The sequence below is a fragment of the Azospirillum sp. SYSU D00513 genome (assembly GCF_017356015.1).
Classification (GTDB): Bacteria; Pseudomonadota; Alphaproteobacteria; order Azospirillales; family Azospirillaceae; genus Azospirillum.
Genome location: NZ_JAFIQV010000012.1, coordinates 1 through 110,215, shown reverse-complemented (window position 1 = coordinate 110,215; position 110,215 = coordinate 1). Strand labels below are relative to the sequence as shown.

Here is a 110,215-nt window from a genome sequence, read left to right as displayed (position 1 = left end):
GGGGAACCGATGGCGCCTTGATCACCAGCCTCACGGCAGACGCATTGCGCGTCTTCCCCGCCCTTCAGGCTCTGGCCGATGGCGATGAGCCGGCTTTCCTCGCCGCCCTGGCCGATGCCTGTCACTACACGGGCGAGGAGTTCCAGGCAGCCGGCCGCCGCTACTTCGCCGTGCGCCGCGCTTATGGGAATTTGCCACTCGAACCAGAGGACCACGAGAGGGTCGCCGAGATCGAGGAGGAGTTCACCGCAGCCGAAAACGCTCTGGTGTCTATGACGCCCCGCACCGGCGCCGAACTCGCGGTGAAGCTGCGAATGGCGTGGAACTGGTGGGTGGAGCGTCCGCAGGAAGCGCATGGCCCGGTGTCGGACAGCGACGGCCGGACCAAGCTTCTGTGGCGCCTGATCGGGGAGGCGCAACGACTCGGCGGATCGTCCGCCTTGCCGGTCACGGATGAGCCCCTGTTCGCCGCCTATGATGCTTGGCAGGACGCCGTTGCCAGGACGATCGAGGACGAAACCGACGAGGACGCCATCCGCACCGAACACGCGAGCTATCAGCGTGTGGCGGAGCTGCCGGCCTGGACGCTGGAAGGCGTGTTGCTGAAGCTGGGCGCTATGGCCTACTTCAGCAATGACGGGCAGTCGCGCGACGACGCCGACACTGACCACCCGTTCAAGCACCTGCGGCGCACGCTTTTGGAGGCAGCACCGCGGTTCGGCGCGCCGGTCGAGCGGTTGATCCGGTATGCCGTGGACAAGATCGCCTATCTGGACGGCCTGCTCGACGTCCGGAACAGGAAGTGGCTGAAGGCCGTCAACGAGCGGGACGATCTGGCAACCTCCATCGGCAAGCCGCCACCCCCGCCGCCTGTCCTGAGGGATGACCCGTTCACCCCTGTCCGGCTGCTGAGCCGGTTCCTGGGAGACGCCTGGGATCAGCAGGACCGCCTTGAAGCCCTTCCGCCCGGCATGCGGGATGACGTTCGGGCCTGCGCCAGCCGCATTGACCAGTATGGCCTTGCGATCCTCCATTCCGAAACGGTCACCGTCGCCGATGCGGTGTGCCAGCTCGCGGCCGCAGAGCACTTCTTGGAGATGGTGCGCGCCGACCTGAGGGACGGAGCCAAGAAAGATCCGTCCCTCTTGATCGACGTGGACAGGGCGGATGCGGTTCTCCGCGCGATCGTGAGCGTCCTGCCCGTGCTGTGTAAGGGGGCCGGAGTCACGCTCCGCGGGATGGGCTTATCCTACTACTACTCGGAGGAGCCGGTCACGCCCAAGGACCGGCTGGCCGCTCCACCCGATCCCTTCATGGACACGGTGGCGGCTTTCGAACAGGAGGCCCCGGCCATGATCCGGGTGCCGGTGGACCTGTCGGAGGGCTTCCTCCAGGCCGGCGCCGAGAAGGCGGGCATCTCCCCGGCGCAGGCCCGCGCCTTCTACAGCACCATGGTCGAGGCTTTCGGCGAGAAGAGGGTTGCATGACCGTCCTCGCCTTCCGCCGTGCCGCGCCTCCCCCGCCGCCTGCCCCGTGCGAGGTGCGGATCGACCGTCAGCCCGTCCGGCTGGCGCTCGACTGGCAACAGGCCATCATCGACGAGTGCCGCCGGCATGGCGGCATCAACCCGGACATCGTGCGGTTCCTAAAGGAGAGCGGCCTTTTGGACCGGTGCAGCTTCCTCGCCAGCGATGAGGACGGAGGCCCGCTCTGCTTCCGCTTCATCGGCCGCCCGGCGCTCGACACGCTGGGCGAGGCCTGGGGCCGGATGGTCCTGGGCCAGCCCGAGGCGGTGGACCCGCATTGCGAGTTCGCCGCCGCCATCGCCCGGCAGTACGCCGAGGCAATCGACACCGGGGAGCCCGTGGTGAACGAGATCGTCGCCACGGGCATCGGCAAGCCCTTCAGCTTCAACCACGCCCTGATCGGATGGCGGAGCGGCAACCGCCGCGCCATCCTGTCAGCGGTCAAGATGCACGACGTTGCAGGTCCGCGGCGACTGCTTCCGGTCGGAACCGAAGCACATGCAGCCTGAGCCGCCCCTCCCCGGGCTGGTGGAACAGGACGGTGGGGTGCCGGTCGAGATGACGCTCCCCCACCGCGCGCACCGTCCACAGCCGCGACACTGGCGGGTCGATCAGCGCCACCAGCCAGTCGGGACACCACCGGGTCAGAACCGCCAGACGGTTCAGCCGGCCGAGTTGGTGGAACAGGTCCCGGTTGCCCCCGCGCAGGTCGGGCCGAACCCAGCCGCTGGACATCATCGCCACGCGGCCGCGCGCCTCCCTCGCCTCCGGGCTCGCGCTGAAGCACCACGCATCCGCCGGCGCCGGGGCATCATAGAAGGACGTCAGATCCTCCAGGCGCGCGCCGTAGCTGCGCCCGGCGCAGTCCAGCAGGATGGAGGCCTGCACCGCCACCACGTCGCCCGCCGAGTCGGTGACGCCCGCCCACAGGCACGCCGCCGAGGCTGGCCGGGGCAGCAGCTCGAACCAGCTATCCCGGTGTTGGGCGTTCAGCCGCTCCAGCGCACCCCAGTCGGTCGATACGAAGGGCGCCAGGTCGAGAGCCCGGAGCCCGGCGCAGAGGCCGTCCCGCGCCGTCATCAGATCCTCCTGCACGGCCAGCCGCTCCGCCGCCTGCACCTCGTCCACGAGCACCACGCCACCGTCCATGTCACGCCCTCCGTCAGGTTCGTCCTGATGCGGTTGTGCCTGACCGGCGGGAGCGCTCGCCCTCGGTCCCATCGTAGGACTTGAGTCATGCGAGCCCCAGCCACCGCGTGGGCGCTCTGGGAGCAGTGGGCAGGGATCGAGCGGCAGAGGACAGAGGTGCTGGCGGAGATCAAGCGCCGGGCGGGGGCGATCCCGCCGGCCGGGGTGATGTGGGGCCGGATCACCTACCGGTGCGCCAGTGCCCTACAGGCCGCCCCGCCGCCCGCCTGGGCGCTTCTGGACGACGCGGCCATGGAGCGGCACCGCGCCACCGTGACGCGCCTCCTGCGCGATCTAGAGGCCGATCAGAGGAGGGTGCAACAGGCCCGCTCCGCCTGTGGCCTGCCCGAGATGGAAGCCCTCGCCCAACGCCTCGCCGAGGAAGCGCAGCGCATAGCCGGCGCGATCCGGCGGGCGCCTCTCACCGGCCCGGCGGACATGCTCGCCCGGCTCGACCTGATCACCGCAGAGTGGGACCGGACCGGCGGCATCAAGGATCCGGGAAAGCCCCTGGCCGAGCTGCTGAGCCTGATGGAAGCGCTCGCCCGCAACCGCCCCGACTTCGTGCCGAGTTGGAACCAACGCACCGCCCATAAATGACCGTTGCCAAGCGCATACACATCCATGCATGACTCGCCATCGTATTGTGACGGAACGATTACGCGGGATAATAGGCAGATGGCACCGGGTAAGAACGCAGAGATCATGGCAACCCAGGACGGCGCCGACGGCCCCGACGCCATCGATGTGCATGTCGGTGCGCGCATGCGGCTGCGGCGCACCCTTATGGGCATCACCCAGACCCAGCTTGGCCAGTCGGTCGGATTGACCTTCCAGCAGATCCAGAAATACGAGCGGGGAGCCAATCGGATCTCGGCATCCAAGCTCTGGCTATTCGGGCAAGCACTGGACGTCCCGGTGTCGTTTTTCTTCGACGACTTGCCGGGCGATCTACGGGAGCGCGGTGGCATGCCCGCTTCGACCGGCGGCGAGACATCGGGTCCGGACCCGATGGTGAAACGTGAGACGCTGGAGTTGATGAAGGCGTATCACCGGATCGACGATCCCAGCGTCCGGAAGTGCCTGGGCGATCTGTTCAAGGCTGTCGCGAACGCGTCCGATGGCCAGATCGCATGCGCGGTCGAATAGCAGCAACCCTAGTCCAAAGCTCGGCCTGAAGCTGCTCGAGCGATAAATGGCTTGGAGGCCCCCAAGACTACCCCATGCCTGGAGCCACTTCTCCCAACGGTGGTCCCATCTCATTCTAGACCACCTACAGCCCGTTGAGCAGCCCAGCCCATCGAGCTGCTTCACCCTCGGCCAAGCCGGCGAGCCATCGGCCATCAAAGACGGATGGCTCCGAACAGACGGTCAGGTCCATTCGACGGGCCTTCCTGGAGGCGGGCGTGAGCGTGGATGAGCTGTAGGCCCCGAGATACGGGAGAGCCCGCCAGATCCCCTCTGGCGGGCTTCCTTATGCCCGGAACCCGCCGGCAGCTCCCCCGGTTTTCAGCATGGGAGCGCTCTTGCCGGACGCTCCTCGACCGAAACCGCCTTGGCCCGCCCCGTCCATCCACGGGGCGGGCCTTTCTGTGCCTGGAACCCGCCGGCCGGCAGCCGGTTAGCCCGCCGGGGCCGCTCCTGCCGGGCGTCCCCACGACCCGTACCAACTGGCCCGCCTCTCCACGGGGGTGGGCCTTTCGTTGCATGGCAGGAACCGCATAAGGGCCTTACCGTTGCCAGTTCACTTGATCCGGTGGAATTTGGAACGGGTGCATGCAGCGGGAGAACATTGGTCTGGCGTCCTTTCATCAAGCCATACATTCCCTTCGGGAGCGAAGCCGGAAGTGCAAATGTCTGTCGAAACGGCTGAAGCTTCTGGATCTGGAGCGGACCATACTGCGGCTGCTGATTGAGGCAGAGGCGTCCTCGCAACCGCGCCCGGCGCCCAAACGGCCATGGTGGCGACGCACGGAACTCAGGGGAAAAGATATCGACTTCCGCCGCTGGGTGCCTGCTCCAGAGTGAGCTACAACCGCGCAAGCCGCTTCTCCACCAGGAGGGCAGGCCTTCCTTCGCGCAGGCTCATCGGAGAAGCCAGCACCTACTCTGCTCCCGTGCAGCAGAAGCTTAGGTTTGGCACCATGTTCCTCGGCGCTGTTCCCGCAAACAGCGCCATCTTCACTCACCGCACTTTGCCCGCCCCGCCGACCGGGGCGGGCTTTCTTATGTCGTGGAACACGAGCCCATCCGCCACGTTCAAGTCTGCGGTGCTCCTGAGGCACCCATTTCAGCTCCAGACTTCAGCCCGCCTCTCCACAGGGGCGGGCCTTTCTGTTCCACCATCCAATTGTATGCTACAAGCTAGGGCTTGTCTGGGAACTGGCGGTGCGAGAGTAAGGTGCCAAAGCGGAATAGAGCAGCGTCTCGGCTACCGAGCCTTTCCGGCATCAGCGGTCTGGTCTGCCGGAACATTTTCATCGGCAACCATCGCACCAGCATCAAGCTTGAAGCCTCAATGTGGGACATGCTGGAGGAGATTGCCGAGTCCGAAGGCTATGGCGTAGATGGCCTTTGTTTCATGATCTGGAAGGGATACGATGAAGAGCGGCGAGCTAGGGGCATCCTGGAGGGCTCTTGGGATGTGACCTTCACATCGGCCGTTCGAGTATTCATCGCGAAGTATTATCGCGCTGCTGCCGTAGCAGGACAGAGCACCTGACCGTCACGGAGGCTTGTTGCCGGCCCGCCTCTCCCCCTGGAGGGCGGGCCTTTTTGTTCGTGCGTCAAAGTCGAGGTAAGCCGCTCCCCTAATTTCCGGGCGAACGTTTGCAACGTAACATTCCAAACGTCTCTTTACTGGAGACACCTACTCCGCGAGAACTTGCCCGCCCGGTTTCGCCGTGGCGGGCTTCTTTTCTGTGAGCATGGTTGCGGGATGAAGTGTTGTCCAGCCGTTACGACCAACTCAACCCACCGCTCCAAAGGGGCGGGTTTTTTCATCAGTAACGCTCCGTTCATACAGCGCTGCCTATAGTGCCGCTGCTGCTTGAGGCTTTCGCCACACCCTCTGGCAGCCCGGCCCGCCTCTCTACAGGGGCGGGCTTCCTTATGCGAGAGCGGGAACTTAGCCGTACCATTGGCGTTCATGCCCCGGCGGTGTGGATCGCACCTCTACCGCCCTTCCTAGCCCGCCACTCCGGTTCCGACTGCATTGGGGTGGCGGGCCTCCCTATGCCCGGACCAACGGTGCCTCTGCCTTTCGGTACGTTCCCGTACATTGATATAAGGCTTCCAGCGATATAGCGATGCAGCAAAGCAGCCCCATTTTCGACCCATGGACAAGCCGCCGCCCTCAACCATGGCCCTCGATGAGCTGCTCTTCTCAGCCACCCAGCTGCTGGAGCGCTATAGACGTGCGCTGGAACGATCCCGTGAGAGCGTGGAGCGAACAAAGAGGTTCCTGGAGGAGTTGGATCGACCCTCGCAGTAGGAACTCTGCACCCGCTCTGCCGGTTACCCCGTCACCAGCCTAAGATTAGCCTTGGCCCGCTCCCCACTGGGTGGCGGGCTTTCCTTTGCGCAGGCGCTTTTGTGGGCCGGCTTACCGCCTCATTCCTCGTGCATGGCTTCGGTTATCGGGGGCAGCATGAAGGTGGCGTTGCATCCGCCGGGAGGCACCGCTGTTCAGAGACTTCACCTTGCCCGCCTCACCGACCAGGGAGGCGGGTATTTTTTGCATGCGTCAAGGCGCGAGCCATCGAGTCTTTCCGGATCTGCATGCCTTCATACAGGTCCATGATGGTTACGGCATCCTATTGCGGCGGGATGCCTAAGTGGACCTCAGCGACTCTCTGGCCCGCCCTGACCATCCGCAGGGCGGGCCATTTCCGTTGCTCAAGCTTGGCTCCGATACAGGCTGGTTTTCGCAAGCAGTTCTGTCGGAGGTCATAGAGGCGTTCATGAACCAGGGAGGCGTTCATGAAATTATCAGATTTAAGCCATGAGCAAAGATTGTGGCTTCTCACAGCGGACCCAACAAGGCGCTCGCTCGCATCGCCTTCTGACGCCGTTGTTCGACAACTCTCCGCCCTCGGGTTGGTTACCAGAATGTCTGATCCTGAGGCGTGGATACTAACGGAACGTGGCTACGCTATCTGGCTGGAGCTTGTGTACGGTCCGAGTTGAAATGACTGGAGGGGCAACCTCTCCAATTGGAGCATGAATGGCCCTTTGTGCGGGTTCATTCAGGAGCGTGCTACCAATTCTGCCTGTGTGCAGGAAGCCAAGACATGCCTTAATCTGAAGATGCCTCTTGTTAGGTTTGCATCCGGCTTAGCAAGCGACAGGCCCGCCGCATCGCCGGCGTTCAGCGGCGGGCCACCCTTTCTCCGATGCTCTGGGCTCTACCCTCGCACTTTACTTTCTTTGTCGATGGGTAAGCGGCAGCCCTCTTACGCCTCACTCGTTCCCCATAGCTGCATCCAGCCGAGCCCCGTCATATCCTGGGATCATCCGGGAACAGCTCTCTGTAAGCTGCATCAATGTAAGCCCGAAAGTTCCGAAGCCGGAGCTGCATCTCAAGAGCGTGAGACTTGGCCTCTTCAGCATAACCTCTCGCACGCACCGCTGCCTCTAAGGCCCGCTGTGTGCTTCCCCGCAGTTCTGCGGCCTCTTCTGGAACGTTAACTTTCATGGGCTCAGAACCTGCGCCAGCCGAATGAGTCTCTGTCCAAGGCCTACCTACGACACGCATGGCTACATGGATGTGAAAGGACGCCTTTTGTCACAGCTGATCAAGACGTTTGAGCATGAGCGGGTCTATTGGATCTAGCTAAGGCACTCCACGCCCACCTACTGACACAACAGAAGCATCACTATCGCCGCACTCCAAGCCCCGCCCGGTCCAGCTTCTTCCGCTCGACCTTCGCCACCCTGTTGGCTTCCTTGTCTCCTTTGAAGGGACCGGCAAGGGTTGCGACTACCTCACCGTCTGGCGCAAAAACCACGACGGCATAGTAGCCGGGACGGCCGGGCAATTCTTGTGAGGCTATGCGCATGTGAGATGGCGCCTTTTGGCCGTGAAAGGGTGTGTGCATAGGCTGGAAGGCCCCGTTAGAACCGCGTCATGGCAATGAAAATAGTTGCCCTATACTAAACATTATTTCGCGGGCATCAACCGGCTTCCGAAGAATGATGACTTTTTTCCAATCCTCATCCGCAACTATATCCGAGTAACCGGATATAATGATCACCGGAAGGTGGGGATTGCGCTTGAGGAGTTCGCGCGTTAAATCCACACCGCCTAGCTTTGGCATTCGCGCGTCCGTTATCACCAAGTCCTGTGGGTTCTCTACATAATACGACAACGCGTCCACGCCGTTATCACACACGACGACAGAATACCCGTGCGACCCAATAATCGCTTCCATTGACATCGCAATCAGTGGGTCGTCGTCAACGACCATTATATTTTGCTTCATGGACGGGCATACCTTCGTGTTTCACGAATGTAACGTAATCATTATTGCATGACTCAGATGATGACGCAACGTTACTTAGTGGTATTTTCGCCTTACTAGACGCACCGGACGACCGCATAGGGGCCGTCCGGCTGGGCATGGGGTTACAGGCTGCCGAGCAGCGCCGGCACCATGCGCGTGATGGCGCCGGTCAGGTCCGTGGCGCCGGTGAGGTAGTCGGCCACGGCCAGGATCACGACGACGGCCGCCGTGACCTTGCCCTTGTGCTGGCGGAGCATGCCGCCCTTGGCGATGGTGGTGACGTCCATGGGTGCCTCCTTGGGCAAAAGAAAAGCCCGCGCGGCGGGATGCCGGCGGGCGGGTCAGTTGCAACTTCCGGTACTGATTTCCTTGCTGCCGGATCACACCCCAAATCCATGGGCGATGGCCTTGAAAAGCTGGGTTTGCGTCCTGCAGAAAGCCCGATTTCCCCCGAAATGATTCACTCGTCAAATCGGGTACCGGCGGTTGTGGTCAGGTCAGCATCAGGTCGGCCAGCCGGTTGGACCAGCCGGCGGCGTTGAGCGCCTGGTCAGCCACCCGCTTCCGCGTCCTGGCGTCGTCGGTGATGACGCGCCCCATCTTCCGGAGCCGGAGCGCGCAGACGCGGACATACATCTCACGCGGGTCGAGCGCGTTGACGGCGGCGATGGTCTTGGGGCCGGCCTGCCCGTCCACCTTCAGCCCGGCGCCGAGCTGGTTGGCGGCCTCCTGTAGCCACTTCGACGCATCGTCGCCATCGGCGCCGTAGAGGACGCCGCAGTCCACCACCAGCCCGGCCAGCCGCTGGTCGCGGATGCCGTCGTAGCCGGGATCGACCACGTAGCGGGCACGGTAGATCTGGCGGGCTTCCGCCTCGCTCAGCCGGTACACGTCGTCGGCGGTGACCGGTCGCCCGCGCCACTTCGCCAGGGTCGTGTGCGTGATGCCGAACTTCGTGGGGCCGCCCTTGTCCGCCGGGTGATCGACATAGCCGCCCTCCCGGCGGATCACGTCGTCAAGGATGAGGGTGATGGGGTCCATCATGGTGTCCTTCCAGAAATGCAGAAGGCCCGCCGGGGTGGCGGGCCTCATCGTGGTTGGCGGGTGGTGACGGTCAGGCCGTCTCGGGCTCGGCGGGTTCAGGCGGCGGATCTTCCGGGGCGGGTTCCTCGGGCTCGGGCTCCGGCTCGGCCGGCGGCGTCGGCACCACATGCCCCGGCCAGCCCTTGTCGATCTCCGCCGCGTAGACCGTCACCACGTCCTCCCAGGTCGGGGCGGCGTCCAAGGCGCGCCAGATGTCGCCCCAGCGGTCGAAGCATCCCTGCACGTGGTTGGCCTGCGCGCGGGCCATGAGGATGAACTGGCCGTTGGTCGCGCTGAACGGCACGCCGCCCATGTCGAGCGTGTGCGTGATCGCCAGCCCTTCCGCCCGGCCTTCCTCGGCGGTGCGCCCGGCGGCGAGCGCCGCGGCGATGGCTTCCTCCACCTCTTCCAGCGCCTTCTCACGGGCGCCTCCGAGCATGGTCTTGTCCCGGTCCTGGGACGGCACGCGGCCACCGCCCGGCAGGAGGGCGCCAGCGGTTTCCTCCTTCCAGCGGCGGGCAACGAGGAGCGCCTTGGCCTGGTCCTTGATGTAGGCCAGGGACGGAGGGGTGATCGTGCCCGCCTCGCCACACAGGTAGTTGGTATCAACCCAGGGGCGGAGGGACTGGGGCACCTCAGCCCATAGCACGTCCGGGTGGAACCGGCCTGCCGGATCGGTCGTCGTGAACTCGGCGCACGCGCCGTCCTGAATGCGAGCCCACATGGCTGCCTCCTTTACGCTGCGTTGTTGGGATAGGAGCGGCCCGGCCCCCAGATCACGCGGACCGCGCCGTTGCCGCCGGCAAAGTCAACGGGACCGCCGCCACCGTAGGAGCCGCCGGTCTGGGCGCTTCCGCCGCCGCCACCGGAACCGCCGCCACCATCTGCGGCGCCATTCGTGCCCTTCCCGAAGATACCGACGCCACCGCCGCCCACACGCGCGTTGCCGCCGCCGCCTCCGCCGCCGCTACCAGCGGCGGCACCGCTAACCCCTCCGGCGCCGCCGTTGCCGTCGTAGCCGGCCGCGCCGCCGCCGCCAGGAAAGTTGCCCTGACCCGCCGTGACGCCGCTGCCGCCGGTGCCGCCACCCTGGCCGCCGGTGCCGCCACCGCCCGCGCCGCCGAAGGCGCCGCCGTATGCGGTCATGAGGGCGCCGAAGCTTGAGGACTGGCCGCTCACACCAGCGGCGGAGTCGCCAACCGTGATGGGGATGATGTCGCCGGGGTTGACCGAGAAGGTGCCCCAACGAAGCCCGCCGCCGCCGCCGGACCTGCCGTCGCCTCCGCCGCCGGCACCGGCACCGACCGTCACGGCGCTGACCTCGTACACGCCCGGCGGGACCTGGAAGTTGTAGGTGCCCGGCGTGGTCCATGCCTGCGAGCCCGATGGAGAGGCCGTGGCGTAGGACGTAACGGCGGACCAATTCCCGTACCCGGTCGAGCCGCCCTTGTGCCGTGCCCGCCAGTAGCAGGTCGTCAGCGCCGGCAGGTTCGCAGAGGGCGGGATCGTGTAGGACAGCAGGGACGAGCTGTCGCCGCTGTCATGGAGGATGGCGGTGAAAGCCGCATCCGAAGCGATCTGCCATTGCGTGGCGACGTGCGTGTCCGAGCTGCCCGGCACGGCGAAGCTGGAGGTCTGCAAGGGGCCGCCGAGCGGCACGTTCGTCGCCCCGTTGGCGGGCGACAGGTTGACGGGTGCGGCCGGTTTGGCCTGCACCTGGAAGCGGATGGACGGGGACCACTGCGACCAGCCGAGGTTGGCGCCCCGGTGCCGCACCCGTACATAGAGGATGTAGAGCGTCGGCAGGGCGGCGTTGGTCGGCACAGTGTAGGCCGTGCCGGGTTGTCCGATGCCGCTGTCATGGATAACCGACGTGAACGCCTCGTCGCTCGCGATCTGCACCTGCGTGGCGTTGTGCGTGTCGGCGCCGCCCAGGACAGAGAAGGCCGAATAGGTGATGGTCGGCGTGGTGGAGACGCCGCTCGCGTTGTTGGCCGGCGCGGTGATCGACGGTTGTGCGATGTATTGGAACACCGCGCCCGTGGTGAAGCCGGTCGGCGCGGAGGGCAGGCTCCAGTTGCCCTCGGCGTCCTTGTAGGCGACGCGCCAGAAGTAGACCGAGCTGGGCGACAGAACGCCGCTGGGGACCGTGTAGGAGGTGGTCGCGCTGTTGACCAGGCCAGTGTGCAGGATGCTGGCGAAGGTTTCGCTCTGGCTGATCTCGAAACGCGCGCTGCCCTGCGGGATGCCGTAGAGCGAGTAGTAGGCGGAGCCGGTCAGCGTCGGCACCTCGCCCACCTGGGTGGCGCCAGCCGCCGGGGTGACGTTGCGCGGCTGACGCACGTGGGCCGTGGAGCTTAGGGCGCGGATCGCCTGGGTGAGCTGGCTGTGGTCGCCCTTCTGCGGCGTGAGGCCCGCTGCTTCGATGGGGTGCAGGAGCGTTTCCTGGGCCGCGTTGAACCAGTCGGCGTCAAGCTGGGTGGCGGCCTCGCCCGTCGAAGGGTTGCCGCCCTTGAACCCGTGCTTGCCGTTGCCGTGCAGGCTTTCCGCACGGCTGGGCGTGTCAATGCGATGCATGTGTGATCCCCATTCTCAAAGGGTGGTTAGGGCCGCGAGGCCTCGGCTTCGGAGGTGAAGCGGAGCGACAGGGCGGTCAGGCTGTGAGCGCCTGTAGCTGTTCGTTGGGGAGGCGGCGGTTGTAGAGGGCGAGGCGGCGGATGTGGCCGTTAAGACACCCCCCGCCACCGCCTTGGCAGCCCAAGTACAGGTTAGTAACGGCAGGAACGGTTCCGGCCGCATCGGTCACCGCCGTCGCACCATTTAGGGATGCCGCGAAGTCGCTTGCCTTCCACCCACCAGCCAAACGGTGAGGCGCCCCCGGAGAGAAGGCGCCCGCGCTGATAGCGGCTTGCGAAGCCCCTCCAGTTGTCACGTCCAGTCGAACAGCGGCTGCTGTGGTGGCAAGCCCCAGGATGCGATTGCTGTAGCTGCCGTCCCCCACCTCAAAAGCGGTCGCCAAGACTGAGGCGGCTGGTACGGCCGCGCTCCGCTGGAACTCCACCGCCGCTGTTCCCTCACTCTCATTCCACCCCGGCACGCTCGCCAGCGGCATGGAGCACGCGTCCGCGGCGCGGGTGACGGCTGCGGTGGTGGTGGGGATGTAGGAAGTGGGGAAGGTGCCTTCCTCGAATTGAAGCCCCCAGATTTCGTAAACGGTGCCGGCAGGAACCGACTCAAAGAAGAAGAAGGCATAGCTGGCGTTCGTGGTGTCGGCGTACCACGGCACCGCCACCCGCCGCCAAAGGCCATCGGCGACGACGCCGAGCGATGCGAACGACGCCACGACGGTGCGCGTACTGCCGTCTGACTTCGGCATGTTGAAAGCATTTCCAGCCACCGGGCCGGAGACGACGCGCACGTAAAACGACGCCGCGTAGGTTCTCCCAGCCACCACACTAAGATTGTTCGTACCTCCAGCCGCGCCCGTGGTCAGGTAGCAGTTCGGCTGCTGGGTGGACTGCAACCGCAGAGCCGTGCCCGTGCCGTCCGGCGCTGCGGCGGTCGCGTTGATCACGGTGACGGACGGCCCCTTGCCGTAAAACGCGCCGCCCAGGTCGCCAGACCCTCGGGCGAAGTTCGTCCGCGCCTCCTCGATCAGCAGCCCGCGCGGCGCCTTCGTCGTCGGGTCATAATCGAAGCGGGGCGCGTTGACCGCCGCCGTCCGCAGTACGCCGGCCACGTCGAAGCGCGTCCCGGCACTGGCGCGGGTGAAGGTCAGGCGGCTGTCGAGAGTTTCCGTTCCGAGAAACGGCAGGTCCAGGACAGCCGGCGAGGAGGCGAGCCCGGCGCGTAGGGAGTGCAGCATCCTAGACCCCCAAGGCGACGTAGGCGTTGGGCGCGATGCAGAGCAGGGACACGGCCCGCCATTGGGCCGGCACCGACACGGAGGCGTTGACGCTGTTGATCGTGACGCCGGCCGCCGGGGTGATGGTCGTGCGGCCGGCGCCGGACTGCACCACGGCGATTGACTGACCGGGGGTCATCAGGCCGGCCGGCAGCGTGACCGTGTTCGCCGCCGCGCTGCCGGTCACGACGACGGCGTTCACGTTCACGGTCTGGAGCTGGTAGGCGGCACCGCTGGTCGTGGTCACGCGGTCGCCCACGATGACGGCCTGCACCTCCTCGATTTCCTGCTTCGCGACCGTGAGCTGCTCCACAAGGTCCGAGATGCGGGGCGACGAGCCGCCAAGCTTGCCGGGGTTCATTTTGCTTGCCATGGATCAGATCTCCCAAACCGTGTTGCCGTCGTCCCAGACGGTGGCGCCGCCGTCCCAGCGGACGACAGATTGGGGCGGAGGCGGAACCTCCTCGGCCCCGTAGCCGAAGAGCACATGTCCGTGGGCGGGCTGCACGCGCCGGATCGCGCATTCCAGAAGCGGGCGTCCCCAGGCCCGCAGGCCGGCGGTGCAGGCGCTGCCCGCGTCGAAGACGGTCAGCCCGCCGTCGTCGGGGACATGGACGCGCCACGCATGCCGCCACGGGTCCGGGTTGATCGCGTCGGCGCAGGACGAGCCGACCGTGAAGGGCCGGAACTCCACGATCTCCGCGCCGGGGTATCCGACCGCCGCCGCCAGCCCCTGGAAGTAGGCGCGGGACTGCCCGCCGCGTGCGGTCAGGCGCGCCACCAGGGCCGCGCGCCGCTCGTCCAACGTCAGGTCCACGCCCGCCGTGCAGTCGTCGGGCAGGCCGGCGAAGGCCTCCCACTCGGGCAGCAGTTCCGCCGCCGTGCGGGGATCGGCTTCCTCGATCAGCCGGAGGGACCGGGCGTGGACGCGGGCCAGCCCATCGGCCACGGCGCGCAGGAGGTCGTCATCCTCGGGCCAGGCCGGGCCGACCGGGCGCAGGCCGAGCAGCAGGCCGTAGTAGTCGTCTGCGGTCGCCTGCATCACGGCACCCATGTGATCGGACCCAGCACGGCGATATGCCCGGTCGCTGCCACCACGTCGGAGGCCGGGGTCAGCAGCTCGTGCCGGGTCTCGCCCGCCGCCGTGCTGATCGCCTCGCGCAGGCGGGACAGGTAGAGGGTGCCGCCGGGCTCCGCCTCGCGGGCCACGAAGTCGCGCAGCTCCGCCAGCACCGCCTCACGGTTGGCGGTGGTGTCCGGGGTCAGGCGGATGGAGAGGGCCAGCGGATCAGGGATCGGCGCGAACACCACCACCTCCGCCGTCACCGGCCGGCGCTCGTCGATGTAGGCCTGGACCGCCGCCACCTCGTCGGGCGTCGGGATGATGCTGGCCCGCCCGTCCATCACGAAGGCCACGGCCACGGTGCCCAGCCCCTGCCGGTGCCGGTAGACCCAGGCACGGGTGACGCCCGGCACCTCCAAGGCCCAGGCCTCGTAGTCGCGCCGGTTGCCGCCGTGCGGAGGCTGGCGCACCCGCTCTTGCAGCCGGGCGAGCAGGGCCGCGTCCGTCTCGATGTCGGCGCCGCCGGAGATATCCACCACGACGGCGGTGGACTGGGCACCGGGGATCGGGCTGACTAGTTGGAGCTGGGCGCCGGCCGGCAGGTTGCCCGCCACGCCCGGCTCCACCGCCTCGACCGGGACCGACGCCGCGGCGTCGAGCGCGACCACCTCCGCCATGGTCCGGTAATCGCCGACGCCGACGCGCTGCAACACCGTGCCGGCGGGGATCACAGTGCCCGCCGTAGCCGTCATCGTGACGGTGCCGGATGCCACCGCCGCCGGCTTGCGCGCCACATCCCACCACGCCGCGTGCCGCTCCAGCACGTCAGTGTCGGAGGTCGGCGGGAGGATCTGGCGCGCGATGTAATCCACGAAGCCATAGACGGTGTGGAGGGCGGCGGCCTGCACGCGGGCCTGCACCTCCACGTCGGCGCGGCGCAGCAGCTCGTCCTGGGCCAGCCGCGTCAGGAGGTCGGTCCGCGTCTGCTCGATGAGGTCGGCCAGGGTTGGCCGCTCGAAACCTGTGTCAGCCATTCAAGATCCTCCACACGTCTGAGAAACGGAGCGCTGTGGCGGTCCCATCGGCTCGCCAGATCCGGCAGGACAGCGCCAGGCCGTCGAGCCCCATCCGCTCCGCCGTCACCTCCACCCGGATCGCCACCCCGTCTTCGATGAGCCACGCAAGCGCCTCCTCGGCGTATTCGCGGGCGCGGTTGATGGTGTCGGGGACCAACTTCTCCCGGCTCAGCAGCCACAGCCGGGAGCCGATGCGGTCGCCCTGCGCCGTGGGGTAGGTGTCGCCCCACCAGCCATGCCGCTGGTCCGCCGGCAGGGCGTCGGAGGGCAAGGCCCGGCGCCAGGTGAAGAGCGACATGATGACCGCGCGGGCGAGCGGGTCGCCCTGCACGAGGTCGAGCGAAAGCGGCCGCCCGTCGATGACGACGGACAGGTCCGTTGCGAAGTAGGTCATGGGCTACATGCCTTGGTTCGGGGAGCTTGTCGGGCCGCCGCCGTCGTTCTCGGGATGGGTGTGGCCGTTGTAGACCTCGCGCATCTCCGCCATGGTCCGGCCGTCGCTGTCGCAGCGGTCCCGCACCTCGCCCGTCACCTCGAGCAATGGCGTCTCCATCCGGACCTTCGGCGTGTCCTCGATGGTGATCGGCAGGCCGGCGCCCTTGATCACGATGCCCTCGCGCGTGAGGCGGACCTCCTGCTTCAGGTCGTCGTGGACGCACACCTCGCCCGGCTTCAGGTCGGAGGGCCGGTGCCGCCGGTCGGCGATCACCACCGCCATGCCATGCGACCGGTCGCCACCGACGAAGCCGACCACGGCCTCGGCACCGGGCAGCGGGTGGCTGGTCCAGCCGTAGGGCTCGAAATGCTCCACCCCGTCCTTGGTCTCGCCGGCCAGGATATTGACCTGCACCACCTGCATCTTGCCCGAGGACACCGCCGTCAGGACCGCGCGGGCCAGCATCATGTCCAGCCCGCGCTTGAGGGGCGCGGCCAGCTTGGAGAAGGGCCGGTTGTCCATCAGCCGAAATCCACGATCGGGGGATTGAGGGCCGGCTCCTTGCCGCCGCCCTTGCGCTTCTTCTTGCTGCCCGGTGTCTCGGGCAGCAGCTCGTAGGCGGCCTTCGGGGCGACGGTCAGGGTGGTGGTGGTGCCGGACTCCGACAGGCTGTAGGACACCTCCGCGATCAGCATCTCCATGTCGAAGCCGATGATCGGGTCCTTGATCTGGACGAGTTGGTTGGGCACCCACAGCTTGCCGTCGCCCTGCCGCCAGCCCTGCACGGTGTAGGTGGTCTGGTAGCTCTTGCCGGCCCGATGCGCCGCCTCGAAACGGGCGCGGTCGCGGGCCGTGGCACCGTCCGGCTGGCCGCTCTCCACGATCAGCAGGACACGCCGCCGCTTGATGCCGCTGTCAGGCTGGGTGGACTTCACCTGGGCCGCCTTCTCGACCGGGGAGAGGGAGATATCCCCGTCGTCGCCCCCGTCATCGGCATCGTCCTCGGTCACCGCCTTCTGGCCCTTGACGACGTATTCGCTGTAGCGGTCCTTGAAGTCGAGCGCGGCCGAGCCGGTCAGGATGTTCTGGCTCACCACCAGGGCCGTCCCCGCCTTGTCGGAGCCGGCGCGGGTGAGGATCATGCGGCCCTGCGCGTCGTCGGTGGACAGCAAGGCGCGCGCCTTCAGCAGGCGGTCGATGCTCTCGAACACGCTCTCGCCCTGCTGGAGCTGGTGATCCGCCACCGGCTCCCCCGTATCCACCGCGGCGATCACCTCCACCCCGTAGGGCCGGGCGAGGTCGGCGGCGATCTGCTCTACCTTGCGGGCCTTCCACTGGCCGGGCTCGTTCAGCGCCGAGCAGTCCACCAGATCGGCCGTCCGGCTCCGCCCCTTGACGCTGATCGTCACCTGCTTGGCGTCGTAGCTGATCGGGGTGGCGTCCACATAGCCGGTCAGCACCAGGTCGGCGCCGATCCACACCTTGCACTCGTCGCCCGGCCCGATCCGGCGGGCCACATCGGAGCCCGGCCAGACGTCGGTGACCGACAGGTCGAAGTCGCGGGCCTGACGGTCGATGCCCGCCGCGATCCGCACGCTCTTCCACCCGGCGAAATCGGTGCCGTTGACGGTCACGCGCACCCGGTTGTCGTCGCTCATGTCAGCACCTGCAGAGTAGTCGCGGGCACGAAGCCCGGATGGCGGAGGCGGTTGCGGATCACGATCTCCTCGCCCCGCTCCGCGTCCTCGTACCGGTCGTAGGCCAGCACCACGGCGGGCAGGACCGCCCCGGGCGTGATGGTGACCAGCCGGGACGAGCCGGGCGCGCGGGCCGCGATGTCCCGCACCACGGCGATGCGCAGTTCCGACAGGCTCCGGAACACCGGGTCCGCCACCTCCGGGCGGGAGGCCTCCGCGTCGATCTGCGCCGCAACGGTGCGCTGCACCTGCACCGCGTCGTCGTAGACGGGCCAGTCGGCCGCCGCGACGGTGTGCGCCATCTGCACCAGGGCGGCCCGCCGGAACAGCGCGCCGATGGCCATGGCGTTGGTGGCCTGCTGCCGGCGGGACGGGGTGGAGGGTGCGACGGCGGGCGACTGCGGGCTGTAGGCGGCCAGCCGGGAGAGCGCCGGCAGGGCCGCCGGCACGCCCATCGGGAAGGACGCACCGAACGCCGTGGGGCTGACGGCCTGGTCAGCGGGGGCGAGCCCGGCGGCCAGATCCATGACGCTCTCCGCCAGGGCCGCCGGGTCCTGCACGAGCGTGCCGGCCTGGGCCTCCATCCGCTGCGCCCGCCCGGTCCACGCCGTCCCGCCGGCCGGGCCTGCCGCGCTCCGGAGGGCCGCCACGCCCCGGTCCACGTCCGCCTTGGCCGCGTCCCCCACGAAGTCGGGCATGCCGCGCAAGGAGAACAGCCGGGCGAAGTCCAGCACCGACGACTGCCGCAGGGAGCGGGCCTTGATCCCCGTCGTCGCCGCCGTGTTGGTGGAGGCGGCCGGGAACGCCAGCTCGCCCGCCTCCGTGAAGGACAGGCTGAAGCGGCACATGCCGCCCTCGTCCTTGCTGTGGGACACCCGGCACTCGCCGACAACGGCCACCTGCATGGTGCCGTACATGGGATGGACCAGCTCGCCCGGCCCGCCCTCCTCGATGGCCCCGAGCAGCCGGTCCCGCGCGGCCATGTAGTCCGGCCCGATCACATAGGCGGTGATCGAGATTTGCCGCGTGGCCCGCCCCAGGTCCTCGACATAGGGCTTGTCGCGCTGAGGATACTCGTGGACCTGCCCGCGCCGGCCGGCGGAGAGGTCGTCGCCGTCCACGCAGAAAGGCACCCCGCGAAAGCTCGCGGGGCGTAGCTGATCACGCCATGCCATGGATCACCTCAGTAAACGGAGCGGTACCCGACATTCGGGTTCAGATCGACGCCCCGGTTTTCGGAACTCGCCTCCACCCGCGTCCCCTGCGGGACGTTGGAGAAGTTCACGTTCACCTCACCCCGGAGCTGCTGCGCCTGCGTCCCGGCTGCCAGCACGGGGCTGGGACCAACGCCCGGCGCTGACGGGGCGGGCGCGACCGGAGCCGGGCTGGTGGCGGCGGGCGCCTCATCAGCGCCGATCATCCAGTTCCACGCCCCGGTCGCCGCATTGCTCACGGCCGACGCGCTTGTGGATACGGCACCGGTAACGGCTCCCGCAGCACCGCCGACAATGCCCACCGCGCCCTTCGCCAGATCCACCGCGGCGGCAATCTTCGCCACGATGGGCTCGATGTAGGACCACGCCTTCTGGAAGCTCGCGGTCACCTCGTCCCATAACCCTTTGAAGAAGCCCGACACAGCGCCCCAGGCATCCATGACCGGCTTCGGCACCCACCCTGCGACCAGGGCTTGAAGCCTCGGCACAGCGCCGGACACCACCGCCGTGATGCCGTTCCAGAGCGTGGTGAAGTAGCCGGTCAGCCCATCCCACACCGCCCGGAGCGCGGCCACGGCGGCGGTCATGTCGCCCGCCCAGACCGCCTTCACAAAGGCGGTGAAGCCGGAGAAGATCTGCCGGACGCTGCCCCACAGCGCGGTTGCCCAAGCCTCGATCGGGGCAAGCACCGCCTGCGCCGCTGCCCAGCCAGCCGCGAGGCTGCCCGCCAGATCCGTCCCAAAGGTGCTGTCGATCCAGCCCACGAAGGCGTTGAAGGCCGCCTTCACGCCGTTCCAGATCGTGGAATAGAAGGCGATGTAGCCGCTCGCCATGGCTTGCAGCCCGGCCCACGCCGCATCCATGTCGCCCGTGAAGATGGCTTTCACGAACTGCACGAACCCGTCGAAGGTCTGGCGGACACCATCCCAGAGCTTGCTGAACCACGGCCCGACCACATCCCAGTTCTCGTACAGGGCATAGGCCGCGAGCCCCAACCCGATCACCGCGGCGGCGATCAGGGCAATCGGCAGGGCCGCCGCACCGAGCGCCGCGAAGGCGCCGGCCCCCAACGCGATGGCCCCGACAGCGACACCCACGGCGCTGCCGATGCCGAGGAAGGCCAGGGCATACTTGACCAGGGTCGGGTTCTGCTTCGCCAGGATCGCCACCTTGTCGATGATGGCGCCGAGCGGCCCGACCATCCCGCCCAGCATGGGCAGGACCGAGTTGCCCAGGGTGATCTTGAGGGCGGTCCACTGGTTGTTCAGCAGCACCAGCTTGTTCTTGGTCGTATCCGCCTGCCCGTCATATTCACGCTGCATCGCGCCGCCGTACTTGGTCGCGTCGCTCACCTTGCCGATGTTGTCGCGCAGCAGGTCGAGGTTGGTCAGCAGCGGGGCAATGGCGCCGATGCTCTCCGTCCCGAACAGCTCGCTCATGGCGGCGGCCTGCTTGTGTTCCGGCAGCTTCTGGAGCGCGCCCAGCACCTTGAGAATGGCGCCGGTCGCGTCCTTCTGCATGGCCTTGGCGAGCGAGGTTGTGGAGATGCCCATCGCCGCGAAGGCCTCTTTCTGGCCCTTCGTCGCCGCCTCGCCCTTCACCAGAGCGAGCATGAAGTTCTTTGTCGCGGTCGCCGCCACCTCGGACTCCGCACCCGTGCCGACCATCGTCGCGCCGAGGGCGGCGACGTACTTGGCCTGCACGCCCGCAACATCGCCCAGAGCACCAACGCGGCGCACCACATCGCTGATCTGGGCGGCGTTGGCGGGACCGGTGTTGCCGAGGTAGTTCACCTGATCGGCCAGTTCGCGGACCTGTCCCTGGTCCATTTTGAAGGCGGTGCGCCACTTCGCCATCATGTCGCCGGCCACATCGGCCGTCAGGTCGAAGGCGACGCCCATCTTCGCGGCGTCCTCGGCAAAGCCGAGCAGCTCGTCCCGCGCGATGCCCGACTGGCCGGCGGCGGCCACGATGTCGGCCAGTCCTTCGGCCGCCATGGGAATGCGCTTCGACAGGCCCAGAACGTCCTCGCCCATCTGGGCGAAGGCTTCGGGCGTGGGGAAGTCCACCACCTTCTTGACGCCCGCCATGGCCGCTTCGAAGTTGATGGCGTCGGAGGCGATTTGCTGGATCCCGAACGCCGCCCCCAGGCCGATGCCGGCCGCGCCGATCTCACCGACGCGGCGGCCGATGCCTGAGAGGGAGCGGTTGATCCCCTTCATCGGCCCCGTCACCTTATCGACGACGGAGATGACGGCCTTCAGGGCAAAGTTTCCAGCCATAGCGGCCCCCCAGAAAACGAGAAGGGCGGCCCGATCAGCCACCCTACTTTTGCTTCAGCTCTTCCCCGATCCGGCCTGTCTGCGCCTCGTACAGCACGAGCCTGGAAATGGTCAGCCGCCCCATCTCGGAGGGCTGCATCTTCCAGGCCCACGCCACGTCGAAGAAGCGCTCGATCAGCCCTCGCTCTCCGGCACCGGGCTCGTATCCCCATCCCCGAAAAAAGGGATGATCGCCATCATGCAGGCGTTAAAGTCGGCCGGGCCGAGGGTCTTGACCGAACTGGCCGGGATGCCGGCGAGGCGGGCGATGTACTTCCCGATCGTCCCAGCAATCGGGGTGTAGGACCCGTCCCCCTGCATCTGGAGCGGGTAGCCGCACGTCATGATGTCGTCGCCGTTCGGCTCGCGGAAGGTCAGGCTCTTCGCCTGCTCGCCATGCGCCTGGATCGGCTTCTTCAGGTTCACCGTCGTCATGCCGCCATCTCCTCGCACTTCACGCCCTCGAACGTCACCGACACCTGCCCCTCGGCGGCGTCGAGTTCATGGGCACCCTTGGTCCAGGCCTCGCGCAGGACGTAGGTCTTGCCGTTCGCCAGCTCGGCCGTGACCGTCGCATTGGTGATGGCGAGCAGCCGTTCCAGCGACAGGCCATCGGTGTCCGTCAGGTCGGCCGCGATGCTCGGCACCCGCGGCGTCTCCTTGTAGCCGTGCACGCCGTCCATGCCGGCGATGCCCTCGCGCTCGAAGGCGTCCGGCGAGACGGTCAGCCCGCCGCGCAGGGCGTATTGGGTGCCATCCACCTTCAGGTAGCAGGTGCCCGCGACTTTTTTTCCCATGGGGTCTGGCCCTCCTTAGGCCTGATACTGGAGCCGGAACTGCGCCAGGACCGCGAAGACGCGGAGCTGGTTCACGAGATCCGGCGGGTAGAGCACGTCGATCCGGTTGGGATCGTCCGGGTTGCGTTCCACGATGAGGTTGGCCTTGAAGGCGGCCATGTTCTCGACCAGCCCGAGCGCTTCCATCTGGCTGTACTGGGCGATCAGCTCCGCCTTGATGATCTTCGGCGTGACGATGGCCTGTCCGGCGCCGAAGCTCGTCCCGTCGCTCGCCAGCTTGTGGCGGGGGAACTTCGTGGTGATCGCCTGCCGCATCCGGCGGATGATGGCCGCCAGCGTGAAGTTCGTCTCCACGTCCAGGAAGCTCGGGTCCGTCTGGCCGAAGGCGTTGGTCTGGTAGGTCGTGATGGCGCGCTCGATGCGCACCGTCCCGTCCGGCCCGGTCATGTGCGTGGCGATGCCGTCGAAGAGCAGGATCTGGCGCTCCGACAGCGTGAACCGGCTGGACACCGGGGCCGCCATGACGCCCACCAGGGAGAGCGTCTGGAGGGGCCGGGCCGGGTCGATGCGCAGGGCCTTGCCGGACTGCGCGGCGAAGGCGGCGGCCCACTCCCACGGCGGCGTCGGGCTGTCGTTGTAGCCCATCACCGAGACGTGCGGGTCGTTGCGCCCGTTGCCGAAGGTCGAGAGCGCCGCGACGGTGCCGCGCTTGGCGCTGAACACGTGGCCGTAGATCTGCTTCGACCAGGACCACCGCCCCGTCTGGTCATCCATCAGCGTCTTGATGGCGTCCAGCGACGTGGTGTCGGTGTAGGGGCAGGCCACGAAGTCGAACTCCTCGTCGCCCAGCGCGGCCAGAGCCGACGACAGGACCGGGTTGGCCGTGCCGCCCGCCATGGCCGTGACCACCGCCGACAGCCCGGCGGGCGTCTGCTCGCCCCCGGCGCCACCCCGGTAGTTGAGCCGCACGTCGATGTCGTTGCCGAGCAGTCCCTTGTGCTTGGCCGTCAGGGTGACCGTGCCCGTCGCCGCCACGGCTGTCACCGGAAGATCCGGCAGGGCGTTGATGGTGGCCGCGAGCGCCGTGGCGACGGCGGCGGCCGTGGCGCCGATGGCGACACCCTGGCGGACGAGCTGGCCGGCGACGTAGAGGCTCAGCGTGCCGGCGGCGGTCGCGGTGCCGGTCAGGGCGACGGTCCCGGTCGCGGCAACGCCGGCCGCCTCATCCTGCAAGGGCAGGATCCAGACCGCGCCGAAGTCGTCGTTGCGGCGGTAGGCCGCGACCATCAGGGCCAGCATGGAGCCTGCGCCGGCGAGCGCGCGGGCCTGGTCCACGCTGGACACCATGACGGGCACGTTGACGGGGGCGGTGCCGGCGGCCAGCTTTTGGCCGATGAGGAGGGCGCGCTGATCCTGCGCGAAGTAGCCGGCCTGGGAGCCGTCCACCTCGGCGTAGAACAGAGGGACCCGGAGGTTGGCCGGGGTGTTGGCGAAGCTGACCATGGCTTAGGCCTCCTTCTTCGTGGCGGGCGGCTTGGCCAGCACCACGTCGCCGTCAGCGAGACGGCGGTGCCAGAACTGATCGTCGGGGACCTCGCGCCCTTCGGCGGGCAAAGGCTCCCTGTTGACCGGATCGCGCACGAGCAATCCGGCGGCGGGCTTCACGAACATTCGTGGCTCCTCAGGTGGTCGGGATGGTGAAGTCGGCTTCCGCCTCGATGCGGCCGTCCGGCCCGGGGCGGGAGAGGTTGGGGTCGGCGGGGTCGATGGCGTCGATCCGGATGCCGGCGCCGTGGAACTCCGGCAGGGCGTCGAGGTCCGCACCCTGGCCCGTCTCTTCGGGGCCGATGGTGTAGTCGGCGCCGAATTCGAACTGGTAGTAGAGCCGGGCGCGGTCCATGTGGACCACCTCCCCGCCCTCGTACTCGATCCAGCCGTAATCCGTGTCGGGCTCCCAGCCGAGCAGGGCGCGCCAGAGTTCGGCCCGAATGGCGTGCAGGTCCGCCGCGGCGGCCTGCCCGCGCTCGTCCCCCTTGTTGGAGACGACCACGACGACGGCGAAGCTGTCGCGGATGTCCTGCCGGAATTCGTTCAGCTCCTTGACCGGCTCCGCCTTGTCGTCGAGCGGCAGGACGTAGGCCGCCGGAACCGGCAGGTTGGCCGTCTCGGGCAGGGCCTTGAACTCCGCCGCGCCCGCAACGCGGGGGCCAAAGACCGGGCAGCGCTCCCGCAGGCGGGTGATGATGAGGGACAGGTTCATCGTGGGGTCAGGCTCTCTTCCAGGCCGGCCCGCAGGAAATCGCGGACGGGGCTTTCGGTGCGTTCCAGCGCCTCGCCCATGAAGGGTCGCGCGGCCATCTTCTGGGTGCCGGCGGCCAGGAAGCGGGCGTAGAAGACCCGCCGCGCGGCCGGTCCCACCGACATGGACAGGCCGTTGTCGTCGAGCGTCCGGTAGAAGATGCTGCGCTGAAGCGTGCCGGTGACCTTCGTCGGGGCCTCACCGGGCGCCGAGCCCTTGTGCAGCATGTCGCCCCAGACCCTGTAGGCCTTGCCGCCGCCGGCCTTCTTGCCGGCCAGCCTGCGGCCTTCGCGCCGCACCAGCTTGGCGCCCTCGCGCACCGCCTTCCGGAGCTTCTTCCGGTCGAAGTCGATGCGGCGGTGACCGACCAGCTTCTCGTGCAATTCGATCATGAGCCCAACTCCTCCGCGTCGATCACCGTGAACTCGCGCCCGCCGCCCAGCGCCGCCGTCCGCTTCACGCGGTAGCGGGTGCCGTCGTGGTGGATCTCGTGTTCGGCGGTGATGTCCGTCCGGTATCGGATGGTGATCCGGTGCGTGACCATGTTGCCGGTCTGCACGGACCCATAGTGGATGGCGCCGCCCACCGGCTCGATCTTTGCCCACACCTGGGCGATCTCGTCGTGCGTGGGCGTGATGCCGTCCGTGCTGTCAGGGAAGTCCTGCCGGCGCAGGACCCGCACCCGGCGGTTCAGCTCGCCAGCGGTCGGCCGCCGCATCAGGCGAAGCCCATCAGCCGGTAGGGGTCGAGCAGCATGTCCACTGTGGAGTTCTCCACCCGCACCACGCCGTTGCCGATCACGGAGCCCTCACGGTTGGCGTAGAGGTCGCCGAGGATCAGCAGGATCGCGACCTTCACCGACGCCGGAACAGGCACCGCCTGGCCCTCGGCGTTCGTCCAGGGGATGGGCCGGTTGATGTACTGGGCCGCCGCATCCTCGGCCGCCATCAGCTTCAGCGTGAGGTCGGCGTCCTCGGCGCCTCCGTCCACGCGGAGGTGCGCCTTGGCTTCATCCAGGGTGACGGCGGCCATGGGTCAGCCCTCGGTCTTCTCGGTCTTGGACTTCGGCGCGGGCTTGGCTTCCTCCAAGGCGCCCAGCGCCTCGGCCGCGCCGGCCAGCTCGTCGGGGCACGTGTCGCCCGGCTTGAACTCGGTCGGGTAGATCTCGCCGGCCTTCACGCCGCGGAACGGCTTGATGAACTTCATTGGTCGTCTCCTGGGAAAAGGGAGGGCCGGAGCGGGCCGAAGCCCGCCCCGCCGTCATCAGGCGGCCGGCGCCGCGACGCGGTGATAGCGCAGCCACTCGGGGTTCCAGAGGCCGCCGCCCACGCGCTTGGTGGTGTAGAAGAGCACGTAGGGCTTCTGGGTGTAGGGGTCGCGCAGGACCGACATTCCGACGCGGTCGAAGATCCGGTAGCCCTGCTCCATGTTGCCGAAGATGAGCGGGATCGAGTTCGCCGCCACATCCGGCAGGCCGGACAGTTCGTTGATCGGCTGCCCCAGAACCTGCGCCGGCTGGCCCGCCTGGAAGGGCGCCTGCCACAGGAAGTTGCCCTGCCCGTCCTTCATCTTGCGGATGGTGGCGTGGGTCTTGCGGTTGGCGTAGAGCGCCGCCCCCTGCGAGCGATCCTCCGGCAGGTCGTAGATCAGATCCACGAGGCCATCGGCGGTGATGGTGTTGGCGTTGCCCGTCCGCACCTCGGCGATCGGGCCGAGCGGGTGGCGCTGCGCCGCCGGCAGGGCCGCCTCGTCGGTGGCGGTGTACTTCAGGACGCCCTTGGCCTTGTTCACGCCGTCGCCCGAGACGAAGGCCACGCCCTCCTGGACGGCGAACTCGATGTTCACCTCGCCCGAGAGCCACGCGGCGATGTTGATCTCGGAGTCCTCCAGGATGCGCTGCGTCGCCGCCGGCATGGCGTAGATCTCGCCGAAGGAGAACGCATACTCGACCAGGGCCGAGCCGCCCGTCTGGGCGCGTTCGCTCGTCTCGCCGACCCAGCCCGACGTGGTGCCGTGCACGTTGTAGAGCTTCTTGAAGCCCTGGCCGGTGACGTTCTGCTTCGACGCATACCGACGCATCGGGGAGATCTCCACCCGCTTGTCGGTGATGGTGCGATCCCACTCGATGGGCGCCGTGTAGCCGCCCTTGTCGCTGTCGCCCACGGAGTAGGCGGCGGTGATATCGCCGGCCCGGTTGGCGGCCTTCACCTTGCTCTCGCCCTCGCCGGAGCGGAACCACTCCTCGAAGGTCGCGCGGTACTCGCGGTCGGCCTCGGACAGGTCGTCCTTGTCGTTCCCGTTGCCGTTGAGGGTGATGCCCGCCAGCTTGGCGTTCACGTCATCCAGGGCCTTGGTCAGGTCGCCGACGCTGGAGTTGATGCGCTCCAGCTTCTCGGTCGTCACCACGTCGTCGAAACGCTTGGTGATCTCCTTGTCCTTCTCGGCCATGGTGGCCTTGAACTCGGTCCAGTCCTTGTTCAAGGCCTCGATCAGGGTGGCCACGTCGCCGCTGCCGTTCGCGCGCAGGGAGACGATCCCGCGCAGCGGGCGCGGGTTGATCATCTTCGTCATGTTCGCAGTCCTTATGTGCGAATGGTGGTCCGAAGCCGCTCGATGGCGGCCTTGATGCCGTCAGCGTCGCGCGTGACGTTCGCGGCAGCGTCGCGCATGCCGGATTTCAGTTCGGAGACCGTCGCCTTCGCCTCGGCGCTCGACAGCCCCCGTGCCGTCAGGGCGCGCTCGATGACGCGCTCGACGGGAATTCTCTTGCTCGCATCGGCCGAAACCTTGATGGCGCCGGCGGGCAGCTTGCCGTCCGCGAGTCCGCGCTCGATGGCGGCCGAGGCGTTGAACATCGTGCCCTTGCCCCGGCCCTTGTCCATCCAGCCGGCGGCCTCCGCCTTCGTGACGCCGGCCCGGGCCGCGTAGATCTCGGCCATGCCATCGTCCACCTCGGCGAGGAGTTCGACCGCGTCCTTGGCGTCGTACTTGTTGCCCATCACCACGGCGGAGGCGTTGTGGACCATGATGAACGCGCCATCGGCCATCAGCACCTCGTCGCCGGCCATGGCGATCACGGAGGCAGCGGAGCCGGCCATCGCCAGGACGTTGACCGTCACCTTCGCCGGGTGCGCCCGCAGCAGGTTGTAGATCGCCAGACCCGACAGGAAGTTGCCGCCCGGCGAGTTGACGTTGACCGTCACGTCCTTGCGGCCGATGGAGCGCAGGGCCGCGGAGATCCGCCGCTCCGTGTTGTCCACGTCCGTGAACGGGTCGCGCCCGATCGGGCCGTAAATGGCGATGACGTTGTCACCCTGGTCGCCAGCCGCCTGGATCTCGGCGTTGAACTGCTCGACCGCATCATCCGGCGCGTCGAACTGGAGGATGTCGGAATGCTGGAAGGCCTTAATCTCAGGCAGCTTGCGGAGCGACATTGCTTTTTTCCCCTGCGCTGACGAGGCCGCCCCCGTCCTGGTGTTGGCCGAGGCCGGTGGCCTCGCGAACTTCGTTGGCTTCCATCCACGGCCGGTGCCCGCCGGAGCCCAGGGCACGGGCGAAGAATTCGGCCTGGTCCTTCAGGGTGCCGCGCAGCAGCTCGGTTTCGTCGAAGTCGAAGTAGATGACGCCCCGGTCGGACAGGGGCAGGCACGAGCGGGTCAGCGCTTCCTCCCAGGCCTTGAACCAGGGGGCCAGCCCGAACCGGACGAAGAGGATGGCAAGCTGCTCGATGCCCGAGCCCCAGGAGGTGTCATCCACCCCCATCAGCGGGCGCGGCACGCCGAACACCCGGGCGATCTCCTCGACCAGCCCGGCCCGCATTTCGAGGAGCTGCGAGTCCTTCGCCGTGTTGGCGAAGGGCTTTGCCTCCATCCCCTCCTCGGTGATGATCCACTTGCCAGCGTTCTCCGGTCCGGAGTGGATCTCCTCCAAGCTCTCCCGAAGGAACTTCTTGCCCTCCGGACCAAGCTTGCCGGGGTGCTTCAGGTTGCCCCCGACCATCATGCCGTTGCGGAAAATCCGCTCGGCAGCCCGGCCGGCCTGCAGAGAGATCGAGATCGTCTCGGCCGCCTTCTTCACCCGCGACACGCCGGTCAGCCCATCGGCCGACATGCCCCGGAGATGCAGCACCTCGCGCGCCGGCAGAGGGACCGTGGTGCCATTGGGCCGCGTGACCTTGTAGGTGACGGTCCAGTCCGGGGCCTGCTCCACCACCACCTTGCTGGGGTGGATGGGGATCAGATGGGCCACCCGGTTTCCCGTCCAGACGATCACCGCATAGGCGTTGCCGTAGACGAGAGCCCAGAACTGCATGACCTGCTTGAACTCGTAAGGCGTCTGCCAGGAGTTCGGCTGGTACATGAGCAGGTCGAAGAGCGGGTGATCCTCCGCCTTCTCGATCTTGCCGCCGATCTTGCGCATGACGTAGGTCGGCAGCATGCCGATGGAACCGGACACCAGATCCACGCAGCGGAAGACGGCCGGGTTGTTCAGCGCCTGCTCGATCGTAACCGAAGCGCTGCCGGGCTCGACGCGCATGGCGTCCAGCAATGCCTGATTGCTCGGGACGCTGGAGGCTTGCCCGTCGTCTTGAGCCTGCATGGTTTCCAGCGCCGTGATCCGCTGCTCGGCTTCCGCCAGCAGCCTTTCCAGCTTTCGCTTGCCCATCGGTGCCTCACATGATCAGCAGGCCGCGGGTCGCGTAGACCGAAGGGCCGCCCTTGGCTTCCGGGTTGGTGGCCATGAGTGCGACCGCGTTGAAGGTCGACATGACGGGGTCGATCTTCGCCGAGCCGCTGACCTGCTTGGTGATTGAGATGGCGTTGCCCTGTGGCACGACGCGGGCGTTGGAAACGCACCAGGCCATCATGGGACGGCCGCCGTGCAACACCGTCTTCGACGCGAGCCGGCGCTCCGTCGTCTTGATGGCGCCGTTCAACTTCCAGCCCTGGCTGATGCCTATGATCCGCTCCAGCGCGATCCCGCGCCCGGTCAGCCCGTCCACGATCTCGCCGATGCCGGCGGCGTCCACGCCGATGCCCTGGTCGGCCAGGAGCCCGGCGTCTTCGACCTGCATGACGACGTCGACCAGCTCGGTGACGGCCTTGGCCGGATCGTCGACAAGGCGGAGGTCGCCGTCCTTCTCAAAGTCCTGAAGGCGCGGCGCAATCTCCTTCCGGCGGTTCAGCACGACCTTGTGCGCCCACGCCCGGTTCCAGATCAGCCATTTCCGGGTTTCCCGGCAGCGTCCCAGGATGGTCAGGCCGAGCAGGTCATCCAGCCCGCCGCCGTCGATGCCGACGACGACCACCTCGCACCGGGCGAGGATCGCTTCCAGCGTCACCGTCTTGTCGCCGCAGGGCTCCCAGAACTCGGCGCCGGCCCAGGCATCGGAGCCCATGTTCATGCCGACTTCGACGTTCAGGTGCTTGGCGAGGAAGCCGCGGACAGACCCCTCTCCGCCGAGCTGCGCCTTGGCGTATTCGTCGAGCAGGAACTCCTCGTCCACCGACGCCCCGATGTTGGGGTTCGTGATGAAGAAGTTCGCCGGGTCGAGGTAGGCCTTGGCCTCGATCATGGCCTTGGGGAACTCGTACAGCACGCCCAGCGACTTCGGAGCCGAGAGCTTGCCGCTGCGGATGTCGCGGAAGCGGCCCAGCCACTGCTTGAAGACGCCCGCCGGGGGCTCCTCACCCTGGGTGGACAGGGCGATAACGAACCCCTCCGGCCGGCTGGTGAGGCCGCCGCGCGCCTCGCGCAACATCGCCTCGGCGTTGGCCTTAGTCCCGAACAGGTGCAGCTCGTCGATGAGGACGCCCGTTGCCTTGTTGCCCGTCACCACGTCGCTGTCGGCCGCCAGGATCTTCAGCGTCGCCCCGGTGGTCCGATGCTCGATCATCCGCAGGTGCGGGACCGGGCGGAGGATCTTGAACAACTCCGGGTCCGCGGCGACCATCGCCATCGCCGGGTCGGCGGAGTTCCGAGCCACCTGGATGGTCGGCGCGATGATGATGAACTCGGCGTTCTTCCGCCAGTTGCGGAGAAGCGCCGTGATCATGATCCCGGCCGCGACCGTCGATTTGCTGTTCTTTTTACTGATCAGCAAAAAGAATTCGTTGATCAGCCGCCGCCCGGCGTCCGGGTCGTAGGCGCCGAACACCGCGCCGACGAAGTCGAACACCCATTCCCGGCAGGCTTCTTCGAAGGTCGGGCTGTTGAGCACGTCCACGATCTTTAGGCCGCGGAAGATATCCAGCGCTGCCTGCGCCTCTGCCGGGAACAGCGGTGGGCACGGGACGAGCGATTGCCCGGCCACGATGCGCTGTTCCCAGTCCGGGCATGCGGTTGTCCAGCGAGGTGCGGTCATCGGCCGTTATCCACGACGAGTTTCGGCGGCGCCGGAGGGGCGAACTTGTTGCCCGGCTTGGCGGCGTTCTCCGCCTGGGCCTTGGCCTCTTCCTTCTTGCCGCTGGCACCGCCAGCGACTTCCTTCATCACCGCCAATGCCTGCGCGAGGGTCTTCAGGGTCATGGCGCGGGCCGGGAGGCTGATGGCCTTCAGCATGGCGTTCCGGCGCTTGCCGTCCCGGTCCTCCGCCGTCTCCTCCTCGATCATGGCCGCCAGCTCGCCGACGTGCGACGTGGTGGCGTCCAGCTCGTCCAGCATGCGGCTGGCGATCTCGCGCCCATGCTCGACGTGGTCGCGCACCTCGTCGGCGGAGCGGAGCGGCCGGTCGAGCGGGGGCAGAATTTCGGCCAGCGGCTGGTGCGCACTTTGGTGCGCACTTTTCCCCGAAGTGCGCACCCACTCGCCGGCCGTGGCCCGCTTGCGGATCGCGCTCTCCGAGACGCCGTGCCGCTCCGCAATTTGGCGGTTTGACAGGGTTCCAGCGCGGTAATCGGCTTCGACGGCTGTCCAGTCGATGGCGTCGCGCTTGGTCATGGCGGGTCATGCGCACCGCAAAGTGCGCACCTCATTTCGTCCAGCGGGGAAAAAACTCTGCGTGCGGGGGGACGCGGTCCCTGCGGCTCTCGCCCTGGAAGCTTTTGCCACCCCCCTCCCTGCCGCTGGGTAGAGGCATGCTCCCTATGGACGCAACAATGTTGCGCGTCCGGTCAGCCTCGGGCGAACCCCTGGTCGAGGGCGGTGCGACGATTGTGGCAGGGCTCACACAGGACCCGGAGGTTGGAGCGCTCCAGCCTCAGGTCTGGGCGGTCCTGGATGCTCTCCTCGTGGTCGACATGGGCGACGGGCGTGGTCTCCGTCGCCTCGCGCTTGCGCAACACCACGATGGTGCCGCACCGCTCGCACCGACAGCCGCGCTCGATGATGACGGCGTCGCGGAGGCGTTCCCAATCCCGATCGTAGCCGCGGGAGCGGGCGTTGCCCCGGGTGTCTTCGTACCGGCGCTTGCGGGCCTGTTCGGCTTCCTTCCCCACGAGAGGGGCTAGCGCCTGCCCGGTGCGGGTGTCCAGCGTGGCGAGGCGGGGTTTCAGGCTGGTCAGGCGGGGCATGGGCTCAGCACTCCCCTTCGGAGGCAGTCAGGCCCGGCCCGGCATGCGAGACGCGGGCGGGCGAGCCGGCCGCCATCTCCCGGCGAGCGGCGGCGAGGAGGATGCGCAGGCGGCGGTCCCAGTACTCCGCGTCGTGGTCGGCGGCCTTGGGCTGAGCCTCGCGGGTGTCCATCACGGCTCAGTCCTCCACGTCATCCGAGCGGCGCCGGGCCACGAACTTGGACCGGGCGTAGTCGAAGAGGCGCCACAGCGTGAGGGCCGCGCCGCCGTACAGCAGCACTCCGTTCGCCAGGCTCTCCGGGTTGATGCCGCCCAGCCAGAACTGAGACGTCACGGCGCCGAGGCCGATGGTGATGTCCCCGGCCGTCTTCTGGCTGTTCGGGTCGTGCAGCGCCTCGGTCGCGGCAGACAGGGCGGTGTGAAGGTTGCTCATGGGCTCAGTCCCAGTCTGCGAGGGTCACCGGCCGGGTGGGCTGGCCCGTTGCAAGGGTGGCGTAAGCGGCCAAGGCAGCCGCAGTGATGGGGTGGAGGTCCGGCGCGAGGTCCGGCGGTTCAGGCTCGGACATGGCGCACACCGGACGCGAAAAAGCCCGCGCGGAGGACCGGGCGGGCTCAGAAACGGCGTTACTCACAAGGTGAGCAACTTAACCCTTTGTGCCAGAATTGCCGCCAATGCGCAATATCGAAAGTATTAACGGGAGGTTAACGCCCAAGCACCCGCTTGCGCTCCATGACCGCCTCCCGTTCCAGCCGCTCGTGAGCCTCTGCGACCATCCGAGCCGTGGTCATCTCCCTCCGGCTGGCGGCGGTGCGATCCGCGTCCAGGGCCGCCGCGATGGTGGTCTTCAGGTGCGGGCCATAGCCGAGGATGGCGTCCAGCCGGGTCCGCAACTCCCGTTTGCCCGCGGCGTGGATCTCGCTCAGGCTGCGCCCTTCCTCCACCCAGGGCCGGCCGTTCAGGGAGCGGGAGCGCCAGAGCCCGTCGTGATCCTCGACCACCTCGATCTCGACGTGCAGGTCGGAGACGAACAGCCGGGCGGAGACGTAGGCGGTCGGGAGCCCGTAGCCGTCCCCCACGGCGTCCAGCCCGGCGCGCAGGGCGGTCATCAGCGGCTTGGTGTCCCGGCTGCGCTCGCTGCCCACGACCTTCGACACCGGGCTCTCGTCGATCACCACGGCGCGGACGGCGGGCCAGATCGTCGGCCCGAGCCGGGCGCACCGCTGCTTGGCATCCTCGATCCGGCGGGCGGCCTCGATAGCCGCTGTCTCGAAACACCCGCCTCCGCCGTCGCCCACCGTCACGGTGCCGGGCTCGGGCGGCTGGCGGACCATCAGGCTGATCTGGTTGTCCTCCACGAGGCTCTGACCGGCGCTGAACTGCCGACCGGTGACCAGGCGGCGGGCGTGGAGGTGCTGGAGCGGGGTGCGGCTCCGGTGCCGCTTCACCCCCGGACGGTCGCTGTGTTCGCTGACCAAGTCGCCGTGCTGGGCGCGGGTCGACATGGGGCTCTGCGAGGCGAGGCGCTGCATCCGGAGGGCGGCCTCCTGCTCCTCGCGGTCCAGCCGCTCCTGAGACCGCTGGAGGCGCTGCTGGAGGTCGCGCTCCACCTCCACCGTCACGTCGGTGACCTGCCGGCCCTGGGGCAGCGTGACCACGCGGAAGAACCGCCGGATCTCCTCGCCGCCCTCCTGGGTCCAGGCCTCCACGATGGTCCGCCCGAGGTCCGGCCGCGGCTCCGCCGGCACGTCGACGCCGCCGACCTGGATCATGACGGGCTTCGGGGTGATCGCGTTCATCGTGCTGTTCGCCTTCCCGTGCTGGGTGTTCTGAATTCCGTTCGTCATGCCGCCACCTCCGCCGAGGTCAGCACGTCGTTCCAATCGGTGCCGCTCCTCTCGGGGATCATGACCTTCGCCTCAATCCCATTGCGGTGGACGGCCTTCGCCAGGGTGAGAGCGGCGGACTGCCCGACGAAGTTCAGGTCGTTGTCCCCGAAGATCGTCAGCGATGTGATGCCCGGGGGCGGCCGGAACTCCTGAAGGCTGCCGGCGGTGAGCGCCGCCCACACCGGCAGGCCGAACAGCAGGTGCGCCGAGAGGGCCGTCTCGATCCCCTCCGCGATGCCGAGCCGGTCCGTGGCCGGGTGGAGCTGCACGGCACTTCCAGGCGGGAAAGGGCCGGGCATCAGCTTGCGCGGGCACTCCAGGTCCGCCTTGCGCCCGTCGTCGGTCAGGAACGTGCGGTGGACGTTCACCGGCCGCCCGTCCGGGCCGATGACCTTGGCGACCATCCCGCGGCACCGCATGGAACGCGACGTGCGCAGGCCGGAGGGGAAGGCGTCGAGAACGATGCCCCGGCGCCGGAGCCACTGGTCCACGGGATCGCCCTGCGCCACCGGCCGGGCCTCCCGCCACAGCGCGTTCATGCGGGCGCGCTGCTCCTCCACGTCCGGCTCTCGCGGCGGCTCGACCGACGCGCAGCCGAGCACCGCCTCGATGCGAAGGGCGGCCTCCTTGAACTCGACGCCGAGGACGGCCATCACGAGGTCCGCCCCGGTGCCGTGGCCGCAGTGGTTGCAGATCCACGCGCCGGTGCCCTGGTGGTCCGTGAACCGGAACCGGTCCTTCCCGGCCTGGCAGATCGGGCACGGGCCGTGCTTGCCGGTGAGGGCCGCCGCCGGAATGCCGACCTGGGCGAGGATGGACCGCCAGCGGCCACGCGCCCGGTCCCGCAGAGGGGTGGTCGAGCCGATGCTCATGCCAGCCTCCTCCCCTCATCCCAGCGCGGCGCGGCGCCGGGCCGCGGGCGCAGGTAGATCCGGACCTTGTTCCCGCCGGGCTCCTGAACCGACACCTCGCCCAGGCCGATGGCGAGGACCTTCCGGCCCTTGAGCAGTGGGAACAGCCCCTTCACGTCGCCCGGAGTCCAGCCGACGCTCTCAAGCCGGCTGACGTGCGGGATGACCAGCTCGTGGGCGTCCTTCACGATCGTAGACCACCGCTCGTCCTCGTAGCCGAACGGCTTCTCCGCCAGCGACAGCCGGGCCAAGCTTTCGGCCCAGTGCCGCGGCAATCCCCCTTCGATTTCCATCAGGGCCGCGCGCTCCACGATGTCGTCAGGTTCCGGCATGGGCTTCTCCCGCCGGCTGCTTCTGGGTCTTCCTCGCGTGGGCGTGGCGGATCAGGTTGGCCTTCAGCCAGCAATCCACCTCCCAGGACACCGGCTTCTCGGGCACGTCCCGGTACTTGTTCGGCCAGGTCCCGACCGCCTCCTTGTACTGGTTGGCCGCCCAGCCCTCGCGGTAGTTCCGCTCCCGGCAGCGCTTCTTGAGCATCCCGTAGAAGTCGGCGAGGTGGATCACCGCCTTGCCGATGCGGACATGCCCCTTGGGCGCCGTCGCCTTGCTGCCCGTGCCCCGGACCACCTCGGAGAGGCTGCCCTCCGCCGTCTCGACGGTCGAGGGGCCGGCCTCCGCCTTGAACCCGCAGTTCGGGCACTGCGCCAGCTTCGGCGGGCGCAGGTACGAGCACTTCGGGCATTCCTTCGGGAGGGGCTGGCTGCGCTTCTTCGGCGGCTTCGGGGTGCCGTCGTCGAGCTTGTCGTGGAAGATGTCCGTCACGAAACCATGCCGGGTGTAGTTGTCGGCGTGGTCCAGAATGATCAGGTCGTCCTTGCCCTCGGCGATCCGAAGGCCACGCCCGTAGATCTGCGTGAGCAGGATTTCGCTCTTGGTCGGCCGGGCGTCGATGATGCACCGAACGTCCCAATCCGTGCCGGTCGTGAGACAGCCGACATTGGAGACGATCTTGTATTCCCCGCGGTGGAACTTGTCCCGGACCACCTTGCGCTCGTCCATGGTCGTGTAGGCGTCCACGTAGCCGCAGGGGATGCCCGACGCCTCGAACTGCGCCTGGATGTGCTTGGCGTGCGCCCGGTCCACCCCGAAGGCCAGCGTCGGCCGGCCCTCGCCCATGCGGAACCAGGTCGAGACGATGTCCGCCACCAGCACGGATTTGTTCATCGCCGCCTCAAGCTGGCCCTTCTGGAAGTCGCCGGCCACCGTGCCGACGCCCGTGAGGTCCGGGTGCGCCGGCGCGAAGACCCGGAAGGGAGACAGGTACTTGGCCTCGATCAGGTCGCGGATCGTCGAGCAGATGATCAGGTCGTCGTAGTGCTTCCCCATGCCCTGCGCCCACGGCGTGGCGGAGAGCCCGACGACGATCACGTCCCGCATGGAGGGATCGGCCAGCCATTCCAGGAACGCCCGGTTCATCACGTGGCACTCGTCCACGATGACCAGCTTCACGTCGGGCTTCGGCCGCCGGATCAGGGACTGGACGGAGGCGATCTGCACCGGCCGGTCCGGGTTGGTCATCGGGTGGTCCGCCTGGATCACGCCGATCTCCCGGATGTCGTCCCGCCAGAAGCTCTCCACCGTCTGGTCGATCAGGCTGAGCGCCGGCACCACGAACAGCGCCCGGTTGCCCTTGGCCCGAGCCCGGCGGATGATCTCACCGGCCAGGATCGTCTTGCCGGCGCCGGTCGGGAGCTGGACCACGGGCCGCCGCTTGCCGGAGGCCACGCTCCGGAGAAGCCGATCCAAGGCATGGGATTGATGGGGGCGGAGGCTCCTCATTGCAGCCGCCCTCCCGCCGAATTCGGGGCCGCTGATTGCGACGAAGCACCCAACCCGGCCCGCGAGCCCCGAGCCGTGGCAGAAGCCCCTGTACGGTCAAAAAATCGGGCTGGCCCTCCAGCGGCGTGCAGCACGACAGCACCACGGTCCGCCCGCCCTTCCCGGTGGGTAAGGTCCCCCCCTTCTCCTTGGTAAGTTCCTTCTTTGCTAAGTACACACTCTCCTTGGCTAGGTACTCCCTTCCATTCCGCAGGCGACCTATCGTCGAGCGTTCGCCGAACAGTCTTCGAATGATCCGGGACCGGTCGGCTACCGTTCGTCGAATTTCCACCATTCACGCGCGACGGCATCGGCGGCGTTTCGCCGTTAGGTAGCGGGTGCCGGTAATGCGGCTTGTCGATTTTCTGGTGCTTTTTCCACCCGGTGACGCGCAGGTAGGAGGCTGCGCCAACGCTGTAGCGTTCAAGCAAGCCGGCCCCGACCAGCTCGTCCACCAGACCCGCAACCTCGGCGGCGGCGATGTCGTCGGCGGGGAACACCTCCATCTTGATGCGCATCGGCGAGTCGGAATGGACGCCGCTGTCGTCGCAGAAATTCCAGAGGCCGATGAACAGGAGGCGCGCCATGAAGGTGCAGCTCACCACCTGCTCGGAGGTCCAGAAGTCGGGCTTCACCGTGCGGATGCGGCTCATGCGGCCCTCACCTGCGGCACGAGCCGCTTCTGGTCCATCCGGCCCTTGTCGTAGGCGCTGACCAGCGCCGCGACCATGCCGGCCTCCGTGCTGCCGCCCATGAGCTTCTTCACCTGTCGGGCGGCTTCCAGCAGGCTCTCGCAGTCCGTCTCCCCCAGCACCCGGACCAGCCGCTCCCGCTCGATCCGCTCGCCGTGATCGAGCACGAGCATCGTCACGGCCTGGATCACCTGGCCGCGCAGTTGGTTGGGTGTCTCGGCGTAGGCCTCGGCCAGGATCGACAGGGCGAAGAACACCGGCCTCTCGCCATGCTTGGCGATCAGCTTGCGGATGGTGCTGACGGCCATCGTCTGGCGCGGCGGGAGCTGCTTCGCCGAGTTGCTGAGGTGGAAGGCGATGCGGATGCCGGCCCGCTCGCACACCGCCTTGACCTGCATGGCGTCCGGATCGCTCGCCGTGAGCTGGGCGCGGAAAAGCTGCATCGTGGTCATGCGGATGCGGTCGAGGTTCACGCCAACGAAGGCGCGGGCCTGATCGCGGGCCTCGGGCGCGTCGATCACCCAGGCGGGAACCTCGGTCACGCCGGGGTGCAGCAGCGCCGCGGCCGCGCGGTGCTGGCCGTCGACCACCGCGAACTTGCCCGCCTCCCAGTCGATCGGCGTCACGGTGACGGGCTGGAACCGGCTCCAGGAGAACTCCTCCACAATCTTCCGCACGAGCGTCTTGGACGCATCGGTGCTCATGGCCCGCTGATAGATCGCGTCGACGAAGAGCCAGTCCTTCGGGAGCATGCAGAACTCAGGCATCGGCCCGAGGTCCTTCGCCGGATCCAGATCTCGCAGCGACAGGGAGGTGACTTTGGTGAGGGTGGAGGCGTCGGTCATGCTCTGCCCCCCTCACCGGCAGAGATCTGCCTCGCCAGCAGAGCCCGGCCTTTCGGTGTCACCATGACCTGTTCGGCCATCTTGGTGCCGCCCCGCCCGTCGTCCACCTCCTGGAGCTTGTGCTCCAGGTGCCCGGCTTGGATCCTGGATTGATAGGCGACCATCCGGCGACGGCTCCCGGCCCGCCGGTAGATCCAGCCGTTCTGCTCGAGGAAATGGATCAGGTTCTTCCGGGTCACTTGGAGGTCTTTGGCCGCGTCGGTGATGCACATCGCCCCGTCCGTGGGCAGGGCCAGCCGCTCAAGTGCTGCGACCGCCGGCTTCATCTCCTCGACCTGGGCGAGGAGGAGCTTCTTGTCGGCGGCGTACTGGCCCAGCAGGGGCAAGAGCACGTCGGGGTTCGTCAGATCTGCGTGCGGCTGGGTCGGGACGAGATGCCCGCGGCGCCACGCCGTGAACACCTTGATCAGCATGCGCCGCACGTCGGGCGCCCTCTTCGCTTTGGAGAGGGTGCAGATCAGGAGCGCCTGCTCTTCGGTCAGCCAATACTCCGTCACATCGACGGCGCCGCCCTGAGGACGCTCAACCAGCGCACGCGCCGCATGCACTGGTCCATAGGTCAGCAGCTCATCCCAGTTGGCCTCGATCTGCTGACGGATGTTCGTCGGTCGAGCCATGCCGAGGTGCGCGCCGAGGGCTGCGTCATGGCACCGGGGAAGGCCGTCGATCTCCCGAAGGTCGAACCCTCCACCGCTTTCGGGGAGGTTGGCTTGGCGATCAGGCGGGCTTACGTTTTCATCAGTACCTGAGGCGTGGACGCGCGGTCCCGCCGCCCCCATGATGGGTGCGTTCATTTCGGGCTTCCTGAGGAGGGGGTTTCGGAATTGAACCGACTGGCTGCCGTTGGCGCGGCGCCCGGTCAGGTGAGGCGGCTAAGCGGCAACGCTAGCCGCCTCATTGCTCTCCGAGGGAGCGGGCTCGCCGGAAACCGCGCGAATGCTCGCGGTCCGCACCAAGGTGCGTCGGCCAATTTTGACAGTCTCAAGTCGACCAGACTGGATCAGCTTGTAGACCGTGGTGCGCCCAACCCCGAGCGCACGCTGGGTATCATCGATGGAAACGCACAACTGTTTCATCGGCATCCCTCGTCATTGGAGCCGCCAACAGGCAGCGGCGAACGAGAGAAGACTCGCACGAACAATCACGGAACGCCGTGGACTTTAACTCGCTCGGGATTTTTGTCCTTGTCTCTGCTTTCTCGCCTGCTCCAGTGCTTACGAAGAAGCTCACGGGACCATTGCAACCGATCGGGATGAACGCGACCAGGATGGATAACATTCATGTCAAGATAAGCCATGGCCTCATGTACAAGACATTCCGCATATCCTCTAGATAGGCGCTTCGCTATGGCATCAACACTAGCCCCAGCCTTCTTTCCCTTTAAATCGAAAAAGTGCTTTGCTGTTTCCTTATACACACTGTGCAATGGCTCATCCGGCCTTTCGGTCCTTATTCTATTGCACATCCAATACATCTCAAGATCATTATAGTTTCGCGCCCCTCTCGGCCTGCCTGGTTTTTTAAATAGGCTATGCGCATTACCTTTGAGCTTTTGAGTTTCTAGAACAGCCTGCCAAACACTATTAGCGCCATTGTGGCCTAACGCACTTACTAATTCATAGTACAGATGAAGCGCTTTATCGAAGTGATAAGCCTTGTCGCTCATTGCCTCTCCGCTGGGCATCTCCGCATTCAGGTCCGGCGGGGAAGCGCAGGCGGAGTGCTGCGCTTGTCGGGGGCCATCCTATCCCCGCCGGTCTCGGTGCCCGGTCGAGCCGGGCAAATCTCTCAGGCTTTCCGACGCGCCATCGGCACGACCTTTCCGCCCTTCGGCACGCAGAAGCCGGCCCAGGCATCCATGAGCCGGCGCCGCTTCTCCAGCAGGTCCGACCGCAGGTAGGCCGCCTCCACCCTGCTCTCGACGGCATGGGCAAGCGCGGCCTCCACCACCTCCCGCGGGAAGTTGGTCGACTCGGCCGCCCAGTCTCGGAACGAGCTGCGGAAGCCGTGAGCGGTGCAGCCGGTCTCCATGCGCCGGAGCAGCATGGTCAGCGTCATGTCGGACATGGGCTTGATGAGCTTTGCGCCGGGGAACACCAGCGTCGCCGGAGCCTCGGACGTGCGCAGTTCCTGCGCCTGCTTCAGGATCTCCACGGCTCGGTCGGACAGCGGCACGACGTGCGCCTTGGTGGCCTTCATCCGCTCCTTCGGGATGGACCATAGCCGCCCCTCGATGTCGATTTCCGACCAGACCGCGCCGCGCATCTCGCCGGAGCGCACCGCCGTGAGGATCAGGAATTCGAACGCCAGCTTTACCACCTCGCCGGCCTTGGGCGTCTCGCGCAGAGCCGTGATGAAGGCCGGCACCTCCTGCCAGGGCATGGCCGGGAAGTGCTCCTTGGTCTTCGGCTGGCGCGGCAGGCCCTTGGATACGCTCCGCATGGGCGCCTCTGCCGGCCGGTAGCCTCTCGCGTGCGCCCAATCCAGCACGGTCCCGATGCGCTGCCTCACCCGCCGGGCCGTCTCAGGGATCTTGAGCCAGATCGGCACGAGGGTGTCGCAAATCATGCCGCTGGTGATCTCGTCCACACGACGGTCCCCGAGCAGGGGAAATGCATAGGCCTCCATCGTCGCGAGCCATTGATTGCCGTGCTTGGAGTTCTTCCAGGATGGCTTATGCGTTTTCAGAACCTGGAGGGCGGCGTCCCTGAAGGTCGGGGTCTGGGGTTCCGGCGCGGCCTCCTCGGCAACCTGCTTGGTCGGGTCGATCCCATTCCGGACCTGCTTGCGGAAGGTGTCGGCCGCTTCCCGGGCCTCCGCCAGCGACACGCCGGAGGCTGAGCCAAGCCCGAAGTCGCGGCGCTTTCCCTCATGCTGGATCCGGAGCACCCACTTCCGGGACCCGTCCCCGGCGATCACCAGCGCCAGGCCATCGCCGTCGCCATACCGCCCCGGCTCCTTCAGGGTTCGCACCTGAACGGCCGTCAACCGCTTGCCCATCACCCCTCCGTCGAACCGAAGCGTCCCACACAGCGTCCCACACTTCAATGCGGGTGCGTGTGAACGCTCGCGAACTGTGGCGGGCAAAGAATGGCGGTTTTACAGGGGTTTGGCAAGCGTGCGCGAACATCGACGAACGTAGAAAACCCTTAGTTCGGAAGACACCCCATCCGCCACAAGCGCCTTTCAAATCCTTCTTTTTTGGGTTTAGCCGCCCTGAAACGAAGCTTTGGGGGCCAGATTTCATCTTTACGAGACAGGCCCAAATATAGCCCCCCCGCGCGAAATCGCTCGGAAGAAGCCAAAGGCTGGCTCAAGCATATTTTAGCCCTTTAAAGCGTCGACATTTTCCTCTTAAGTTGCCGCAGCTTTCTTGGTAACGTCTGGAAAGCGCTTGCCCATCTCGCATATCATGGTCGTTTGCCGGTTGATCAATTTTTCAGGTGCTTTACCAGTCGTTCTCCGGCACCATCACCAGCATGATCCTTGAAGGTTTTATCGAAGCGCTCCGGGCATAGCGATATACATTTATGCTAGGGATAGATCCCCTGGCTCACCTTAAGTTCGAATGCTGCTAGCTTTATGGATCTGGTACTCTCGCTGTGGTGGTCATCGCACGAGGCATGTGGCCAACAGCATGGGGTAACGCGCGGTTCACCGCCCGTGGTGCCTTACCCTCCTCCATAAAGAATTCGATCATGGGTTTATTTGATGCGCTGCTTGGTCATGCATCAGAAGTAACATCTGACGACATTCAAAAAGAGTACGGCACTCTTCTAGCGCCTTCGGAAACCGTTGAGCGAGCTTACAAGCTAGTCCGGGACTTGTTCATCTTCACGAACAAGCGCATGATCCTTGTGGATAAGCAAGGCATCACCGGAAGGAAGGTCAAGTATCATTCCATTCCGTATCGAAGCATCACCCACTTCAGCATCGAAACGTCCGGAACTTTCGATCTCGATGCTGAATTGAAAATTTGGATCTCCGGGACCGAAAAGCCGATTGAGAAGACCTTCAACAAATCGCTGAATGTGTATGGCCTGCAAGCGTTGTTGGCTGAATATGTGTTGAGATAGGCCTCAGGCGAACGACCTGCCGGCATCGACCATTCACGCTGTAAGGGCTAAGGAGAAGTACGAGGTCGGCCGAGGGACTTGAGCCCGGCGAGGAAGCCTGTTCACAGGCGCCTCGTCGGAGGGGCCGGAACGCGGGTGCCTTGCCTAAATTTTTCGTGGATGCCGAAGGGCTCGCTGTCATTCAAGGATGGGCGAATGCGGAGTATGCCCCCTTGCTGGCCCGTCCTTGTCCGTCAAAACACGAATGGCGCTTCAATCCGATCTGGAGCAGGAAACGGCGACGCTATGAATTGACTTTAACAAACGGGAGCCTGGAAGGGCCTCCTTCTTGCGCCCTGCGGGAAAGCGACAGGGGATACCTGGAAAATTCCTCCACGCGGCCCCGGATATGGCTATAATCAATCCGCTTGCCAAACGAACGATTGGGATAGGGCCGGGCGGATGATCGCAGCGAAGAAGAGCAGATGGAAAGGATTGAACCTCGCCATCATCCTGGGCGCGCCGCTCTGGGGCCATGGGCTTGGCGGGCCGGCGGGACTGAAGCTCGGGTTGCTGGTGTCCGGCTTCGTGCTGTTGAAGCTGATGCTGCCCTACGCCGTCGCCTACCTGCGCGATCACGGGCGCGAGCCGGAATCGAAGACGCTGCTGTGGGGTGCCGCCGGGGTGGTGACCCTGTGCCTCGTGCTGGTGTCCACCCTTTACTGACGGCCGATTTCTTCGCGCTCAATGGCCGAGCGACGCCATCCGGTCGCCGCCGCCTTCCCCCCTTGGAGGAAGGTGTATGAACGCCGCGTGAGGTAGATCCGAAAGGACGATGGCGCCGTCTTCGCGCCGGGCGGCCATGGCGTAATCGAACTCAATGCCGATATCCGGGCGCGGACTCCCACGAGCCCGTCCCCAGCGGCGTCTTGTCTCCAACTCCCACGGCCAGCGAGTCCCCGTTCACACTGCTTCTGCCCGTCGCCGTGGCGCCGGGGAGACGACGATCCCCGCGTGAGCATCCGCCCGTCAATCCGGTTATCGACAGGACCCCATGGCGGCACCGCCGGGTGGCGAGCCCGGCGCCGAGGTGCCATGCTCTGCCCCGCAATCGAATGAAACGCCATCCAACGAAACGCCAAAAGTGAGGACCACGTGACCGACTTCGCCGACAACAGCGCCGCCAACCGCTACGAGATGACCGTCAACGGCACCACCGCCTTCATCGACTACGTGCTTCAGGGCGACACCATCAACCTCACCCACACCGAGGTGCCGCAGGCGCTGTCCGGCCAGGGCGTGGGGTCGCGGCTGGTGAAGCAGACGCTGGAGGACATCCGCGGGCGCGGGCTGAAGGTCGTGCCGAGCTGCTCCTTCATCCACGGCTACATCGGCAAGCACCCGGAATACCAGGATCTGGTCGCATCGGCCGGCTGATCCCGCCCCACTCGGTCCGGCACCTCATGCACGCCCTCTTCGAACGGCTGTTCGAGCCCTTCGCCCGCGCCGACATCGCACAGCCGCCGCCGGGGGCCGCGGCCTTCTACGGCTATTTCCTGAACCCGGCGCGCGGGCTGCTGATCTGCACGCTCATCGTCGCCGGGCTCGCCTCGGTGACGGAGCTGGCGCTGTTCTGGTTCCTCGGGCTGCTGGTGGACTGGGTGCAGTCCACGCCGCGCGAGCGCTTCCTGGCGGAGCATGGCGCGGCGCTCGCTGGCATGGCCTTCCTGGCGGTCGTGCTGCGGCCGCTGCTGGTGCTGGGCTCGCGCGGGCTGATCAACCTCACCCTGGTCCCGGGGCTGACCACCCGCGTGCGCTGGCAGAATTACCGTTGGGTGCTGCGGCAGAGCCTGTCCTTCTTCCAGAACGACTTCGCCGGCCGCATCGGGCAGAAGGTGATGCAGACCGGGGCGGCGGTCCGCGAATCGGTCGTGAACGTGATCGACGGGGTCTGGTTCCTGCTCACCTTCCTGGTCGGGACCGTGGCGCTGTTCGCGACGCTCGACTGGCGGCTGATGCTGCCGGTGCTGGTTTGGGTCGTCGCCTACGGGCTGGTGATCGCCCGGATGGTGCCGCCGGTCCGGCACAAGTCGGCGGCCCTGTCGGAGACCACCTCCTCCCTCTCCGGCCGGGTGGTGGACAGCTATACCAACATCCTGTCGGTGAAGCTCTTCGCCCATGCGGAGCGGGAGGACGCCTTCACCCGCGCCGGGATGGACCGGCAGCTCCAGGCGTACCGCGTCCTGATGCGAGCGATCTTCGACATGACCGTGGCGCTGACGGTGCTGAACGGCCTGCTGATCTGCGCCACGGTCGGGCTGGCGCTGCATCTCTGGCTGTCCGGCACGGCCAGCGCCGGCACCATCGCCATGGCGACCAGCCTGATCATCCGGCTGACCCAGATGTCCGGCTGGATCCTGCGCACCATCACCTCGCTGTTCGAGAATGTCGGGACCGTGCAGAACGGCATGGAAACCATCGCCCGCCCTCACGCCGTGCAGGACCGGCCGGGCGCGCCGGAGCTGCGGGTTGAACGTGGCGCCATCCGGTTCGAGGACGTCCGCTTCCATTACGGCAAGGGCAGCGGCGTGATCGAGCGGCTGAACCTCGACATCCGGCCGGGGGAGAAGGTCGGGCTGGTCGGGCGGTCGGGTGCGGGCAAATCGACGCTGGTCAACCTGCTGCTGCGCTTTCACGACCTGGAGGGCGGCCGCATCCTGATCGACGGGCAGGACGTGGCGTCGGTGACCCAGGCGAGCCTGCGCGCCGCCATCGGGGTGGTCACCCAGGACACCAGCCTGCTGCACCGCTCCATCGCCGACAACATCCGCTATGGACGCCCCGACGCGAGCGAGGAGGAGATGGTCCGCGCGGCAAGGCTCGCGGAGGCCGACGGCTTCATCCGCGGCCTGAAGGACCCGAATGGCCGCAGCGGCTACGAGGTGCATGTGGGCGAGCGCGGCGTGAAGCTGTCCGGCGGCCAGCGCCAGCGCGTCGCCATCGCCCGCGTCATCCTGAAGGACGCCCCCATCCTGATCCTGGACGAAGCGACATCGGCACTCGATTCGGAGGTCGAGGCGGCCATTCAGGGCCAGCTCGCCGCCCTGATGCGGGGCAAGACCGTCATCGCCATCGCCCACCGCCTCTCCACCATCGCGTCCCTCGACCGGCTGATCGTGATGGAGCAGGGCAAGGTGGTGGAGGACGGCGGCCACCACGACCTCATCGCCCGGGGCGGCCTCTACGCCCGGCTGTGGGAACGCCAGTCGGGCGGGTTTCTGGGCGTCTGATCCGCCCCTAATCTCCTCCGGAATGCCTTGCCGTCGCACCCGCGCCCGATTTCACAAGCGCGCGCGGCATTCCTATGTAAAATCCGCCAAGCTTCGGCTTGAGCTTGGCACGGCCTGACCAGCCGCCGGGGGCCGCACACGCGCGGAACCCGAAGCCGTCTCAGCACGTCCTGGGGGAAGGGGTGCCAACCGAACGCCGACGATGTCCTGAAAAGAACGAAAGGTACCGATGACAGCGCATCAGACAAAAACGCCCCGGCGTCCCCTCTCCCTGCTCCGCAACTTCATGGACAACGAGGCGTCCGGCGGGCTGGTCCTCATGGCGGCGGCGGCGCTTGCCTTGGTTGTCGCGAACTCTCCCCTGTCGGACGCGTATTTCCACACGCTGCACAGCTACGTGCTTGGGCTCAGCATCGGGCATTGGATTAACGATGGCCTGATGGCGGTCTTCTTCCTGCTGGTCGGGCTGGAGATCAAGCGGGAGATGCTGGACGGCCAGCTCTCCACCTGGTCGCGCCGGATCCTGCCGGGCGTGGCGGCGGCGGGCGGCATGGCCGCCCCGGCGCTGGTCTATGTCTTTTTCAACGCCGGGACGCCGGAAACCCTGGCCGGCTGGGCCATCCCGGCGGCGACGGACATCGCCTTCGCGCTTGGCGTCCTGTCGCTGCTGGGGCCGCGGGTGCCCGTCTCGCTGAAGGTCTTCCTCACGGCGCTGGCCATCATCGACGATCTCGGCGCCGTCATCATCATCGCGATCTTCTACACCAGCAACCTGTCGCTGCCGGCGCTCGGGCTGGCGGCGGTGCTGCTGGCCGGACTCATCGGCCTGAACCGCGCCGGGGTGGAGAAGCTCTGGCCCTATCTGATCATCGGGCTGGGGCTCTGGGCGGCGGTGCTGCTGTCGGGCGTCCACGCCACGCTGGCCGGCGTCGCGCTTGCGCTCACCATCCCGCTGCGCCCAGCCCCGGCGGCACCCGACGATCTCGAATCGCCCCTGCACCGGCTGGAACACGCGATCCACGGCTGGGTGGCCTTCCTGATCGTGCCGATCTTCGGCTTCGCCAACGCCGGCGTGTCCTTCGCCGGGATGGACGCCGCCGCCGTCACCGGCCCGGTGCCGCTGGGCATCGCGCTCGGCCTGTTCATCGGCAAGCAAATCGGTGTCTTCGGCACGGCCTGGGTGACCATCAGGATGGGCTGGGCCGACACGCCGGCCGGCGCCTCCATGATGCAGCTCTATGGAACGGCGCTGCTCTGCGGCATCGGCTTCACCATGAGCCTCTTCATCGGCGGGCTGGCCTTCCCGCAGCAGCCTGAACTCTCCGACGCGGTGAAGGTCGGGGTGCTGTGCGGGTCCATCGTCTCGGGCATCGCCGGCTGGGTCCTGCTCCGCCTCGTCCCCCGGCCCAGCCGTGCGGTCCCGCCGCGGCCCGCCGGGGTGTAAAGTCCGGGAAGGCTCCGGCGGGATGTTGGGCTATCATCCGCGCCCGACACACCGCCGGAGAATTCTTCCATGAGCCCCACTTCCGCAAGACTGCGCGACCTGCCCGACCCCGATCACCTGCCGGCGCTCGATCCGCTCTACGCTCGGGAACGGCCGGCGGCGGGGCTGGGGACGGGGACGGGAGCGGAGGACGGCCCGCCGCGGATCCTCCTGCTCTACGGGTCCCTGCGGCCGCGCTCCTACTCGCGGCTGGCGGTGGAGGAAGCGGCGCGGCTGCTGCGCTTCTTCGGGGCGGAGACGCGAATCTTCGACCCGTCCGACCTGCCCTTCCCCGATCAGGTGCCCGGCGACGACCACCCCGCCGTGAAGGAACTCCGGGATCTGTCGACCTGGTCGGAAGGCCAGGTCTGGTGCAGCCCGGAGCGTCACGGTCAGATCACCGGCCTGATGAAGGCGCAGATCGACCATCTGCCGCTCAGCATGGGCGGCATCCGGCCGACCCAGGGACGCACGCTCGCCGTCATGCAGGTGTCCGGCGGGTCGCAATCCTTCAACGCGGTGAACACGATGCGGCTGCTCGGCCGCTGGATGCGCATGGTCACCATCCCCAACCAGTCGAGCGTCGCCAAGGCCTTCCAGGAGTTCGACGAGGCCGGCCGCATGAAGCCGTCCGCCTATTACGACCGGATCGTGGACGTGATGGAGGAGTTGGTGCGCTTCACCGTGCTGCTGCGCCCGCACACGGCGGCCCTGACCGACCGCTATTCCGAGCGGAAGGAGGAAGGCCGCCGCGTGGACCCGGCTACGGATCTGTCCTCGATCGCGACGGCGCCCCAAAAACCGTGAACGCCGAAGGCTGTTGTCAGGAATTGCTCACCATACCGGCAAGTATTTCCTGAAACTTACTTGTCCCGCTGCGGCCGTTCGTAGCATCGCGCGCGCTTCCTTCCGCTGCTAGACTGGCCTCCAACAAACAAAGTCCGGGAGGATCGGCATCATGCAGGCCGCACAGGACCGCTCGCGCCCGCCGTTGCGCGCGATCATCTTCGACGTCGACGGCACGCTGGCCGAGACGGAGGAAACCCACCGCGAGGCCTTCAACCGGACCTTCGCGGAGTTCGGCCTGTCCTGGAACTGGGACCGCGCGCTCTACCGCCGACTCCTGAAGGTCTCCGGGGGCAAGGAGCGGATGCGCGCCTACGCCGAGCAGGCTGACCCGGACCGCATCGGGGACGGCTTCGACGCGATGGCCGCGGCCATGCACAGGCGCAAGACCGCCCTCTACACGGCGGCGGTGGAAAGCGGGGGAGTGCCCTTCCGGCCGGGCGTCGCCCGGCTGATCGAGCAGGCCCGCGCCGCCGGCCTGACGTTGGCCGTCGCCACCACCACCTCCGAGGCCAACGTGATCGCCCTGTTCAACGCCGTCACCGGCGGCGAGGGGCCGGGCTGGTTCGCCTGCATCGCCTGCGCCGAGCAGGCGCCGCGCAAGAAACCCGACCCGCAGGTCTACGACCTGGTGCTGGAGCGGCTGGGGATGCCGGCGGAAAGCTGCGTCGCGCTGGAGGATTCGACCAACGGCGTCCGCGCCGCCCGCGCCGCCGGCATCCCCGTGATCGTCACGGAAAGCATCTACACGCAGGGCGATGATTTCACCGGCGCGCTGGCCGTCCATCCCGACCTGAGTTCCGTCACGCTGGAGGACATAAGGGCGTTGAGCTGGGCAAGATGATTGCGCATGCAATGATCATTTTTTGCCGCAACGCCAAAAAGTCCTAATGACGCTATGGTTGGCCGTCTGTATCATCCGCCCTCCAAAGCCGTTCGCCCGGCCCATCCGGCCGGAGCGGAAAAGCCGAATCCAATCGGCTCATCAAGGGAGGATGTTTTGAAAGCCTTCGGTCTTGCCCTGTCCATGCTCGTCGCCCTGTCGCCGCTCGCGGCGGAGGCCCATGGCCCGACCCGCCAGAAGCTGACGAAATCCGTCGAGATCGCGGCTCCGCCGGAAGCCGTCTGGGCGCTGATCAAGAACTTCGATGACATGAGCTGGCATCCGGCGGTCGAGAAGACCGAGGCCAAGGGCGGCAACGACGCCAAGGCCACGCGCACGCTGACTCTCAAGGGCGGCGGCCAGCTCCACGAGGAGCTGCGCAAGTACGAAGCCGAAAAGATGAGCTATTCGTACAAGATCACGGACGTGAACATCGACGTGCTGCCGGTCGCCAACTACAGCTCGACCATCGACGTCGAGCCGGGCAAGGATGGCGGTTCGGTGGTGGAATGGCAGGGTGCCTTCTACCGCGGCTACATGAACAACGATCCGCCCGAAAAGTACAACGACGAGTCCGCCGTGAAGGCGGTGAGCGGCGTCTACGAGGCCGGCCTCGCCAACCTGAAGACGCTCGCCGAGAAGAAGTAAGGTGGCCGGCCGACGGCTTCGCCCCGCCCTGCCCTCTGCCACGCTGCGCTGCGCCGCCGGGGCCGGTTTGCTGCTGTTCTCCCTGACCGGCATCGCCCAGGCGCAGCGCGCCTGGGTCACCAACCAGACGGAGGGCACCGTGTCGGTGATCGACACGGCCACCGAGACGGTGGTGGCGACGGTCAAGGTGGGGCAGAAGCCGGCGGGCGTCGCCGTTGGCGACGGCCGCAAGGTCTTCGTGACCAACCCGGACAGCAAGGACGTCTACCGCATCGACGCGGCCACCGCCTCGGTGGACCTGCGCCGCCCCGTCGGGGAGGTCCCGCTGGGCATCGACGCCGACCGCGAAGGGCGCCGCGTCTATGTCGCGGACTGGTACCGCAAGCGCGTCCTCGTGCTCGACGGCGCGACGCTGGACACGGTCGCGGAGGTCGCGGTCGGCGAGGTGCCGGCGGGGGTGCGGGTGGTGGACGGCCGGGGCATCGTCCTCGTGGCGAACCGCGACTCCGACAGCGTCTCGGTCATCGACGCGCGGACGCTGGCGGTCAGGGCCACCATTCCCGTCGGAACCCATCCCTTCGGCATCGACGTCGATGCGCGGGAAAGCCGCGCCTATGTCGCCAACGTCGTCAGCGGCACGGTCAGCGTCATCGACCTTTCGACCCTGACCAGGGTCGCCGACGTGCCGGTCGGTTCCTGGCCCTACATGCCGGCGGTCACGCCGGACGGGCGCCGCGCCTTCGTGACCAACCAGCAGGACAATACCGTCTCCGTGATCGACACGGAAAGCCTCGCCGTCATCAAGACCATCGAGGTCGGCGAATATCCGGAAGGAGCCCAGGCGCACCCCGACGGGCGCCGCGTCTTCGTCGCGAACTGGTTCAGCAACGAGGTCAGCGTCATCGACGTGGACAGCCTGACGGTGACCGGCACCATCGAAACGGGCGACGGAAGCCGGGGGTTCGGCCGCTTCATCGGCCGGTAAGGGCGCGCGGGCGTTCCTGCCGCGCGCCCGCTTGCAGCCCCGTCAATGCCCGTGCTTGTGATGGCCGCGGCCGCGTCCCTTCCAATGGCCCCCGGCCATGCCCATGGCCGCCATCATGCCAACCGCCGCCGTAATAGCGCGGCTCGGCATAGTAGTAATCGGGCTGCACCACATAGGCCCGCGGCTGCGGCACATAGCCGTAATAGCCGGTGTGGCCCGAGACCACGCAGCCGGACAAGGTGAGCCCCGCCAGAGCCGCCAGGGCGATGTTTCGGATGGTCATGATGTCCCCGCCTGCGTCCATCTTGTCTTCGGAAGCTTCGCTGTCGCGCTTCCATAAAGATGAACAAGCCTGGGCGGTGACTTAATCCCGGTCGGAAGGGGCTAACCGGAAAGAGGCGAGGAGAGGATGGGAATCAGGCCGCGCGGCCGAGCGGGCGCAGACGTTGCGCCGCTTCGCGCATCAGCAGACCGAGCCGGTCCTGCGGAATCTGCTTGCGCTCCGCCGCCGCCTCGCAGAGCTGGTAGGGGCTGACATGGTACCGCTCCGCCAACTCGTTCAGGATGTCCGCCAGAGACATGTCCTCAAGAGACATGTCCCCGGAAGAGATGGCATCGAGCGAATTGGAGATCATCACGGCGGCACCGGCACACAATGGGGCATGTGCCTTCAGCCTACGTGATCGATCTGGAACTTTCCTCAAAAATCGACACTTTCAGAGTAGGGAATCAGCCTTTAGAGCCCATCCCAGCACTTTGGTGTCGGTTCAGGAGAGCTTCCAGCCCGCGACGGGGCCGCGCCATTCGACGGTGGGTAGGCGCGGAGGCTGGTTCTCGCATTCCGCCTTGGCACAGCCGCAGGCAGGAAAGAGGCAGCTCTCGCCGTTCACGTCGACGGCCCGGACGGCGAGGTCGTAGCGCACGCCCCGCATCAGATCCGCGCCGCTGGCGCTGTGCTGCTCGTAATGCTCGACGACGTCACGCACCCGGATCAACGCCGCGCGACGCTCATCCTTGTCCTTGCCGGGGTTCATGCATCCCTCCCGTCACCGTGAAGTTGCATCGTAACCCGGCCGGCACCGCCCGTCTCTCCGTGAAAGCGCCTTACCCATGTCCCGCCAGCCTCTTACACCGGAAGCGAAACGGGCATAACCTTGTCGGAAGGGGGCTCGGCGGCCCGGGATAGGACCCGGAGGGAATAAACGGGCAAGCGCGGGAGAACAGCGGCTAAAGCAGCTTCCAGGAGGCGTTCGTCTCGTCCCAGGTCACTTGCGGCTGGCACAACGGCTGGCGCGCGCAGTCCGCCTGCGGGCAGCCGCAGGCCGGGAACATGCACCGGTCGCCGTTCACGTCCGAGGCGTTCACCGCCAATTCGTAACGGGCCCCGCGCATGCGTTCCGACCCCGCCGGGTTGTTGCGCTCGTGATGCTGGATCAGCGCGCGCGCGTGCAGCAGCTTGGCGCGGTCCGTCACATTGTGCTGGGTCATGCTCCCTCCTTATCGTGCGCAGGCAAAGGGAGAAACAAGGCAATGGCGAGTGGAAGGCCTTCGCGAAAAGGGCTTACCGCCAGTGGGCGGGAGCGCTGCCGTCGCGGTACGGTCCGTGAGCTTGCATCCCCACGCCTGTTCTCCCCTGGAGGCCGCAGCACGCGCCCGAACGGACAGGAGAAGACGCCATGACCGATACTCCGAAGGACAAGGCCAACGACGAACGCCCGCAGGGCGACGCACCCGCCGGCCAGATGTCGGACCGCGACGAGGCGGCCCCGGGCACGCCGGGCACGGCCGAGAACATCGATCCCAAGACCGGCGAGAAATTCATCGAGGGCATCGGCGGCGCCTGACTGCTCAGGCTCCGGATATGCGGGAAAAGCCCGGCGAGGCCCACTCGCCGGGCTTTTCGTGGGATTCTCGACCGAGGAAGACAGCTCGCGTCAGTGCGCGGATTGGCCCCGGTAGGATCCCCGCCGGCCGACATTGCGCGGCATGCCGCTCATGACCCCGATGGGGATCAGGAACAGGGCGAGGTTGGTCCAGGAGAATCGCCGTTCCCGCCGGCCGCCGGTCCCGCCCGCATAGGCCTGGCCCTGCCCCGATCCCTGGAGGTCGCCGAACCCGTTGCGCTCGCGCCAGCCGCCGCTCGCCCCGTGATATTCGGGCATGGGGGCCAACACCGCGCCGGAGGTGTCGCGGGCCGGACGGTTCTGGAACATGTCGTGTTCGATCATGTGCGCCATCATCTTCTCGGTCATGCCGGGAGCGACGGCGTTCTGCAGCGCGGTCATGCGGCCCATGTTGCCGACGAACACCTCGCGCTGCGGGCGTTCGGCCAGCGACACGATCGTGGCGGCCACGTCCTCCGGCGCGTAGAGCGGGTTCAGCGGCTTGATGGCGCGGCCCGTGTAGTTCGCGGCGTGCTGCCACAGGGGCGTGTCGATGGCCGCCGGCATGACGACGCAGACATGGATGTCCGGCTCGTCCACCAGCTCCTGGCGGAGCGATTCGCTGAAGCCGCGCACGGCGAACTTGCTCGCCACATAGGGCGTCGCGTAGCGCTGCCCGACGTTCGACACCATGGACGCGGTGTTGATGATGATCCCCTCGCCATGGTCGAGGAAATGCGGCAGCACCGCCCGGCAGCCATGCACGACGCCGAGGAAATTGGTGCGCATGACGCGCTCGAACACGTCCTCGGGGATCTCCTCGAACCGGCCGAAGGCGATGACGCCCGCGTTGTTCACCCACACGTCGATGCCGCCGAAGGCATCGAAGGCACGCTGCGCCAGCGCCTTCACCTGCGCGGCGTCGGTGACGTCGGTCGGCACCACCATCGCCCGCCCGCCGGCATCGATGCATTCCTCCGCGACTTCGTGCAGAGCGGCGTGGCTGCGCGCGGCGAGGATCACGGCGGCACCCCGGCGCGCGAACTCCAGGGCGGTCGCCCGCCCGATTCCGCTGGAGGCGCCGGTGATCACCACCACCTTGTCGAGTTGCCCTGTGGCCATGGGATCCTTCCTGATCGTTCGGTCAAAGCTGTTGCTCCTACAACAGGCGTGATCCGGAAACGGCGCGCCAAGCGTCTGGAGAAGGCCGCGCGAACCCGCTAAGGTTCCCCGACATTCCGTGTGTTCAGACCCGCAGCGAGGGAGCGGCGCCGGTGGCAACCGAGATTCCAGGCGACGAAACGGAGACCGGCAGGAGGGCTGCCAGGGAGCTGGACGTGAAGGGGCTGCACTGCCCCCTGCCCATCCTGCGAACCCGCGCCCTGCTCGACCGCATGGCGCCGGGGGAGGAGGTGATCGTCTACGCCACCGACCCCGCCTCGGTGATCGACTTCAAGCATTTCTGCAACACCACCGACAATGCCCTGCTCGGGCACGAGACGCGGGGCGAGCTGTTCGTCTACCGGATCCGGCGCGGCGGCTGACGGCCGACCCCGGCACCCGCACCGCTTCACAGCTAGGAGGCCCCCTTCCCATGGCGACCCTGCGCCCCGTGCTCGCGCCGCCGCTGCGTCCCGGCGCCGTGGTCCATGGCCCCGGATCCGACGTGGACCGGCTGCTCGACCGCTTCGTGTCGGAGCTGCGCCGGCGCGGCTTCCGCACCGCCGGGCTGGTGCAGCGCAATTACGGGGCCGGCGACGATTGCGCCGACCGGATGGAGCTGGTGGACGTGGCGACCGGCCGCTCCTTCGGCATCTCGCAGAATCTCGGGCGCGAATCGCGGGCCTGCCGCGTCGATCCGGCAGGCGTCGCCGACGCCAGCCAGGTGGTGCGCCGCGCCCTGGAGGAGCGTCCCGACCTGCTGGTGATCAACAAGTTCGCGGGGCTGGAAGCCCATGGCGAGGGGCTCGCCCGCGAGATGCTGGAGGGCATCGCCGAGGGAATCCCGGTCCTGACCAGCGTGGGCAGCCGCTATCTCAACGAATGGCAGAGCTTCACCGGCGGCTACGCGGCCCTTCTGGCGCCCGACGAGGAGGCGCTGTGGCGCTGGTGGGGGCCGCACCGCCTCTACGAGGATCTCGTGCTCGGCGTGCGCGAGGCGGAGGTGCGCCGCGTCGTCCTCGGCGGCAAGTGGATCATGGTGGAAACGGTGGACGGGGCGGTCGGGCTCGCCGCCCGCCCCTCCTCCGCGCCTGATCCGGAAGGGCCGGATCTGGAACGGCAGGCCCCGGAAAGCTGGGCCGGCACGAGCCTGTCGGCGCTCGCCCGGCAGGCCGCCCGCGCCTGGAACCCGGTCTCGGCCGCGGCCGGCATCGCCGCGCTGAACGCCCATTACAACCACGACGGCCTGTCCGGGGGTGGCGGCAACGGCCTCGATCACTTCGCCGGGGTGGAGGGGCGGCTCGTCGTGGTCGGCGCCTTCCCGGACATCGCGCGGCGCCTGCCCAGGGCGCAGGTGGTGGAGATCAGGCCCGGCCCGGGCGAATATCCGGAGGTGGCGGGCGAATGGCTGCTGCCGGGGGCCGAGGCCGCCGCCGTGACCTCCTCCACGCTGGCCAACCGCACCCTGCCCCGCCTTCTGGCCGCCGCGGCCGGGACGCGGGTGGCGCTGGTGGGGCCGGGCACGCCGCTCACCCCGCGCCTGTTCAGCTATGGGATCGAGGCGCTGTCGGGCTTCGTGGTGGAAGACCGCAACGCCGTGGCGCGCGTCATTCTCGAGGGCGGCTCGTCGCGGGACTTCCACCGGCACGGCCGCTTCGTCACACTGCGCCGATCCGATCGGTGACCGACACACACGCGAAGAAACCGGAGCACAGCATGTCTGACCAGAACCTGGACGAACGGACCCGGATCGAGCTGGAGGCCGCGGCCTTCCGCGGGCTTGTCGCGCATCTGCGCAAGCGCACGGACGTGCAGAACATCGACCTGATGAATCTCGCGGGCTTCTGCCGCAACTGCCTGTCCAAATGGTACCTCGCCGCCGCGAAGGAACGCGGCATCCCGATGTCCGACGACGAGGCGCGGCTGGCGATCTACGGGATGCCCTTCGCGGACTGGAAGGCGCAGTACCAGAAGGACGCCAGCGCGGAGCAGAAGCAGCGCTTCGAGGACACCAAGCCCATGCACGCGGAGATCAGCGGCCACAACACGCGCTGACCGCCGCGGCCGGCGGTCCTCAGTGGCCGGCGGGTGTCTTGGAGGCGGACAGGCCGGCCACCAGTTCCTGAAGCAGAATCTTCAATTCGCTAAGCGCGGGCAGGTCCAGGGTCAGGATCAGGAAGCCCTGGATCTGCCGGCTGCGCACCGAGAAATCCACCTGGACGAACAGGACCAGTTCGTCGGGCGCGCCCACGCGGCCCGAGAACAGGATGCTCCTCCCGTCGCCGCGCACGAACTCCGGCAGGGAGATCGACAGGCTCTCGTGCAGCGAGTTCGCCAGGACCGACAGGCAGCCGTTCAGCAGGACGTTGCCGATCTCGGTGATCGCGTCCTCCTCCAGCACGGAGATTTCGTGGAGCGGCGTGCGGTCGCCGACGGAGGCGCGCACCAGCTCCAGGCTGTTCGTCTCCGGGAAGATCAGCAGCGCATGGCCGGAGATGCGTCCCTTGAACCGCTCGCAGATGGCGACCATCGGCTCGGCCCCGCCCTCGGGGAGCTGGGCGACGGCCTGCTCGCGCTGGATCACCGTCAGGGCCGGCACCGACAGCACCACCTGGTCCGAGACGATCCGGCTCAGATGCGTGGCGGCGCGGCTGACCCCGATGTTGACCAGCTCGGTCAGGGCGTCCTGTTCGATGTCTTCAAGGATGGGCAAGGGATCGGCCAACCATCTTCCGGATGTTGAAGGCAACGAGGCGACCAACCTAACAAGCAGGGCGCCGGATCAGTACGGTGAATACAACCGTCCGAGGTCCGAACCGTGCCGGAAAACAACAAAGCCCCGCCGTTTGGGCGGGGCTTTTGTCGGTGAGCCGGTTGGCGTCCCCTAGGGGATTCGAACCCCTGTTACCGCCGTGAGAGGGCGGTGTCCTAGGCCTCTAGACGAAGGGGACGTCGTCGGCGTGGCGCGATATGTAATGGACCGGCCGAAGGGGATCAAGCACTTTTTCCGGCTTTGCCCGCAATTTCGAGAAGGCCGTCCACCGCCGACTGCGGCGTGTCGAACGCGGTCACCAGACGCAGCAGGTTTCCGTCCCACCGGTAGACGCCGCAGCCCGCCGCCTCCAGCGCCGCGATGGTGGGCTCCGGCAGGCGTACGAAGATCTCGTTGGCTTGGACGGGATGGGCCAGCTCGGCGCCCGGCAGGGCGGCCAGCCCCTGCGACAGCCGGTCGGCCATCGCGTTGGCGTGGCGGGCGAGCCGCAGCCAGAGATCGTCGTTCAGCCAGGCGTCGAGCTGCGCCGACAGGAAGCGCATCTTGGAGAAGAGGTGCGCGCCGCGCTTGCGGCGGAAGGCGAAATCCTCGGCCAGCGCCGGGTTGAAGAAGACCACCGCCTCGGCGGCCAGGCAGCCGCCCTTGGTGGCCCCCAGCGCCAGCACATCCAGTCCGGCCCGCCAAGTGATGTCGGCCGGCGCGCAGCCGAGCCGGGCCACGGCGTTGGCGAAGCGCGCGCCGTCCATGTGCACGGCCATGCCGCCGGCATGGGCGGCCTCGACCAGCGCCGCGACCTCGTCGGGCCGGTAGACCGTTCCCGCCTCGGTCGCCTGGGTCAGGCTGAGGGCCGAGGGCTGCACCCGGTGCACGACGCCAATCCCGGCCCTGGCCACCGCCGCCGACAGCGCCGCCGGCTCCAGCTTGCCGCCCGGCCCGGCGATCGGGACGAGCTTCGCGCCGCCGGTGAACTGCTCCGGCGCGCCGCATTCGTCCATGTGGATGTGGCTTTCCTCATGGCAGTACACGGCACCCCAGGGCGGCACCAAGGCCGACAGCGCCAGGGAATTGGCCGCCGTGCCCGTGGCGACCGGGAAGACGGTGACCTGCGTCTCGAAGATCTCCGCCAGACGCGCGGTGACCCGCTTGGTCAGCGCATCCTCGCCGTAGGGGCTGGCGGAACCAGTGGAGGCGGCGGCCAGCGCATCGATGACCTGGGGCGCGGCACCCGCGACGTTGTCGCTGCGGAAGTCATGATTCATTGGACGGTTTCCTTGCGGCCGGCGGTGACGGTGACGGTGACGGCGCCGTTGCGCGGGTCCATGACGTAGATCCGGTCGGCGCCGTTCGGCACCGTGACGCGGAGGAGGACCCGGCTGCCGACCGCCAGCATCTCCTCGATTCGGGAGCCGGGCGGCACGTCCAGCGGCACCTCGACCGGTGCGTTGCCGGGGGCGGGCGCTTCGACCGCGGGAACGGCCGTGGCGGCGCGCCGTTCGGGATCGTTCATGCGGCGGTACAGCTCGGCTCCGACGATCCAGAAGCCGGCGACGATCAGCACGCCCATGATGACGACGAGTGCCTTTAGGAGCTGCACGGATTAGGGTCCATTCTCGCGGATTAGGAATGACGAACGGTTTAGCGATGCCCGAGCACACCGACAACAGCGGACATCTCACTTATGCGGTGCCCGAGGAGGCCGCGGGCGAGCGGCTGGACAAGGCGCTCGCCGCCGGCCTGGAAGGATTGTCGCGCTCCCGCGTGCAGGCGCTGCTGGAACAGGGCTGCGTCCGCGAGGGCGGCCGGACGGTGACCGACCCCTCCATGAGGATCAGATTCGGACAAACTTTCGACGTTTTCATCCCCGAAGCTGAGGATGCTGAGCCGGAGGCGCAAGATATTCCTCTGGCGGTCGTCTACGAGGACGAGGACGTGCTGGTCATCGACAAGCCCGCCGGACTGGTGGTCCATCCGGCCGCCGGAAACCCGGACAACACGCTGGTGAACGCGCTGCTGGCCCATTGCGGCGACAGCCTGTCGGGCATCGGCGGCGTGCGGCGGCCCGGCATCGTCCACCGGCTGGACAAGGACACGAGCGGCCTGATGGTGGTCGCCAAGAACGACCGCGCCCACGCCGGCCTGACCGAGCAGTTCGCCGACCGCAGCCTCAGCCGCACCTACCAGGCGCTGGTCTGGGGCGTGCCCTCCCCCCGCGAGGGACGGATCGAGGCGAACATCGGGCGCAGCAGCGCCGACCGGAAAAAGATGGCCGTGGTCACCGGCGGCGGGAAGCACGCCGCGACACGCTACCGCGTGCTGAAATCCTTCGGCCGCTCGGCGGCGCTGATCGAATGCAAGCTGGAGACGGGGCGGACCCACCAGATCCGCGTGCACATGACGCATGCCGGCCATCCGCTGGTCGGGGACCCTCTCTACGGGCGTGGCCGTTCCTCGCGTTCGGGCGGGTCCTTCGCCTCGGCGCTCCCGGAACCGCAGCGCGGCGAACTTGTTGGTTTTCCACGTCAGGCGCTGCACGCGACAGGCCTTTCCTTCATCCACCCGACGCGCGGAGAAACCATGCGCTTCACGGTGGATCTGCCCGCGGATTTGCAGGGTCTGCTGCGCAGTTTAGAATCGGTTTAAAGTTCTATACCCGACTGCCAATGTCGGTTAATCTTTGCCACGAAGGGTGTTCACGGACACCCATGAAGAGCGGGAAAGTACGGGGTTCCATCCCCGGCTCAACCGCCGGAGAGGGTAAAACATGGCGTCACGTTCCAGCGTTCCGGTCATCACGTCCGAATCCAACCTCTCGCGCTACCTGCAGGAAATCCGCAAGTTTCCGATGCTGGAGCCGCAGGAGGAGTTCATGCTCGCCAAGCGCTGGCAGGAGCATGAGGACGCCGACGCCGCGCACAAGCTGGTGACGAGCCATCTCCGCCTCGTCGCGAAGATCGCCATGGGGTACCGCGGCTACGGCCTGCCGGTGTCGGAGCTGATCTCCGAGGGCAATGTCGGCATGATGCAGGCTGTGAAGAAGTTCGACCCGGACAAGGGCTTCCGGCTCGCCACCTACGCGATGTGGTGGATCCGTGCCGCCATCCAGGAATACATCCTGCACAGCTGGTCGCTGGTGAAGATGGGCACCACCGCCGCACAGAAGAAGCTGTTCTTCAACCTGCGCCGGTTGAAAGGCCAGATGCAGGCCATCGAGGAAGGCGACCTCTCGCCCGAACAGGTGAACGCCATCGCCACCAAGCTCGACGTGCCGGAGCAGGACGTCGTCAACATGAACCGCCGCCTGGCGAGCCCCGACCATTCGCTGAACGCGCCGCTCCGCGCGGACAGCGAGGGCGAGTGGCAGGACTGGCTGGTGGACGAGACGGCCAGCCAGGAGATCACGCTCGGCGAGCGGGAGGAGTTGGGCAAGCGCCGCAAGCTGCTGACCCAGGCCATGGAGAACCTGAACGACCGCGAGCGCGACATTCTGATGGAACGCCGCCTGCGCGAGAACCCGACCACGCTCGAGGACCTGTCGCAGAAATATGGCGTCAGCCGCGAGCGCGTCCGCCAGATCGAGGTGCGCGCCTTCGAGAAGCTTCAGAAGGCGATCAAGAACGCCGCGGTGGAGCAGAAGCTGGCGAGCTGACCCCATCGGACGGCAAGGGGGCCGGCTCGCCGGCCCCTTGCTCTTTCCTTTCCCTTATTTCCCGGTGTCCGGGTGCTTGCCAGCCGCTCGGATGCGGACGAACCGCTGAAGCGTGTCGAACCAGAAGGCGGCACCGAGCGAGGTCGCGAAGCCCGTGATGCCGCAGCCGAGAATCTTCGGCAGGATGAGCGTGGCGCCCGCCGCCGTGAAGAGCGCGCTGAACTCCCCCGTCTTCCAGCCGATGGCGCCGGTTTCCAGCAACTGGTTCACGAGGCCTGCGGTCGTGGCGCCGTCGGTCGGCAGAGTGCCCTGGCCCACCTGATCGCCGAGCGCGGCCAACGCCGTGCGGATGGTCGCTTGGTCACCAAGGGTCGAAACGATCGAGATGCTGTCCGCGTCCAGCAGGACCGCCACGGCAAAGCCGATCATGATCCCGATCCACTGCGACCAGCGCTTGTAGGCCCCGGAGACACGGTCCATCACGCTGTTGTACCAGGCCTCGAGATTGGCCTGCAGCTTGTCCAGGTCGCCCTGCGCGTCGGTCAGCAGCAGCTTGACGCCGGCGCCGATCCGCGTGTTCTGGTTGGTTTCGGCCCAGCCCTCCACCTGCGAGTAGACCACCTGCGCCGTGGCGCCCGCAGCGGCGGCCTGGGACGCGATCCCGATCACCGCGCGGGCGAAATTCTCCGCCGGAATGTAGGAGGGCTGCCGGTTGGTGCGGGTGAGCGACGCGATCAGCGGGCTGTCGCTGAACTGTTTCAGCAGATCAGCCGCCGGGTTGGATGACGGGGCGGTGCCCGGATTCGGGCTGGGCGCCTTGTCCGCCTCCTCCGGTGCGCCGAAAAGGTTGGCGATGCCGCGCCGAAGCAGATTGGCCCGCATTCCGATGAGGCTCGACAGCGCTTCCTGCGCGGCGGTCACCACCAGGCTGATGGCGAGATAGATCAGGATCAACCCGATCGCAATGTCCAGAAGAGTTCCCACGGTCGCCTTCCATCACGCTGATGCGCTGATGTTTAGAAGGGCTGCTTATAACAAAGACTTAAAAAGCCGGTGCTTTCAGCACCCGCAATAGAGCGCGGCCCAATACATCCATGTGGATGCATTGGGCCGCGGGCCGTCCGGCGGTTCTCTCCGGACGGCCCTCGCTTCCGTCACTCCGCGGCCTGGGCCTGCTCGGCCGGCGGGGTCCAGCGCAGGATCGGCTTGCGGGCGGCGCCGGTCTCGTCCAGGCGGCGGCGCGGGGTCAGGCGCGGGGCGCCCTGGAAATACTCCACGTCGCCCGACTTGGCCCGTTCCGCCAGGGCGCGGAGCGCCGTGACGAACTGGTCGAGGCTTGCCTTGGACTCGGTTTCCGTCGGTTCGATCAGCAGGGCGCCATGGACGACCAGCGGGAAATACATGGTCATCGGGTGGAAGCCTTCGTCGATCAGCGCCTTGGCGATGTCGAGCGTGGTCACCCCCGTCCCCTTCAGGAAGCGGTCGTCGAACAGGCACTCGTGCATGCAGGGGCCGTCAAAGGACGGAGTCATGACGTCCTGGAGACGTGCCATCACGTAGTTGGCGTTCAGCACGGCGTCGCTCGCCACCTGCCACAGCCCGTCCGCCCCGTGGCTCATCATGTAGGCGAGCGCCCGGACGAACATGCCCATCTGGCCGTGGAAGGCCTTCATGCGGCCGAAGGCCGGACCCTCGCCCGCTTCCTCCACGAGCCGGAAATCGCCCTTCTCCTTCACGACGAAGGGCACGGGCAGGTAGGGTGCCAGCGACTCCGCGAAGACCACAGGACCGGAACCCGGGCCGCCACCGCCATGCGGGGTGGAGAAGGTTTTGTGCAGGTTGATGTGCATCACGTCGATGCCGAGGTCGGCCGGCCGCACGCGCCCGACGATGGCGTTGAAGTTGGCGCCATCGCAGTAGAAATAGCCGCCGGCCCCATGCACGGCCTCGGCGATCTCCAGGATCTCGCGCTCGAACAGGCCGCAGGTGTTGGGGTTGGTCAGCATCAGCCCGGCGACGTCGGGGCCGAGCTTCGCCTTCAGAGCCTCCAGGTCGACACGGCCGTCCGGCGTCGCCGGAATCGACTCGACCGTGTAGCCGCAGGCGGCGGCGGTCGCCGGGTTGGTGCCGTGGGCGCTTTCCGGCACGAGGATCTTCGTGCGGCCGGTGTCGCCGCGCGCCTCATGGGCGGAGCGGATCGCCATGATGCCGCACATCTCGCCATGGGCACCCGCCGCGGGCGCCAGCGTCACGGCGGCCATGCCCGTCAGCGTCTTCAGCCAATGGGCCAGCGTGTCCATCAGCTCCAAGGCGCCCTGCACCGTGCTCTCCGGCTGGAGCGGGTGCACGTCGGAGAATCCGGGCAGCCGCGCCATCTTCTCGTTCAGGCGCGGGTTGTGCTTCATCGTGCAGGAGCCCAGCGGATAGAGCCCGCTGTCGATGGCGTAGTTCTTCTGCGACAGGCGCGTGTAGTGGCGGACCACCTGCGGCTCGGCCAGGCCTGGCAGGCCGACCGCCGCGCGCGGCTTCACGGTGCCGAGCCGCATGCGCATGGCCGGCACCTCCGGCAGATCAACGCCGCAGCGGCCGGCGCTGTCCTGTTCGAAGATCAGGGGCTCCTCGATCTGGAGGCCCCGGTTGCCGGTGATGGTGTCCGGGACAGCGCTGTCGGCGCTGCCGATCCCGGTCGGGCGGCCCTGGTTGTTCATGCTCATGACAGAACCTCGGAGAGCGCCTTGGCGAAGGCGTCCATGTCGGAGTCGGTGTTGGTTTCGGTCGCGGCCACCAGCAGCAGGTCCTCCATCTCTCCCGGATAGAGGCGGGAGACGGGGACGCCGCCGAGGATGCGGCGCTGCGCCAGCTCCTCCACCACGCCAGCGGCGGGTTTGGGAAGCCGGACCGTGAACTCGTTGAAGAAGCTGTCGTTGACGATCTCGACGCCCTTCACCCCGGCCAGCCGGTCGGCGAGTTGGCCCGCCTTGGCATGGTTCAGCCGGGCCAGCCCGGTGAAGCCCTCCTCGCCCAGCAGGCTGAGGTGTATGGAGAAGGCGAGCGCGCAGAGGCCCGAATTGGTGCAGATGTTGGACGTCGCCTTCTCGCGCCGGATGTGCTGCTCACGCGTGGAGAGCGTCAGCACGAAGCCGCGCCGGCCGTCCGCGTCCACCGTCTGGCCGCAGAGGCGGCCGGGCATCTGGCGGACATACTTCTCCTTCACCGCGAACAGCCCGACATAGGGGCCGCCGAAGTTCAGGGTGTTGCCGAGCGACTGGCCCTCGGCCGCGACGATGTCGGCCCCCATCGCGCCGGGCGGGGTGAGCAGGCCGAGCGACATGGCCTCCGTCACGACGACGATCAGCAGGGCTCCCCTCGCCTGGCAGGCCTGGGCGAGTGCCGTGTAGTCGCGCACATGGCCGAAGACGCTGGGGTTCTGCACCACGACGCAGGAGGTCTGCTCGTCCACCAGCGCGGCGAGATCCTCGCTGCCCATTGGATCGGTCGGCCGTGCGTCGGCCTCGAACCCGATGAAGCGGGCGTCGGTCGTCGTCACGTCCCGGTAATGCGGGTGCAGGCCGCCGGACAGGACCGCCTTCTTCCGGCGCGTCACGCGGTTGGCCATCATGACGGCCTCCGCGCAGGAGGTGGCGCCGTCATACATGGAGGCGTTGGCGACATCCATCCCGGTCAGCAGCGCCACCTGGGTCTGGAACTCGAACAGCACCTGCAGCGTGCCCTGGCTCACCTCCGGCTGGTAGGGGGTGTAGGCGGTCAGGAACTCGCCGCGCTGGACCAGATGGTCCACCGTGGCCGGCACGTGATGGCGGTAGGCGCCCGCGCCGAGAAAGCTCGGGCAGGAGCCCGCCGGCAGGTTGCGGGCGGCCATGGAGCCCAGCGCGCGCTCGACCTCCAGCTCGCCCATGTGGTTCGTCAGCCCCTCGATCGGGCCGGGCCGCCGGGCGGCCTTCGGCACGTCGCGGAACAGGTCGTCCACGGTGGCGGCCTTGATCGGCGACGCCTGGATGGCCGACAGCATGGAACGCCGGTCGGCCTCGGTCAGGGGCAGGTAGCGCATGTCAGTGCTGGCCCTCGACGAATTCCTTGTAGGCGGCTTCGTCCATCAGCCCGTCCAGCTCCGACGGGTTGGTGAGGCGCAGCTTGAAGAACCAGCCGGCGCTCTCGGCACCGCCGTTGACCAGGGAGGGGTCGGCCTCCAGCTCCGGGTTCACCGCGATCACCTCGCCGGATACCGGGGCGAAGACCTCGCTCGCCGCCTTCACCGACTCGACGACGGCGGCTTCCTTGCCCTTCTCCAGCGTGCGGCCGACGTCCGGCAGCTCCACGAAGACGACGTCGCCGAGCTGCTGCTGGGCGTAATCGGACACGCCCACGGTCGCCTCGTCGCCCTCGACGCGGATCCACTCATGGTCCTTGGTGAACTTCACGGTCATTCTCTTCCCCTTCGGTGTGGGAGTTCGTTCGGTTGTTCGATGGAATCAGGCGTTCGATGAAAAGGATAGGCCGGCACGGCGGCCGGGCCATCACCCGCGGTAATAGCGCTGCGGGACGAAGGGCATGGCGGCGACGCGGGCCGTGACCGGCTTGCCCCGCACCATGAGCTGGAGCGGCGTGCCGGGTGCGGCGTGGGCACGGTCCACATAGCCCATGGCGACCGGCGCGTTGGCGGTGGGGCCGAAGCCGCCGCTGGTCACCTCGCCGATCCTCGCGCCGTCGGCATCGAAGATCTCCGTGAGCTCGCGCGCCGGCTGGCGCCCTTCCGGCTGGATGCCGACGCGGCGGCGCGGGGCGCCGTCGCTCAGCTGGCCGAGGATGATGTCGGCGCCGGGGAAACCGCCCTCCTGCCGCCGGCGCTTCGAGATTGCCCACTCCAGAGCCGCCTCGACCGGGGTGGTGGTCTCGTCGATGTCGTGGCCGTAGAGGCAGAGTCCGGCCTCGAGCCGCAGCGAATCGCGGGCACCGAGCCCGATCGGCTCGACGTCCGGATCGGCGAGCAGGGCGCGGGCGACCGGCTCCGCGTCGGCCTTGTCGCAGGAGATCTCGTAGCCGTCCTCGCCCGTGTAGCCGGAGCGGGTGAGCACCACCGGGATGCCGTTGAAGACCGCCGGCAGGTAACTCATGAACTTCATGGTCGCGGCTTCCGGCACGAAGCGCGCCATCACCTCGGCCGCCTTCGGCCCCTGCAGGGCGAGCAGGGCCAGGTCGGCGAGATATTCGACCTCCGCCCTGCCCTTCAGCTGGTCACGCAGCAGGGCGACGTCATGCTCCTTGCGGGCGGCGTTGACCACCAGGAACAGGTGGTCGTCGGCGTTGGTGACCATCAGGTCGTCGAGGATGCCGCCCTGTTCGTTCAGGAACAGGGAATAGCGCATGCGCCCTGGGGCGAGCCCCTTGATGTCACCGGGGATGAGGGTCTCAAGTGCGGCGGCCGGATCGTCGCCGGTCAGCCGCACCTGCCCCATGTGGGACACGTCGAACAGGCCGGCCTTCTCGCGGGTGTGCTGGTGTTCCTTCAGGATGCCCAGCGGGTACTGCACCGGCATGTCGTAGCCGGCGAAGGGCACCATGCGGGCCTTCAGCTCGAGGTGAAGGCCATGCAGCGGCGTGGTCTTGATGGTATCGGGCGCCTCGGTCACGCGGGTCCTCCGACAGGGGGCCAGGTCCCGTGCCAGGATTGGCTCGGGAGGAGGCCCCCTCTGTCTTGGACCTGAGAGATTCACCGTCCGGGCACAAGCCTGCGGACCGGTTTACTCCTTCGGTGAGACCCGGCCTATGCGGCCGAGGCTGCTTTCCAGAGCTGCCAACCCCTTGCGGTCCTTTTGCCTGAGAGTTTCCGGGGGCGGTTGCTCCTTCGGCGCCACGGCCCTCGCGGGCCGCGGTCTCTCCCGCATGGGGTCATCGGCATGTGCGTCCAGCCTATAGGACCGAACGGCTTTGTCAATCAGGCGCTTGAGGCGCCGGAAGCTCGAGCGGTTCGAGCGATCGTCACTTCCGCGGCGTCAGCACCGGCGGGCTCTGGGGGCTGGCGCGCGCCGCCAGGACGCGGTTGAATTCCAGCTGCTCGGGCGTGAGCTGGAAGCCGACGAGGATGTTCCAGTCCCCGGCGTTCTGGTCCACCGGAAGCGGGATCTTGGGCGACAGCTCCTCCGTCGCGGTGACGCGGCCCTCCAGCGGCTTGAAGCGGACGGTCGTGTCGAACTCGCGCTTGACGGCGGGCATCTCCTCGCCCGGGCGGACGATGGCGACGAAGTAGCGGAAGTTCGCCTGGTCGTTCTGCATGGCCGGCCCACGCTCGGCCATCAGCTGCAGGTTCACGTTCACGGTCACGCCGTCGCTGGTGTAATCGCAATTGCCGAAGAAATCCGCCAGCAGGCCGCGCGTCACGACATCGGACGGGCCGTTGCCGCCCGGCCGGAACTGCGTCACCTCCGCCAGGTCGCGGATGATGTTCACCTTCGGGCAGGAGAGCGCCAACTGCGTCGGCGTCGGGCTGGAGCAGCCGGCCAGTGCGAGCACCGCAACGGCGGGCAGGCATTTCCAGCCAAGGGATCCTATATTACGGGCGCGGCGGTCCATCGGTCTGGCCTAACAGGTTGGATCGGTGTATCGGGTCGCGACTGTAGAGAAGCCGCCGGGCGGGCACAAGGCCGCGCGGCAGACCCCGCCCAATCCGACGGGTCCCCGCCGGACCCCTTTGCCACGGACACCGAGCGACGACATGACCAAGACGCCCCTCACCATCCTGCTCGCCGCCCCCCGCGGCTTCTGCGCCGGCGTGGACCGGGCGATCCAGATCGTCGAAGTGGCGCTGGAGCGCTACGGCGCGCCGGTCTATGTCCGGCACGAGATCGTCCACAACCGCTTCGTCGTGGAGAGCCTGGAAGCCAAGGGTGCCGTCTTCGTGGACGAGCTGGACCAGGTGCCCGACGGCGTGCCGGTCGTCTTCTCCGCCCACGGCGTGCCGAAGTCGGTTCCCAAGGACGCCGAATCGCGCGGCCTGTTCTATCTCGACGCCACCTGCCCGCTGGTCAGCAAGGTCCACCGAGAGGCCGAGCGCCACCATGAGGAGGGCAAGCAGGTCATCCTCATCGGCCATGCCGGCCATCCGGAGGTCATCGGCACCATGGGCCAGCTCCCCGAAGGCTCCGTGGTGCTGGTGGAAACGGTGGAGGATGTCGCGACCCTGGAGGTCCGGGATCCGCTGAACATCGCCTTCGCGACCCAGACCACCCTGTCGGTGGAGGAGACGGCCGACATCGTCGCCGCCCTCCAGGCCCGCTTCCCCGCCATGACCGGGCCGAAGAAGGAAGACATCTGCTACGCCACGACCAATCGCCAGCAGGCCGTGAAGGCCATCGCGCCGGAGGCCGACGCGCTGCTGGTGCTGGGCGCCCCCAACTCCTCCAACTCCAAGCGGCTGGTGGAGGTGGCGAAGACCCACGGCTGCGCCCGCGCCCAGCTCGTCCAGCGCGCCGCCGAGATCGACTGGAGCATGCTGGAGGGTGTGGGCACGCTCGGCATCACCGCCGGCGCCTCCGCCCCGGAGATCCTGGTGGAGGAAGTCATCGAAGCCGCCCGCGCCCGCTTCGACGTGACGGTCCGGGAGATCCGCACGGCCTTCGAGGACATCACCTTCAAGCTGCCGAAGGCCCTGCTGGACGGCGACGCGTCCTCCCGCCCGGTGCCGGCGGAGGCGTGACGGAGGGCGGGGCCGTTCCGGCCTTGGCGCCATAATTCTTCACAGGCCGATTTGGCGAACGCATAATCTGGAAAGATCCGTTCAACGGAGGGCTTCATGGGCGCGCCGGCCATCCAGACGATGACCATCGAGGAGTTCCTCTCATGGTCGGACCAAGACCCCGACGTTCGCTACGAACTCGTGGAAGGCCAGCCCCGCGCCATGAACGCCTGCTCGCAGGCGCACAGCCAGATCGCAGCGAACATCGCCTATGAATTCCGGCACCGCCTCCGGTCACCCTGCCGCGTGATGATCGAGGCCGCCATCGAACGTGAGGATCGCAACGACCGCTTCTATGAAGCAGACGCCGTGGTCACCTGCACGCCGTTCCAGGCGGGTCAGCGCTCGACGCCGAACCCTGTTCTGGTTGTGGAAATCCTGTCGGAGAGCACCGCCGCCCACGACCGCGGCACGAAGGTGCCCGACTACATGCAGATTCCATCGGTCCAGCTCATCCTGCTGGTCGACAGCCGCACTCCCAGGGCTCAGCTCTGGCGGCGCGACGTGCAGCGCTGGATCGTCGAGGATTTCACCGCCGGGGCGCTTCTGCCGCTGGCCGCGCTCGGGTTCGAGTTGCCGCTTTCCTGCCTCTACGAGGGCATCGCGCTCTGACCCCCACCTCGCTCATTGACCGGCGGCGCGAAACCCGGTAACCGCTGGGTCCATGGCCGTCTATACAGAAGTCACCGACGAGGATCTGCGCGCGTTCGTTGCCCAGTACGATCTGGGCGACGTGCTGTCCTGCAAGGGCATCGCGGAGGGGGTTGAGAATTCCAACTTCCTCCTGGTCACGGACAGCGGGCCCTACATCCTCACCCTCTACGAAAAGCGCACCCGGCGCGAGGACCTGCCTTTCTTCCTGGGCCTGATGCAGCATCTGGCGGACAAGGGCATCGCCTGCCCGCTGCCGGTGCAGGCGCGGGACGGGCAGGCGCTGCGCGAGCTGTGCGGGCGCCCCGCCGTAATCGTCACCTTCCTGGCGGGCATGTGGCCGCGGCGCATCACGCCGCAGCACTGCGCCCAACTCGGCGAGGCGCTGGCACGCCTGCATCTGGCGGTGGCCGATTTCCGGATGGAGCGGCCGAACGCCCTGTCGCTGGGCGGCTGGAAGGAGCTGTTCGAGAAGTGCGCCCCGCGCGCGGACGAGGTCAGCCCCGGCCTGCGCGCCGCGCTGGAGACGGAACTGGCGGCGCTGGAAGCCAACTGGCCGAAGAACCTGCCGTCCGGCGTCATCCACGCCGACCTCTTCCCCGACAACGTGTTCTTCAAGGACGACGGCCTGTCGGGCCTGATCGACTTTTACTTCGCCTGCAACGATTTCCTCGTCTATGACGTGGTGATCTGCCTGAACGCCTGGTGCTTCGAGCCGGACGGGTCCTTCAACGCCACCAAGGCGAAGCTGCTGCTGACCAGCTACCAGAAGGTCCGCCCCCTGTCGCGCGAGGAGCTGGACGCCCTGCCCTGGCTGTGCCGGGGCGGTTCGATCCGCTTCCTGCTGACGCGGCTCTACGACTGGCTCAACCATCCGCCGGGCGCCTTCGTGAAGCCGAAGGACCCGCTGGAGTATCTGCGCAAGCTGCGCTTCCACCAGAGCGTCAAGGGGCTGGGCGACTATCTCATCGACGGTTCCGCCTCCGGGTCTCCGCATGTCTGAGCCGGAAGCCCCCGCGCGCAAGGTCGTGGACATCTTCACTGACGGCGCTTGCAGCGGAAATCCCGGCCCGGGCGGCTGGGGCGTCATCCTGCGCTTCGGCGAGGTGGAAAAGGAATTGTGCGGCGGCGAGTCGCCGACCACCAACAACCGCATGGAGCTGATGGCCGCGATCCAGGCCCTGGAAGCACTGAAACGGCCGGTGAAGGTGCGGCTCTACACCGACAGCGAATATGTGAAGAACGGCATCACCAAGTGGATCCATGGCTGGAAGGCCAAAGGCTGGCAGACCGCCGACCGCAAGCCGGTGAAGAACGTGGATCTCTGGCAGCGGCTCGATGCCGCCAAGCAGCAGCACGAGATCGAGTTCCACTGGGTGCGCGGCCACGCCGGCCACCCGGAAAACGAGCGTGCCGACGAGCTTGCCCGCAAGGGCCTGGCCGAGGCGCGGGCGCCGAAGTCCGAGTCCTGACCCTCTTCCTCTCGCTTTGAAGGGAAAGCCGTCAGCGCCTGCTGACGGGTTGGTTTTCTTCTATCAGACAATCGGGAAAGGGCTTCAAAGACCGATCTCTTCGTCCTCTATGGCGATTCGATTGATGATGTCGTGCTTCTTGTTGAAGAAGTTCGTGATGACCGGGTAACCCTTGGCCATCGAATACCCTATCCAGTAGATGTGGCTCTCGATCCACAGAAAGCCATACCCTTCCAACTCAGGATAGGGACGCGGATATTTTGCTCCGACAGTCGGATCCGCTTCAATGCGCTCGATGGCATCACGGAATGCGCGATCAAGGTTCATGATCGCTTCGTCCCAATTTCTCCGCATGTATTCGGCCAACAGGTCGTCGACCTGCCGACTTGCGGTACGGGTCTGCCGGATCACAGCCTATTTCCGACCTAGCGCGAGCCGGGAGTCCGTCGGCGTGCGAAATACTCATCGATCCGCCGCTGCATACCGTCGAGAAACCTATTCGTGTCCTCGACGCGATCATTCTTGATGTCGTCGGCGCTGGAGTCGAGAGAACGCAGCAGATCCGCAGGCACCTCCGATTCGAGGTGCGGCTTGCGGTCTTTCCGGAGGGAACTGGTCATCATCTCGCTCCTATCGGTTGCTTTAAGATGGCCGCTCCAGAGTGCCACGGCAACTTTTTTACGTAATTGGGCGGGTACCATCCACCCGCACCATACGCTCCGTCTTCCCCATGGAGAAAAAGAATGGCTCTGCAGAAAAGTTGCAGAGCCATCACCATTCAACCGTGGGCTCGGGGCCACCGCCCCCTTCCCGCGACCCTTACAGCGCCGCGAGCACCGCCTCGGCCGAGGACACCTCGAACTGGCCGGCCTGCTCGACGGCCAGATGCGTGACCTTGCCGTCCTCGGCGATCAGGGCGAAGCGCTGGCCGCGCATGCCCAGGCCGTTCTTGGACAGGTCCAGCGTCAGGCCGAGCGCGGTGGCGAGCGCGGCGTTACCGTCCGGCAGCATGGTGACCTTGCCGTCCGCGTCGTTCTTCTCGGCCCAGGCGCGCATCACGAAGGGGTCGTTGACGGCGGTGCAGACGACGGCATCCACCCCCTTGCCCTTCAGCGCCTCCGCCTGCTGGACGAAGCCCGGCAGGTGCTTGGCCGAGCAGGTCGGGGTGAAGGCACCCGGCACCGAGAACAGGACGACCTTCTTGCCCTTGAAGATCTCGTCCGTGGTGATGTCCTGCATGCCGTTGTCGGTCAGGTGCTTCAAGGTCACCGACGGAATGCTGTCGCCGACTTGGATGGCCATGGTTGTCGTCCTCGCTGAGGTGAATGCGTTTTCCGCACGTCCAGCCTTCTAGCGGAGGGCGGCAGGGGCCGCAATCGGCAATCCGGCGCCCCACCCCGGCCTTACGAGGAGGGCCGGGATGCCCCCGCCGCGCGGTCCAGCGCCTCGATCACCGCCGACTCCGTCAGCAGTTCGGGCAGTGCTATGCCCTCCGGCGCGCCGGGGCCGTAGACCATGTTGAAGGGGATGCCGTAGCGCCCGTGCCGGGCGAGGTAGCGGGAGATCGCCTCGTCGGGCCGCGTCCAGTCCGCGCGCATGGCGACGAGGCCGCGCCCCTCCTCGAAGCGCTCGGCGACCTCGCCCCGGTTCAGCACCAGCTTCTTGTTGGCTTGGCAGGTGATGCACCATTCGGCCGTGACGTCCACGAACACCGTGCGGCCCTCCGCCACCATCCGGCGAATGTCGGGCTCGGCGAAGGGCACCCAGCGCGAGGCGTCCTCCGCCACGCCGGTCGCGGCACCGGCTGGCGGCCCGACGACCGCCGGAGCGGCGAAGGCGGCGAGCGCCAGAAGCCCGGCGAGGGCGCCCGCCGGGCGGAAGTTTCTGCCCCCGAGCCACAGCGCGGCCAGCACGGACAGCATTAGGGCCGCCACCGCCGCCGCAACCGCCTCGCCGGTCTGCACCGCGAGCACGGACAGCAGCCACAGGGCGGTCAGTGCCAGCGCCGCGCCCATCACCCGGCGCAGCACGGCCATCCAGCGGCCCGGCCGGGGCAGCAGGCGGGCGAGCCGGGGGAAGGCGGCCACGGTGAGGTAGGGCAGCGCCAGCCCCACGCCGAGGGCGGCGAAGATCGCGAAGACCTCCGCCGGCCCCTGCGCGAGCGCGAAGCCGACCGCCGTGCCCAGGAAGGGCGCCGAGCAGGGGGTTGCCAGCAGCGTGGCAAACGCGCCGGTTGCGAACTGGCCGGCGATTCCGCCGCCCTCGCCGCTCCCGCCGCCCATACGGTCGGCCAGGACGCGCGGCAGCGGGACCTCGAAGAAGCCCCAGAGGTTGGCGGCGAAGAGCGTCACCAGCACGACCATGAAGACGAGGAACAGCGGCTGCTGGAACTGGATGCCCCAGCCGACCGCCCCGCCCGCCGCCTTGACCCCGACCAGCACCGCCGCGAGCAGCAGGAACGACGTCAGGATGCCCGCCGCCGAGGCCAGGAAGCCGGCGCGCACCGCCCCCGGCGCGCTCCCGCCATGGCGGACGACCGACAGGAGCTTCAGTGACAGGACCGGAAGGACGCAGGGCATCAGGTTGAGGATCAGGCCGCCCAGCACCGCGACGCCGAGCATCGCGAGCAGGCCCGCGGCGGGGGCGCTTCCGGCCAGGCCGGCCTCGGCCGTCACCTTAGTCTCCAGGGAGCGGTTGCCGTCCACCAAGGTCAGGACCAGGGAGCGCCCGGCGAGATCCGTTCCGGCCGGCGCCTCCTTGGCTTCCAGCCGCAGGGTCACGCGTCGGTCGTCGGCGGAGAAGGTCGCGGCCGGAGCGGAGAAGGCGAGCGGCGGGTCGGCTTCGATGAAGACGTCCGGCTGGACGAAGGTCTCCCGCGCGGTCGCCTCGATCTCGACGGTCGTTCCCGACGCGCGGACGGATTCGACGGCGAGGCCGGACGCCTGCCCGTCGCCGGGCACCTGCGCCTCGGCGCGCGCGACCTCGTTGGCCTCCGGCCCCGGCATGGCCGGACCGGCGGGCACCGACAGGCCGAGCGAGACCATCTGGGGCACGCAGATGTCGGTGCAGACGAGAAGCTCGGCGTTCAGTTTCAGGTCCAGCGGCTTGCCGGGCTCCGCCGGCACGGCCCTGACCGGGAATGTGACGGCGACGTCGTAGCCCGCCGTCTCGAAGCCCAGCACGGAGAAGCGGTGCGGTGCCGGGTAGGAGAGCGCGGCCTCCTTCAGGTTGCCCGATCCGCCCCAGTCCAGGCGCGGCGCGAATCCGGCATCGCCGGGTGAACGCCAATAGGTCTTCCAGCCCGGCTCCAGCCGCACCTCAAGCCCGAGCGGGACGGTGTCCAGGTCGCCGACGCCCTCGACCGCCGAGATCAGGCGCGCCTCCAGGGGGCCTGCCTTGGTCCAGGGGCCGGAGGCGGCCTGCCCGCTTTCCGGAAGGGCCAGAAGGAGGAGTGCCAGAGCCGGCGCGGCAAACCTTTTCATCGCTTGGACTGTTTCTCATATGTGAAAGTTGACAGGATAAACCGACCGATTACCGGATGACAAAGCTTTGCCCGTCCTGTCATGCTCGCCACATGTGGGACGAAAACGGGCGGAACGGAAGACCCAGCCGGGCCTTCACCCCTGAATCAAGACGCGGAAGACGAGGATAGACCCATATGCCGACAAAGACCGAATCCTCGGCGTATCTCACCGGCCAGCTTCTCATCGCGATGCCCGCGATGAACGATCCCCGTTTCCAGCGAAGCGTGATCTATCTGTGCGCTCACAACGAAGAGGGTGCCATGGGCCTCGTCGTGAACCGGCTGTTCGGGTCGGTCACCTTCGAGGACCTGCTGGAACAGCTCGACATCGAGGCCAAGGAGCCGGTTCCTAGCATGCCCGTCCACTACGGCGGGCCGGTGGAGTCGGGGCGCGGCTTCGTCCTGCATTCGACGGACTATGTCCGCGACGGGACGCTGGTCGTGAACGACGAAGTGGCGCTGACCGCGACCATCGACATCCTGCGGGCGATTTCCGAGGACCGCGGACCGCGCCGCACCCTGATGCTGCTGGGCTATGCCGGCTGGGGGCCGGGACAGCTCGACCAGGAGATCCAGGCCAACGGCTGGCTCAACGTGCCCTGCGACGAGGAGCTTCTGTTCGACACCAACCTGGAAAGCAAGTGGGAACGCTCCATCGCCAAGCTCGGCGTCAGCCTCTCCATGCTGTCGGGCGAGGCCGGGCACGCCTGATCCCGTCGGGGGCCGGACTGGCACCTGGTACGAAAAGGGCCGCGCCTTCGACAGGCGCGGCCCTTTTCCGTTGGTCGGAGACGTTCCGTGCCGTCAGGCGGCCTGGAGTTCCGCCTGGCGGGTGACCAGCGCTGCGGCGACGCGGCGCGCCTGCATCAGCTCGGCACAACGCTCGACGAGGTGGTTCCCGCTGTAGACGGCCCAGCCGCTCTGGAAACCGGCCTGCTCGTAATGCAGCTCCGCCGAACGGCCCTGATGCTCGACGGTCCAGTGATAGGAACTTTGTTGCTTGAAGATCGGGTGTTCAGACATGTTCGATCCACTTCACGCATGCAATCTTGCAGATTATTCGCATGAAGTGGTTAAGGCGTGGTTAAACGTGCAGGCCCCCACGCCAACGAAATGGGGTTAAGGCCCTCTCAGCCGCGCCACTCCTCGCGCAGCACGGCGTAGAGCACGTGGTCGCGCCAGGACCCGTCGATGCGCAGGTATCCTCGTGCATAACCCTCGTGCGTGAAGCCGACTTTCTCCAGCAGCCCCCGGCTGGCGGCGTTGGTCGGGAGGCAGGCCGCCTCCACCCGGTGCAGGCCGAGCTGTCCGAAGGCGAAATCGAGGATCAGCCGCGTCGAGGCGGAGATGTAGCCATTGCGGGCAAAGGGCTCCCCGACCCAGTAGCCGAGCGTGGCGGTCTGGGCGACGCCCCGCCGAACGTTCGACAGCCCGAGCCCTCCGACCACCCGGTCGGTGGAAAGGTCGAAGGTCAGGAAGCTGTAGCCCTCGTCGTCGCGCCATTCCTGCGCCTGCCGCCGCAGGCGGCGGCCAAAGGCGGTGCGGGTCAGCGCGTCCGCCGGCCAAGTGGGCTCCCACGGCGTCAGGAAATCCCGCGAGGCCGCGCGGAGGTCAGCCCAATCCCGCCAGTCGCGCGGCAGCGGCGGGCGGATGTAGCAATGGGGGCCGTCCAGGCGGACGGCCGGTGGGCTGATGAGGCCGCTGCCGAGCAGGCGGATCATGGCGCCGCCACTCCCTTACGCCAAGCGGGCCGCGATCCGGTCATAATCCTCCAGACGGTCCAGCGGACCGAGCGCCGCCACGGTCGGACGGCTGCGACGCAGCCGCTCGGCGACCCGGATCACCGCCGCGCGGTCGACGGCGCCGATCTTCTCCACCACCTCTTCCACGGGGATCGGGCGGTCGTAGACCAGCAGCTGCTGCCCGAGCGTCTCGCAGCGGGACATGGTGCCCTCCAGCCCCATCAGCGTGCCGGCACGGAGCTGCGCGCGGGCGCGGGCGACCTCGTCCTCCGTCACCTCGTGGGCGACCTTGGCGATCTCGTCGCAGACGACGGGGACCAGCTCCGCCACCTCCTCCTCACCGGTGCCGGCATAGACGCCGAACAGGCCGCCGTCGCGGTAGGCGCTGGCGAAGCTGTAGATCGAGTAGACGAGGCCGCGCTTCTCGCGCACCTCCTGGAACAGGCGCGACGACATGCCGCCGCCGAGCAAGGTCGAGAAGACGGAATGGGCGTAGAAGTCCGGGTCATGCACCCCGACGCCGTCGAAACCAAGGACCAGGTGCATCTGCTCCAGGTCGCGCGCCTCGCGGAAGTCGCCGCCCATGTAGCGGGCCGGCTCCGGATCCCGGACGTCACCCTTCGGAAGCCGTGCGAAGGCCTTCTCGGCAAGGGCCACGAAGCGGTCATGCTCGATGCGGCCCGCCGCCGACAGCACGATGCTGGAGGCGCCGTAGTTGCGGCCGACATAGTCCACCAGCGCCTCGCGCGGGAGCGCGCCGACGATCTCGGCGGAGCCGAGGACGGCGCGGCCGAGCGCCTGGTCCGGGAAGGCGGTGGCCTGGAAATGGTCGAAGATGATGTCGTCGGGCGTGTCGGCGGCCTGCCCGATCTCCTGCAACACCACGGCCCGCTCGCGCGTCAACTCCTCGGCGTCGATCAGCGAGTTCTGGAGCATGTCGGCGATGAGGTCCAGCGCCAGGCCGGTGTCCTCGTGCAGGACCTTGGCGTAATAGGCCGTGTGCTCGCGCGTGGTGTAGGCGTTCAGCTGCCCGCCGACATTCTCGATCTCCTCGGAGATGCGGAAGGCGCTGCGCCGCTCCGTGCCCTTGAAGAGCATGTGCTCGACAAGGTGGGCGACGCCGTTGACGCTGGCCGCCTCGTTGCGCGTGCCCACGCCGACCCAGCAGCCCAGCGACACCGACTGCACGTCGGGCATGCTGTCGGTGGCCACGCGGAGGCCGTTGGACAGGGTGGTGACCTGGACGGAGCCCTGGCGGAGGGTGGTGCGGTTCGGGGCAACCTGGACGGGGCTCATGCGGTCTCCTGTGCGGCGCTGGCGGCGGCGCGGGCGCGCGACGTGACGTAGTCCTGAACAACAGCGAGATCGTTCGGCAGGTCCGTCAGCCGCTCCTCGCGCACATACAGATCGGACAGGCGCGGCGGCAGCTCCGGCCGGTGGCCGGTGGCCTTCTCGACCGCGTCGGGGAACTTGGCGGGATGGGCGGTGGCGAGAACCACCATCGCGACGTCCGGGCTGAGCGACGGCAGCGCCGCGGCGGCCGAGGCGACGCCCACCGCGGTGTGCGGATCGACCAGATAGACGCACTCGCGCCAGGTCTGCTCGATGGTGGCCATGGTGCCGGCCTCATCGACCCGGTGGCCGGCGAAGACGGTCAGGGCCTCGGCGAGCTGGCCGTCGGACACGGTGAAGCGCCCTTCCGCCCGGAAGCGGTTCATCGCCTCCACCACCTTGGCGCCGTCGCGGCCCAGCAGGTCGAACAGGAGACGCTCGAAGTTGGAGGAGATCTGGATGTCCATGCTCGGGCTGGAGGTGGGCATGACCGGCACCATCGACATCGTGCCGCTCTGGAAGAAGCGGGCCAGAATGTCGTTGGCGTTGGAGCCGACCACCAGCTTCTCGACCGGCAGCCCCATCGCCCGCGCGCCGTAGGCGGCGTAGACGTTGCCGAAGTTGCCGGTCGGGACCGTGAAGGCGACCTTGCGGTCCGGCGCGCCGAGCGCCACCGCGGCCGTGAAGTAATAGACGATCTGGGCCATGATGCGGGCCCAGTTGATGGAGTTCACCGCCGAGAGCCCGATCCGGTCCCGGAAAGGCCCATCGTTGAACATCGCCTTCACGATGTCCTGACAGTCGTCGAAGGTGCCGTCCAGCGCGATGTTGTGCACGTTGCCGGACAGGACGCTCGTCATCTGGCGGCGCTGCACCTCCGACGTGCGGCCCTTCGGATGCAGGATGAAGATGTCCACGTTCTCACGGTCGCGGCAGGCCTCGATGGCGGCCGAGCCGGTGTCGCCGGAGGTCGCGCCGACGATGGTGACGCGCTCGCCGCGCTTTGCCAGCACATGGTCGAAAAGGCGCCCGAGGAGCTGGAGCGCCACGTCCTTGAAGGCCAGGGTCGGGCCGTGAAACAGCTCCAGCACGAAGGTCTTCTGGTCGAGCTGGACCAGCGGCGTGACGGCGTTGTGGTCGAAGCTGGCGTAGGCGTCCCGAACGATGGCGCGGAACTCGTCCTCGGCGATGGCGCCGCCGAGGAAGGGCAGCATCACGCGGACGGCGATCTCGCTGTAGGGCAGCCCGCGCATGGCGCGGATCTCGTCGGCGGAGAAGCGCGGCCACTCCTGGGGCACATAAAGGCCGCCGTCGCGGGCGAGCCCCGCCAGGAGCACATCCTCGAAGCCCAGAACCGGGGCCGTGCCCCGCGTGCTGACATACCGCACCACTCACTCTCCGCCTTGACTGGACCGGCCATGACGCCGGGCCGATGCAAGAGGGCATAGTTAGCGATACCCCGCATCCGGCGCAAGCGATGGCTGTGCGCCGCAGCCCCGCTCCGCCGGTTATGCCAGGACGCCGGCCTTACCGTCAGGCGGCGAGGTAGCGGCGTTCCAGATGACGCCGGAAAACGCCGGCGTCGAGCGGACGGCCGGTCGCCGCCGTCAGCAGCTCGTCGCCCGAGGCGTGCAGGCATCCCGTGGCATGCACATTCTCCCTCAGCCAGGAGACCAGCGGGGCGAATTCGCCCCGGGCGAGGGACTCGCGCAGGCCCGGCTCGGCCGCATGGGCCGCCTCGAAAAGCTGGGCCGCCGTCATGGCGCCGAGCGTGTAGCTCGGGAAATAGCCCCAGCCACCGCTCGGCCAGTGGATGTCCTGAAGGCAGCCGCGCCGGTCGTCGGGCGGCACCACGCCGAGCAGCGCGCGCATGCCGTCGTTCCAGGCGCCGGGCAGATCCTCCAGCGCGAGGTCGCCCGCCACCATGGCCTTCTCCAACCGGTAGCGCAGGATGACGTGGGCCGGATAGGTGACCTCGTCGGCATCGACGCGGATGAAGCCGCGCTCCACACGGCTGTAAAGACGGCGGAGGTTGTCCGGCTCCCAGGCCGGGCCGGTGCCGCCGAAGGCCTCCCGCGCCAGCGGGGCGAGATAGGACAGAAACTCCGGCGACCGGCAGGCCTGCATCTCCACGATCAGCGACTGGGACTCATGCACCGCCATGCCCCGCGCCTGCCCCACCGGCTGGCGCAGCCAGGCGCGCGGGCGGCCCTGCTCGTACAGGGCGTGGCCGGTCTCGTGCATGACGCCCATCAGGGCTTTCGTGAAGTCGGCCAGGTCGTAGCGGGTGGTGATCCGCACATCATCGGTGGCGCCGCCGCAGAACGGGTGCAGCGACACGTCCAGCCGGCCGCGCTCGAAGTCGAAACCGGCTTGGCGCATCAGCCGCTCGCCGAGCGCCTTCTGAACGGCCTCCGGGAAACTGCCCTCCGGCACCATCGGCGCGGGTTCACGCGCCTGCCGCTCCAGAACCTGTTCGATCAGGCCGGGCAGGAAGCCGGCGAGGTCGTCGAAGACGGCGTCGATGCGCTCGGCGCGGGCACCGGGGTCATGCTCGTCGAGCAGCGCGTCGTAGGGCGTGACGCCCATCGCCGCCCCCTTGGCCTCGGCGCCCTCGCGCACGCAGGCCAGCACCTCCTTCAGCGAGGGAAGCAGTGCAGCGTAATCGTTGTCGGCGCGCGCGGAGCGCCAGATCATCTCGCAATTGCTGATGGCCTTGCTCGTCCGCTCCACCAGCTCCGCCGGGATGGCGGTCGCGTGGAGGTAGGAGCGGCGCATCTCGCGCAGGTTCGCGCGCTGCCAGCCGCCCAGCCCGGCGGAGCCCTCGGCCTCTTCCAGCCAGTCGCCGACGCGCGGATCGGTCGCCAGCTCGTGCGCGAGGACCGACAGCGTGGCCGTCTGCTCGCCCCGCCCGTCATTGGCGCCGTCCGGCATCATGGTCTGGCTGTCCCAGCCGAGGATGCCCAGCGCATCGCTGATCGCCGCGATGCGGTGGAAGCGGCGCTCGAGTTCGCGGTAGGCGTCCGGCTTCGCCAGGGTCGTGGTGGTCATGGCGTGGACTCCTTCCGGCGGCGTTGCGACAGGACGTAGATGACCGCGAGTGTGGCCCCGAAGCTGTACCAGGTGAAGGCGTATTGCAGGTGGTTGTTCGGCAGCTCGACATGCTGCTCGACGCCGGCCGGGAGCCCGCCCGGCGACTGGCCGGGCGACAGTTCCACGATGACCGGCGCCACCTCGGCCAGCCCCACCGCGGCGGCCATCGCCGGCGGATCGACGCGCATCCAGCTGCTGGCGCCAGGGCTGTTGCCGGGTTGGAAGAGACCGGCCTCCTGCGGCAGCCGGACGGTGCCGGCCACCGTGACCGCGCCGGCGACCTGCCCGCCCGCGCGCGCCGTGGGGTCGGCCCGGTCCATCGGGACAAAGCCGCGGTTCACGAGGATCGGCGGGCCGCCCGCGCGCTCGAAGGGCGTGACGATCTCGTAGCCGACCTGGCCCTGGCGCGGGCGGGCGACGACGCGCAGTTCCTTGTCGTGCAGGAAGCGGCCGGTCAACGTGACGGGGCGGAACTCCCAGGCGGCGGGATCGTCAAGGCTTGCCGGCAGAGGCACGGCGGGGGCGGTCAGGCTTTGGGCGACGCGCTCCTGAAGCGCGGTCTTCCATTGCAGACGGTTCAACTGCCAGGTGCCAAGCGCCAGCATGGCGGCGACGGCGGGAACGGTGATGAGCGTCGCCCAAAGGGACGGACGGAACCGGCGACCGCCCTGCGTGGCGAGCCTGGCTTCACCTCCGGATGGCATGGGCTATCCCTCGAGGTCGCGGCGGTGATGGTATTGAATGGCGATGACGGCCGCCTTGGCCGGGCGCAGCATGCCGAGCGCCAGCCCCAGAATCAGAACGCTCCACACGATCGCGTGGAGCCACAGCGGCCAATCGACGTTCATCGAGAACAGAAGGATCGGCGGAACGGCGATGAAGCCGAGAATGAAGATCAGGAAGACGGCCGGGCCGTCCCCGCTGTCCTGCTTCGCGAGGTCGAGGCCACAGACCCCGCACCGCTCGGCCACGGTGAGGAAGCCGCTGAACAGCTTGCCCCGGCCGCAGCGCGGGCATGCGCAACGCATGCCCGCGGCGATGGGAGAGACCGTGGCCCCAGGGCCGGTCAATGACCGGTCGCCCCGCCGGCGGAACCCCACCAGTAGACCGACACGAACAGGAACAGCCAGACCACGTCGACGAAGTGCCAGTACCAGGCCGCCGCCTCGAAGCCGAAGTGGCTCTGCGGGGTGAAGTGGCCCTTCATGCTGCGGAACCAGCAGACGAGGAGGAAGACCGTGCCGACCAGCACGTGGAAGCCGTGGAAGCCGGTGGCCATGTAGAAGGCCGACGGATAGATGCCGTCGGTGAAGCCGAACGGGGCGTGCGCGTACTCGTAGACCTGCACGGCCGTGAAGAGGATGCCGAGCAGCACGGTCAGGCCGAGCGCCTTGGTGGCGTCCTTCCGGTTGCCCTCGATGATGGCGTGGTGCGCCCAGGTCACCGTGGTGCCGGACAGCAGCAGGATCAGCGTCATCATCAGCGGCAGGTGGAAGGCGTCCACCGTCGTGATGTTGGCGGGGGGCCAGGCGCCGTTCGGGTTCGCCTCGAACACCTTCGGGAACAGGGCGGCGTCGAAGAAGGCCCAGAAGAAGGCCGCGAAGAACATCACCTCGGACGCGATGAACAGCGCCATGCCGTAACGCAGGCCGATCTTGACGACCGGGGTGTGCGCCTTCTCCTGAATCGACTCCTTCAGGATGTCGCGCCACCAGCCGTACATCACGAAGAGGATCGACAGGACGCCGAGCGCCAGCAGCCACCAGCCGCCGTCGTGCATGTAGGTGACGAGGCCGACGGCCAGCAGACCGCCCGCGAAGGCGCTGAGGAGCGGCCAGGGGCTCGGCTTCACAAGGTGATAGGGATGCGGAATGCCCTCGCCCGCCGAGTGGCCGGCGGAGGGGGTGTTTGGCGCGTGCCCGTGCGTGATGTCGGCCATCTTCTCCAACCCGATATGTTAGTTCGTCGCGGTGGCGCTGGGCGCCGCCTTATCGCTAGAGCCTTGTTGATTCGCCTGCTGCGCCAGGACCGCGTCGGCGTCCAGGGCGCGGAAGAAGGTGTAGGACAGGGTGATGGTGGTGACGTCCTCCATCGCCGGATCCTCGGCCATGGCCGGATCGACGAAGAAGGCGACCGGCATGTCCACCGACTGTCCCGGCTGCAACACCTGCTCGGTGAAGCAGAAGCATTCGATCTTGTTGAAATACTTGCCCGCCTTGTCCGGCGTGACGTTGTAGGTGGCCGTGCCGACCGTGGGCTTGTCGGACCGGTTCTCCGCGCGGTAGGCGGCGAGCCCGGTCTCGCCCAGCTTGAGGGCGACTTCCTTCTGCTCCGGCCGGAAGGCCCAGGGCAGCTTGTTGTTCACGTCCGCGTTGAAGCGGACCGTGACCTTGCGGTCCACCACGCGTTCGGCGCCGGCCTCGGCCCGCTGGGTCGTCCCGCCGAAGCCCGTCACCTGGCAGAACAGGTTGTAGAGCGGCACGGACGCGTAGGCGAGACCCACCATGCCGGCCACGATGCCGAACAGCGAGACCATCACCATGCGGTTGCGCCGCTTCAGCTTGTCGTTCATCGCGAGACCCCCGTCAGTGTCCGCCCATGCGGACGATGGTGATCACGTAGAACAGGGCGACCAGGGCCAAAAGCGCGAAGAGCACGGCGAGATTCCGCCCGCGCAGCCGCTTGCGGCGTTGGATTTCGGATTCGTCCATGGCGATCACCCCACCAGTCCGGAAACGACGTGCTCGCCCATCATCAGGCCGAACAGCGCGAAGAGATAAAGGATCGAGAAGCCGAACATCTGCTTGGCCGGCTTGTCGTCGCCCGCGCGCAGCACGCGCGCCGCGCACAGCAGGAACAGCGCGTTCAGCACCAAAGATCCGGCGAGATAGACCGGGCCGGCGATCCCCACGAGGTAGGGCGAGACCGCGACCGGCAGCAGAAGGACCGTGTAGAAGAACATCTGCCGCTTGGTCGAGGCGGCGCCCGCCACGACCGGCATCATCGGCACGCCCGCCCGCTCGTAATCGCCGCTCCGGTAAAGCGCCAGCGCCCAGAAGTGCGGCGGCGTCCACAGGAAGATCAGCAGGAAGAGCAGGACCGACGGAAGTTCAACGCCGCCCGTCACAGCCGCCCAGCCGATCATCGGCGGGAAGGCGCCGGCGGCGCCGCCGATCACGATGTTCTGCGGCGTGCTGCGCTTCAGCCACATGGTGTAGACGAAGACGTAGAAGCCGATGGACAGCGCCAGGATCGCCGCCGCCGCCCAGTTCACCGCCAGCCCCATGACCAGGACCGAGGCCGCGGCGAGGATCACGCCGAAGGCGAGCGCCTCGTCCGGCTGGACCCGGCCCGACGGGATCGGGCGCCGGGCGGTGCGGCTCATCACCGCGTCGATGTCGCGGTCATACCACATGTTGATGGCGCCCGAGGCGCCGGCGCCGACCGCGATGCAGAGCACCGCGACCGCCGCGAGGATCGGGTGGATGTGCCCGGGAGCCACGACCATGCCGGCCAGGCCCGAGAACACCACCAGCGACATGACACGCGGCTTCAGAAGCTCGAGGTAGTCACCGGGCGAGGCACCCGTGAGCTGCGGGTCCGAGATCCGTTCGAGTGTCATGTCAGTCATGGTCGTTCATCCTTGCCATACCGTGGGCCGGGGTCACCCCCGGCCCGTTCCGCTCACTTCACCTGCGGAAGCGTCTCGAACGCATGGAACGGCGGAGGCGAGCTGACGGTCCATTCCAGGGTGCCGGCTTCCGGACCCCAGTAGGCGCCGCCGACCTTCTCACCGCTGGTCAGCGTCTTGATCGCGATCCACACGAACAGGAGCGTGGACGCGAAGGAGATGTACGCACCGATCGACGAGACCATGTTCCAGCCCGCGTAGGCATCCGGATAGTCCGGAATGCGGCGCGGCATGCCGGCCAGACCCAGGAAGTGCTGCGGGAAGAAGATCAGGTTCACGCCGACGAAGGTCGTGTAGAAGTGAACCTTGCCCCAGAACTCCGGATACTGACGGCCGGACATCTTGCCGATCCAGTAGTACCAGCCGGCGAAGATGGAGAACACGGCACCTAGCGACAGCACGTAGTGGAAGTGCGCCACAACGTAATAGGTATCGTGCAGGACGATGTCCATGCCACCGTTGGACAGGACCACGCCCGTGACGCCGCCGACGGTGAACAGGAAGATGAAGCCGAAGGCCCAGAGCATGGGCACGCGGAACTCCACCGAGCCGCCCCACATGGTGGCGATCCAGGAGAAGATCTTCACGCCCGTCGGCACGGCGATGATCATCGTCGCGGCGGTGAAGTAGGCCTTGGTGTCGACGTCCAGGCCGACCGTGTACATGTGGTGCGCCCACACGACGAAGCCGACGACGCCGATGGCGACCATCGCGTAGGCCATGCCCAGATAGCCGAAGACCGGCTTGCGGGAGAAGGTCGACACGATGTGGCTGATGATGCCGAAGGCCGGCAGGATCATGATGTAGACTTCGGGGTGACCGAAGAACCAGAACAGATGCTGGAACAGGACCGGGTCGCCGCCGCCTTCCGGATTGAAGAAGGTCGTGCCGAAGTTGCGGTCGGTCAGCAGCATGGTGATGGCGCCGCCGAGCACCGGAACGGCGAGCAGCAGCAGGAAGGCCGTGACCAGCATCGCCCAGACGAACAGCGGCATCTTGTGCAGCGTCATGCCGGGCGCGCGCATGTTGAAGATGGTCGTGATGAAGTTCACGGCACCCAGGATCGACGACGCACCCGCCAGGTGAAGGGCGAAGATGCCGAGATCGACCGAGGCGTCCGGATGGCCCAGCGCCGCCGACAGCGGCGGGTAGATGGTCCAGCCGGTGCCGGCGCCCGCGCCCACGAAGGGCGAAGCCATCAGCAGCAGGAAGGCCGGGACCATCAGCCAGAAGCTGATGTTGTTCAGGCGCGGGAAGGCCATGTCCGGCGCGCCGATCATGAGCGGCACGAACCAGTTGCCGAAGCCGCCGATCAGCGCCGGCATGACCACGAAGAACACCATGATCAGGCCGTGGGCCGTGATGATGACGTTCCAGACGTGGCCGTCGGCCAGGAACTGCATGCCCGGGGACTGCAGCTCCAGGCGCATGATGACCGACGCCAGAGCGCCGATCACGCCGGTGATGACCGAATAGAACAGATAGAGCGAACCGATGTCCTTGTGGTTGGTCGAGAACAACCAACGATCCACAAAGCCCGGCACATGGTGGTCATGCGCGTGCGCATCACCCGGAGAAGCGTTACCCATCTCACATACCCTCGCGTCGGCGAAATTCTTCTTTACGGTGTGCGGGCCCGTGGATCACTGGGCGACCTGCGCCACGTCCTTGTTGCCCCGGTTCGGGCCGAAGGCGACCTTGGCCTTCTCCACCCAGGCGGCGAAGGCGTCCTTGGAGACGACCTCGACGGCGATGGGCATGAAGCCGTGGTTGACGCCGCAGATCTCCGAGCACTGGCCGTAATAGACGCCTTCCTTCTCGGCCTTGAACCAGGTCTCGTTGATGCGGCCCGGAATGGCGTCCTTCTTCACGCCGAAGGCGGGAATGGTCCAGGCATGGATCACGTCGCCGCCGGTGACGATCAGGCGCACGGTCGTGTCGACGGGAACCACGACGCGGTTGTCGACCTCGAGCAGGCGCGGCTGGCCCGGCTTCAGCGCATCGTCCTGCACCATGTAGCTGGAGAAGGCGATGTCGCCGTGATCCGGATACTCGTAGTCCCAGTACCACTGGCGGCCGGTGACCTTCACGGTCATCTCGGACTCCGGCACCTGCTCGGCCACGTAGAGCAGCTTGAAGGACGGCACGGCGATCACGATCAGGATGATCACCGGGACGACCGTCCAGGCAACTTCCAGCAGCGTGTGGTGGGTCGTCTTCGACGGGTTCGGGTTGGCGTTCCGGTTGAACCGGACGCCGATGTAAACCAGAAGCGCCAGCACGAACAGCGTGATGGCGACGATGATCACCGTCAGCAGGTTATGGAAGGAGTCCATCAGGTGCTTGACCGGGGTCACCGCATCCTGAAGCCCCAACTGCCAGGGATGGGGCTGGTCCGCGGACGCGATTCCCGAAAATCCAATCAACGAAACCACCGCCGCCAGCGCGGCGGCGAACAGGGTCTGCCTCTTCATCCCCAACCCTCTCATTGCCGCGGCGTCGGTTCCGGTCCGCGGTCGTCATCGTTCTCGCCGGCACCGCCGCCGCCCGGATGGCCGGAACCAACCTCCGTCGGTCCTGTTCATCGGGTGGGCGTCGTGGCTGGCGCCGGAATATGCAAAGATCGCCTCCACAAGGGGGCGACCCGTTTCCGCGCGGCAACTTAGCCTTCCGGCCATCGTGGATACAAGGGATTCCTCTCTTGCCCGGGAGGGTGCCGCGCGCCTCTCATCCGGTTGGAATTATAGGACGATATCGGCTGGATACCATCGGCGGCGGGCGGCTGCGACGGCGTGTCGCAGAAGTTCGCATGCCCAACGAAACGGCCGAGCCCAAGCCGGAAGGGCGCGACTCCGGCACTCCCTCCGGCCGGCCGCAGGCTCAACCGTGCGGCGCGTCCGACGGCTCGACCAGCACCCTGCGGATGCGGCGGACCCCGGTCCAGACCGCGAAGAGCACGACCGGAATGCCGATGCCGGTGACCAGGTCCGGGTTCAGCGGCACGCCCATGCCCTTCAGCGCCTTGGCCGCGTAGCCCAGGATGCCCACGCCATAGTAGCTGATGGCGACGACGGAAAGCCCCTCCACCGTCTCCTGAAGGCGGAGCTGCGCGTGGGCGCGGCTGTCCATGGAGCGCAGCAGCTCCGCGTTCTGGCCTTCCACCGCGATCTCGACCCGCGTGCGCAGCAGGTTGCTGGCGCGCGCGACGCGCTGCGACAGCATCTCCAGACGCGTCTGGGCCGCCTCGCAGGTGCGAAGCGCCGGGGCGAGGCGGCGCTCCATGAACTCGGCGATCATCGGCACGCCTTCGATGCGCACCTCGCGAAGCTCCTCGATGCGCTTGCGCACCAGCAGGTAGTAGGCGCGCGCGGCCCCGAAGCGGTAGGCGGTCTCGGCGGAGATCTGCTCGGTGCGGGCGGCGAGGCGTGTCAGGCGCCCGAGCAGGTCGCGCTCGTCCTCCAGCCCCTCGATGGCCGCCATGCGGCTGGTCAGCTCGGCCAGCTCCGCCTCGATCCGCCCGATGTCCGGCAGGGCGCGGCGCGCCTCGGGCAGCGCCATCAGCGCCATGATGCGGTAGGTCTCGATCTCGAACAGCCGCTGCACGGTCCGTCCGGTCTGGTTTCCGGTCATCGAATGATCGACCACCAGGATCCGCGAGAAATTGTCGCCATGGATGCGGAAATCGGTCCAGGCCGTCGCCGTGCCGCCCGCGACGCGGGAGCCGACATAGCGGTCCGAACCGAAGATCGCCTCCAGCGTCTCGGGCGTCGGGACGGGTGCGCCGTTGTCGAGCACGACGATGTGGATGCCGGCCATCAATTCGCCGGGCAGCGCCGCCAGCCAGTCGCGGGGAACCGCGTCCAGCGCCGGTTCCAGGAAGGGGTCGAGTGCCGCGGCCGGGGCGGTCGGACGGAAGACCGACCATGTCGAAAACTCGGTGTGGCGCTCCCACTTCAGGCGGAAGCTGCCGAAACTGCCGCTGTAATGGGTGGCGTCGGGCGCCGGCGGCGGAACGCCGGCCCAGGCGCACAGCCGGGCCAGGTGGCTCAGGTCGTCGCCGGTCGTTCCCTCGCCCGAGAACATCGCCAGCAGCGTCCCGCGGGTGGGCGGGCGCAGCAGTTCCGGCGGGCGGGCATGCACCTCGTTGGTCAGCGTCACCCGCAGCGGGTGGTCCTTCAGGAGCCGCGCTCCCGGCGCCGTCCCTCCGGCGCCGCCGGGCCGCGCGGCGGTCTCCTCGGTCACGGTTGCTCCTCCCATTGCCGTCTTATCTTTATGGTCCGATCTTTATCGTCCAGCCGGCCGATCGGCGCGCACGGGGCGCGCAAGCCTTGCCGGAAGGCCGCGCCGTCGCCACACTATTGATGTCACGCCCGCGGTCGCGCGGCTGACGGTGGCGGTTCGACGGCCGGTCCTGAGCCGACTTCCGCACACCTCGCACCAAAGCACAAGAGCCCGGAGTCCCCATGAGCGCGCTTGCCATCACAGACGACCTGTTCTTCAACCGCGCCGGCCTGGACCGGTCCCGCGTGGAAAGCGTCGTAGCCGATGCCCTGCGCGGGGCCGACGACGGCGAACTGTTCCTCGAATATGCCCAGAGCGAATCGCTGGGCTGGGACGACGGCAAGCTGAAGTCGGCCAGCTTCGACACGACCCAGGGCTTCGGGCTGCGCTCCATCGCCGGCGAGGCGACGGGCTACGCCCACGCCTCGACCCTGTCCGAGGAGGCGATCCGCCGCGCGGCCTCCACCGTGCAGGCGGTCCAGGCCGGGCACAACGGCACCATCGCCGAGCCCCCGCCCGGCACCAACCGCGCGCTCTACATCCCCGACAACCCGCTGCACATCATCCCCTTCGAGACGAAGGTGAAGCTGCTGGCCGACATCGACGCCTACGCGCGCGGCAAGGATTCGCGCGTCCGTCAGGTGAGCTGCTCGATCAGCGGCGAATGGCAGGCGGTGCAGATCCTGCGCGCCGACGGCGTGCGCGTCGCCGACCTGCGCCCGCTGGTGCGGTTGAACGTGTCCGTGGTGATGGCCGAGGGCGAGCGCATGGAGACGGGAAGCTGCGGCGGCGGTGGCCGCGTCAGCTATGAGCATTACGTCCGCCCGGACACCTGGCGCGGCTTCGTGGACGAGGCGATGCGCCAGGCCCTGGTCAACCTCTCCTCCGTCCCGGCGCCGGCCGGCGAGATGACGGTCGTGCTCGGCAACGGCTGGCCCGGCATCCTGCTGCACGAGGCCATCGGCCACGGGCTGGAGGGCGACTTCAACCGGAAGAAGACCTCGGCCTTCGCCGGGCTGATGGGCCAGCGCATCGCCGCCCCCGGCGTCACCATCGTTGACGACGGCACCATCGAGAACGCCCGCGGCTCGATCAGCGTGGACGACGAGGGCACGCCCGGCCAGAGCACGACGCTGATCGAGGACGGCATCCTCGTCGGCTTCATGCAGGACCGCATGAACGCCCGGCTGATGGGCGCGCGCCCGACCGGGAACGGCCGGCGCCAGAGCTTCGCCTACCACCCGATGCCGCGCATGACCAACACCGTCATGCGCAACGGCAACCACACGCCGGACGAAATCATCTCCTCGGTGAAGAAGGGCATCTACGCCAAGAACTTCGGTGGCGGCCAGGTGGACATCACCAACGGCAAGTTCGTCTTCTCCGCCTCGGAAGCCTACCTGATCGAGGACGGCAAGATCGGGCCGGCGGTGAAGGGCGCCACCCTGATCGGCAGCGGCGCCGATGCGCTGACCCGCGTGTCGATGATCGGCAACGACAGCCAGCTCGATCCCGGCATCGGCACCTGCGGCAAGGACGGCCAGGGTGTGCCGGTCGGCGTCGGCCAGCCGACCCTGCGCCTCGACGGGCTGACGGTCGGCGGCACAGCCGCCTGAGGGCCCGAGCCTCCGAAGGCCCCTCCTCCCTTGCGGAGGAGGGGCCTTTTTGCCATCCATGGGCAGCGGCAGGCTCCGCACGACAAAGGAAATGGGAGGATAAGGTGACGTCACTCGCGCTTGTATCGACCTTCTGCGCCGACCGGGTCGGGCTGGTCTCGGGGATCACCGGGCACCTGTTCGAGCTGGGCATCAACCTGCGGGACGCCACCTTCGCCGTCATGGGATCGGGCGCCGAGTTTTCCGCCGTGTGCGAGCTGCCGGCCGGCCTCTCGGTCGAGGAGGTCCAGGCCGGGCTCGACGCCGTGCCGGAACTGGAAGGGGCGCAGATCAAGGTCACGCCCTTCGCCCTGGACCCCGTCCCCGGTCCCACCGCGCGGATCACCCATACGGTCCATGTCAGCGGCGGCGACCAGCCTGGCCTGATCGCCCGCCTGTCGGAGATCTTCACGCAGTTCGACGCGAACATCGTCCGCCTCGACGCGCAGACCCTGCCCGAGCGCGACGGTGGGCGTTACAGCGTCCGCTTCTCCGTCTCGATCCCGCCGGAACGGTCGCAGACCTGCCTGTCGGCCGTGGCGAACACCGCCGAGGCGCTAGGGCTGGGCTGCTCGGCCCAGATGGTCTGAGCCACGGCTCCTGCCCGGAGGGAATACAGGTCATCATGGTTGCATAAGTGTGCATTTCGCGCGATGAATCGGAGGCTTTCCCGGATCCTGCGACCATCGCGTGAAGACCACCGCCGCGGCACTGTTCATTCTGGTGACCGCCGCCCCTGCCGGGGCGGAAGGGCTGACTCCGAGCCTGTCCGACTGGGGCGGGGCCGGGCTGCTCCAGACCCCGACCGCCCGCTTCCTGCCGGACGGGACCGTGACCGCCGGCTACACCGCCCTGGGAACGGCCCACCGCCACCTGTTCACCGGCGCGCAGCTTTTGCCCTGGCTTGAAGTGGGCGTGCGCGAATCTCTGTTCCCGAGTCTCTACGGCGTCACCGAACCCGGCCTGGACGCCAAGCTCCGTCTGGTGAAGGAGGGTCCCCGGACACCGGAGATCGCCCTGGGCGGGCGCGACCTCGCCGGAGCCGGCTTTCAGGCGCCCGGCCGCGGCCGCTTCGCCGGCGAGTATCTGATCCTGTCCCGCCGCTGGTGGAATCTGGACACCAGCCTGGGGATGGGCTGGGGCCGGCTCGGCGGCTACGGCCATCTGCGCAACCCCTTGCGTTTTCTCGGCGCCCGCTTCCGCCGTGACCGCGATCCCGCCCTGCCCGCTTCGCGCGGGCCACGCTCCTGGTTCACCGGCGACCGGGTGGCGCTGTTCGGCGGGGTGGAATGGCACACGCCCCTTCCCGGCCTTTCCACCAAGATCGAGTACAGCGGCGACAGCTTCCGGTCCGAGCAGCAGGACGATCCGCTCTTCCGGCCCGGCCTGCCGGTCAACGCCGGGGTCGCGTGGCGCCCCCTGCCCTGGGTCGAGCTGGGCGCCGGCCTGGAACAGGGGCACCGCCTGATGGCGCGGCTCGCCGTCCGGCTCGGCCCGGCAGACCTGGGGGAGGAGGCCCCCTCCCCGCCTTCTCCCGTCGGGCCGAGGCCATCACGGGAAGCAGCACTGTCCGCCCAGGAACTGGCGATGGTGGCGCGGGCCACGGGGCTTCCGGCACGGGCGGCGGCCTTGGACGGCGACCGGGCCGTCATCTGGCTGGACCCGGCCGGTTCGGGCACGGCGCCGCTCGCCCGCGAAGCCGGACGCGCGGTCCGGCTGCTGGCCGACTCCGCCCCGCCGGAGGCCGAGCGTCTGGTCGTCGTGACGGGTGCCGGGGGGTTGGAAGCCACCACCGTCACGCTCCAGCGCGGCGAGGTTGCCCGCGCCGCCAATGGGCGGGGCAGCGCTGAGGAGGTCTGGCGGACGGCGCGGATCGAACCAGTCCCGGTAAACCCGCCGGACTGGATCATGCGTTGGGATCTGGCGCTGCGCCCGACCCTGGAGAGCAGCCTGTTCGAGTTGAGCGCGCCGCTCGTGCAGCGCAGCTACACCGACCTCGACCTGTCGGTGGAGCCCTGGCGCGGTGTCCTGCTCGGCACCGGAATCCGCCTCAACCTCGGCGACAATCTCCCCTGGCTCGACACCAACGCCCTGCCCGCCGAGGCGCCGGTGCGCAGCGACCTGCCCCTTTATGCCCTGCCACGCGCGAACCTGGACCATCTCTACGGTGCGTGGCGGCTTTCACCCACGCGGGACTGGCACGCGGGCGTCACGGCCGGCCATTTCGAGGAGATGTTCGGCGGTGCCGGGGTGGAACTGCTCCACCGGCCCGTCCAGGCGCGCTGGGCCGCCGGGCTGGACATCAACCATGTCTGGAAGAGACCACCGGGCGATCCCTTGCACCTCCTCCAGGGCAGCGGCCGGATGACCGGCCATGCAAATCTGCATTTGGAAGCGCCGGGAGGCACGGCAACGGGAAGCTTGCGGCTCGGCCGCTATCTGGGCGGGGACTGGGGCGGAACGCTGGAATTGGCCCGCCGGTTCGAGGGCGGGCTGCGCCTGTCGGCCCATGTGACCTGGACCGAAGGGCCGCGCGACGGGCAAAGCCGGATCGGCGGACGGCTCGAACAGGGCGTCGTGCTGAGCATTCCGCTGGGGGCGTCGGGCGTCCTGCCCATGGGTGGAAGCGTGGAAACGGCCATCCGCACGCTGGGGCGGGATGCCGGCCAGCGCCTGCGGCGGCCGTTCCCTCTGTACGAAACCATGGCGCCGGCGGGCTTCGGGAGCCTCGCCGGCGGGTGGAATCGCCTGCTCGATTAGCGCATCACCTCGATCCGGCCGGTCGTCGGGTCGAGTTGGACCGTGGACCAGTCACCGGCGGGGGTCATCGCCTGGGCGATGTAGCTCTGCCCCTGCTTGCGGAAGTCCCGAACCTGAACGAAGCCAGCGGCGCTGAACTGGTTCAGCAGCGTCGTCTGCATCAGTTCGGTGGGATTCTGGCCCGGCCCGCGCCGGATTTCCGGACGGTCCTCGACCATGCCCGAGAAGGCGCCGCCAGTCATGCCCATGGCGCCGCTGTTGCTCGTGGTGCCGCCTTGGCCCATGCCCGACGTCATGCCTGGAGCCGTCCCCGTGCTGCCGCTGTAGGCCGGAGCGCCGCCACCGTCCATTCCACCGCTCATGCCAGCCGTGCCGCCATGATTCGTCGAGCCGCCGTGGCCGGAAGAACCGCTATAGCCGGACGACCCGCCATAGGTGGCGGAGTTGCCATAGGTGGAGCCGGCCATGCCCGAATGGGCGCCGCTCATGGTGGAGCCGTGCTGGGGCTGGCTCCAGCTGTTGTTGTGCTGGCCGGGCAGGCTCTGGACCTGCGGGCTCACGGACGGCATGCCCGACGGGCTGTCGTACTCGTAGCGGGTCTCGGACATGGTCCGTGAATTGACCTGGGCCATGGCGGCGGGTGCCGCGGTCAGCAGCGCGGCCGAAATCGCAAGGGTCAGCTTCGCGTTCATGGATGTTCCTCTCTTTTTGAAAAAGCCACGCGCGGACTGGTCCGGCAGGGACCTCCAGCGAACGGCCTCCGGCCCGCGTCCTGTTCCCGGCGCCGGAGAGAGCGGCGGAACGGACAGAAGCGGCGGGCGCGGGTTCGCCTTTCCAACAGCGTCCGGGCGTTTCCGTTGCGACCCGTCGGCGAAAAGCCGGGCGGCGAAAAGCCGGGCGGTGAAGGGGATATCGGCGAGGAGAATGGGCGGCTCGCGCATTCCCCGATCGCCGGCAGTAAAATGATGCGTTGTGGAAGCTCACTCAGGAACCTTCCTCGGCGTGCATCGTTGCGCTGTTTGCAAGCCGCGCCTTGCGGCTCCTGCCGTTCAAGAACGCGCAACGCCTTCGAGCAGGCCGTGCCCCCGAGCATGCCGCAGGACAGGCGACGCGGAGGAGGGATGATGCTCTATTGGGCTCTGCTGTTCTTCGTGATCGCCCTGGCGTCCGGGGCGCTCGGCTTCAGCGGAATCGCGTCGGCCTCGTCGGGCATCGCGCAGATCCTGTTCTTCCTGTTCGTCGCGCTGTTCGCGGCGAGCATCGTCGCCGGTCTCTTCCGCCGCCGCTGAACCGAAAACTGGAGCCAAGAAAAAGGCCGGCCGCGTTTCCGCGGCCGGCCTCGATCCCGTTTCGTCTGCCCGCAGTCGTCAGCCGCGTGCCATCAATCGTCGTCGCCGTCGCCGGCGTTGCCGCCTTCCATCAGCGCGCGCAGGGCGCGCCGCCCGCGCGAGAGGCGGGACTTCACCGTGCCGATGGAGATGCCCAGAATGTCCGCGGCTTCGCCGTAGGAGATGCCCTCCAGGCCGATCAGCAGCACGACCTCCCGCTGTTCGGTCGGCAGCAGGCCCAGGGCGCGGCGCAGATCGCGCAGTTCCAGCCGCACGAACTGGGAGCCGTGAGCGGCGCCGATGCTCGCCTGCGCCTCGCCGTCGATGTCCACGACGGTCTGGCGGCGGCGGATGCCGTTGATGTGCAGGTTGCGCAGGATCGTGAAGAGCCAGGCACGCAGGTTGCTTCCCGGGCGCCACAGGTGAAGACGCGACAGGGCGCGCTCCAGGCACTCCTGGACCAGATCGTCGGCCAGGGTCGCGTCGCGCACCATGGCGCGGGCGAAGCGGCGCAGCCGTGGGATCTCCGCCTCGATCTGCGCGATCACGGCCGGATCGGGAGGCGCCGTCGGAAGCGTGATGACCTCCGCACCGGCCTCACCTTCGCCGTCATGGTCGCGTCCGCCTTCCTCCTCTCCCACGTCGAACGGCCGCCCGAGCGCAACGGGATCGAAGTCCGCGTGGTCATGCGCCTGGTGGCGCAGGGAACTTGCGACGTGGTTCGCCATCGGTGAGACGCTGCCTCCTCATGCCGTCGGCCCCAGGGAGAGCCGACGCGACTGAAGTCCAAACCTATTCCTATCCGAACGCCGAACGCGTGGGGCGAACCCCCGGTGTCTGGAAGACAACCGCCGGTCCTCTGTACCTAATGAGCCCGTTAACGCTGCGCCAGTTGGGAAAAAGGCTAGGTTCTCATACAATTTGGCGAGATTACCTCTAAGATCCCAAAGATCCTTCCATTTGAGAATTGGAACTTCACCGCCGATCTTGCGTAAGCGTTGTGGAGTTTGAAATAAGAAAAAGACATTCTTTGGACGATGACGCGAATAGCATTGCCGCTTCATCCATTAGGTGTCTTTTCTGATGAGTATTATTTTACGGTCCGCTAGACGAAGGAAGTGCACCCCACTCCTTTCGATCGCCGAGGGGATTGGGTGGCACCCTGTCTTTTCGGGTGAACCCGTCCGGGTGCTTGCCTTTCGCCGGCTTTCGCTCTCTCGATCCTCGTGGAAAACGAGGAATGATTCGCCTCGAACGTCAGCCCGGCGTCGCAACAGCAAAAGGGGGTAACGCGGTGCACAACCCGCGCGCAACCAACGGACAGTTCGCCGAACCGGCTTCGCCGGCCACCCAAAGACCGGAGATCCGCATGCGGCATGTTCTGACCGTCCTCTTCGCCGGGGCCGTCCTTGTGGCGCCCCTTTCCGCCCAGGCGGCCATGTCCGACAGCACGCTCCGCGCCCTGGAGGCGCTCGCCGGGAAGGGAAGCCCCCGCGCCCAGTACGAGCTGGGCCTGCGCTACGAGGCGGCCCAGGGCGTCACGCTCGATCCGCGCCGCGCGCTGGCCCTTTATTGCCGTGCCGCCCGCCAGGACTACGCCGGCGCCGCCTACCGGGCCGGGCGCATGCATCTGAGCGGCAAGGGCGGGGTCGCCAAGGACGAGGAGCTTGGGCGCGCCTGGCTGCGCAGAGCGGCCTTCCTCGGCCATGAGGAGGCCGTCAAGCTCGTGAAGGCGCCGGGCAAGGAGCCCAAGGCGCCCGACCGCTGCGAGCCGCCGAGTGCGCGCTGGGGCGTCGTCCGCCAGCCCCCGGCCCAGATCAAGGCCATGGTCCGCAAGATGGCGCCGACCTATGGGCTCGATCCCGAACTCGTCCTGGCGGTGATCGCGGTCGAATCGGGCTACCGTGTGGACGTGGTGTCCGAGAAGAACGCCATGGGGCTGATGCAGCTCATCCCGGAAACCGCGGAGCGTTTCGGCATCACCAAGCCCTTCGACCCGGAACAGAACCTGCGCGGCGGGATGAAATACCTCCGCTGGCTGCTCGCCTATTTCGACGGCAACGTCACCCTGGCCCTGGCCGGATACAACGCCGGCGAAGGCGCGGTTCTCCGCTACAAGGGCATCCCGCCCTACCGTGAGACGCAGGACTATGTTGTGAAGGTGCACAGCGTCTACAGCCGCCAGCGGCACCCCTACGATCCGAAGGTCGTCGCCTCGGCCGGGCTGAAGGCGGCGCGGATCGAAACCGTCGCGGAACTGACGGGGGGATCGGAGACGGTCGCCTCGGCGGACTGACCGCCGGCCGGCGGGGGAACCCTTCCTTGTCCAGTCCCGTTGCAGACGGCGAAGCCGTCGCACGGGACGGCACGGCGCGGAACGGCGCGCCAGTGGAGGCCCCCATGACCATGCACGCCCGATCCGTCCCGATGACGCAGGCACGCTGATGCGCCGGGGACTGTCCTTCGCCGCCGGCCTGCTGGCCGGCCTCTGGCTCGACACGGCGCGCCGCAGCCGCAGGGCCGAGCGCGAGCATCCCCCCGCCGGCTCCTTCGTGAAGACCGGTCTCGAGGCCGGCGGCACCACGCTGCATTACCTGGAGCGCGGCCCAACCGGCGGCACTGCCCGGGGACGGCCCCTGGTGTTCCTGCACGGCAACGGCATCATCGCGGAGGATTGGGAACTCTGCGGCGTCCTCGACCGCGCGGCGGAGCGGTGGCACTGCGTGGCTTTCGACCGGCCGGGGCACGGCTACAGCGAGAAGCCCCGTGGCGGGCACAGCCCCTCCGGCCAAGCGGCGATCCTGCGGGCGGGCGCACGCGCCCTCGGGCTGGACCGGCCGATCCTGATCGGCCACTCGCTGGGCTCCACGGTCGCGGCGGCCTGGGCGCTCGACTATCCCCGGGAGGTCGGTGGCCTCGTCCTCATGTCGGGCTACAGCTACCCGACGGTCCGCCCCGACTTCGTCCCCCTCATGGCCCCGGCGATCCCCATCGCCGGCCAGATCTTGAGCCGCACGCTGGCCCAGCCGATCGACCGGCTGATCCTGCCCGCCCTGCTGCGCCGCGTCTTCGAACCGAATCCGGTGCCGGCCAGCTACCGCCGCATCCCGCCCGATCTCCTGCTGCGGCCGACGCAGTTGGAGGCCGCGGCGGCCCACACCGCGGCCCTTATCCCCGGTGCCGCGGCGCTTGCCCCGCGCTACGGCGCGATCCGCTGCCCGACCGCGATACTGGCGGGCGAGGAGGACCGGATCGTCGATCCCCTGGACCATGCGGCCCGGCTCCACCGGGACATTCAGGGATCGAGCCTCCATCTGCTCGCCGGGGCCGGCCATATGATCCACCACGCCCGGCCGGACGCCGTGTTGGACGCCATCGCCGGCATCGTCCGGGTGGCCGATGCCTGGGAAGCCGCCGGAGCGACGGTCTCGGGAACCAGGGAAGACTCCCACGCCCGGCTTGGCGCCTGACGCCCGCGCGAAAGTATTAGCCTCTGCGCGAAAAAGTGGCTTCATGAAGAAAATGCGACTCGGCCCGGCCGGGCCGCTGGATGGTTAATCGTTTGGTTACGAAACGGGCGCTAACCTCGGGACATACCGTGCTTCCCCTCAGTTCCCGAGGAACTTGCAGATGCCCATGGCCGCCGACGTCGATACGATCGAACGCACCTCCATCGTCGCCTACACGCTGCTCCAGGAGCTGCACGACGTGTTGGCCCTGCCCAAGGCTCCCGACGACGTGACGCTGGGCATCCTCATGGGCCTGTCCATGTTCCTCGACGAGAAGGTCGGCCCGATGCGCGCCAAGCGGCTGATGTCCGAGGCCCCGACCATCGTCCTGAAGACGGACGCGCATGTGACGTCGGATCAGGCGCAGCGGATCATGCCCGTCCTGCGCGCCTTCGGCGACCACCTGAAGGACATGCGCGCCAAGGACCGCACGGTGGACGGCGCCGTCGCCTGACAGGCCAAGGTCTGAACGGTCAAGGCTTCCGAACAAGCGTCATGAGCCCCCGCGCCGACACCGGCGCGGGGGCTTTTTCATGCCTGCCCTGCTTCACCGGGGGTCAGTAGTCCCACTCGAACCGCAGGCCGAAGCTTGTGTCGGAGTTGGCGCCCACGTCGGCTTCCGCCTTGATGTTGTCGGTGATGTCCACCTCGACGGTGGCCCGGCTCTCGCCCGCGAGCCCCTGCTCCACCCCGACATAGACCCGGTCGCTGACGTAGCGCCCGGCCTGGACCGAGCCGCCGTTCGCACCCGAGAAGTCCAGCCGGTCCACGCCCAGCCCGCGCCGGACATTCTCCAGGATGCCGCCCCCCCCGCCGCCGAATCCGGCCAGCGACGCCGCCGACTGGGCGAGTTGCACCGCCTCCAGCGCGGTGAGGTCGCCGACCGATTTCCCGAACAGGACCTGCGCCAGCACCTCGTCCTGGGGCAGGCCCTGAGGCGAGGTCAGCTCCAGCTTGGGCTGCTGCGTCGTCCCGGTGACCAGGACCTGGGCCGTGACGCCGTTCGCCGTGGCCTCGGCCAGGAAGTCGAGGCGCGGGTTGATGTCGGTCCCCCCGTCGAACTCGATGAGGCCGCGCTCGAAGTTGAAGGTTTCGCCGAGCAGGTTCAACGCGCCCTGCAGGATCGCGACCTGCCCCGTCACGACCGGCTGCGCCGAAGTGCCGCCCACCGCGAGGTCGGCGCGGAACTCGGCGTCGAGCCCGCGGCCGCGGATGTAGATCTGGTTGGGGGCCTGCACCGTCAGGTCGAGGATCATGGCGAAGGGCTGCCGTGCTGCGTCCTCCGGCGCTTGTGCCGTCTCGGTCCGCGAACCGCCGCGCCCGATCTCGCGGACGTCGAGCGTCACCACGTTGGGCGGCAGGCTGCCGGGGATCTGGATCTCGGCGCGCAGGATCCGCACCGGGCCCGCCAGGCGCGGGTTGATGAAGCTGCCCGTCACCGTCAGATCCGCGCCGATATCCGCCTGGGCGAGGTCAATGTTGACCAGCCGGGCGTTCTCGGCGGTCAGGCGGATGTCGATCTGCCGCTCCGGCTCGGCGGCCGGACGGATGACGCCGCTGGCGGCGAGCCTGCCGCCGTTCGCCGTGCGCCCGCTGAAGGACTGGATGGTGAAGACCTCCCCGTCGCCGACCAGCCGGGCGTTGATGTCGCGGACCACGGCGCCGGACGCGCGGTTCTCGTACCGCCCGTTCTCCAGCAGCACCGTCCCGCCGAGTACCGGCGAGCCGACCGTTCCGCTGGCCCGGACGTCGAGCCGCACGATGCCCCGCGCCCGGTCGCCCGAGGCCGCGAGCAGGTCGTTGGCAAGCGAGATGTCCACGCTGCCGTTGGCGCTGGCGCTCAAGGCGCCGTTCGGCGGCACCGAGGGCACAAGCGTGTTTGGGTCGAGGACCAGCGGGGCGGCGGCGGCGAGCGTCATCCGTGCCGCACCACCGCGCGTGGCGATGTCGCCATTCAGCGAGACGCGGCGGTCGCGCCACTGCGCCTCCAGCGTCGCGTCCACGCCCGGCACCCCGCCCCGGGCCGTCTGCTCCGCACGCAGGTTGGCGACGCGCAGCGTCGCGTCGGCGCGGGGCGCCTGGACCGTCCCGCCCAGCGTCGCGCGGGCGTTCAGCATGCCGTCCAGCCGCAGGGTCGGGTCCGCGAGCCGCGCCAGGGCCAGCGGCACCTGGTCGAGCCGGAACTCCCCGCGCAGCTTCCCGTCGGTGAGCCCCAGGTCGGCGGCCAGCCGGGCGTTGCCGCTGGCGATCCGGAGGTCCGACACCTCGTAATGGCGCTCGCCCACCCGCACCGTCGCCGGGGCGGTCATGCGGAAGCTTTCACCCTGGTAGCGGCCCTGGAGCCGCTCCAGCCGGACGCGGCTGAGCGCGCCCTCGCTTGCGAAGTCACCGGCGAGGTTCAGCGCCAGCGGGGCCTCGCCCGCCCCCGCCACGTCGGCCCGGAAGGCCGCCTTGGCGAGGCTGCCGTCCACGCTCGCCGTAACGCTGGCGAGATCCTGGCCGCTCACGGCCCCGTCCCGCAGTTCGACGCGGGCGTTGCCGGAGGCTTGCCCCAGGGCATCCTTCACCTCGGCCCGCGCGGTCAGGCGGCGGGCGGCCAGCAGCGGCCCAGCCTCCCCTTCGACGCGCAGGCCGTCGGCGTTCGCGGTCAGGGTCGCCGACTGCCGGCCGCCGTTCCCGTCGAGGTCGGCGGTGAAGCCGGCGGCACCCGCCAGCGGCACGCCGGCCAACTCGGACAGCGCGTTCAACTGGGGCAGGCTGCCGTTCAGCCGGCCCGTGGCGGTCATGCTGTCGAGCGCCACCTGAAGCGCGCCGGTCACCCGATTCGGTCCGTTCGCCACGGCGAGATCCGACAGACGCAGGACCTGCCCCTCCAGCGCGTAGGCGCCGTCCACGGACAGGCTGGCGCCGGCCAGCGCGGTGCGCGCCCGCACGGTTCCGTTCGGGCTGGCGGGCAGGCCGGTGGCGGTGGCGGTCACGCTGGTCTCTCCGAATCGCCGCCCCTGCACGACGAGATCCCTGGCGTCCAGCCGTGCCTCGGCGCGCAGCGCGTCCATTGGCCCACGCGCCGTCGCATCCAGCGTTACGGTGCCCTCCATGGGCACGGCGAGGGAATCGCCGACCGGCTCCAGCCGGTTGACCGACAGCCGCGTGGCGGCGTCGAGCGTGCCGCCGGCCAGCGTCGCGCGTCCGGTCAGCCCGCCGTTGCGGCCGTCCACGGTGAGATCGCTGACGCGCACCGTTCCGTCCGCTTCCATGGCCAGCCTGGCGGCAAGCGTCGCGGTCTCGCCCAGCACGGCGTCAGCCGGCGTCCCGGTGTTGAGACCCCGCAGGGAGCCGGTCAGGGCCGCGGCCATGGCGCCGTCCGGCGCGCGCGTCACCGGCCCTTCCAGCACCGCGGCACCGGCGAGCGGCTGCCCGGCCAGCGCCGACAGGCGGGACAGGTCATCCGCCTGGACCCGCGCGCGCATGTCGAGACTCTGCCCCCAGCCACCGGCCGTGCCCTCCAGCGAGGCGTTGGCCGCGGCCGTGGACAGGGTCAGCCCCTCGAGCCGGACGTCGCCCCGGTCCACATTGACCTGCGCCCGGCCGTCCAGCCGCACCTCCGGCCCGGCCAGCTCCGCCAGGCCCGGCGTCTCGGTGGAGAGGTCGCGCACGATGCCGTTCAGCGCGACCGACAGGTCGGACAGGTTGCCCGCCACCGTTCCGGCGAGCCGTGTCTGGTTCCAGCCGATTCCCGGCATGAGCTGCCGAAGCGCGGATTCCGCACCCGCCGTCACCTCGTAGCGAAGGTCGAAGCTCCGGTAATCGGCCCCGACGCTTCCCTCCAGCGAGGCGTCGCCCGCCGCCGCGCGCACGGTGACCGGACGCAGGAGAAGGGAACGGTCCGGCCGGACCACGACGGTCGCGTTCAGCGCCGGCTGCTCCCCGACGAGCTCGACCGCCGGGCCGCTCAGCAGGGCCGCCACGTCGCCGCCCGCCATCAGCGTCACGGCGTGCCCCTCCTCCATCGCCTGGACCGCGGCATCCGCCGTGAGCCGGGCCGTGTTCTCCGCCGAGGCCTCCAGCCGGCCCTTCCAGTCGCCGAGCGGGCCGGCTCCCTGGAGATTGACGGTCACCGGCGGAAGTCCGGGAATCGACAGCGCGCGCGCCATCACACCGCCGGCCGGCTCCGACGCGTCAAGGGCGAGCTGAAGCCGCTCCTCCCCCGGGTCGAAGGCGACGTTGAGCTTCGCCTGGCCAGGCTTGTCGTCAATGCGCGCGACGTCGAGATCGACCGAAAGCCGGTTGCCGCCGCGCGCGAGGTCGAGGGATCCCGTCAGGCGCAGGGTCGCCGGCTCGCCCAGCAGAGGCGCGCCGAGGCGCAGCTCCTGCACGGCAAGCCGGTCCACGGCGAGGCCGACCGGGAGGTCCGGCAGCAGGGACAGCGGGTCGAAGGGTTCGTTCGGGTCGGCCGGTTCGGGCTCCGGCGCGGTGGAGACGGGCGCGCGTTCGACCGTCACCCTGGCGGCCTCCACCACGTCGGCCTTCGCCCGCGCGCGGAACAGCGCCGTGGGTGCGAGGTTGACGTGCACCTCCTCCATCCGCAGCCAGACGCCCTGCGTGTCCGCGACGCTGACGTCGGCGATGGTGAAGTTCAGGGGCACGGCGCCGCTGATCGTCCCGATGCTCACCTGCATGTCCGGGCCGGACACGGCGCCCTCAATGGTCCGGGCGATCCAATCGCGCACCGCGTTGGCCGGTCCCCAGCCGCCGCCCTCCGCCGCCAGCGCGCCATGGGAAATCGCGACCGCGCCCACCAGTCCGAACGCCAAATTCCGCAGGGAACCCATGTCCTCGCCTACTCCTTCGCCGCCGGACCACCGCCCGGTTCCGTCCGAATGCCACCGGAACACCAACCCCGGCAGGCGGGGGCCGTTCCTGGACGGAACGAGAAAAACGCGTGTGGAAGTCCTTGCCCCTTCACCCCAGGGATGATGCACTGCTCCGGAACGGGGGCGCCGGCGGGCCGTTGACCCGCCGTAACGCCGAAGCCGGAGCGCGGCCGATGTTCTTCCTTCCCCTGTACGATGACAACCCGACCCTGCGGACGCCCATCGTCACGATGGCGCTCATCGCGATGTGCGTTCTGGTCTATCTGTGGCAGGCGTCGCTCGAATCGGACGCCGGGACCCTGGCCGTCTACGCGTACGGGCTGGTTCCCGCGGTGCTGTTCGGCCATGCGGAGCTGCCGCCGGAGCTTCGGGCCGTGCCCTCCTGGGGAACGACCGTCACTTCGATGTTCCTGCACGGCGGCGTCCTGCATCTGGCCGGGAACATGCTGTATCTCTGGATCTTCGGGAACAACGTCGAGGACAGCATGGGCCGGGGCCGTTTCCTGGTCTTCTACCTGCTGTGCGGCGTCGCGGCCGCCCTGGCCCAGGCCTACGCCAACCCGGCATCCGAGATCCCGATGATCGGGGCGAGCGGCGCCATCGGCGGGGTGCTCGGCGCCTATCTGGTGCTGCATCCCAAGGCGAACGTCCGGGTCTTCTTTTTCTTCATCGTCCTGGTCCGGCTGATCAACGTGCCGGCGCTGATCGTGCTGGGCGTCTGGTTCGCCGGGCAGATCATCAGCGGCGTCTCCACCCCCCTGAGCGACGAGGACGGCGGTGTCGCCTTCTGGGCTCATGCAGGCGGTTTCATCGCCGGGGCCGTGCTGATCCCCTTCTTCAAGCGCCGGGAGGTGCGGCTGATGGAGCCGGCGCACAGCAAGCCCTTCGCCGTCATGCCGCCCCCCGCCATGCCGGTCCGGCGCCGGGGCAGCGTGCCGGACGCGGGCGACCGGCGCTGGCCGCCGCGCTGACGCCCGCCGCCCCGCCTCCGCCCCGATGAGCGGAGCCTGCCTCAAAAGGCCTGGCCGAGGCTGAGATAGAGCTGCCAGCGGTCGTCGTCCTCGTCCGGGTTCAGCGGGACGCCCACATCGACGCGCAGCGGGCCGAAGGCCGTGTAGTAGCGCAGCCCGAGACCCGCGCCGAAGCGCAAGGGCTGGCCGAGATTCGGCAGCGTGCTGTCATAGACCGTGCCGGCGTCGAGGAAGGGAACGATCCCGATGCTCTCGGTCACCTTGATCCGCAATTCCAGCCCCGCCTCGAACAGGGAGCGGCCGCCGGTCGGGTTGTCGGCGCGGTCGCGGGGACCCGCCTTCTGGAAGGCGTAGCCGCGCACCGACCCGCCCCCGCCGGCGTAGAAGCGGTGGTTGGGCGGAATCTCGTCGAGCGAGGCGCCGATGATGCTGCCGAATCCGACGCGCGCCGCCGCCACGTAGCGGCCGTCGCCGGATATGTCGTGATAAACCGATCCGTTCAGCCGCGCCGAGACGAAGGAGGACACCGAGTCGCCGCCGGCCGGGAACCAGGGCGCCAGCTCGATCGAGGCGCGCTCACCCCGGGTCGGGTTCAGCAGGTCGTCCGTGCCCTGCCAGGTCAGCCCCACCGGCGCTCCGATCAGCGCCGTCCGATAGGTGCGGTCGGTGGTGAGGATGCGCGACGCCTCCGAGGTGACGCCGTAGCTGAGGGTCAGCTGCTCGGTCACCACCCGCTCCAGCCCGGCCGACAGCGTCGTGCCCACCAGGTCGTAGGCCGGCGGCTGCTCCGACGCGACCTGGAAGTTCAGCAGCAGCGACTGGCGGTTCGCCAGGAAGTCGGGCTTGCGGAAGCTGACGCCGAACCGCAGGTCGGGCAGGTCGAGCGAGCTGCGCTCCCCGTCGCTGTTGCCGCTGCCGCTTTCCCCCGCCAGCCGGCCGACCTCGACCGAGACCCGGAACTGCTCCGCCCCGCCGAACAGGTTGCGGTGCCCCCAATAGGCCTGCCCGCCGATGCCGTCGGCCGTCGAATAGGTGGCGGCGAGGCCAAGGAAACGCCGCTTGCGCTCCGCGACCGTGACGATCACCGGCGTGACGCCGTCCGGGCCGGGCTCGGGGGCGAGCGCCACCCGCACGGTATCGAACACCTCGAGCTGGGCGATCCGCTGCCGCGCGGTGTCGAGCTGCTTGGGGTCGTGGATGTCGCCCGTCCGCCAGGGCAGGCGCCCGCGGATCAGATCCTCGTCCACATCGGTCGCCCCCTCGACGCGCACAGCACCATAACGCACGCGCGGGCCGACCTTGACCGTGTAGGCGACGTCCATCGTCCGGTCGGAATGGTCCACCACCACCTCGCGGTCGGTGACCTCCGCGAATCCGAACCCCTGGCCGGTCAGCCGGGCCAGCAGGTCGCTCTGGGCGCTGATCACCTGGGGGGCGCGCGCCTGCTCACCCGCGCGCAGGCCGAGCGCCGCGGGGTCGATCGGCTCGCCGGGGAGACCGGTCCCCTCGGCGTTGCGCAGCGTGATGGTCTTGAAGCGGTAGGCCGGGCCGGGTTCGACGGCGACCGTGACCCGCGCGGGCTGCGATTCGGCGTCCACCGCGATGTCGAGCCGCGCGTCGTAGTAGCCGGCGGAGCGCAGGGCGGCCTGGAGCCGGTCGCGGTCCGCGGCCGCCCGCCGTTCCAGCCCCAGGATCGAGGGCGGCGGATCCTCCCGCAGCCCGAACAGGCTGGACGCCGCCTCCAGCGTGTCGCTCAGCCCGTCGTCCTCGACGCCGGTCAGCGTGACCTCATAGGGGACCGTGGCGTTTGCCGCCTGCGGAGCGTCGCCGGGCGCCGCGAGCGGCTCCAGCGGCGGCTCATTCGACGCCTCCGGGGGCGGCACCGCGGCGGGCGGGAAGGCTTCGGGCGCCATGCCCTGGGCCGCCGCGCCGGCTGCGGGGACAGCCAGCAGCGCCGTGGCGAGGAGCAGGGAACGGAACGGGAAGGCGGAGGCTTGACGGTTCATCGTCCGATCATTTGGGGCGAATTCGGCAAAAAGCTACCGGCGCACCCGGCGCACGTCTCCCGAAAATAGACATAGAACGATCGTCGCGCGGCTTGCGTATCTCCGCCGGATGATTATATTGCGGCGCAACTGATTCCCCGACGAAAGCCCTCCAAACTGGATTTGGCGGGCCTTTTTGTTGTTCGTGGCGTGATGCTGCGCGTCGGGGCGCCATTGCAAGACAAGGCTCCAGGCACAGCATGACCCTCCGTAACGTCGCCATCATCGCGCACGTCGACCATGGCAAAACCACCCTGGTCGACCAGCTCCTCAAACAGTCCGGTTCCTTCCGCGAGAACCAGCAGGTCGCCGAGCGCGCCATGGACTCCAACGACCTGGAGCGCGAGCGCGGCATCACCATTCTCGCCAAGTGCACCTCGGTGCTCTGGAACGACCTGCGCATCAACATCGTCGACACGCCGGGCCACGCCGACTTCGGCGGCGAGGTGGAGCGCATCCTCTCCATGGTGGACGGCGTGGTGCTGCTGGTCGACGCCGCGGAAGGCCCGCTGCCGCAGACGAAATTCGTGCTCGGCAAGGCGCTGAAGCTCGGCCTGCGTCCGATGGTCGTCATCAACAAGGTGGACCGTCCCGACGCCCGCGCGAACGAAGTGCATGACGAGGTGTTCGACCTCTTCGCCTCGCTCGACGCCGCCGAGGAGCAGCTCGACTTCCCGACGCTCTTCGCCTCGGGCCGCAACGGCTGGGCGACGACGGACCTGGAGAACGGCGCCCGCGAGTCGCTGACCCCGCTGTTCGAGCTGATCCGCGACCATGTCCCGGCCCCGAAGGTCGAGACGGACGCCCCCTTCAGCATGCTGGTCACCACCCTGGAGGCGAACCCCTATCTGGGCCGCATCCTGACGGGCCGCATCCAGACCGGCGTCGTGAAGCAGAACATGGCCGTCAAGGCGCTCAGCCGTAACGGCGACCTGATCGAGAACGGCCGCGTCACCAAGGTGCTGGCCTTCCGCGGGCTGGAGCGCGTTCCGGTCGAGGAGGCCAAGGCGGGCGACATCGTGGCACTGGCCGGCCTGACCAAGACCACCGTGGCCGACAGCATCGTCGACCCGCAGGTCGCCGGGCCGCTGGCCTCGCAGCCGATCGACCCGCCGACCCTGGCGATGACCTTCTCGGTCAACGACAGCCCGCTGGCCGGGCGCGAGGGCGACAAGGTCACCAGCCGCATGATCCGTGACCGCCTCTACCGCGAGGCGGAGGGCAACGTCGCCCTGCAGATCCGCGACACCGAGGGCGCCGACGCCTTCGAGGTGGCGGGCCGCGGCGAGCTGCAGCTGGGCATCCTGATCGAGACGATGCGCCGCGAGGGCTTCGAGCTGTCGATCAGCCGTCCGCGCGTGCTGTTCAAGACCGACGAGACGACCGGCCAGCGCATGGAGCCGATCGAGGAGGTCGTGGTCGATGTGGACGAGGAGTTCTCGGGCACCGTCGTCAACAAGATGTCGGAGCGCAAGGCCGACCTGATCGAGATGCGCCCGTCCGGCGGCGGCAAGACCCGCCTGGTCTTCCACGCCCCGTCGCGCGGCCTGATCGGTTACCAGAGCGAGTTCCTGACGGACACGCGCGGCACCGGCGTCATGAACCGCCTCTTCCACGGCTATGCCCCCTACAAGGGCCCCATCGCCGCCCGCCACACCGGCGCCCTGATCGCGAACAGCGACGGCGTCTCCGTGGCCTACGCGCTGTGGAACCTGGAAGACCGCGGCCCGATGATGATCGATCCCGGCGTTCCGGTGTACCAGGGCATGATCATCGGTGAGCACACCCGCGGCAACGACCTCGAGGTCAACGTCATCAAGGGCAAGCAGCTCACCAACATCCGCACCACCAGCAAGGACGAGGCCGTGCGCCTCACCCCGCCGATCCAGATGTCGCTGGAGAAGGCGCTGTCCTACATCGCCGACGACGAACTGGTGGAGGTGACGCCCAAGTCGATCCGCCTGCGCAAGCGCTACCTCGACCCCAACGAGCGCAAGCGCCACCAGCGCGCCGCCGAGGCGAGCTGATCCACGGCCCCCCATGGGTGAAGCCGTGACGGCATGAGAGAAAAGGCCTCCTTCCCGCAAGGGAAGGAGGCCTTTTTCGTTGCGGCGCCGGCCGGCTACGTTCCGGGTCAGTCGCGCCCGCTCGGGTGCTTGACCTCGGGCTTCTCGCCCAGTTCGTTGAACTTCTCCTGCACGGGCTTGTCCGGGTCGCCGGAGGCCTTGCCGGTTTCCTCGACCAGCTTGTCCTCGATGCGCTGCGCCATGTCCGAGGGCGCGTCCTTGCCCTGGCCGGTCATGAGCGGCCCCCACGCAGGAAGTCCTTCACCTTGCCGGCGAACTTGTCGATCTTGCCCTCGGCCTTGTCGGCGCGGCCCGAGGCTTCCAGGTCGCGGTCGCCGGTCAGGTCGCCGGCCTGCTTCTTGATCTCGCCCTTCACTTCCTTGGCGGCGCCTGTGAAACGATCCTCGTTCATGGCGGTGTCCTCCGCTGTGGGTTGCAGAAAATTTCTCCTGTTCCCATCAACAGTCGGCGCCGCCGAATGTCGCCGCGTCAGGCCCCGATCGCGCCGCGCAGGCGGGACAGCACCGCCTCGCGCTCCTCCGCCCCGTAGCTCTCGGCGAAGCCGGAACCCCAGACCGGGCCTGGCCAGGCCGGATCGGCGCGCGTGCGGCCGATCACATGGACGTGCAGCTGGGAAACGACGTTGCCGAGCGCGCCGACATTGATCTTGTCGGGCGAGAACAGCTCCTCCACGAGGCGGGAGGCCCGCGCGATCTCGTCCATCAGGCGGTGCTGGTCGGGCTGGGGGAGCTGGTGCATCTCCGTCAGGCCCGGCCGTTCCGGCACCAGGATCAGCCAGGGCCAGATCCGGTTGTCCATCAGCAGCAGGCGGCAGAGCCCGAGCGAGGCGACCGGCACGGTGTCCGCCGCAAGCCTTTCGTGCAAATGGAACATCCCTACCCCTCCCGTCTGGATTACCGCCTTTCCGGCGAACTGAAATTCAGCTAAAATGCACGCCCATGTCCATGTCGCGCGGGCAGCACCGTAGAAGCCGTTTCGCGCCGCCGCAAGCGGCCGGTCGCGAAGGAGCGGGTTCGGTGCCGCGCCGGCTGAACAGGGACGGGAAATCAGGGATTTTTAAGGGTTTTCTCCGACCATGACCCTGGGGGTGTCCGACATCCCCAAAAGGTCCTTTCGGGGATGTCGGACAATTGGCCGGAGTGGCGGGGGGCTGCTCCGGCCTTTTCACGTGCGGGGACGGACGAACTCACATGCGCAAGTCGGCAATTGCGGTTCTGCTGCTCGTGCTTCTCGGCAACGCGCTCGTTTGGGCCCTCTGGAACCGGCCGGTGGCGGAACGGTCCTGGGACGGCATGATCAGCGGCGTCGGCTACACGCCCTTCCACCCGGACAAGAGCCCGAGCCGGGGCGACAAGGCGTCGGCCCAGGACATCCAGAAGGACATGGCCACGCTGAACGGCAACGTGCGCGGCGTGCGGATCTATTCGACGACCGACGGGTCGGAGCAGACCGCGGCCATCGCGCGCCGCTACAACCTGCCGGTGACCGCCGGAGCCTGGATCCAGGGCAAGCCCGAGATCGACGAGCCGGAGATCGCCGGGCTGGTGAAGCTGGTCCACGCCAACCCGAACGTCCGCCGCGTGATGGTCGGCAATGAGGCCGTGCTGCGCGCGGACGTCACCGTCCCGCAGATCGTGGACTACATCCGGCGGGTGAAGAAGGCGGTCAACGTGCCGGTTTCCACCGCCGAGCCCTGGCACGTCTGGCTGTCGCACCCGGAGCTGGCCGAATCGGTGGACTTCCTGGCCGTGCACCTCTTGCCCTACTGGGAGGGGCTGCCCGTGGACCAGGCCGTCGATTACGCGATGATGCGCTACGACGAGCTGAAGGCCAAATACCCCAACAAGCACATCCTGATCGCCGAGGTCGGCTGGCCGGCCGACGGCCCCTGGCGCCGGGGTGCCGAGGCGAGCCAGGTGAACCAGGCGAAATTCATTCGCACCTTCCTGAACATCGCGGCCCAGCGCAAGCTCGACTACTTCATCATGGAGGCCTTCGACCAGCCCTGGAAGCGCGAGATCGAAGGTTCGGCCGGCACGAGCTGGGGCCTGTGGGACGCCTGGCGCAACCCGAAGTTCCCGATGATGGGAACGGTGCAGGAGATGCGCAACTGGCCGATGCTCTGCGCCGTCTCCGGCGCGCTGGCCCTGCTGCCGCTGGTCTTCTTCCTGCGCCGCCGCGGCGATCTGCGGATCGGCGGGCAGATCTTCTACGGCGCGATGATCCAGGCGGTCGCCTCGGTGCTGGTCTTCACCTTCACCGCCGCGGCCGATGCCGGGCTCGCCACGACGACCGAGATCGCTTGGGGCATCCTGATCTTCTGCCAGCTCGTCCTGCTCGCGGTGATGCTGATCGACGGGCTGGAGCTGACGGAGGTCGTCTGGCAGGCGCGGTTCCAGCGCCGCTTCGAACCGGCGTCCGCCACGCCGCCGGAGGACGCCCCGATGGTGTCGATCCATGTGCCCTGCTACAACGAGCCGCCGCACATGGTCATCCAGACGCTGGACGCGCTCGCCCGCCTCGATTACCCGAATTTCGAGGTGCTGCTGATCGACAACAACACCAAGGACCCGGCGGTCTGGAAGCCGGTGGAGGCCTATTGCGCCCAGCTCGGGCCGCGCTTCCGCTTCTTCCATCTCGACAACTGGCCGGGCTTCAAGGCGGGTGCCCTGAACTTCGGCCTGGACCAGACCGACCCGCGCGCCGAGCACATCGCCGTCATCGACAGCGACTATCAGGTCCATCCCGACTGGCTGAAGGCGACCATCCCGCATTTCGCCCGCCCGCAGGTCGGGCTTGTGCAGTCGCCGCAGGACTACCGGGACTGGGAAGGCGACCTATTCCAGCGCATGACCAACTGGGAATATGCCGGCTTCTTCCACATCGGCATGGTCCAGCGCAACGAGCGCAACGCCATCATTCAGCACGGCACCATGACCATCATCCGGCGCAGCGCGCTGGAGGGCGTCGGCCGCTGGGGCGAGTGGTGCATCACCGAGGACGCCGACCTCGGGCTGCGGCTGTTCGAGCACGGCTTTGAGGCCGTCTACATGCCGGAGAGCTACGGCAAGGGCCTCGTCCCCGACAGCTTCAGCGCCTACAAGACGCAGCGTTTCCGCTGGGCCTACGGCGCCGTGCAGATCCTGAAGCACCATTGGCGGGAGCTGGCGCCCGGCGCCAAGCGCCTGACCTCCGGCCAGAAATACCATTTCATCACCGGCTGGATCCCCTGGTTCGCCGATGCCGCACACATGGTGTTCGGCATCGCGGGCATCGTCTGGTCGCTGGGGCTTCTGCTGTTCCCGAAATACTTCGAGTTCCCGCCCAACGCCTTCATGATCCCGACGCTCAGCGTCTTCGCCTTCAAGGTCGCGGCCAGCCTGTGGCTCTACAAGGCGCGGGTGAAGTGCGGCTTCTGGGACAAGGTCGGCGCCGCCATCGCCGGCATGGCGCTGACCCACACGGTCGGGCGCGCCATGTGGCTCGGCATCTTCACCTCCGGCCGGCCCTTCGTCCGCACGCCCAAGTGCGAGAACCAGCCCGCCCTGATGCAGGCCTTCCTGATGGCGCGGGAGGAGATCGCGCTCCTCGGCTCCCTCTGGCTCGCCGCGCTCGCCATCGTGCTGGTGTTCGGCCACGAGAACCGCGACGCCTTCATGTGGTCCGGTCTGCTGGTGGTGCAGTCCCTGCCCTACCTGTCGGCCTTCGTCACCTCGCTGATCAACGTCTTCCCGAACCTCACCTTCCGCAAGCGCCCGCCGCAGACCATCGCGGCGGCGGAGGGCGCGGCCGACTGAAGGCCGCTGGCCGCTCGGTAATCGGGATAGGGGGCGATCCTAGTGGACCGCACCCCTCCCACACCACCCGGCATGCGGGTCCGCACCGGGCGGTTCGAGGAGTTGAGGT

The 110,215-nt window shown here is 68.0% G+C and carries 115 protein-coding genes, 1 tRNA gene and 1 riboswitch (1 of these 117 cut by a window edge); of the genes, 35 read left to right on the top strand and 81 right to left on the bottom strand.

Features of this window, described 5'->3' with window-relative positions:
- Positions 1-1,487, top strand: the 3' portion of a protein-coding gene (locus tag JUB11_RS11515) for a hypothetical protein (RefSeq protein WP_207458676.1). It extends 604 nt beyond the left edge of the window; the window shows 1,487 of its 2,091 coding nt (coding positions 605-2,091); its start codon lies beyond the left edge, outside the window; its stop codon occupies positions 1,485-1,487.
- The gene (locus tag JUB11_RS11510; protein ID WP_207458675.1) at positions 1,484-2,035 is read left to right on the top strand and encodes a hypothetical protein; all 552 of its coding nucleotides are present in this window, start codon (positions 1,484-1,486) and stop codon (positions 2,033-2,035) included. The genes JUB11_RS11515 and JUB11_RS11510 overlap by 4 nt, the downstream gene beginning before the upstream one ends.
- Here the strand turns inward: JUB11_RS11510 and JUB11_RS11505 are convergent.
- Entirely contained in the window at positions 1,968-2,675 is a 708-nt protein-coding gene (locus tag JUB11_RS11505; RefSeq protein WP_207458674.1) for a hypothetical protein, read from the bottom strand. The two genes, JUB11_RS11510 and JUB11_RS11505, sit on opposite strands and share 68 nt — an antisense overlap.
- 87 nt (positions 2,676-2,762) lie before the next feature.
- Between JUB11_RS11505 and JUB11_RS11500 the strand changes: the two genes are divergently transcribed.
- The 3 genes from JUB11_RS11500 (at position 2,763) to JUB11_RS33175 (ending at position 5,436) form a co-directional block, all read left to right on the top strand.
- Complete coding sequence (locus JUB11_RS11500; RefSeq protein WP_207458673.1) at positions 2,763-3,314, top strand: hypothetical protein; 552 nt, start codon at positions 2,763-2,765, stop codon at positions 3,312-3,314.
- A gap of 105 nt (positions 3,315-3,419) precedes the next feature.
- Positions 3,420-3,863 (top strand): helix-turn-helix transcriptional regulator, encoded by a 444-nt coding sequence (locus tag JUB11_RS11495; protein ID WP_247886991.1) that lies wholly within the window; start codon positions 3,420-3,422, stop codon positions 3,861-3,863.
- Between the two features lie 1,252 nt (positions 3,864-5,115).
- A complete protein-coding gene (locus JUB11_RS33175; RefSeq protein WP_207458671.1) occupies positions 5,116-5,436 on the top strand; it encodes a ribbon-helix-helix domain-containing protein in 321 nt (106 codons plus the stop codon).
- A gap of 2,404 nt (positions 5,437-7,840) precedes the next feature.
- Here JUB11_RS33175 and JUB11_RS11485 read toward each other — a convergent pair.
- The 40 genes from JUB11_RS11485 to JUB11_RS11285 form a co-directional block, all read right to left on the bottom strand.
- Positions 7,841-8,182: a response regulator gene (locus tag JUB11_RS11485; RefSeq protein ID WP_207458670.1), complete on the bottom strand. Its 342-nt coding sequence runs from the start codon at positions 8,180-8,182 to the stop codon at positions 7,841-7,843.
- Positions 8,183-8,340: 158 nt separating this feature from the next.
- On the bottom strand, positions 8,341-8,505 hold the full coding sequence (locus tag JUB11_RS11480; RefSeq protein ID WP_207458669.1) for a hypothetical protein: 165 nt from the start codon (positions 8,503-8,505) through the stop codon (positions 8,341-8,343).
- Positions 8,506-8,710: 205 nt separating this feature from the next.
- Positions 8,711-9,262: a glycosyl hydrolase 108 family protein gene (locus JUB11_RS11475; protein ID WP_207458668.1), complete on the bottom strand. Its 552-nt coding sequence runs from the start codon at positions 9,260-9,262 to the stop codon at positions 8,711-8,713.
- 70 nt (positions 9,263-9,332) lie between these two features.
- On the bottom strand, positions 9,333-10,025 hold the full coding sequence (locus tag JUB11_RS11470; protein WP_207458667.1) for a hypothetical protein: 693 nt from the start codon (positions 10,023-10,025) through the stop codon (positions 9,333-9,335).
- 11 nt (positions 10,026-10,036) lie between these two features.
- Positions 10,037-11,878, bottom strand: a complete 1,842-nt coding sequence (locus tag JUB11_RS11465) for a hypothetical protein (RefSeq protein WP_207458666.1) — start codon at positions 11,876-11,878, stop codon at positions 10,037-10,039.
- A 76-nt stretch (positions 11,879-11,954) separates the two neighbouring features.
- Positions 11,955-13,166 carry a hypothetical protein gene (locus tag JUB11_RS11460; protein WP_207458665.1) on the bottom strand — a complete coding sequence of 404 codons (1,212 nt, stop codon included), beginning with the start codon at positions 13,164-13,166 and terminating at the stop codon, positions 11,955-11,957.
- Between the two features lies 1 nt (position 13,167).
- The gene (locus tag JUB11_RS11455) at positions 13,168-13,578 is read right to left on the bottom strand and encodes a hypothetical protein (RefSeq protein WP_207458664.1); all 411 of its coding nucleotides are present in this window, start codon (positions 13,576-13,578) and stop codon (positions 13,168-13,170) included.
- A 3-nt stretch (positions 13,579-13,581) separates the two neighbouring features.
- On the bottom strand, positions 13,582-14,247 hold the full coding sequence (locus JUB11_RS11450; RefSeq protein WP_207458663.1) for a putative phage tail protein: 666 nt from the start codon (positions 14,245-14,247) through the stop codon (positions 13,582-13,584).
- Positions 14,247-15,302, bottom strand: coding sequence for a baseplate J/gp47 family protein (locus JUB11_RS11445; protein ID WP_207458662.1), 1,056 nt, complete (start codon positions 15,300-15,302; stop codon positions 14,247-14,249). The genes JUB11_RS11450 and JUB11_RS11445 overlap by 1 nt, the downstream gene beginning before the upstream one ends.
- Positions 15,295-15,738: a phage GP46 family protein gene (locus JUB11_RS11440; RefSeq protein ID WP_207458661.1), complete on the bottom strand. Its 444-nt coding sequence runs from the start codon at positions 15,736-15,738 to the stop codon at positions 15,295-15,297. Before JUB11_RS11440 ends, JUB11_RS11445 begins: the two co-directional genes overlap by 8 nt.
- Positions 15,739-15,741: 3 nt before the next feature.
- On the bottom strand, positions 15,742-16,302 hold the full coding sequence (locus JUB11_RS11435; protein WP_207458660.1) for a phage baseplate assembly protein V: 561 nt from the start codon (positions 16,300-16,302) through the stop codon (positions 15,742-15,744).
- Positions 16,302-17,438, bottom strand: coding sequence for a phage baseplate assembly protein (locus JUB11_RS11430; protein WP_207458659.1), 1,137 nt, complete (start codon positions 17,436-17,438; stop codon positions 16,302-16,304). The genes JUB11_RS11435 and JUB11_RS11430 overlap by 1 nt, the downstream gene beginning before the upstream one ends.
- Complete coding sequence (locus JUB11_RS11425; RefSeq protein ID WP_247886990.1) at positions 17,435-18,652, bottom strand: DNA circularization N-terminal domain-containing protein; 1,218 nt, start codon at positions 18,650-18,652, stop codon at positions 17,435-17,437. Before JUB11_RS11425 ends, JUB11_RS11430 begins: the two co-directional genes overlap by 4 nt.
- An 8-nt stretch (positions 18,653-18,660) precedes the next feature.
- Entirely contained in the window at positions 18,661-20,973 is a 2,313-nt protein-coding gene (locus JUB11_RS11420; RefSeq protein ID WP_207458657.1) for a phage tail tape measure protein, read from the bottom strand.
- A 174-nt stretch (positions 20,974-21,147) separates the two neighbouring features.
- The gene (locus JUB11_RS11415) at positions 21,148-21,447 is read right to left on the bottom strand and encodes a phage tail assembly protein (protein ID WP_207458656.1); all 300 of its coding nucleotides are present in this window, start codon (positions 21,445-21,447) and stop codon (positions 21,148-21,150) included.
- Positions 21,444-21,809, bottom strand: a complete 366-nt coding sequence (locus JUB11_RS11410; protein ID WP_207458655.1) for a phage tail tube protein — start codon at positions 21,807-21,809, stop codon at positions 21,444-21,446. Before JUB11_RS11410 ends, JUB11_RS11415 begins: the two co-directional genes overlap by 4 nt.
- A 15-nt stretch (positions 21,810-21,824) precedes the next feature.
- Complete coding sequence (locus tag JUB11_RS11405) at positions 21,825-23,312, bottom strand: phage tail sheath subtilisin-like domain-containing protein (RefSeq protein ID WP_207458654.1); 1,488 nt, start codon at positions 23,310-23,312, stop codon at positions 21,825-21,827.
- A gap of 3 nt (positions 23,313-23,315) precedes the next feature.
- Complete coding sequence (locus JUB11_RS11400) at positions 23,316-23,480, bottom strand: DUF2635 domain-containing protein (protein ID WP_207458653.1); 165 nt, start codon at positions 23,478-23,480, stop codon at positions 23,316-23,318.
- Between the two features lie 10 nt (positions 23,481-23,490).
- Positions 23,491-24,069 carry a hypothetical protein gene (locus JUB11_RS11395; protein ID WP_207458652.1) on the bottom strand — a complete coding sequence of 193 codons (579 nt, stop codon included), beginning with the start codon at positions 24,067-24,069 and terminating at the stop codon, positions 23,491-23,493.
- A complete protein-coding gene (locus tag JUB11_RS11390; RefSeq protein WP_207458651.1) occupies positions 24,066-24,500 on the bottom strand; it encodes an HK97-gp10 family putative phage morphogenesis protein in 435 nt (144 codons plus the stop codon). The genes JUB11_RS11395 and JUB11_RS11390 overlap by 4 nt, the downstream gene beginning before the upstream one ends.
- Positions 24,497-24,826 carry a phage head closure protein gene (locus JUB11_RS11385; RefSeq protein ID WP_207458650.1) on the bottom strand — a complete coding sequence of 110 codons (330 nt, stop codon included), beginning with the start codon at positions 24,824-24,826 and terminating at the stop codon, positions 24,497-24,499. The genes JUB11_RS11390 and JUB11_RS11385 overlap by 4 nt, the downstream gene beginning before the upstream one ends.
- Positions 24,826-25,140 carry a head-tail connector protein gene (locus tag JUB11_RS11380; protein ID WP_207458649.1) on the bottom strand — a complete coding sequence of 105 codons (315 nt, stop codon included), beginning with the start codon at positions 25,138-25,140 and terminating at the stop codon, positions 24,826-24,828. Before JUB11_RS11380 ends, JUB11_RS11385 begins: the two co-directional genes overlap by 1 nt.
- A 3-nt stretch (positions 25,141-25,143) precedes the next feature.
- Positions 25,144-25,314, bottom strand: coding sequence for a hypothetical protein (locus JUB11_RS11375; RefSeq protein WP_207458648.1), 171 nt, complete (start codon positions 25,312-25,314; stop codon positions 25,144-25,146).
- A 57-nt stretch (positions 25,315-25,371) separates the two neighbouring features.
- Positions 25,372-26,679 carry a phage major capsid protein gene (locus JUB11_RS11370; protein ID WP_207458647.1) on the bottom strand — a complete coding sequence of 436 codons (1,308 nt, stop codon included), beginning with the start codon at positions 26,677-26,679 and terminating at the stop codon, positions 25,372-25,374.
- 11 nt (positions 26,680-26,690) lie between these two features.
- Positions 26,691-27,542 carry a head maturation protease, ClpP-related gene (locus tag JUB11_RS11365; protein ID WP_207458646.1) on the bottom strand — a complete coding sequence of 284 codons (852 nt, stop codon included), beginning with the start codon at positions 27,540-27,542 and terminating at the stop codon, positions 26,691-26,693.
- Positions 27,520-28,773 (bottom strand): phage portal protein, encoded by a 1,254-nt coding sequence (locus JUB11_RS11360; protein WP_207458645.1) that lies wholly within the window; start codon positions 28,771-28,773, stop codon positions 27,520-27,522. Before JUB11_RS11360 ends, JUB11_RS11365 begins: the two co-directional genes overlap by 23 nt.
- Before the next feature lie 7 nt (positions 28,774-28,780).
- A complete protein-coding gene (locus JUB11_RS11355) occupies positions 28,781-30,472 on the bottom strand; it encodes a terminase large subunit (RefSeq protein ID WP_207458644.1) in 1,692 nt (563 codons plus the stop codon).
- Positions 30,469-31,047 (bottom strand): Lrp/AsnC family transcriptional regulator, encoded by a 579-nt coding sequence (locus JUB11_RS11350; protein ID WP_207458643.1) that lies wholly within the window; start codon positions 31,045-31,047, stop codon positions 30,469-30,471. Before JUB11_RS11350 ends, JUB11_RS11355 begins: the two co-directional genes overlap by 4 nt.
- Positions 31,048-31,220: 173 nt before the next feature.
- Complete coding sequence (locus JUB11_RS11345) at positions 31,221-31,619, bottom strand: HNH endonuclease signature motif containing protein (protein WP_207458642.1); 399 nt, start codon at positions 31,617-31,619, stop codon at positions 31,221-31,223.
- A gap of 4 nt (positions 31,620-31,623) precedes the next feature.
- Positions 31,624-31,794, bottom strand: a complete 171-nt coding sequence (locus JUB11_RS11340; RefSeq protein WP_207458641.1) for a hypothetical protein — start codon at positions 31,792-31,794, stop codon at positions 31,624-31,626.
- A gap of 3 nt (positions 31,795-31,797) precedes the next feature.
- Positions 31,798-32,052 (bottom strand): hypothetical protein, encoded by a 255-nt coding sequence (locus tag JUB11_RS11335; protein WP_207458640.1) that lies wholly within the window; start codon positions 32,050-32,052, stop codon positions 31,798-31,800.
- Positions 32,053-32,321: 269 nt separating this feature from the next.
- On the bottom strand, positions 32,322-33,464 hold the full coding sequence (locus tag JUB11_RS11330; protein ID WP_207458639.1) for a hypothetical protein: 1,143 nt from the start codon (positions 33,462-33,464) through the stop codon (positions 32,322-32,324).
- The gene (locus tag JUB11_RS11325; protein WP_207458638.1) at positions 33,461-34,378 is read right to left on the bottom strand and encodes a toprim domain-containing protein; all 918 of its coding nucleotides are present in this window, start codon (positions 34,376-34,378) and stop codon (positions 33,461-33,463) included. Before JUB11_RS11325 ends, JUB11_RS11330 begins: the two co-directional genes overlap by 4 nt.
- Positions 34,375-34,749: a hypothetical protein gene (locus tag JUB11_RS11320; protein WP_207458637.1), complete on the bottom strand. Its 375-nt coding sequence runs from the start codon at positions 34,747-34,749 to the stop codon at positions 34,375-34,377. The genes JUB11_RS11325 and JUB11_RS11320 overlap by 4 nt, the downstream gene beginning before the upstream one ends.
- Positions 34,736-36,256: a DEAD/DEAH box helicase gene (locus JUB11_RS11315; protein WP_247886989.1), complete on the bottom strand. Its 1,521-nt coding sequence runs from the start codon at positions 36,254-36,256 to the stop codon at positions 34,736-34,738. Before JUB11_RS11315 ends, JUB11_RS11320 begins: the two co-directional genes overlap by 14 nt.
- Positions 36,253-36,948, bottom strand: a complete 696-nt coding sequence (locus tag JUB11_RS11310) for a hypothetical protein (RefSeq protein WP_207458635.1) — start codon at positions 36,946-36,948, stop codon at positions 36,253-36,255. Before JUB11_RS11310 ends, JUB11_RS11315 begins: the two co-directional genes overlap by 4 nt.
- The gene (locus JUB11_RS11305) at positions 36,945-37,832 is read right to left on the bottom strand and encodes a DUF6551 family protein (RefSeq protein ID WP_207458634.1); all 888 of its coding nucleotides are present in this window, start codon (positions 37,830-37,832) and stop codon (positions 36,945-36,947) included. The genes JUB11_RS11310 and JUB11_RS11305 overlap by 4 nt, the downstream gene beginning before the upstream one ends.
- Positions 37,829-38,686: a phage antirepressor KilAC domain-containing protein gene (locus JUB11_RS11300; protein ID WP_207458633.1), complete on the bottom strand. Its 858-nt coding sequence runs from the start codon at positions 38,684-38,686 to the stop codon at positions 37,829-37,831. Before JUB11_RS11300 ends, JUB11_RS11305 begins: the two co-directional genes overlap by 4 nt.
- 347 nt (positions 38,687-39,033) lie before the next feature.
- A complete protein-coding gene (locus JUB11_RS11290) occupies positions 39,034-39,558 on the bottom strand; it encodes a hypothetical protein (protein WP_207458631.1) in 525 nt (174 codons plus the stop codon).
- A 122-nt stretch (positions 39,559-39,680) separates the two neighbouring features.
- Entirely contained in the window at positions 39,681-40,892 is a 1,212-nt protein-coding gene (locus JUB11_RS11285) for a site-specific integrase (protein ID WP_207458630.1), read from the bottom strand.
- Positions 40,893-41,494: 602 nt separating this feature from the next.
- Between JUB11_RS11285 and JUB11_RS11280 the strand changes: the two genes are divergently transcribed.
- The 9 genes from JUB11_RS11280 (at position 41,495) to JUB11_RS11240 (ending at position 50,082) form a co-directional block, all read left to right on the top strand.
- Positions 41,495-41,968, top strand: coding sequence for a PH domain-containing protein (locus JUB11_RS11280; RefSeq protein ID WP_348771412.1), 474 nt, complete (start codon positions 41,495-41,497; stop codon positions 41,966-41,968).
- A 441-nt stretch (positions 41,969-42,409) separates the two neighbouring features.
- Positions 42,410-42,673 (top strand): hypothetical protein, encoded by a 264-nt coding sequence (locus JUB11_RS11275; protein WP_207458629.1) that lies wholly within the window; start codon positions 42,410-42,412, stop codon positions 42,671-42,673.
- 429 nt (positions 42,674-43,102) lie between these two features.
- Positions 43,103-43,384: a GNAT family N-acetyltransferase gene (locus tag JUB11_RS11270; protein WP_348771411.1), complete on the top strand. Its 282-nt coding sequence runs from the start codon at positions 43,103-43,105 to the stop codon at positions 43,382-43,384.
- Between the two features lie 26 nt (positions 43,385-43,410).
- Entirely contained in the window at positions 43,411-45,237 is a 1,827-nt protein-coding gene (locus JUB11_RS11265) for an ABC transporter ATP-binding protein (protein WP_207458628.1), read from the top strand.
- 229 nt (positions 45,238-45,466) lie between these two features.
- Complete coding sequence (gene nhaA / locus JUB11_RS11260) at positions 45,467-46,681, top strand: Na+/H+ antiporter NhaA (protein ID WP_207458627.1); 1,215 nt, start codon at positions 45,467-45,469, stop codon at positions 46,679-46,681.
- Between the two features lie 69 nt (positions 46,682-46,750).
- Positions 46,751-47,527 (top strand): arsenical resistance protein ArsH, encoded by a 777-nt coding sequence (arsH, locus tag JUB11_RS11255; RefSeq protein WP_207458626.1) that lies wholly within the window; start codon positions 46,751-46,753, stop codon positions 47,525-47,527.
- Positions 47,528-47,678: 151 nt separating this feature from the next.
- Positions 47,679-48,410 carry an HAD-IA family hydrolase gene (locus JUB11_RS11250; RefSeq protein WP_207458625.1) on the top strand — a complete coding sequence of 244 codons (732 nt, stop codon included), beginning with the start codon at positions 47,679-47,681 and terminating at the stop codon, positions 48,408-48,410.
- Positions 48,411-48,566: 156 nt separating this feature from the next.
- Positions 48,567-49,097, top strand: coding sequence for an SRPBCC family protein (locus JUB11_RS11245; RefSeq protein WP_207458624.1), 531 nt, complete (start codon positions 48,567-48,569; stop codon positions 49,095-49,097).
- A gap of 1 nt (position 49,098) precedes the next feature.
- The gene (locus JUB11_RS11240) at positions 49,099-50,082 is read left to right on the top strand and encodes a PQQ-binding-like beta-propeller repeat protein (RefSeq protein ID WP_207458623.1); all 984 of its coding nucleotides are present in this window, start codon (positions 49,099-49,101) and stop codon (positions 50,080-50,082) included.
- On the opposite strand, the gene JUB11_RS11235 is transcribed toward JUB11_RS11240, so the two are convergent.
- From JUB11_RS11235 to JUB11_RS11220, 4 genes are all read right to left on the bottom strand, one after another.
- The gene (locus JUB11_RS11235) at positions 50,069-50,365 is read right to left on the bottom strand and encodes a hypothetical protein (RefSeq protein ID WP_207458622.1); all 297 of its coding nucleotides are present in this window, start codon (positions 50,363-50,365) and stop codon (positions 50,069-50,071) included. The genes JUB11_RS11240 and JUB11_RS11235 overlap by 14 nt on opposite strands.
- A gap of 133 nt (positions 50,366-50,498) precedes the next feature.
- On the bottom strand, positions 50,499-50,663 hold the full coding sequence (locus tag JUB11_RS11230) for a hypothetical protein (RefSeq protein WP_207458621.1): 165 nt from the start codon (positions 50,661-50,663) through the stop codon (positions 50,499-50,501).
- A 186-nt stretch (positions 50,664-50,849) separates the two neighbouring features.
- Positions 50,850-51,116: a hypothetical protein gene (locus tag JUB11_RS11225; RefSeq protein ID WP_207458620.1), complete on the bottom strand. Its 267-nt coding sequence runs from the start codon at positions 51,114-51,116 to the stop codon at positions 50,850-50,852.
- A 193-nt stretch (positions 51,117-51,309) separates the two neighbouring features.
- Entirely contained in the window at positions 51,310-51,570 is a 261-nt protein-coding gene (locus tag JUB11_RS11220; protein ID WP_207458619.1) for a hypothetical protein, read from the bottom strand.
- Between the two features lie 188 nt (positions 51,571-51,758).
- On the opposite strand from JUB11_RS11220, the gene JUB11_RS11215 reads away from it, so the two are divergent.
- On the top strand, positions 51,759-51,926 hold the full coding sequence (locus tag JUB11_RS11215; protein ID WP_207458618.1) for a hypothetical protein: 168 nt from the start codon (positions 51,759-51,761) through the stop codon (positions 51,924-51,926).
- A 90-nt stretch (positions 51,927-52,016) separates the two neighbouring features.
- Here JUB11_RS11215 and JUB11_RS11210 read toward each other — a convergent pair whose 3' ends face one another.
- Positions 52,017-53,087 carry an SDR family oxidoreductase gene (locus tag JUB11_RS11210; protein WP_207458617.1) on the bottom strand — a complete coding sequence of 357 codons (1,071 nt, stop codon included), beginning with the start codon at positions 53,085-53,087 and terminating at the stop codon, positions 52,017-52,019.
- 152 nt (positions 53,088-53,239) lie between these two features.
- Here JUB11_RS11210 and JUB11_RS11205 point away from each other — a divergent pair, with 152 nt between their 5' ends.
- From JUB11_RS11205 to JUB11_RS11195, 3 genes are read left to right on the top strand one after another with little or no spacing between them, the layout of a single operon-like run.
- Positions 53,240-53,509: a sulfurtransferase TusA family protein gene (locus JUB11_RS11205; protein ID WP_348771410.1), complete on the top strand. Its 270-nt coding sequence runs from the start codon at positions 53,240-53,242 to the stop codon at positions 53,507-53,509.
- Between the two features lie 50 nt (positions 53,510-53,559).
- Positions 53,560-54,810, top strand: a complete 1,251-nt coding sequence (locus tag JUB11_RS11200; protein ID WP_207458616.1) for a DUF2478 domain-containing protein — start codon at positions 53,560-53,562, stop codon at positions 54,808-54,810.
- 47 nt (positions 54,811-54,857) lie between these two features.
- Positions 54,858-55,181, top strand: coding sequence for a DUF1244 domain-containing protein (locus JUB11_RS11195; RefSeq protein WP_207458717.1), 324 nt, complete (start codon positions 54,858-54,860; stop codon positions 55,179-55,181).
- Between the two features lie 19 nt (positions 55,182-55,200).
- On the opposite strand, the gene JUB11_RS11190 is transcribed toward JUB11_RS11195, so the two are convergent.
- From JUB11_RS11190 to JUB11_RS11175, 4 genes are all read right to left on the bottom strand, one after another.
- Positions 55,201-55,839 (bottom strand): chemotaxis protein CheC, encoded by a 639-nt coding sequence (locus JUB11_RS11190; RefSeq protein ID WP_207458615.1) that lies wholly within the window; start codon positions 55,837-55,839, stop codon positions 55,201-55,203.
- A gap of 162 nt (positions 55,840-56,001) precedes the next feature.
- Positions 56,002-56,077: transfer RNA gene (locus JUB11_RS11185), tRNA-Glu, on the bottom strand.
- A gap of 43 nt (positions 56,078-56,120) precedes the next feature.
- Complete coding sequence (locus JUB11_RS11180) at positions 56,121-57,158, bottom strand: low specificity L-threonine aldolase (RefSeq protein ID WP_207458614.1); 1,038 nt, start codon at positions 57,156-57,158, stop codon at positions 56,121-56,123.
- Positions 57,155-57,493, bottom strand: a complete 339-nt coding sequence (locus JUB11_RS11175) for a hypothetical protein (protein WP_207458613.1) — start codon at positions 57,491-57,493, stop codon at positions 57,155-57,157. The genes JUB11_RS11180 and JUB11_RS11175 overlap by 4 nt, the downstream gene beginning before the upstream one ends.
- A gap of 29 nt (positions 57,494-57,522) precedes the next feature.
- On the opposite strand from JUB11_RS11175, the gene JUB11_RS11170 reads away from it, so the two are divergent.
- Both JUB11_RS11170 and rpoH read left to right on the top strand, forming a co-directional pair.
- Positions 57,523-58,539 carry an RluA family pseudouridine synthase gene (locus tag JUB11_RS11170; RefSeq protein ID WP_207458612.1) on the top strand — a complete coding sequence of 339 codons (1,017 nt, stop codon included), beginning with the start codon at positions 57,523-57,525 and terminating at the stop codon, positions 58,537-58,539.
- 121 nt (positions 58,540-58,660) lie between these two features.
- Entirely contained in the window at positions 58,661-59,545 is an 885-nt protein-coding gene (gene rpoH, locus JUB11_RS11165; protein ID WP_207458611.1) for an RNA polymerase sigma factor RpoH, read from the top strand.
- Positions 59,546-59,599: 54 nt separating this feature from the next.
- Here the strand turns inward: rpoH and JUB11_RS11160 are convergent, their stop codons facing one another.
- The 6 genes from JUB11_RS11160 to JUB11_RS11135 all read right to left on the bottom strand — a co-directional run bounded on the left by JUB11_RS11160 (position 59,600) and on the right by JUB11_RS11135 (position 66,133).
- Positions 59,600-60,529 (bottom strand): hypothetical protein, encoded by a 930-nt coding sequence (locus JUB11_RS11160; protein WP_207458610.1) that lies wholly within the window; start codon positions 60,527-60,529, stop codon positions 59,600-59,602.
- Between the two features lie 170 nt (positions 60,530-60,699).
- The gene (gcvPB, locus tag JUB11_RS11155; protein ID WP_207458609.1) at positions 60,700-62,259 is read right to left on the bottom strand and encodes an aminomethyl-transferring glycine dehydrogenase subunit GcvPB; all 1,560 of its coding nucleotides are present in this window, start codon (positions 62,257-62,259) and stop codon (positions 60,700-60,702) included.
- A complete protein-coding gene (gene gcvPA / locus JUB11_RS11150; RefSeq protein ID WP_207458608.1) occupies positions 62,256-63,614 on the bottom strand; it encodes an aminomethyl-transferring glycine dehydrogenase subunit GcvPA in 1,359 nt (452 codons plus the stop codon). Before gcvPA ends, gcvPB begins: the two co-directional genes overlap by 4 nt.
- A 1-nt stretch (position 63,615) precedes the next feature.
- Positions 63,616-63,990, bottom strand: coding sequence for a glycine cleavage system protein GcvH (gcvH, locus tag JUB11_RS11145; RefSeq protein ID WP_207458607.1), 375 nt, complete (start codon positions 63,988-63,990; stop codon positions 63,616-63,618).
- Between the two features lie 90 nt (positions 63,991-64,080).
- The gene (gene gcvT / locus JUB11_RS11140) at positions 64,081-65,193 is read right to left on the bottom strand and encodes a glycine cleavage system aminomethyltransferase GcvT (protein WP_207458606.1); all 1,113 of its coding nucleotides are present in this window, start codon (positions 65,191-65,193) and stop codon (positions 64,081-64,083) included.
- Positions 65,194-65,358: 165 nt separating this feature from the next.
- Positions 65,359-65,455: riboswitch (glycine riboswitch) on the bottom strand.
- A gap of 87 nt (positions 65,456-65,542) precedes the next feature.
- On the bottom strand, positions 65,543-66,133 hold the full coding sequence (locus JUB11_RS11135; RefSeq protein WP_207458605.1) for a hypothetical protein: 591 nt from the start codon (positions 66,131-66,133) through the stop codon (positions 65,543-65,545).
- 142 nt (positions 66,134-66,275) lie between these two features.
- On the opposite strand from JUB11_RS11135, the gene ispH reads away from it, so the two are divergent.
- From ispH to rnhA, 4 genes are all read left to right on the top strand, one after another.
- Positions 66,276-67,256 (top strand): 4-hydroxy-3-methylbut-2-enyl diphosphate reductase, encoded by a 981-nt coding sequence (gene ispH, locus JUB11_RS11130; protein ID WP_207458604.1) that lies wholly within the window; start codon positions 66,276-66,278, stop codon positions 67,254-67,256.
- 96 nt (positions 67,257-67,352) lie between these two features.
- Positions 67,353-67,907, top strand: a complete 555-nt coding sequence (locus JUB11_RS11125) for a Uma2 family endonuclease (protein WP_207458603.1) — start codon at positions 67,353-67,355, stop codon at positions 67,905-67,907.
- Positions 67,908-67,959: 52 nt separating this feature from the next.
- Entirely contained in the window at positions 67,960-68,949 is a 990-nt protein-coding gene (locus JUB11_RS11120; protein WP_207458602.1) for a homoserine kinase, read from the top strand.
- Positions 68,942-69,418 (top strand): ribonuclease HI, encoded by a 477-nt coding sequence (rnhA, locus tag JUB11_RS11115; RefSeq protein WP_207458601.1) that lies wholly within the window; start codon positions 68,942-68,944, stop codon positions 69,416-69,418. The genes JUB11_RS11120 and rnhA overlap by 8 nt, the downstream gene beginning before the upstream one ends.
- An 84-nt stretch (positions 69,419-69,502) precedes the next feature.
- Here rnhA and JUB11_RS11110 read toward each other — a convergent pair whose 3' ends face one another.
- The 4 genes from JUB11_RS11110 to JUB11_RS11095 form a co-directional block, all read right to left on the bottom strand.
- Complete coding sequence (locus JUB11_RS11110; protein ID WP_207458600.1) at positions 69,503-69,829, bottom strand: hypothetical protein; 327 nt, start codon at positions 69,827-69,829, stop codon at positions 69,503-69,505.
- A 14-nt stretch (positions 69,830-69,843) separates the two neighbouring features.
- Positions 69,844-70,041 (bottom strand): hypothetical protein, encoded by a 198-nt coding sequence (locus JUB11_RS11105; protein ID WP_207458599.1) that lies wholly within the window; start codon positions 70,039-70,041, stop codon positions 69,844-69,846.
- A 196-nt stretch (positions 70,042-70,237) separates the two neighbouring features.
- Positions 70,238-70,720, bottom strand: coding sequence for a peroxiredoxin (locus JUB11_RS11100; RefSeq protein ID WP_207458598.1), 483 nt, complete (start codon positions 70,718-70,720; stop codon positions 70,238-70,240).
- Between the two features lie 101 nt (positions 70,721-70,821).
- Positions 70,822-72,900, bottom strand: a complete 2,079-nt coding sequence (locus JUB11_RS11095) for a protein-disulfide reductase DsbD domain-containing protein (RefSeq protein WP_207458597.1) — start codon at positions 72,898-72,900, stop codon at positions 70,822-70,824.
- 176 nt (positions 72,901-73,076) lie between these two features.
- Here JUB11_RS11095 and JUB11_RS11090 point away from each other — a divergent pair, with 176 nt between their 5' ends.
- Positions 73,077-73,652 carry a YqgE/AlgH family protein gene (locus JUB11_RS11090; protein WP_207458596.1) on the top strand — a complete coding sequence of 192 codons (576 nt, stop codon included), beginning with the start codon at positions 73,077-73,079 and terminating at the stop codon, positions 73,650-73,652.
- A 93-nt stretch (positions 73,653-73,745) separates the two neighbouring features.
- Here JUB11_RS11090 and JUB11_RS11085 read toward each other — a convergent pair whose 3' ends face one another.
- From JUB11_RS11085 to JUB11_RS11025, 14 genes are all read right to left on the bottom strand, one after another.
- On the bottom strand, positions 73,746-73,964 hold the full coding sequence (locus JUB11_RS11085) for a hypothetical protein (protein ID WP_207458595.1): 219 nt from the start codon (positions 73,962-73,964) through the stop codon (positions 73,746-73,748).
- A gap of 107 nt (positions 73,965-74,071) precedes the next feature.
- Positions 74,072-74,662, bottom strand: coding sequence for a GNAT family protein (locus tag JUB11_RS11080; protein ID WP_207458594.1), 591 nt, complete (start codon positions 74,660-74,662; stop codon positions 74,072-74,074).
- Positions 74,663-74,677: 15 nt separating this feature from the next.
- Positions 74,678-75,979 carry a pitrilysin family protein gene (locus JUB11_RS11075; RefSeq protein ID WP_207458593.1) on the bottom strand — a complete coding sequence of 434 codons (1,302 nt, stop codon included), beginning with the start codon at positions 75,977-75,979 and terminating at the stop codon, positions 74,678-74,680.
- The gene (gene thrC / locus JUB11_RS11070) at positions 75,976-77,403 is read right to left on the bottom strand and encodes a threonine synthase (RefSeq protein WP_207458592.1); all 1,428 of its coding nucleotides are present in this window, start codon (positions 77,401-77,403) and stop codon (positions 75,976-75,978) included. The genes JUB11_RS11075 and thrC overlap by 4 nt, the downstream gene beginning before the upstream one ends.
- Positions 77,404-77,548: 145 nt before the next feature.
- A complete protein-coding gene (locus tag JUB11_RS11065; protein WP_207458591.1) occupies positions 77,549-79,066 on the bottom strand; it encodes a carboxypeptidase M32 in 1,518 nt (505 codons plus the stop codon).
- Positions 79,063-79,812, bottom strand: a complete 750-nt coding sequence (locus tag JUB11_RS11060; protein ID WP_207458590.1) for an SURF1 family protein — start codon at positions 79,810-79,812, stop codon at positions 79,063-79,065. Before JUB11_RS11060 ends, JUB11_RS11065 begins: the two co-directional genes overlap by 4 nt.
- Positions 79,813-79,815: 3 nt before the next feature.
- Positions 79,816-80,178, bottom strand: coding sequence for a DUF983 domain-containing protein (locus JUB11_RS11055; RefSeq protein ID WP_247886988.1), 363 nt, complete (start codon positions 80,176-80,178; stop codon positions 79,816-79,818).
- A complete protein-coding gene (locus JUB11_RS11050; protein ID WP_207458589.1) occupies positions 80,175-81,047 on the bottom strand; it encodes a cytochrome c oxidase subunit 3 in 873 nt (290 codons plus the stop codon). Before JUB11_RS11050 ends, JUB11_RS11055 begins: the two co-directional genes overlap by 4 nt.
- 18 nt (positions 81,048-81,065) lie before the next feature.
- Positions 81,066-81,680, bottom strand: coding sequence for a cytochrome c oxidase assembly protein (locus tag JUB11_RS11045; RefSeq protein ID WP_207458588.1), 615 nt, complete (start codon positions 81,678-81,680; stop codon positions 81,066-81,068).
- A gap of 13 nt (positions 81,681-81,693) precedes the next feature.
- A complete protein-coding gene (locus tag JUB11_RS33170; protein WP_282189058.1) occupies positions 81,694-81,819 on the bottom strand; it encodes a hypothetical protein in 126 nt (41 codons plus the stop codon).
- A 5-nt stretch (positions 81,820-81,824) separates the two neighbouring features.
- Positions 81,825-82,739 carry a heme o synthase gene (cyoE, locus tag JUB11_RS11040; protein ID WP_207458587.1) on the bottom strand — a complete coding sequence of 305 codons (915 nt, stop codon included), beginning with the start codon at positions 82,737-82,739 and terminating at the stop codon, positions 81,825-81,827.
- Positions 82,740-82,792: 53 nt separating this feature from the next.
- A complete protein-coding gene (gene ctaD / locus JUB11_RS11035) occupies positions 82,793-84,388 on the bottom strand; it encodes a cytochrome c oxidase subunit I (RefSeq protein ID WP_207458586.1) in 1,596 nt (531 codons plus the stop codon).
- Between the two features lie 54 nt (positions 84,389-84,442).
- Entirely contained in the window at positions 84,443-85,273 is an 831-nt protein-coding gene (gene coxB / locus JUB11_RS11030) for a cytochrome c oxidase subunit II (protein WP_207458585.1), read from the bottom strand.
- A gap of 406 nt (positions 85,274-85,679) precedes the next feature.
- Positions 85,680-87,041, bottom strand: coding sequence for a DUF3422 domain-containing protein (locus tag JUB11_RS11025; protein WP_348771409.1), 1,362 nt, complete (start codon positions 87,039-87,041; stop codon positions 85,680-85,682).
- A 221-nt stretch (positions 87,042-87,262) separates the two neighbouring features.
- Here JUB11_RS11025 and tldD point away from each other — a divergent pair, with 221 nt between their 5' ends.
- The 3 genes from tldD (at position 87,263) to JUB11_RS11010 (ending at position 91,495) form a co-directional block, all read left to right on the top strand.
- A complete protein-coding gene (gene tldD, locus JUB11_RS11020; RefSeq protein WP_207458583.1) occupies positions 87,263-88,696 on the top strand; it encodes a metalloprotease TldD in 1,434 nt (477 codons plus the stop codon).
- A 104-nt stretch (positions 88,697-88,800) separates the two neighbouring features.
- Positions 88,801-89,325, top strand: a complete 525-nt coding sequence (locus JUB11_RS11015) for an amino acid-binding protein (protein WP_207458582.1) — start codon at positions 88,801-88,803, stop codon at positions 89,323-89,325.
- A 100-nt stretch (positions 89,326-89,425) separates the two neighbouring features.
- A complete protein-coding gene (locus JUB11_RS11010) occupies positions 89,426-91,495 on the top strand; it encodes a YjbH domain-containing protein (protein ID WP_207458581.1) in 2,070 nt (689 codons plus the stop codon).
- Here the strand turns inward: JUB11_RS11010 and JUB11_RS11005 are convergent.
- Complete coding sequence (locus tag JUB11_RS11005; protein ID WP_207458580.1) at positions 91,492-92,187, bottom strand: hypothetical protein; 696 nt, start codon at positions 92,185-92,187, stop codon at positions 91,492-91,494. The two genes, JUB11_RS11010 and JUB11_RS11005, sit on opposite strands and share 4 nt — an antisense overlap.
- 432 nt (positions 92,188-92,619) lie before the next feature.
- Here JUB11_RS11005 and JUB11_RS11000 point away from each other — a divergent pair, with 432 nt between their 5' ends.
- Positions 92,620-92,784, top strand: coding sequence for a DUF1328 domain-containing protein (locus JUB11_RS11000; RefSeq protein ID WP_207458715.1), 165 nt, complete (start codon positions 92,620-92,622; stop codon positions 92,782-92,784).
- A gap of 92 nt (positions 92,785-92,876) precedes the next feature.
- On the opposite strand, the gene JUB11_RS10995 is transcribed toward JUB11_RS11000, so the two are convergent.
- Positions 92,877-93,551 carry a sigma-70 family RNA polymerase sigma factor gene (locus tag JUB11_RS10995; RefSeq protein WP_211112497.1) on the bottom strand — a complete coding sequence of 225 codons (675 nt, stop codon included), beginning with the start codon at positions 93,549-93,551 and terminating at the stop codon, positions 92,877-92,879.
- A 641-nt stretch (positions 93,552-94,192) separates the two neighbouring features.
- Between JUB11_RS10995 and JUB11_RS10990 the strand changes: the two genes are divergently transcribed.
- The 3 genes from JUB11_RS10990 to JUB11_RS10980 all read left to right on the top strand — a co-directional run bounded on the left by JUB11_RS10990 (position 94,193) and on the right by JUB11_RS10980 (position 96,786).
- On the top strand, positions 94,193-95,119 hold the full coding sequence (locus tag JUB11_RS10990; protein ID WP_207458579.1) for a transglycosylase SLT domain-containing protein: 927 nt from the start codon (positions 94,193-94,195) through the stop codon (positions 95,117-95,119).
- Between the two features lie 148 nt (positions 95,120-95,267).
- Positions 95,268-96,293: an alpha/beta hydrolase gene (locus tag JUB11_RS10985; RefSeq protein ID WP_207458578.1), complete on the top strand. Its 1,026-nt coding sequence runs from the start codon at positions 95,268-95,270 to the stop codon at positions 96,291-96,293.
- A 160-nt stretch (positions 96,294-96,453) separates the two neighbouring features.
- Positions 96,454-96,786 carry a hypothetical protein gene (locus JUB11_RS10980; RefSeq protein ID WP_207458577.1) on the top strand — a complete coding sequence of 111 codons (333 nt, stop codon included), beginning with the start codon at positions 96,454-96,456 and terminating at the stop codon, positions 96,784-96,786.
- A 103-nt stretch (positions 96,787-96,889) separates the two neighbouring features.
- On the opposite strand, the gene JUB11_RS10975 is transcribed toward JUB11_RS10980, so the two are convergent.
- Positions 96,890-101,164 (bottom strand): translocation/assembly module TamB domain-containing protein, encoded by a 4,275-nt coding sequence (locus tag JUB11_RS10975; protein WP_207458576.1) that lies wholly within the window; start codon positions 101,162-101,164, stop codon positions 96,890-96,892.
- A gap of 215 nt (positions 101,165-101,379) precedes the next feature.
- Here JUB11_RS10975 and JUB11_RS10970 point away from each other — a divergent pair, with 215 nt between their 5' ends.
- Positions 101,380-102,177, top strand: coding sequence for a rhomboid family intramembrane serine protease (locus JUB11_RS10970; protein WP_247886987.1), 798 nt, complete (start codon positions 101,380-101,382; stop codon positions 102,175-102,177).
- Between the two features lie 41 nt (positions 102,178-102,218).
- Here JUB11_RS10970 and JUB11_RS10965 read toward each other — a convergent pair whose 3' ends face one another.
- Positions 102,219-104,183, bottom strand: a complete 1,965-nt coding sequence (locus JUB11_RS10965; protein WP_247886986.1) for an autotransporter assembly complex family protein — start codon at positions 104,181-104,183, stop codon at positions 102,219-102,221.
- 239 nt (positions 104,184-104,422) lie between these two features.
- On the opposite strand from JUB11_RS10965, the gene typA reads away from it, so the two are divergent.
- Positions 104,423-106,249 carry a translational GTPase TypA gene (typA, locus tag JUB11_RS10960; RefSeq protein WP_207458575.1) on the top strand — a complete coding sequence of 609 codons (1,827 nt, stop codon included), beginning with the start codon at positions 104,423-104,425 and terminating at the stop codon, positions 106,247-106,249.
- Between the two features lie 107 nt (positions 106,250-106,356).
- Here typA and JUB11_RS10955 read toward each other — a convergent pair whose 3' ends face one another.
- The 3 genes from JUB11_RS10955 to JUB11_RS10945 form a co-directional block, all read right to left on the bottom strand.
- A complete protein-coding gene (locus tag JUB11_RS10955; RefSeq protein ID WP_207458574.1) occupies positions 106,357-106,524 on the bottom strand; it encodes a hypothetical protein in 168 nt (55 codons plus the stop codon).
- Complete coding sequence (locus JUB11_RS10950) at positions 106,521-106,700, bottom strand: CsbD family protein (RefSeq protein WP_207458573.1); 180 nt, start codon at positions 106,698-106,700, stop codon at positions 106,521-106,523. The genes JUB11_RS10955 and JUB11_RS10950 overlap by 4 nt, the downstream gene beginning before the upstream one ends.
- Before the next feature lie 77 nt (positions 106,701-106,777).
- On the bottom strand, positions 106,778-107,182 hold the full coding sequence (locus tag JUB11_RS10945; protein ID WP_207458572.1) for an HIT family protein: 405 nt from the start codon (positions 107,180-107,182) through the stop codon (positions 106,778-106,780).
- 317 nt (positions 107,183-107,499) lie between these two features.
- Between JUB11_RS10945 and JUB11_RS10940 the strand changes: the two genes are divergently transcribed.
- Positions 107,500-110,106 carry a glycosyltransferase gene (locus JUB11_RS10940; RefSeq protein ID WP_207458571.1) on the top strand — a complete coding sequence of 869 codons (2,607 nt, stop codon included), beginning with the start codon at positions 107,500-107,502 and terminating at the stop codon, positions 110,104-110,106.
- The last annotated feature ends 109 nt before the right edge of the window (positions 110,107-110,215 follow it).

Bases quoted from the DNA above. Each gene is read 5' to 3' on its own strand.
- JUB11_RS11180 (WP_207458614.1), bottom strand. From the start codon at position 57,158: ATGAATCATGACTTCCGCAGCGACAACGTCGCGGGTGCCGCGCCCCAG.
- JUB11_RS11495 (WP_247886991.1), top strand. From the start codon at position 3,420: ATGGCAACCCAGGACGGCGCCGACGGCCCCGACGCCATCGATGTGCAT.
- gcvPA (WP_207458608.1), bottom strand. From the start codon at position 63,614: ATGCGCTACCTGCCCCTGACCGAGGCCGACCGGCGTTCCATGCTGTCG.
- JUB11_RS11200 (WP_207458616.1), top strand. From the start codon at position 53,560: ATGGCGACCCTGCGCCCCGTGCTCGCGCCGCCGCTGCGTCCCGGCGCC.
- JUB11_RS11435 (WP_207458660.1), bottom strand. From the start codon at position 16,302: ATGGACAACCGGCCCTTCTCCAAGCTGGCCGCGCCCCTCAAGCGCGGG.
- JUB11_RS11500 (WP_207458673.1), top strand. From the start codon at position 2,763: ATGCGAGCCCCAGCCACCGCGTGGGCGCTCTGGGAGCAGTGGGCAGGG.
- JUB11_RS11405 (WP_207458654.1), bottom strand. From the start codon at position 23,312: ATGGTCAGCTTCGCCAACACCCCGGCCAACCTCCGGGTCCCTCTGTTC.
- ctaD (WP_207458586.1), bottom strand. From the start codon at position 84,388: ATGGGTAACGCTTCTCCGGGTGATGCGCACGCGCATGACCACCATGTG.
- JUB11_RS11395 (WP_207458652.1), bottom strand. From the start codon at position 24,069: ATGAACCTGTCCCTCATCATCACCCGCCTGCGGGAGCGCTGCCCGGTC.
- JUB11_RS11265 (WP_207458628.1), top strand. From the start codon at position 43,411: ATGCACGCCCTCTTCGAACGGCTGTTCGAGCCCTTCGCCCGCGCCGAC.
- JUB11_RS11220 (WP_207458619.1), bottom strand. From the start codon at position 51,570: ATGACCCAGCACAATGTGACGGACCGCGCCAAGCTGCTGCACGCGCGC.
- JUB11_RS11330 (WP_207458639.1), bottom strand. From the start codon at position 33,464: ATGACGAACGGAATTCAGAACACCCAGCACGGGAAGGCGAACAGCACG.
- JUB11_RS11215 (WP_207458618.1), top strand. From the start codon at position 51,759: ATGACCGATACTCCGAAGGACAAGGCCAACGACGAACGCCCGCAGGGC.
- JUB11_RS11475 (WP_207458668.1), bottom strand. From the start codon at position 9,262: ATGATGGACCCCATCACCCTCATCCTTGACGACGTGATCCGCCGGGAG.
- JUB11_RS11505 (WP_207458674.1), bottom strand. From the start codon at position 2,675: ATGGACGGTGGCGTGGTGCTCGTGGACGAGGTGCAGGCGGCGGAGCGG.
- JUB11_RS11125 (WP_207458603.1), top strand. From the start codon at position 67,353: ATGGGCGCGCCGGCCATCCAGACGATGACCATCGAGGAGTTCCTCTCA.
- JUB11_RS11460 (WP_207458665.1), bottom strand. From the start codon at position 13,166: ATGCTGCACTCCCTACGCGCCGGGCTCGCCTCCTCGCCGGCTGTCCTG.
- JUB11_RS33170 (WP_282189058.1), bottom strand. From the start codon at position 81,819: ATGGACGAATCCGAAATCCAACGCCGCAAGCGGCTGCGCGGGCGGAAT.
- JUB11_RS11380 (WP_207458649.1), bottom strand. From the start codon at position 25,140: ATGGCCGCCGTCACCCTGGATGAAGCCAAGGCGCACCTCCGCGTGGAC.
- rnhA (WP_207458601.1), top strand. From the start codon at position 68,942: ATGTCTGAGCCGGAAGCCCCCGCGCGCAAGGTCGTGGACATCTTCACT.
- JUB11_RS11400 (WP_207458653.1), bottom strand. From the start codon at position 23,480: ATGTTCGTGAAGCCCGCCGCCGGATTGCTCGTGCGCGATCCGGTCAAC.
- JUB11_RS11225 (WP_207458620.1), bottom strand. From the start codon at position 51,116: ATGAACCCCGGCAAGGACAAGGATGAGCGTCGCGCGGCGTTGATCCGG.
- JUB11_RS11360 (WP_207458645.1), bottom strand. From the start codon at position 28,773: ATGGGCAAGCGAAAGCTGGAAAGGCTGCTGGCGGAAGCCGAGCAGCGG.
- JUB11_RS11470 (WP_207458667.1), bottom strand. From the start codon at position 10,025: ATGTGGGCTCGCATTCAGGACGGCGCGTGCGCCGAGTTCACGACGACC.
- JUB11_RS11050 (WP_207458589.1), bottom strand. From the start codon at position 81,047: ATGGCCGACATCACGCACGGGCACGCGCCAAACACCCCCTCCGCCGGC.
- JUB11_RS10950 (WP_207458573.1), bottom strand. From the start codon at position 106,700: ATGAACGAGGATCGTTTCACAGGCGCCGCCAAGGAAGTGAAGGGCGAG.
- JUB11_RS11045 (WP_207458588.1), bottom strand. From the start codon at position 81,680: ATGAACGACAAGCTGAAGCGGCGCAACCGCATGGTGATGGTCTCGCTG.
- JUB11_RS10980 (WP_207458577.1), top strand. From the start codon at position 96,454: ATGCCCATGGCCGCCGACGTCGATACGATCGAACGCACCTCCATCGTC.
- JUB11_RS11005 (WP_207458580.1), bottom strand. From the start codon at position 92,187: ATGAACGCGAAGCTGACCCTTGCGATTTCGGCCGCGCTGCTGACCGCG.
- JUB11_RS11250 (WP_207458625.1), top strand. From the start codon at position 47,679: ATGCAGGCCGCACAGGACCGCTCGCGCCCGCCGTTGCGCGCGATCATC.
- JUB11_RS11000 (WP_207458715.1), top strand. From the start codon at position 92,620: ATGCTCTATTGGGCTCTGCTGTTCTTCGTGATCGCCCTGGCGTCCGGG.
- JUB11_RS11095 (WP_207458597.1), bottom strand. From the start codon at position 72,900: ATGAAAAGGTTTGCCGCGCCGGCTCTGGCACTCCTCCTTCTGGCCCTT.
- JUB11_RS11305 (WP_207458634.1), bottom strand. From the start codon at position 37,832: ATGACCGACGCCTCCACCCTCACCAAAGTCACCTCCCTGTCGCTGCGA.
- JUB11_RS11060 (WP_207458590.1), bottom strand. From the start codon at position 79,812: ATGCCATCCGGAGGTGAAGCCAGGCTCGCCACGCAGGGCGGTCGCCGG.
- JUB11_RS11065 (WP_207458591.1), bottom strand. From the start codon at position 79,066: ATGACCACCACGACCCTGGCGAAGCCGGACGCCTACCGCGAACTCGAG.
- JUB11_RS11320 (WP_207458637.1), bottom strand. From the start codon at position 34,749: ATGCCGGAACCTGACGACATCGTGGAGCGCGCGGCCCTGATGGAAATC.
- JUB11_RS10955 (WP_207458574.1), bottom strand. From the start codon at position 106,524: ATGACCGGCCAGGGCAAGGACGCGCCCTCGGACATGGCGCAGCGCATC.
- JUB11_RS11375 (WP_207458648.1), bottom strand. From the start codon at position 25,314: ATGAAGTTCATCAAGCCGTTCCGCGGCGTGAAGGCCGGCGAGATCTAC.
- JUB11_RS10965 (WP_247886986.1), bottom strand. From the start codon at position 104,183: ATGAACCGTCAAGCCTCCGCCTTCCCGTTCCGTTCCCTGCTCCTCGCC.
- arsH (WP_207458626.1), top strand. From the start codon at position 46,751: ATGAGCCCCACTTCCGCAAGACTGCGCGACCTGCCCGACCCCGATCAC.
- ispH (WP_207458604.1), top strand. From the start codon at position 66,276: ATGACCAAGACGCCCCTCACCATCCTGCTCGCCGCCCCCCGCGGCTTC.
- JUB11_RS10970 (WP_247886987.1), top strand. From the start codon at position 101,380: ATGTTCTTCCTTCCCCTGTACGATGACAACCCGACCCTGCGGACGCCC.
- JUB11_RS11105 (WP_207458599.1), bottom strand. From the start codon at position 70,041: ATGATGACCAGTTCCCTCCGGAAAGACCGCAAGCCGCACCTCGAATCG.
- JUB11_RS11510 (WP_207458675.1), top strand. From the start codon at position 1,484: ATGACCGTCCTCGCCTTCCGCCGTGCCGCGCCTCCCCCGCCGCCTGCC.
- JUB11_RS10995 (WP_211112497.1), bottom strand. From the start codon at position 93,551: ATGGCGAACCACGTCGCAAGTTCCCTGCGCCACCAGGCGCATGACCAC.
- JUB11_RS11445 (WP_207458662.1), bottom strand. From the start codon at position 15,302: ATGGCTGACACAGGTTTCGAGCGGCCAACCCTGGCCGACCTCATCGAG.
- JUB11_RS11355 (WP_207458644.1), bottom strand. From the start codon at position 30,472: ATGACCGCACCTCGCTGGACAACCGCATGCCCGGACTGGGAACAGCGC.
- JUB11_RS11430 (WP_207458659.1), bottom strand. From the start codon at position 17,438: ATGAGCGACGACAACCGGGTGCGCGTGACCGTCAACGGCACCGATTTC.
- JUB11_RS11465 (WP_207458666.1), bottom strand. From the start codon at position 11,878: ATGCATCGCATTGACACGCCCAGCCGTGCGGAAAGCCTGCACGGCAAC.
- JUB11_RS11290 (WP_207458631.1), bottom strand. From the start codon at position 39,558: ATGAGCGACAAGGCTTATCACTTCGATAAAGCGCTTCATCTGTACTAT.
- gcvH (WP_207458607.1), bottom strand. From the start codon at position 63,990: ATGACCGTGAAGTTCACCAAGGACCATGAGTGGATCCGCGTCGAGGGC.
- JUB11_RS11080 (WP_207458594.1), bottom strand. From the start codon at position 74,662: ATGATCCGCCTGCTCGGCAGCGGCCTCATCAGCCCACCGGCCGTCCGC.
- tldD (WP_207458583.1), top strand. From the start codon at position 87,263: ATGAGCGCGCTTGCCATCACAGACGACCTGTTCTTCAACCGCGCCGGC.
- JUB11_RS11310 (WP_207458635.1), bottom strand. From the start codon at position 36,948: ATGAGCCGCATCCGCACGGTGAAGCCCGACTTCTGGACCTCCGAGCAG.
- JUB11_RS11480 (WP_207458669.1), bottom strand. From the start codon at position 8,505: ATGGACGTCACCACCATCGCCAAGGGCGGCATGCTCCGCCAGCACAAG.
- JUB11_RS10990 (WP_207458579.1), top strand. From the start codon at position 94,193: ATGCGGCATGTTCTGACCGTCCTCTTCGCCGGGGCCGTCCTTGTGGCG.
- JUB11_RS11235 (WP_207458622.1), bottom strand. From the start codon at position 50,365: ATGACCATCCGAAACATCGCCCTGGCGGCTCTGGCGGGGCTCACCTTG.
- JUB11_RS11075 (WP_207458593.1), bottom strand. From the start codon at position 75,979: ATGAGCCCCGTCCAGGTTGCCCCGAACCGCACCACCCTCCGCCAGGGC.
- JUB11_RS11450 (WP_207458663.1), bottom strand. From the start codon at position 14,247: ATGCAGGCGACCGCAGACGACTACTACGGCCTGCTGCTCGGCCTGCGC.
- JUB11_RS11350 (WP_207458643.1), bottom strand. From the start codon at position 31,047: ATGACCAAGCGCGACGCCATCGACTGGACAGCCGTCGAAGCCGATTAC.
- JUB11_RS11385 (WP_207458650.1), bottom strand. From the start codon at position 24,826: ATGCGGCGGCCGACCGCTGGCGAGCTGAACCGCCGGGTGCGGGTCCTG.
- JUB11_RS11410 (WP_207458655.1), bottom strand. From the start codon at position 21,809: ATGGGAAAAAAAGTCGCGGGCACCTGCTACCTGAAGGTGGATGGCACC.
- JUB11_RS11285 (WP_207458630.1), bottom strand. From the start codon at position 40,892: ATGGGCAAGCGGTTGACGGCCGTTCAGGTGCGAACCCTGAAGGAGCCG.
- coxB (WP_207458585.1), bottom strand. From the start codon at position 85,273: ATGAAGAGGCAGACCCTGTTCGCCGCCGCGCTGGCGGCGGTGGTTTCG.
- typA (WP_207458575.1), top strand. From the start codon at position 104,423: ATGACCCTCCGTAACGTCGCCATCATCGCGCACGTCGACCATGGCAAA.
- gcvPB (WP_207458609.1), bottom strand. From the start codon at position 62,259: ATGAGCATGAACAACCAGGGCCGCCCGACCGGGATCGGCAGCGCCGAC.
- JUB11_RS11100 (WP_207458598.1), bottom strand. From the start codon at position 70,720: ATGGCCATCCAAGTCGGCGACAGCATTCCGTCGGTGACCTTGAAGCAC.
- JUB11_RS11090 (WP_207458596.1), top strand. From the start codon at position 73,077: ATGCCGACAAAGACCGAATCCTCGGCGTATCTCACCGGCCAGCTTCTC.
- JUB11_RS11335 (WP_207458640.1), bottom strand. From the start codon at position 32,052: ATGAGCAACCTTCACACCGCCCTGTCTGCCGCGACCGAGGCGCTGCAC.
- JUB11_RS11440 (WP_207458661.1), bottom strand. From the start codon at position 15,738: ATGACCTACTTCGCAACGGACCTGTCCGTCGTCATCGACGGGCGGCCG.
- JUB11_RS11370 (WP_207458647.1), bottom strand. From the start codon at position 26,679: ATGACGAAGATGATCAACCCGCGCCCGCTGCGCGGGATCGTCTCCCTG.
- JUB11_RS10940 (WP_207458571.1), top strand. From the start codon at position 107,500: ATGCGCAAGTCGGCAATTGCGGTTCTGCTGCTCGTGCTTCTCGGCAAC.
- JUB11_RS10975 (WP_207458576.1), bottom strand. From the start codon at position 101,164: ATGGGTTCCCTGCGGAATTTGGCGTTCGGACTGGTGGGCGCGGTCGCG.
- JUB11_RS11170 (WP_207458612.1), top strand. From the start codon at position 57,523: ATGACGAACGGTTTAGCGATGCCCGAGCACACCGACAACAGCGGACAT.
- JUB11_RS11390 (WP_207458651.1), bottom strand. From the start codon at position 24,500: ATGATCGAATTGCACGAGAAGCTGGTCGGTCACCGCCGCATCGACTTC.
- JUB11_RS10985 (WP_207458578.1), top strand. From the start codon at position 95,268: ATGCGCCGGGGACTGTCCTTCGCCGCCGGCCTGCTGGCCGGCCTCTGG.
- JUB11_RS11485 (WP_207458670.1), bottom strand. From the start codon at position 8,182: ATGGTCGTTGACGACGACCCACTGATTGCGATGTCAATGGAAGCGATT.
- cyoE (WP_207458587.1), bottom strand. From the start codon at position 82,739: ATGACTGACATGACACTCGAACGGATCTCGGACCCGCAGCTCACGGGT.
- JUB11_RS11345 (WP_207458642.1), bottom strand. From the start codon at position 31,619: ATGCCCCGCCTGACCAGCCTGAAACCCCGCCTCGCCACGCTGGACACC.
- JUB11_RS11455 (WP_207458664.1), bottom strand. From the start codon at position 13,578: ATGGCAAGCAAAATGAACCCCGGCAAGCTTGGCGGCTCGTCGCCCCGC.
- JUB11_RS11420 (WP_207458657.1), bottom strand. From the start codon at position 20,973: ATGGCTGGAAACTTTGCCCTGAAGGCCGTCATCTCCGTCGTCGATAAG.
- JUB11_RS11365 (WP_207458646.1), bottom strand. From the start codon at position 27,542: ATGTCGCTCCGCAAGCTGCCTGAGATTAAGGCCTTCCAGCATTCCGAC.
- JUB11_RS11230 (WP_207458621.1), bottom strand. From the start codon at position 50,663: ATGTCTCTGGCGGACATCCTGAACGAGTTGGCGGAGCGGTACCATGTC.
- JUB11_RS11120 (WP_207458602.1), top strand. From the start codon at position 67,960: ATGGCCGTCTATACAGAAGTCACCGACGAGGATCTGCGCGCGTTCGTT.
- JUB11_RS11425 (WP_247886990.1), bottom strand. From the start codon at position 18,652: ATGGCATGGCGTGATCAGCTACGCCCCGCGAGCTTTCGCGGGGTGCCT.
- JUB11_RS11415 (WP_207458656.1), bottom strand. From the start codon at position 21,447: ATGACGACGGTGAACCTGAAGAAGCCGATCCAGGCGCATGGCGAGCAG.
- JUB11_RS11210 (WP_207458617.1), bottom strand. From the start codon at position 53,087: ATGGCCACAGGGCAACTCGACAAGGTGGTGGTGATCACCGGCGCCTCC.
- JUB11_RS11275 (WP_207458629.1), top strand. From the start codon at position 42,410: ATGATCGCAGCGAAGAAGAGCAGATGGAAAGGATTGAACCTCGCCATC.
- JUB11_RS11315 (WP_247886989.1), bottom strand. From the start codon at position 36,256: ATGAGGAGCCTCCGCCCCCATCAATCCCATGCCTTGGATCGGCTTCTC.
- rpoH (WP_207458611.1), top strand. From the start codon at position 58,661: ATGGCGTCACGTTCCAGCGTTCCGGTCATCACGTCCGAATCCAACCTC.
- JUB11_RS11325 (WP_207458638.1), bottom strand. From the start codon at position 34,378: ATGAGCATCGGCTCGACCACCCCTCTGCGGGACCGGGCGCGTGGCCGC.
- JUB11_RS10945 (WP_207458572.1), bottom strand. From the start codon at position 107,182: ATGTTCCATTTGCACGAAAGGCTTGCGGCGGACACCGTGCCGGTCGCC.
- JUB11_RS11085 (WP_207458595.1), bottom strand. From the start codon at position 73,964: ATGTCTGAACACCCGATCTTCAAGCAACAAAGTTCCTATCACTGGACC.
- JUB11_RS11300 (WP_207458633.1), bottom strand. From the start codon at position 38,686: ATGAACGCACCCATCATGGGGGCGGCGGGACCGCGCGTCCACGCCTCA.
- JUB11_RS11135 (WP_207458605.1), bottom strand. From the start codon at position 66,133: ATGGACCGCCGCGCCCGTAATATAGGATCCCTTGGCTGGAAATGCCTG.
- nhaA (WP_207458627.1), top strand. From the start codon at position 45,467: ATGACAGCGCATCAGACAAAAACGCCCCGGCGTCCCCTCTCCCTGCTC.